The 106,713-nt window shown below is 60.2% G+C and carries 88 protein-coding genes (1 of these 88 running past the window's edge); 15 read left to right on the top strand and 73 right to left on the bottom strand.

Going from position 1 to position 106,713, the window contains the following annotated elements:
* Positions 1-319: 319 nt before the first annotated feature.
* From ACT6QH_RS09820 to ACT6QH_RS09780, 9 genes are all read right to left on the bottom strand, one after another.
* Positions 320-670, bottom strand: a complete 351-nt coding sequence (locus tag ACT6QH_RS09820) for a ribbon-helix-helix domain-containing protein (protein WP_444974634.1) — start codon at positions 668-670, stop codon at positions 320-322.
* Positions 663-1,322: an AAA family ATPase gene (locus ACT6QH_RS09815; RefSeq protein WP_444974649.1), complete on the bottom strand. Its 660-nt coding sequence runs from the start codon at positions 1,320-1,322 to the stop codon at positions 663-665. The genes ACT6QH_RS09820 and ACT6QH_RS09815 overlap by 8 nt, the downstream gene beginning before the upstream one ends.
* Positions 1,323-1,496: 174 nt before the next feature.
* Positions 1,497-2,420: a phytoene/squalene synthase family protein gene (locus ACT6QH_RS09810; RefSeq protein ID WP_444974633.1), complete on the bottom strand. Its 924-nt coding sequence runs from the start codon at positions 2,418-2,420 to the stop codon at positions 1,497-1,499.
* Between the two features lie 169 nt (positions 2,421-2,589).
* The gene (locus tag ACT6QH_RS09805) at positions 2,590-2,970 is read right to left on the bottom strand and encodes an Mth938-like domain-containing protein (protein WP_444974632.1); all 381 of its coding nucleotides are present in this window, start codon (positions 2,968-2,970) and stop codon (positions 2,590-2,592) included.
* 3 nt (positions 2,971-2,973) lie between these two features.
* Positions 2,974-4,074, bottom strand: coding sequence for a protein translocase subunit SecF (gene secF / locus ACT6QH_RS09800; protein WP_444974631.1), 1,101 nt, complete (start codon positions 4,072-4,074; stop codon positions 2,974-2,976).
* A 13-nt stretch (positions 4,075-4,087) separates the two neighbouring features.
* Positions 4,088-5,695: a protein translocase subunit SecD gene (secD, locus tag ACT6QH_RS09795; protein WP_444974630.1), complete on the bottom strand. Its 1,608-nt coding sequence runs from the start codon at positions 5,693-5,695 to the stop codon at positions 4,088-4,090.
* A 21-nt stretch (positions 5,696-5,716) separates the two neighbouring features.
* Positions 5,717-6,064, bottom strand: a complete 348-nt coding sequence (gene yajC / locus ACT6QH_RS09790) for a preprotein translocase subunit YajC (protein WP_444974629.1) — start codon at positions 6,062-6,064, stop codon at positions 5,717-5,719.
* 183 nt (positions 6,065-6,247) lie between these two features.
* Positions 6,248-7,510: an alpha/beta hydrolase gene (locus tag ACT6QH_RS09785; protein WP_444974628.1), complete on the bottom strand. Its 1,263-nt coding sequence runs from the start codon at positions 7,508-7,510 to the stop codon at positions 6,248-6,250.
* A gap of 118 nt (positions 7,511-7,628) precedes the next feature.
* Positions 7,629-8,288, bottom strand: coding sequence for a protein-L-isoaspartate(D-aspartate) O-methyltransferase (locus tag ACT6QH_RS09780; protein WP_444974627.1), 660 nt, complete (start codon positions 8,286-8,288; stop codon positions 7,629-7,631).
* A gap of 126 nt (positions 8,289-8,414) precedes the next feature.
* Here ACT6QH_RS09780 and recG point away from each other — a divergent pair, with 126 nt between their 5' ends.
* Positions 8,415-10,505, top strand: coding sequence for an ATP-dependent DNA helicase RecG (recG, locus tag ACT6QH_RS09775; RefSeq protein ID WP_444974626.1), 2,091 nt, complete (start codon positions 8,415-8,417; stop codon positions 10,503-10,505).
* Positions 10,506-10,593: 88 nt separating this feature from the next.
* Positions 10,594-11,085: a YbaN family protein gene (locus ACT6QH_RS09770; protein WP_444974625.1), complete on the top strand. Its 492-nt coding sequence runs from the start codon at positions 10,594-10,596 to the stop codon at positions 11,083-11,085.
* A 153-nt stretch (positions 11,086-11,238) separates the two neighbouring features.
* On the opposite strand, the gene glmS is transcribed toward ACT6QH_RS09770, so the two are convergent.
* Both glmS and glmU read right to left on the bottom strand, forming a co-directional pair.
* Positions 11,239-13,062 carry a glutamine--fructose-6-phosphate transaminase (isomerizing) gene (gene glmS, locus ACT6QH_RS09765; protein ID WP_444974648.1) on the bottom strand — a complete coding sequence of 608 codons (1,824 nt, stop codon included), beginning with the start codon at positions 13,060-13,062 and terminating at the stop codon, positions 11,239-11,241.
* 174 nt (positions 13,063-13,236) lie between these two features.
* Positions 13,237-14,598, bottom strand: coding sequence for a bifunctional UDP-N-acetylglucosamine diphosphorylase/glucosamine-1-phosphate N-acetyltransferase GlmU (gene glmU, locus ACT6QH_RS09760; protein WP_444974624.1), 1,362 nt, complete (start codon positions 14,596-14,598; stop codon positions 13,237-13,239).
* A gap of 234 nt (positions 14,599-14,832) precedes the next feature.
* On the opposite strand from glmU, the gene ACT6QH_RS09755 reads away from it, so the two are divergent.
* Complete coding sequence (locus ACT6QH_RS09755; RefSeq protein ID WP_444974623.1) at positions 14,833-15,240, top strand: hypothetical protein; 408 nt, start codon at positions 14,833-14,835, stop codon at positions 15,238-15,240.
* On the opposite strand, the gene ACT6QH_RS09750 is transcribed toward ACT6QH_RS09755, so the two are convergent.
* Positions 15,200-16,828, bottom strand: a complete 1,629-nt coding sequence (locus ACT6QH_RS09750; RefSeq protein ID WP_444974622.1) for a glycoside hydrolase family 17 protein — start codon at positions 16,826-16,828, stop codon at positions 15,200-15,202. The genes ACT6QH_RS09755 and ACT6QH_RS09750 overlap by 41 nt on opposite strands.
* Before the next feature lie 422 nt (positions 16,829-17,250).
* Here ACT6QH_RS09750 and ACT6QH_RS09745 point away from each other — a divergent pair, with 422 nt between their 5' ends.
* From ACT6QH_RS09745 to gltA, 4 genes are all read left to right on the top strand, one after another.
* A complete protein-coding gene (locus tag ACT6QH_RS09745) occupies positions 17,251-17,769 on the top strand; it encodes a hypothetical protein (protein WP_444974621.1) in 519 nt (172 codons plus the stop codon).
* A gap of 200 nt (positions 17,770-17,969) precedes the next feature.
* Positions 17,970-20,609: a glycosyltransferase gene (locus ACT6QH_RS09740; RefSeq protein WP_444974620.1), complete on the top strand. Its 2,640-nt coding sequence runs from the start codon at positions 17,970-17,972 to the stop codon at positions 20,607-20,609.
* Between the two features lie 82 nt (positions 20,610-20,691).
* On the top strand, positions 20,692-21,387 hold the full coding sequence (gene mobA, locus ACT6QH_RS09735; protein WP_444974619.1) for a molybdenum cofactor guanylyltransferase: 696 nt from the start codon (positions 20,692-20,694) through the stop codon (positions 21,385-21,387).
* Positions 21,388-21,494: 107 nt separating this feature from the next.
* Positions 21,495-22,805: a citrate synthase gene (gene gltA / locus ACT6QH_RS09730; RefSeq protein WP_444974618.1), complete on the top strand. Its 1,311-nt coding sequence runs from the start codon at positions 21,495-21,497 to the stop codon at positions 22,803-22,805.
* A 37-nt stretch (positions 22,806-22,842) separates the two neighbouring features.
* Here the strand turns inward: gltA and ACT6QH_RS09725 are convergent, their stop codons facing one another.
* On the bottom strand, positions 22,843-23,007 hold the full coding sequence (locus ACT6QH_RS09725) for a hypothetical protein (RefSeq protein WP_444974617.1): 165 nt from the start codon (positions 23,005-23,007) through the stop codon (positions 22,843-22,845).
* Positions 23,008-23,083: 76 nt separating this feature from the next.
* Between ACT6QH_RS09725 and ACT6QH_RS09720 the strand changes: the two genes are divergently transcribed.
* Positions 23,084-24,127: an enoyl-CoA hydratase/isomerase family protein gene (locus ACT6QH_RS09720; RefSeq protein WP_444974616.1), complete on the top strand. Its 1,044-nt coding sequence runs from the start codon at positions 23,084-23,086 to the stop codon at positions 24,125-24,127.
* Positions 24,128-24,181: 54 nt separating this feature from the next.
* On the opposite strand, the gene lpxB is transcribed toward ACT6QH_RS09720, so the two are convergent.
* From lpxB to dnaE, 15 genes are all read right to left on the bottom strand, one after another.
* Positions 24,182-25,399: a lipid-A-disaccharide synthase gene (gene lpxB / locus ACT6QH_RS09715; protein WP_444974615.1), complete on the bottom strand. Its 1,218-nt coding sequence runs from the start codon at positions 25,397-25,399 to the stop codon at positions 24,182-24,184.
* Positions 25,396-26,316, bottom strand: a complete 921-nt coding sequence (locus tag ACT6QH_RS09710) for an LpxI family protein (RefSeq protein ID WP_444974614.1) — start codon at positions 26,314-26,316, stop codon at positions 25,396-25,398. Before ACT6QH_RS09710 ends, lpxB begins: the two co-directional genes overlap by 4 nt.
* 2 nt (positions 26,317-26,318) lie before the next feature.
* Positions 26,319-27,125 carry an acyl-ACP--UDP-N-acetylglucosamine O-acyltransferase gene (lpxA, locus tag ACT6QH_RS09705; RefSeq protein WP_444974613.1) on the bottom strand — a complete coding sequence of 269 codons (807 nt, stop codon included), beginning with the start codon at positions 27,123-27,125 and terminating at the stop codon, positions 26,319-26,321.
* A gap of 4 nt (positions 27,126-27,129) precedes the next feature.
* The gene (fabZ, locus tag ACT6QH_RS09700; protein ID WP_444974612.1) at positions 27,130-27,642 is read right to left on the bottom strand and encodes a 3-hydroxyacyl-ACP dehydratase FabZ; all 513 of its coding nucleotides are present in this window, start codon (positions 27,640-27,642) and stop codon (positions 27,130-27,132) included.
* A complete protein-coding gene (lpxD, locus tag ACT6QH_RS09695; RefSeq protein WP_444974611.1) occupies positions 27,639-28,733 on the bottom strand; it encodes a UDP-3-O-(3-hydroxymyristoyl)glucosamine N-acyltransferase in 1,095 nt (364 codons plus the stop codon). The genes fabZ and lpxD overlap by 4 nt, the downstream gene beginning before the upstream one ends.
* Before the next feature lie 89 nt (positions 28,734-28,822).
* Entirely contained in the window at positions 28,823-31,345 is a 2,523-nt protein-coding gene (gene bamA, locus ACT6QH_RS09690) for an outer membrane protein assembly factor BamA (RefSeq protein ID WP_444974610.1), read from the bottom strand.
* 193 nt (positions 31,346-31,538) lie between these two features.
* Positions 31,539-32,702: an RIP metalloprotease RseP gene (rseP, locus tag ACT6QH_RS09685; protein ID WP_444974609.1), complete on the bottom strand. Its 1,164-nt coding sequence runs from the start codon at positions 32,700-32,702 to the stop codon at positions 31,539-31,541.
* 117 nt (positions 32,703-32,819) lie between these two features.
* Positions 32,820-33,977 (bottom strand): 1-deoxy-D-xylulose-5-phosphate reductoisomerase, encoded by a 1,158-nt coding sequence (gene dxr / locus ACT6QH_RS09680; RefSeq protein ID WP_444974608.1) that lies wholly within the window; start codon positions 33,975-33,977, stop codon positions 32,820-32,822.
* 10 nt (positions 33,978-33,987) lie between these two features.
* The gene (locus ACT6QH_RS09675; protein ID WP_444974607.1) at positions 33,988-34,821 is read right to left on the bottom strand and encodes a phosphatidate cytidylyltransferase; all 834 of its coding nucleotides are present in this window, start codon (positions 34,819-34,821) and stop codon (positions 33,988-33,990) included.
* Positions 34,806-35,558 carry an isoprenyl transferase gene (locus tag ACT6QH_RS09670; protein ID WP_444974647.1) on the bottom strand — a complete coding sequence of 251 codons (753 nt, stop codon included), beginning with the start codon at positions 35,556-35,558 and terminating at the stop codon, positions 34,806-34,808. Before ACT6QH_RS09670 ends, ACT6QH_RS09675 begins: the two co-directional genes overlap by 16 nt.
* A 62-nt stretch (positions 35,559-35,620) precedes the next feature.
* Positions 35,621-36,184 carry a ribosome recycling factor gene (gene frr / locus ACT6QH_RS09665; protein WP_444974606.1) on the bottom strand — a complete coding sequence of 188 codons (564 nt, stop codon included), beginning with the start codon at positions 36,182-36,184 and terminating at the stop codon, positions 35,621-35,623.
* A gap of 219 nt (positions 36,185-36,403) precedes the next feature.
* Positions 36,404-37,153 (bottom strand): UMP kinase, encoded by a 750-nt coding sequence (gene pyrH / locus ACT6QH_RS09660; RefSeq protein WP_444974646.1) that lies wholly within the window; start codon positions 37,151-37,153, stop codon positions 36,404-36,406.
* A gap of 26 nt (positions 37,154-37,179) precedes the next feature.
* Positions 37,180-38,103, bottom strand: coding sequence for a translation elongation factor Ts (gene tsf, locus ACT6QH_RS09655; protein ID WP_444974605.1), 924 nt, complete (start codon positions 38,101-38,103; stop codon positions 37,180-37,182).
* A gap of 108 nt (positions 38,104-38,211) precedes the next feature.
* Positions 38,212-39,219 (bottom strand): 30S ribosomal protein S2, encoded by a 1,008-nt coding sequence (locus tag ACT6QH_RS09650; protein WP_444974604.1) that lies wholly within the window; start codon positions 39,217-39,219, stop codon positions 38,212-38,214.
* 203 nt (positions 39,220-39,422) lie between these two features.
* The gene (gene dnaE, locus ACT6QH_RS09645; protein ID WP_444974603.1) at positions 39,423-42,872 is read right to left on the bottom strand and encodes a DNA polymerase III subunit alpha; all 3,450 of its coding nucleotides are present in this window, start codon (positions 42,870-42,872) and stop codon (positions 39,423-39,425) included.
* A 216-nt stretch (positions 42,873-43,088) separates the two neighbouring features.
* Here dnaE and ACT6QH_RS09640 point away from each other — a divergent pair, with 216 nt between their 5' ends.
* On the top strand, positions 43,089-43,940 hold the full coding sequence (locus ACT6QH_RS09640; protein ID WP_444974602.1) for a hypothetical protein: 852 nt from the start codon (positions 43,089-43,091) through the stop codon (positions 43,938-43,940).
* Positions 43,941-44,102: 162 nt separating this feature from the next.
* On the opposite strand, the gene thiL is transcribed toward ACT6QH_RS09640, so the two are convergent.
* From thiL to ACT6QH_RS09480, 32 genes are all read right to left on the bottom strand, one after another.
* On the bottom strand, positions 44,103-45,134 hold the full coding sequence (thiL, locus tag ACT6QH_RS09635) for a thiamine-phosphate kinase (protein ID WP_444974601.1): 1,032 nt from the start codon (positions 45,132-45,134) through the stop codon (positions 44,103-44,105).
* 1 nt (position 45,135) lies between these two features.
* Positions 45,136-45,666, bottom strand: coding sequence for a transcription antitermination factor NusB (nusB, locus tag ACT6QH_RS09630; RefSeq protein ID WP_444974600.1), 531 nt, complete (start codon positions 45,664-45,666; stop codon positions 45,136-45,138).
* Positions 45,663-46,154, bottom strand: coding sequence for a 6,7-dimethyl-8-ribityllumazine synthase (ribH, locus tag ACT6QH_RS09625; protein ID WP_444974599.1), 492 nt, complete (start codon positions 46,152-46,154; stop codon positions 45,663-45,665). The genes nusB and ribH overlap by 4 nt, the downstream gene beginning before the upstream one ends.
* 167 nt (positions 46,155-46,321) lie before the next feature.
* The gene (locus ACT6QH_RS09620; RefSeq protein WP_444974598.1) at positions 46,322-46,933 is read right to left on the bottom strand and encodes a riboflavin synthase; all 612 of its coding nucleotides are present in this window, start codon (positions 46,931-46,933) and stop codon (positions 46,322-46,324) included.
* 158 nt (positions 46,934-47,091) lie between these two features.
* Positions 47,092-47,907 (bottom strand): FkbM family methyltransferase, encoded by an 816-nt coding sequence (locus tag ACT6QH_RS09615; RefSeq protein ID WP_444974597.1) that lies wholly within the window; start codon positions 47,905-47,907, stop codon positions 47,092-47,094.
* 163 nt (positions 47,908-48,070) lie between these two features.
* Complete coding sequence (ribD, locus tag ACT6QH_RS09610; RefSeq protein WP_444974596.1) at positions 48,071-49,252, bottom strand: bifunctional diaminohydroxyphosphoribosylaminopyrimidine deaminase/5-amino-6-(5-phosphoribosylamino)uracil reductase RibD; 1,182 nt, start codon at positions 49,250-49,252, stop codon at positions 48,071-48,073.
* 2 nt (positions 49,253-49,254) lie between these two features.
* Entirely contained in the window at positions 49,255-49,818 is a 564-nt protein-coding gene (gene nrdR, locus ACT6QH_RS09605; RefSeq protein ID WP_444974595.1) for a transcriptional regulator NrdR, read from the bottom strand.
* Between the two features lie 53 nt (positions 49,819-49,871).
* Entirely contained in the window at positions 49,872-51,191 is a 1,320-nt protein-coding gene (glyA, locus tag ACT6QH_RS09600) for a serine hydroxymethyltransferase (RefSeq protein ID WP_444974594.1), read from the bottom strand.
* Positions 51,192-51,389: 198 nt separating this feature from the next.
* Entirely contained in the window at positions 51,390-52,238 is an 849-nt protein-coding gene (locus ACT6QH_RS09595) for a TonB family protein (protein WP_444974593.1), read from the bottom strand.
* A complete protein-coding gene (exbD, locus tag ACT6QH_RS09590; protein ID WP_444974592.1) occupies positions 52,235-52,744 on the bottom strand; it encodes a TonB system transport protein ExbD in 510 nt (169 codons plus the stop codon). Before exbD ends, ACT6QH_RS09595 begins: the two co-directional genes overlap by 4 nt.
* Positions 52,745-52,756: 12 nt before the next feature.
* Positions 52,757-53,905: a tonB-system energizer ExbB gene (exbB, locus tag ACT6QH_RS09585; protein WP_444974591.1), complete on the bottom strand. Its 1,149-nt coding sequence runs from the start codon at positions 53,903-53,905 to the stop codon at positions 52,757-52,759.
* 381 nt (positions 53,906-54,286) lie between these two features.
* Entirely contained in the window at positions 54,287-55,006 is a 720-nt protein-coding gene (locus ACT6QH_RS09580) for an ABC transporter ATP-binding protein (RefSeq protein ID WP_444974645.1), read from the bottom strand.
* A gap of 32 nt (positions 55,007-55,038) precedes the next feature.
* On the bottom strand, positions 55,039-56,337 hold the full coding sequence (locus ACT6QH_RS09575; RefSeq protein WP_444974590.1) for a lipoprotein-releasing ABC transporter permease subunit: 1,299 nt from the start codon (positions 56,335-56,337) through the stop codon (positions 55,039-55,041).
* Between the two features lie 24 nt (positions 56,338-56,361).
* On the bottom strand, positions 56,362-57,684 hold the full coding sequence (gene proS, locus ACT6QH_RS09570) for a proline--tRNA ligase (RefSeq protein ID WP_444974589.1): 1,323 nt from the start codon (positions 57,682-57,684) through the stop codon (positions 56,362-56,364).
* A gap of 1,066 nt (positions 57,685-58,750) precedes the next feature.
* Entirely contained in the window at positions 58,751-59,155 is a 405-nt protein-coding gene (mce, locus tag ACT6QH_RS09565; protein WP_444974588.1) for a methylmalonyl-CoA epimerase, read from the bottom strand.
* A 63-nt stretch (positions 59,156-59,218) separates the two neighbouring features.
* The gene (locus ACT6QH_RS09560) at positions 59,219-60,889 is read right to left on the bottom strand and encodes a ribonuclease J (RefSeq protein ID WP_444974587.1); all 1,671 of its coding nucleotides are present in this window, start codon (positions 60,887-60,889) and stop codon (positions 59,219-59,221) included.
* Positions 60,890-61,024: 135 nt separating this feature from the next.
* Complete coding sequence (locus ACT6QH_RS09555; RefSeq protein ID WP_444974586.1) at positions 61,025-61,792, bottom strand: biotin--[acetyl-CoA-carboxylase] ligase; 768 nt, start codon at positions 61,790-61,792, stop codon at positions 61,025-61,027.
* Positions 61,793-61,795: 3 nt separating this feature from the next.
* Complete coding sequence (nuoN, locus tag ACT6QH_RS09550) at positions 61,796-63,226, bottom strand: NADH-quinone oxidoreductase subunit NuoN (protein WP_444974585.1); 1,431 nt, start codon at positions 63,224-63,226, stop codon at positions 61,796-61,798.
* A 13-nt stretch (positions 63,227-63,239) separates the two neighbouring features.
* Positions 63,240-64,751 carry an NADH-quinone oxidoreductase subunit M gene (locus tag ACT6QH_RS09545; protein ID WP_444974584.1) on the bottom strand — a complete coding sequence of 504 codons (1,512 nt, stop codon included), beginning with the start codon at positions 64,749-64,751 and terminating at the stop codon, positions 63,240-63,242.
* Between the two features lie 4 nt (positions 64,752-64,755).
* A complete protein-coding gene (nuoL, locus tag ACT6QH_RS09540) occupies positions 64,756-66,681 on the bottom strand; it encodes an NADH-quinone oxidoreductase subunit L (RefSeq protein WP_444974583.1) in 1,926 nt (641 codons plus the stop codon).
* Positions 66,682-66,685: 4 nt separating this feature from the next.
* Positions 66,686-66,994 (bottom strand): NADH-quinone oxidoreductase subunit NuoK, encoded by a 309-nt coding sequence (gene nuoK / locus ACT6QH_RS09535; RefSeq protein WP_444974582.1) that lies wholly within the window; start codon positions 66,992-66,994, stop codon positions 66,686-66,688.
* Between the two features lie 10 nt (positions 66,995-67,004).
* Positions 67,005-67,619 carry an NADH-quinone oxidoreductase subunit J gene (locus tag ACT6QH_RS09530; protein ID WP_444974581.1) on the bottom strand — a complete coding sequence of 205 codons (615 nt, stop codon included), beginning with the start codon at positions 67,617-67,619 and terminating at the stop codon, positions 67,005-67,007.
* Positions 67,620-67,815: 196 nt separating this feature from the next.
* Positions 67,816-68,304 carry an NADH-quinone oxidoreductase subunit NuoI gene (nuoI, locus tag ACT6QH_RS09525; RefSeq protein WP_444974580.1) on the bottom strand — a complete coding sequence of 163 codons (489 nt, stop codon included), beginning with the start codon at positions 68,302-68,304 and terminating at the stop codon, positions 67,816-67,818.
* A gap of 52 nt (positions 68,305-68,356) precedes the next feature.
* Positions 68,357-69,376 carry an NADH-quinone oxidoreductase subunit NuoH gene (gene nuoH / locus ACT6QH_RS09520; RefSeq protein WP_444974579.1) on the bottom strand — a complete coding sequence of 340 codons (1,020 nt, stop codon included), beginning with the start codon at positions 69,374-69,376 and terminating at the stop codon, positions 68,357-68,359.
* A gap of 158 nt (positions 69,377-69,534) precedes the next feature.
* On the bottom strand, positions 69,535-71,613 hold the full coding sequence (gene nuoG, locus ACT6QH_RS09515; RefSeq protein ID WP_444974578.1) for an NADH-quinone oxidoreductase subunit NuoG: 2,079 nt from the start codon (positions 71,611-71,613) through the stop codon (positions 69,535-69,537).
* 181 nt (positions 71,614-71,794) lie between these two features.
* A complete protein-coding gene (nuoF, locus tag ACT6QH_RS09510) occupies positions 71,795-73,090 on the bottom strand; it encodes an NADH-quinone oxidoreductase subunit NuoF (RefSeq protein WP_444974577.1) in 1,296 nt (431 codons plus the stop codon).
* Between the two features lie 5 nt (positions 73,091-73,095).
* Positions 73,096-73,731, bottom strand: coding sequence for an NADH-quinone oxidoreductase subunit NuoE (gene nuoE / locus ACT6QH_RS09505; RefSeq protein ID WP_444974576.1), 636 nt, complete (start codon positions 73,729-73,731; stop codon positions 73,096-73,098).
* A gap of 83 nt (positions 73,732-73,814) precedes the next feature.
* On the bottom strand, positions 73,815-75,002 hold the full coding sequence (locus ACT6QH_RS09500; protein ID WP_444974644.1) for an NADH-quinone oxidoreductase subunit D: 1,188 nt from the start codon (positions 75,000-75,002) through the stop codon (positions 73,815-73,817).
* A gap of 44 nt (positions 75,003-75,046) precedes the next feature.
* Complete coding sequence (locus tag ACT6QH_RS09495; protein WP_444974575.1) at positions 75,047-75,673, bottom strand: NADH-quinone oxidoreductase subunit C; 627 nt, start codon at positions 75,671-75,673, stop codon at positions 75,047-75,049.
* Positions 75,674-75,704: 31 nt separating this feature from the next.
* Positions 75,705-76,289, bottom strand: coding sequence for a NuoB/complex I 20 kDa subunit family protein (locus ACT6QH_RS09490; protein ID WP_444974574.1), 585 nt, complete (start codon positions 76,287-76,289; stop codon positions 75,705-75,707).
* Positions 76,280-76,645: an NADH-quinone oxidoreductase subunit A gene (locus tag ACT6QH_RS09485; RefSeq protein ID WP_444974573.1), complete on the bottom strand. Its 366-nt coding sequence runs from the start codon at positions 76,643-76,645 to the stop codon at positions 76,280-76,282. The genes ACT6QH_RS09490 and ACT6QH_RS09485 overlap by 10 nt, the downstream gene beginning before the upstream one ends.
* 470 nt (positions 76,646-77,115) lie before the next feature.
* Positions 77,116-79,698 (bottom strand): ATP-binding protein, encoded by a 2,583-nt coding sequence (locus ACT6QH_RS09480; protein ID WP_444974572.1) that lies wholly within the window; start codon positions 79,696-79,698, stop codon positions 77,116-77,118.
* Positions 79,699-79,895: 197 nt separating this feature from the next.
* Between ACT6QH_RS09480 and ACT6QH_RS09475 the strand changes: the two genes are divergently transcribed.
* Entirely contained in the window at positions 79,896-82,079 is a 2,184-nt protein-coding gene (locus tag ACT6QH_RS09475) for a flagellar biosynthetic protein FliO (protein WP_444974571.1), read from the top strand.
* A gap of 136 nt (positions 82,080-82,215) precedes the next feature.
* On the opposite strand, the gene dksA is transcribed toward ACT6QH_RS09475, so the two are convergent.
* A complete protein-coding gene (gene dksA, locus ACT6QH_RS09470) occupies positions 82,216-82,632 on the bottom strand; it encodes an RNA polymerase-binding protein DksA (RefSeq protein ID WP_444974570.1) in 417 nt (138 codons plus the stop codon).
* Between the two features lie 420 nt (positions 82,633-83,052).
* On the opposite strand from dksA, the gene ACT6QH_RS09465 reads away from it, so the two are divergent.
* Entirely contained in the window at positions 83,053-83,898 is an 846-nt protein-coding gene (locus ACT6QH_RS09465) for an AAA family ATPase (protein ID WP_444974569.1), read from the top strand.
* A gap of 106 nt (positions 83,899-84,004) precedes the next feature.
* On the opposite strand, the gene ACT6QH_RS09460 is transcribed toward ACT6QH_RS09465, so the two are convergent.
* Complete coding sequence (locus ACT6QH_RS09460) at positions 84,005-84,790, bottom strand: MipA/OmpV family protein (RefSeq protein WP_444974568.1); 786 nt, start codon at positions 84,788-84,790, stop codon at positions 84,005-84,007.
* Between the two features lie 407 nt (positions 84,791-85,197).
* Here ACT6QH_RS09460 and ACT6QH_RS09455 point away from each other — a divergent pair, with 407 nt between their 5' ends.
* A complete protein-coding gene (locus tag ACT6QH_RS09455) occupies positions 85,198-85,695 on the top strand; it encodes a hypothetical protein (RefSeq protein ID WP_444974567.1) in 498 nt (165 codons plus the stop codon).
* A 90-nt stretch (positions 85,696-85,785) separates the two neighbouring features.
* Here ACT6QH_RS09455 and ACT6QH_RS09450 read toward each other — a convergent pair whose 3' ends face one another.
* The 7 genes from ACT6QH_RS09450 to ACT6QH_RS09420 all read right to left on the bottom strand — a co-directional run bounded on the left by ACT6QH_RS09450 (position 85,786) and on the right by ACT6QH_RS09420 (position 100,114).
* Entirely contained in the window at positions 85,786-88,920 is a 3,135-nt protein-coding gene (locus tag ACT6QH_RS09450; RefSeq protein WP_444974566.1) for an efflux RND transporter permease subunit, read from the bottom strand.
* Positions 88,921-88,923: 3 nt separating this feature from the next.
* Positions 88,924-90,105 (bottom strand): efflux RND transporter periplasmic adaptor subunit, encoded by a 1,182-nt coding sequence (locus tag ACT6QH_RS09445; protein ID WP_444974565.1) that lies wholly within the window; start codon positions 90,103-90,105, stop codon positions 88,924-88,926.
* Positions 90,106-90,369: 264 nt separating this feature from the next.
* Positions 90,370-91,539, bottom strand: coding sequence for an aminotransferase (locus tag ACT6QH_RS09440; RefSeq protein WP_444974564.1), 1,170 nt, complete (start codon positions 91,537-91,539; stop codon positions 90,370-90,372).
* A 115-nt stretch (positions 91,540-91,654) separates the two neighbouring features.
* Complete coding sequence (locus tag ACT6QH_RS09435; RefSeq protein WP_444974563.1) at positions 91,655-91,933, bottom strand: hypothetical protein; 279 nt, start codon at positions 91,931-91,933, stop codon at positions 91,655-91,657.
* A gap of 40 nt (positions 91,934-91,973) precedes the next feature.
* Positions 91,974-96,260 (bottom strand): translocation/assembly module TamB domain-containing protein, encoded by a 4,287-nt coding sequence (locus ACT6QH_RS09430; protein ID WP_444974562.1) that lies wholly within the window; start codon positions 96,258-96,260, stop codon positions 91,974-91,976.
* On the bottom strand, positions 96,260-98,233 hold the full coding sequence (locus ACT6QH_RS09425; protein ID WP_444974561.1) for an autotransporter assembly complex protein TamA: 1,974 nt from the start codon (positions 98,231-98,233) through the stop codon (positions 96,260-96,262). The genes ACT6QH_RS09430 and ACT6QH_RS09425 overlap by 1 nt, the downstream gene beginning before the upstream one ends.
* Before the next feature lie 354 nt (positions 98,234-98,587).
* Positions 98,588-100,114, bottom strand: coding sequence for an FAD-dependent oxidoreductase (locus tag ACT6QH_RS09420; RefSeq protein ID WP_444974560.1), 1,527 nt, complete (start codon positions 100,112-100,114; stop codon positions 98,588-98,590).
* A 261-nt stretch (positions 100,115-100,375) separates the two neighbouring features.
* On the opposite strand from ACT6QH_RS09420, the gene ACT6QH_RS09415 reads away from it, so the two are divergent.
* The 3 genes from ACT6QH_RS09415 to ACT6QH_RS09405 all read left to right on the top strand — a co-directional run bounded on the left by ACT6QH_RS09415 (position 100,376) and on the right by ACT6QH_RS09405 (position 103,512).
* A complete protein-coding gene (locus tag ACT6QH_RS09415; protein WP_444974559.1) occupies positions 100,376-100,897 on the top strand; it encodes a SixA phosphatase family protein in 522 nt (173 codons plus the stop codon).
* A 74-nt stretch (positions 100,898-100,971) separates the two neighbouring features.
* On the top strand, positions 100,972-102,432 hold the full coding sequence (locus ACT6QH_RS09410; RefSeq protein WP_444974558.1) for a YcjX family GTP-binding protein: 1,461 nt from the start codon (positions 100,972-100,974) through the stop codon (positions 102,430-102,432).
* 39 nt (positions 102,433-102,471) lie between these two features.
* Positions 102,472-103,512, top strand: coding sequence for a YcjF family protein (locus ACT6QH_RS09405; RefSeq protein ID WP_444974557.1), 1,041 nt, complete (start codon positions 102,472-102,474; stop codon positions 103,510-103,512).
* 74 nt (positions 103,513-103,586) lie between these two features.
* Here the strand turns inward: ACT6QH_RS09405 and ACT6QH_RS09400 are convergent, their stop codons facing one another.
* The 4 genes from ACT6QH_RS09400 to ACT6QH_RS09385 all read right to left on the bottom strand — a co-directional run.
* Positions 103,587-104,354, bottom strand: coding sequence for a GDSL-type esterase/lipase family protein (locus tag ACT6QH_RS09400; protein ID WP_444974556.1), 768 nt, complete (start codon positions 104,352-104,354; stop codon positions 103,587-103,589).
* A 153-nt stretch (positions 104,355-104,507) separates the two neighbouring features.
* Positions 104,508-105,110: a hypothetical protein gene (locus ACT6QH_RS09395; protein ID WP_444974555.1), complete on the bottom strand. Its 603-nt coding sequence runs from the start codon at positions 105,108-105,110 to the stop codon at positions 104,508-104,510.
* A 44-nt stretch (positions 105,111-105,154) separates the two neighbouring features.
* Positions 105,155-106,327 (bottom strand): vWA domain-containing protein, encoded by a 1,173-nt coding sequence (locus tag ACT6QH_RS09390; protein ID WP_444974554.1) that lies wholly within the window; start codon positions 106,325-106,327, stop codon positions 105,155-105,157.
* A gap of 75 nt (positions 106,328-106,402) precedes the next feature.
* Positions 106,403-106,713, bottom strand: partial view of a metallophosphoesterase family protein gene (locus tag ACT6QH_RS09385; protein ID WP_444974553.1) — the end only. Its footprint extends 433 nt past the window's final position; 311 of the gene's 744 nt are visible here — the last part of the coding sequence; its start codon lies beyond the right edge, outside the window; it ends in the stop codon at positions 106,403-106,405.

The following is a 106,713-nucleotide window of genomic DNA, read 5'->3' as shown; positions in this document are numbered from 1 at the left end:
TATGCGGCTATGCGGCTATGCGGCTATGCGGCTATGCGGCTATGCGGCTATGCGGCTATGCGGCTATGCGGCTATGCGGCTATGCGGCTATGCGGCTATGCGGCTATGCGGCTATGCGGCTATGCGGCTATGCGGCGCAATTACATAGACACCGCTGAACAGGTCAAGTGCATACACCCAAGATATAATACATGTATACACATATTTTATCATTAAAAACAATCACTTAAGCAATACAGGTGCATACGTTCATACATATATAGACTTTATAAGAAGCCGTTATATATGTATACACATATGCAAAATCATCCCTTTCAGATCAACTCTTCCTAGTCAGCAAAGCTGCACGGCCCTTCTTCACAAACAATAACCCAATAGCCTCCTCCAACAGCGCCTGAACTGTTGTATCTTCCTCAGCAGCCAACATCCTTAACTGCCTTGCGACTTCTGGGGGGAAATGCCCCCCGATCAAACGCGTGCCCGTACGACTGGTACGCTTAGGCTTTTCAACCTCCACACTTGCACTCACCTCAGGCGTCACTTCCGCAGGCGTCGAAGTACCTTCACCCCCTGCCCCCCCACGACGCGTTTGAGGTGCAGGCGTCTTTTCCACCTCCTGCGCCTTTTGCTGTGCCGCACGATCCAGAACAGCCTGCAATGCATTAGCCATTATCGGAGCCCCCATTCACATCATTGTACATATGTATACATATATATTTGTATAAATCAACCACTTCCTGCGCCGCTTTGCTGGAAGCATCCAACTCCTGAGCCGCCCGCCCCGTTTGCTGCGCCCTCGAATAGGCAATACGGTTCCCAATTCGCACTGGACACAAAGTGGCCTCCAGCGCCTCAATGGCCTGCACCGTATCTGCAACCTCCCGCCCTTGCGGCGGGCAAAATGTCAGCGCAATGGCATATGGGCGCTGATAATGCTTCACCAGATCCAGCGTCCGGGTCATCGCCATCACATCCAGAACCGCCGGGCGTGTTGGGATCAGAACAAAATCTGCGCGCTGAGCGGCCTCATAAGCAATATCCTTTGAGAAGGGTGGCGTATCAATCACAGCAAGATCACAACCCGCCCCCTCTGCCGCAGACAGAACATGAGGCAAACGTGATGATGGAACGGCCGTTATCGCGAGATCACCCTCCACGAGAGAAGCCTCACGCGTATCTTTCCAGAAACTGGCACTTGCCTGCGGATCCAGATCGACCATCACCGTACTCTTGCCCTGCCGCACAGCTTCAACGGCAAGCGCCGTCGCCAGGGTTGTTTTGCCAACACCCCCCTTCTGGGAAACGACAGCCAAAATCTTCATCGACACGCCCCACCTGCATATCTGTATACACAATCAACTGCATACCGATATAAGAAGGCGCAAATCGCACTTCGGCAACAAATTAAAATAGAGTTAACACTTATTTTTAGTGTATACAATTTATTTGTGTATACATGTATGTAAATCAAGCGGAGCGTTCCGCACTCAATCCGCCTACAGGCGCAATTTCATTGCACGCCCCGCTCCAAGCCGCTGCGCTGCGCGCCATAGATGAAACTGACGGATCACGGGCGACGCTCCAGCCAAATCCCGAAAAGGATTCCCGACGCGCGCAAGCGCTTTCAGATCTCCCGGCACGAGAGCAAGCGGCAGAACTGCAACGCCAATATGACGTCGCACATCAGGCGACGCCCCCTCCAGATCAGTCTGAGCAGCCAAGGCATGTTTCGCAGCTATTTCCCGCAATTCCGTCAGCGCCGCGAACAAACCATCGCACGACGATGCACCGCCAGTAACTTTATCCCGCGAAAGATCGTGACGCTGTAAAAGATCCAGCGGAAGATAGCACTGCCCGCGCGCGGCATGAATTGGGAAAGCCCGCATCAATCCCGTCAATGCAATGGCAACCCCCGTATGGCCGGACAACTCCGCCACACGATCCGCGCCGTCCGGCATCAAAATGAGCGAGGAAAGCTGCACCAAGGCGCTGGCCGTCTCCCCAGCATAGCCCTCCAGATCATCGAGGCTAGGCATGGGGTCATCATAGAGGTCGAAGATACGAGCATCGATGAGGTTCACCAACGCGGCCTTCGGCAAGGCAAAACGCTCAACCGTATCTAGAAGCGCAGCCGCAATGGGGTGCCCGTCCACTGCACCACGCCCTTGCCCTTCAATCACCTCCCGCCACCATGCCAGTCGAACCTCCCCCGGCAACGGATCTTTCACGACTTCCCGAACTCTGGCGACATCCAAGCTGAACGCATGAAGGGCGAAAAGATGCTGCCTCAAATGATGCGGCGCAAAAAGTATCGAGAGAAAATGATCCCGATCATATGCACGCACCAACTGCATGCAATGCGCATAAGCAGCCACCAGGGCCGGAGAACGAGCGGCCGGATCGGATGATGAAGAGATCATGGAGCACCGAAGCACGTCAGAAGGAAGAGTGAACTGAACAGACCCGGCACTCTACCTCAAGCAAAACTTGAGGCGCATTAAAAACCGCAAAACCCTAATGCGCGAAAACCTTAAAGCGAGCATTTAACATTAAGATCTTTAATTATCTATTTGATATAAATGGAATTTTTCAGATAGAAATTAGCGCAGCCCCAACAAGGCGCCCTTCATCAAGTAACACATTATATGTTGCCGCCGCAGCGTGAGTGGGCATCAACTCAAACCGCAACCCGCTTTGTCTAAGAATTTCCTTCAACTCTTCTGGCAAGTGCGCCGGCTCCCGCCCTGTCCCGATAAAGAGCAGCTCAAAGGCTCTGGCTTCATCCAGAATGGGAGCCAGAGCCTGAGCGTTCAAATCCGAAAAACGGCTCACCACCCAAGGGCGGATCCCAGAAGGAAGAGCAAGAATGGAGCCCGAATGCGACATTCCTGCGAAGTGAAAGAAGTTCGCACCATAGCCATCAATCGCCACCTGGCGTGGCAAAAAAGGGCCTTCCGAACGCTCCACCATGCCTCAGGCCCCACCAGAAGAAGGCTTGGGAGCCCCCTGTTGCGCCCCACCTTTTCCTCGCCCCTTCTGTCGGCCAGCATTATTCTGGGGCGCAGAAACAGGACGCGAAGCCCCCTCCTTACGCTCCTCCGCCTCGATAAAGCGCGCAGCCTCATCAACGCCCAGAATATCCTCCGGCCCCTCTTCAGGCTTTGCCTTGCCTGCCACAGTGGAGCGCCGCAAGCCCAGATGAATGAGAATGGGAGCTGCGACAAAGATACTGGAATAGGTGCCAATAATGACACCAATCATCATCGCCAGAGAGAAGCCGCGCAACACCTCGCCCCCGAACAGATAAAGCGCCAGGGTGGCGAAGAAGGTGGTGAGGGACACAATGATCGTGCGCGAGAAGGTGGCATTGACAGCCAGATCAAGCAGCTCGGGCATCGGCATTTTTTTATAGCGGCGCAGCATTTCCCGGATACGGTCATACACAACCACCGTATCATTCAGGGAATACCCCATGATGGTGAGCAGCGCCGCGATGGCCGTGAGATCAAAATCCAGACCGAGAATGGAATAGACCATAAGCGCGGCGAACACATCGTGCAGTGTGGTCACAATCGCGCCGACAGCAAACTGCCACTCAAAACGGAACCACAGATAGGCCAGAATGGCCACCGTGCCGAGAACCATAGCCAGAAGAGACTGGCGCACCAACTCTCCAGACACGCTGGGACCAACTGTCTCAACACGCCGGATAGAGTATTGGTCGCCCAGAACCTCACGGACAAGCTGAACAATAGCCTGCTGAGACTCCTCGCTCGCCCCCACCTGGCCGACGCGGATCAGCACATCACGCGGGGAACCAAACTCCTGAATCTGGACATCGCCAATATCCAGATCAGTCAGATGTTCACGCAGAGATGCAACATCAGCCACATCATGAGTGGACTGCGCCTCGATCATCGTTCCACCACGGAAATCGATACCGAGATTGAAGCCCACGGTCATGAACAGCACAACCGCAACCACCGACAGGATGGCCGACGCCGGGAAGCTGAAAAATCTCAGCTTCATGAAGCGGATATTGGTGTGCGCCGGAATGTAATCAATCAAAGGCATTTTCGGCACACCTTCAGATAGGCAGCTTGGACGGCCGCCGCCACTTCACCCACCACGCAACCAGGAGGCGGGTAAAGGTGTAGGCCGTGAAGACGGTGGTGATGAGACCCAGAATATAGGTGACAGCAAAGCCACGCACCGGGCCGGAACCACCCATGAGAAACAGGATCACCGCAGTCGCAAGCGAGGTGATATTGGCGTCCATCACCGTACCAAGGGCATTCGTGAAGCCCTTGTCGATGGCGGAAATGGCGGAGCGCCCCTCCCGCGCTTCATCCCTGATGCGCTCGAAGATCACCACATTGGAATCCACCGCCATACCGATGGTGAGCACCACGCCCGCGATACCGGGCAGGGTGAGCGTCGCGCCCAGCAACGATTGAAGCGCAAACATGAGGGTGATGTGAACGATAAGAGCGATGATGGCGATAAAACCAAACAGGCCATACACCGCAACCATGAACACAGCCACAAGCACGGCAGCCACATAGGCCGCGACCTTGCCCGCCTCAATGGAGTCAGCCCCAAGGCTTGGCCCCACTGTCCGCTCTTCCACCACCTTCAGAGGTGCCGGCAGGGCACCGGCGCGCAGCAGGATGGCGAGATCATTCGCTTCCTGCACGGTGAAATTGCCGGAAATCTGTCCAGAACCAGCCAGAATGGGCTCGCGGATCACTGGAGCCGAAATGACTTCATTATCCAGCACAATGGCGAACGGGCGCCCCACAGCCTCCTGCGTGGTGGTCGCAAAGCGACGCGCACCATTGGAGTTGAAGCGGAAGGTCACGAGAGGCTCGCTGGTGGTCGGATCAAAACCCGGCTGGGCATCCACGAGATCCTCACCGGAAACGCGCACCCGCTTCTCCACCAGATAGGGCTGGCCATCCTGCCCCATCAGCACCTCGGAATCCGCCGGCGGACGCCCCTGCAATGCCGTCTGCGGCGACATGGACTGATCCACCATGCGGAAAGAAAGCTTCGCCGTCTGACCCAGCAGATTCTTCAGACGCTGCGGGTCCTGCAACCCCGGCACCTGCACCAGAATGCGATTGTCACCCTGACGCTGGATATTCGGCTCCACCGTACCAAGCTGGTCAATACGGCGGCGAATGATCTCGATGGATTGCTGAACAGCAGAGCGCATGCGCGCATCAATACCAGCCTGAGTGAGCTGCACCGTGACCAGACCATCATTCCCGGAAGAGACAGTCAGATCCATCTCCCCGGTTGAAGTTCCCAGCACGGAATTGGTCACTGGTGCGGCCAGCTTGCGCAGTTCTGCAACAGCCTTGTCAGCCTCCTGCGGATCCCGCAAACGCAGCGTCACCGCAGCATTACGTACGGCGAGATTGCGATATCCGATCCGGCTTTCGCGCAGCACACGCCGCACATCATCCCGCACCTGCTCGGCGCGCTCTACACGCAGCGCCTCGCCATCCACTTCCAGCAGGATGTGCGAGCCACCCTGAAGATCGAGACCCAAGGTCACCCTATTATCGGCCAGCCAGGGCGGCAGCTTCTGCAACACACTGGAAGGAAGAATATTGGGCAGCGCCAGCAGGATACCCAGACCAACGACGACCAGAATCGCCGCAGTCTTCAGGCGGGAGAAATGCAGCATTGTCGCGCGCTATCTCTGCAATCAGGAAGCGGCCGGCTCATCCTTGGCCGGCTCACTCTTGGAACGAACGGTGACAATCTGCGCGCGCACCTGACGCACACGCACATTTTCAGCGACCTGCAACTCGATTTCGGTGTCGTCCACCACCTTGGTCACCTTGCCAACCAGGCCGCCGGCCGTCACCACAACATCCCCGCGACGCAGCGCATTCACCATTTCCTGATGCGCCTTCGCACGCTTCTGCTGCGGGCGCAGAATGAGGAAATACATGACCACGAAAATCAGCAGGAACGGGGCAAGCTGGATGAGCATATCGGCCCCGCCAGCGGCACCCTGAGCACCCTGGGCGAAAGCAGGCGTGATGAACATATGCACCCTCGTTCTCTATTGGGATATGGCAATAAAATTGAAACCTGACGCGTCATTCTCTGTCGACGCACAAGCTGCCGGACTATACCGGCAGGAACGACGAATGCAAACGCTGCCTCGCCGCCGCCCACATGACGCTGGGGAAATGCAACCCTCAGAAGGCCGCTCCCCCAGCAAACACAATCAGGGGTGAGCCGCCACCGGCAGCAGATCCTGCCCCGACTCGGCCGTCTCCGTAAGGGAATCGCCCAGCTTGCCCACATGCCGGGCATAATTCTCACGCGTATTGCCATCCACCACAGCCACCGGCGCAGCAATCACGAGGCCCGCAGCCGTCCCCACAGTGGAGGCGGCGTCAGTAGTAAGTTGCACGATATGCTCACCAAAGCCCACGCGAGAATCCGTCATGGTCTGCCCCTGCGCCAAACGCACGCCAATAGACTGAACAACCATGGGGCTGGCCGCGAACTTGCCGTGGTTCAGCGGATCACCTGTCTCCAGCTTGGTCAGATCAATGACCGTGATCTGGTTCTTTTCGAATTCGCTGCGATAGGGCTCCTGAGACGGGTCCACCTGCCCCACGCGCGGCACACCGCCCCACACGCGACGGGAAACCTGCAATGCCTTATCATCCTGCGAAACAAACAGGGTGAAGTTCGGACGCTCGTCGCCAATCTCACGGAAGAAGGTGCGGAACACGTCCACATCCACATCCGGCGCAGCGAGCATCACATTCTTGATCTTGGGCAGAATGCGACCATTGCGAATGGCCATTTGCCGCAAAGCCTCAAGCGTCACCACATTGCCCATGGAATGCGCGAGAATGGAAACCTCGCTCACATTCGGGTCCTTCGCCATGAAGGCCAGCAAACGCTCCAGAGCATCGCGCGAATAGGAGGTACTCTCCCGATCATAGCCATAGGCCAGCAGGCTGCCGCGCGAAGGCCATGTGAACAACACCGGGGCCACCTCCGCACCGGAATCATGCACGATCTGCGCGAAGCGGAACACCGCATCATCAAAGCGCTGATTATAGCCATGCACGAACACAAGAGCCTGGCGACCTCGTGTCTTTCGAATCTTCCTGTTGAACCACCCTTCAGCCTGCTTCTGAGTCAGGTCCTCCAGCCGAGTGGTCACAAAATCCGTCGCCGGGTTGCCCGGCACGGATTTGGGCCACTGCACCTCACCCTTCGCGCGGGCGCCGTCTGGCGGAATGGAGACATCCACTTCCAGGAAGCTCACCTTGTCGCCACGCTCGCCACTGAATACATCCGGCCCTTCCACGCGCTGGCGCACGGTCGCCGCCACCATATTGACGCGAGATGTACCCGGCACATCATCCGGCACGGGAATAAGCGCACCATCCGGCCGCCCCGCACAGGCCGTGAGCAGGCCAGCCACAGAGAGGCCGAGAAGCAGGGTGCGCGCGCGATTCAGGGCCATAAGCTGCAAAACGAGACTCCATGCGCATTAAGCCGGTTCCGGCCTGCCGTAAATCAAACACTCAGCCCCGGCGCAATCCGCAATATGTCTCTTCACGGGGTGAGGCGTTAATTTCTTCTTAAAGTGTTGCCGCCGCGCCCGCAATGAGGGGCACAAAACGCACGCGCGCAATCTCCGTACAAACATCCCCCGATTGCTGACGCACGAAACGCACCAGACTTTGCTCCTCATCCTGCAAGCCAAGGGGCATGACCAGAACACCGCCAAATCGAAGCTGCTCGATCAGCGGCGAGGGAATCTCCTCCGCAGAAGCCGTGACCATGATGCGATCAAAAGGCGCTCGCGCCGGCTGCCCCAGCAAGCCATCTCCCACATAGGCCACCAGATTGCGCAGCCCGAGAACATCGAACCGCGCCTGAGCCTGCGAGACGAGAGTTCGGTAACGATCCACCGTCACAACCCGCGACGCGAGCTGCGCCAGCACTGCCGCCTGATAGCCTGAGCCCGTTCCCACTTCCAGAACAGCATGTTCTGCCGTGACATTGAGAGCTTCCGTCATCTTTGCGACGAGGCTGGGCTGAGACATGCTTTGCCCACAGGAAATCGGCAAAGCCACGTCTTCATAAGCATGTTCGCGAAATTGTGGATCTACAAATAGAGGGCGCGGCACCACTTCCATGGCACGCAGCACAGCCACATCGCGAAGCCCACGCTGCCGCAACCCCAAGAGAAAGGCCATTCTCTCCGCGCGTGCGGAATCACCCTCATCCACACTCATAACAAACATCCGAATTAATCAATTAACCATTGAAAATATTGATATTTACACATACCTTCAAGCTTATTATAAACTTAAAGTTAAATCTAAGCATGAAGTTGCCCTCCCCGGCATTTGAGAGCCCGCATGCGCCCGGATACACTTCAGCCGCTATTCGCCCCACTCACCAGCTTGCCCGGCATCGGCCCCAAGCTGGAGCGCCCCTTTGCGCGCTTACTGGGGCGCGAAACGCCGCGCGTGCTGGACCTGCTCTTCCACATGCCTTCCGGCTTTGTGGATCGACGCACCCGCCCCACCATTGCCGAAGCCATGCCGGACACGGATGTGACGCTGGAAGTGCAGGTGCTGAGCCATAGCTCCCCACCTCCGGGAAGCCGCGCGCCTCATCGCACATATGTGGCAGATTCCAGCGGGGAACTTGTCGTCATTCATTTCCGCATGGATGACGCGCGCCTCAACCACATGCTGCCGATCGGTGAAACCCGTTGGCTTTGCGGGAAAATCTCCATCTATGACGGGATGCGGCAAATGACCCATCCCGATCGGATTCTGGATGCCAATGGCATTGCCCGCCTCCCCCCCGTGGAGCAGCTTTACCCCATGGTGGAAGGGCTGGCGCCCGGCCACTTGCGCCGCACCCTCTCTGCGGCACTGGAGCGCCTGCCTGACTTGCCGGAGTGGCTGCCAACCAGCCTCACCAGCGGTCTGCTACCTCCCTTCCGGGAAGCGCTGATACGCCTGCATCATCCACAGAATCCGGCAGACGCCATTGCTACAGGCGCACCGTGGCGACGGCTGGCGCTGGATGAACTGTTCGCTCACCAGTTTACACTCGCCTTCATGCGCGCACGGGAAGAACGATCCGGCGGCCGCACAAGCATTGGCAACGGGCGGATTTCTGAACGCATCCTCAAGGCATTACCCTTTAATCTTACCAATGCGCAGCAGCAGGCATTGCGTGACATTCGCCAAGATCTGGCTTCAGAAAATCGAATGCTACGCCTGCTTCAAGGCGATGTCGGCTCTGGCAAAACCGTGGTGGCGCTGCTGGCCGCCGCAACCGTCATGGAAGCCGGACGACAAGCCGCACTGATGGCGCCAACAGAAATTCTTGCCCGCCAGCACCTGGAAACCATTGCCCCACTGGCAGAAGCCGCAGGCATTGAGGTCGCTCTTTTGACAGGGCGGGAAAAAGGCAAGGCCAGAAAGACACTATTGGAAAAACTTGAAGCCGGAAAAATCCAGATTCTGCTCGGCACGCACGCCCTCATTCAGGATGACGTGATCTTTCAGGATCTGGCTCTGGCCATCATTGATGAACAGCACCGCTTCGGCGTTGAGCAGCGCCTGACTCTCGCCCGAAAGGGGCGCGCGGTTGATATGCTGGTGATGACCGCCACCCCCATCCCACGCACGCTTGTACTGACCTTGTTCGGGGATATGGATTCCTGCGAGCTGCGCGAGAAGCCTCCGGGCCGGCAGGATGTGGATACACGCGCCCTGCCTCTGGAGCGGCTGGATGAGGTTGTCGCCGCTATTCAGCGTGCCATTTCCGCAGGCGCACAAGCCTACTGGATTTGCCCGCTGGTGGAGGAAAGTGAAACCACTGACCTGACTTCAGCCACAGAGCGTTTCGAGAGTCTCCAGAAGATCTTCGGTGACAAAGTTGATGTGGTGCATGGACGCATGTCGGCCGCCGCCAAAGACACCGCCATGACCCGTTTCGCATCCGGCGATACGCGCCTGCTGATTGCGACCACAGTGGTGGAAGTGGGCGTGAATGTGCCAAATGCCACGCTCATGGTGATTGAACATGCCGAGCGCTTCGGGCTGGCCCAGCTGCATCAGTTGCGCGGGCGCGTGGGGCGAGGCGACAAGGCATCCACCTGCCTGCTGCTTTATCGCGGCCCGTTGAGCGAAACGGCCAAGGCTCGCCTTTCCATTCTGCGCGAAAGTCAGGATGGCTTCCGGCTGGCGGAAGAGGATCTGCGCCTGCGGGGCGAAGGCGACGTTCTGGGCACGCGACAAAGTGGCCTGCCCGGCTTTCGCGTGGCGCGCAGCGAGTTTCATGGCGCGGAGGTGGAAGAAGCCAGAAATGCAGCAGCTACCGCCATTCGCCGCGACCCGGAACTGATCGGGCCAGATGCGGAAGCCTTGCGCACCCTGCTTTATCTGCACGAACGTGATGGAGCTGTACGCTTGCTCTCGGCTGGGTAAATCGCCATTCTGACAGACAACTCACCCAACGGCATATCCGGTGCAGATCCGCACCCCCGCCATTGGGGCATATGCAGTCCGGAAGGTCATGTCTGCCAGGCACCCACCCTCCACACCGGCCCAACCGCCCCGCGCCACCCTTGCGCGTGATGGAGGCGCGAGCGCCCGTGATGAGGCCGCCAACTCACCGGAACTGAAAAACCGCCGCCGCTGGCATAGCGCGCTTTATCGGCAGGTACTGTTTGCTGCGGGAATCATATTCGTGATGATCGGCGCCATAGGCCTTGTGGTGCCGATGATGCCCGGCACCATCTTCCTCATTCTGGCCGCCTGGTGCTTCGCCCGTTCTTCGCCCCGCTTTGAAACCTGGCTGCTCACGCACCGTCATCTTGGCCCCAGCGTTGTGCGCTGGCGGGAAAGCGGCGCAATCCCTCCAATCGCCAAGATGTTCGCGATCGGGAGCTTCGTTGTGACTCTCGGCAGCTCATGGCTACTCGGCGCACCAAATATGGTGCTGGGCGGCCTCGCCCTGCTCTTCGCAGGACTGACCATTTACATCGGCTCCCGCCCGAACCTTTAATCCTAGAATTAACTTTAGAAATTAACCATAAATAATTGAATTATAACGATAAAATCAACACTCTTAAAGTTGGATCTGCCCCCCCCCAATCCAGCTCTGGCGCAACCGGGGTTCCCCAAGTCCGCGCCAGAGTCCATGACGCAAAAGCGCCCCTCACTCCACCGTGACGGATTTCGCCAGATTCCGCGGTTGATCCACATCCGTGCCCATAATCACAGCCGTATGATAGGCGATGAGCTGAGCCGGAATGGAATAGACCATCGGGCCGATCGTGGCCGGCATTTCCGGAAGGATCAGTTTTTGCACTGCATCCACGGGCGCAGCTTCCGCCCCCTTCGGGTCCGTCACCAGAATGATGCGCCCGCCCCGCGCGGCCACCTCCTCCATATTGGAGACGGTTTTCTCGAAAATGCGATCAAAAGGCGCAATCACCACCACTGGCATGGTTTCATCAATCAAGGCGATGGGGCCATGCTTCAACTCGCCGGCGGCATAGCCTTCAGCGTGAATGTAGGAGATTTCCTTGAGCTTCAGCGCGCCTTCCATCGCCAGCGGATAGGCCGTGCCGCGCCCCAGATAGAGCACATCACGCGCCTTGGCCAAAGTCCGGGCCAGAAGTTCGATTTCCGGCGCCAGCTTCAGCGCCTCGGTCATCAGGCGCGGCGTTTCCATCAGCGCGCGCACGAGCCGGCGTTCATCTTCGCGGGAGAGATGTTCGTTTGTTCGGCCAAGTGAAACCGCAAGGCAGGCCAATGTGGCCAGCTGGCAGGTGAAAGCCTTGGTGGAAGCCACGCCAATTTCCGGCCCAGCGAGGGTCATCAGCACTGCATCGGCCTCACGGGCAATGGTGGAGGTGGGCACATTCACCACCGCAACCACCTTCTGCCCGCACTCCTTGGCATAGCGCAGAGAGGCCAGCGTATCCGCCGTTTCGCCGGATTGAGAGATGACGATCGTCACCCCATCCGGGTCCAGCGGCGTTTCGCGATACCGGAATTCGGATGCGATATCGAGGCTCACCGGAATGCGGGCGAACCGCTCGAACCAATATTCCGCCACCGCTCCGGCATAAAAGGCCGTGCCACAGGCCGTGATGGAAATGCTCTTTACCGTGCGCGGGTCAAAGGGCAGATCCGGCAGCGCCATGGTCTCGTTTTCAAGGTCGATATAATGGCCGAAGGTGTGGCCGATCACCTCCGGTTGCTCATAAATTTCCTTGGCCATGAAATGGCGGTGATTGCCACGATCCACCAGAAGCGCACCGGCCGGCACGGTTTGGACCGGGCGCTGCACAATTGCGCCGTGCTCATCATGCATCACCACGCCTTCGCGGGTCAGCACGGCCCAGTCGCCCTCGTCCAGATAAGCGATGCGGTTGGTGAAGGCCCCCAGCGCAATGGCATCCGAGCCGAGGAACATCTCTCCATCGCCATAGCCAATGGCCAGGGGCGAGCCCCGGCGGGCCGCGATCAAAAGATCATCCTGCCCATCAAACAGAAAGGCCAGCGCAAACGCCCCACGCAGGCGCGGCAGAACAGAGGCCACTGCATCCACCGGGCTCTTGCCCTCCAGCAAGGCGCGATCAACAAGCTGGGCGACGACTTCCGTATCGGTCTCACTCTGGAAACTGACACCCAACGCCTCCAGTTCCAGCTTCAGCTCACGGAAATTCTCGATAATGCCATTATGCACCACGGCCACACGCCGCGTCGCGTGAGGGTGCGCATTGCGCTCGGTCGGTTTGCCATGGGTGGCCCAGCGTGTGTGGCCAATGGCAATGTCACCATGCAGGGGGTGGCGATCCAGCTTGGCTTCAAGGTGCCGCAGCTTGCCTTCGGCGCGGCACACTTCCAGACGGCCAGCCTCAAGAGAGGCGATACCGGAGGAATCATAGCCCCGGTACTCCAGGCGATGCAGAGCCTCGATCACCTTGTCTGCAACCGGCCCCTTGCCAAGAATACCGACAATTCCGCACATAAGCTGAAGCTCCACTTCCATATTGGCAGAATGGCAGGCCCGTTCCGGCAGAATCGGGCTCTGCGCCAGATGTTTCCAGCCTACCCCGTGATGTTCATGGGGCAGAATCACTTACCTTTTCAGTTTCTGTCGGAAACAGACCCGTGGCGGATGCTGCGGCGACTCCGGCACGTTTCAGTTTTTGCGGCTTTTTCCAGTGGCCGCAGCCCGGCGGGTGCGAAACTCCCTGGCCCAGCCTTCCTTGACGGTCTGCCGGCTGCGGGCCAGCGCCAGGGCATCATCCGGCACATTCTCCGTTACCACCGCGCCGGTGCCGATGAAGGCGCCATTGCCAATGGTGACAGGCGCCACCAGCGCACTGTTCACACCCACAAAGGCATCCGCCCCGATCTCGGTGCGATATTTGCCGAAGCCATCATAATTACAGGTGATCGTGCCGGCTCCCAGATTGGTGCGCGCCCCCACATGCGCATCGCCAATATAGGAAAGGTGGTTCACCTTGGCCCCGGTTTCGATATGGGCGGCCTTGGTTTCCACGAAATTGCCGATCCGCGCGCCATCATCCACCTGCGAACCGGGGCGTAGCCGCGCGAAGGGGCCAATGCTCACGCGGGCGGCCACCTTTGCGCCTTCCAGATGAGAAAAGGCGTGGATCACCGTCTCTTCTCCCACGCTCACGCCGGGGCCGAACACCACATTCGGTTCCACCACAACATCGCGCCCCAGTTTCGTATCTGCCGCGAGGAAAACAGTCTCCGGCGCCACGAGCGTGACACCTCCCGCCATGGCCGCCCGGCGCAGACGCTGTTGCAGAATAGCTTCAGCCTCAGCCAGTTGCAGGCGGCTGTTCACACCCGCCACCTCTTCTGTATCCGTCTCTGTGGCAATGACGGCATGGCCGTCGGCACGGGCGATCTCGACAGCGTCTGTCAGATAATATTCGCCCTTGGCATTGGCATTGCCGATCCGTTCCAGAAGGCTCAGAGCATGTGCGCCAGAAAGCGCCATGAGGCCGGCATTGCAGAAGCCGACGGTCTTTTCCTCAGCGCTTGCATCCTTCTCTTCACGAATGGCGAGAAGTGCATCCCCCTCTGTCAGCAGGCGGCCATATCCGGCGGGATCTGCGGGGCGGAAGCCCAGCACGGCAACGGCGGCCCCCTGCGCCAGCGGCGCGCGCAAGCGCGCCAGCGTTTCCGGGCGAATGAGCGGCGTATCGGCATAGAGGATCAGCACATCATCCACGCCATGCTCCAGCGCGGTGCGGGCGGCCAGAACGGCATGAGCCGTGCCCAGCCGGTCCTGTTGCACGAAAATCTGTGCATCCGGCACCAGCTTGCGTGCTTCTTCCGCAACATCCTCACGCCCCGGCCCCACCACAACGGCGGTGCGGGTCGCCCCGGCGGCCTGGGTGGTGGCCAGCACATGATGCAACATGCTCCAGCCTGCCACCTGATGCAGCACCTTTGGCATGCGCGAGGCCATGCGCGTGCCTTCACCAGCGGCCAGCACCACAACAAGCAGGCTGCGATCACTCATGAGATATCCTCCACCACGGCTGTGCCCGTTCCATATCGCGACTGGCGCGCCACCGGAAGCAGTCTTCAAGCCCTCTCATGCACCCATGGCGCACGCGCTCTGAAATTCACCCCGCCCCATGCGGCCACTGGACGCCATGCCCGCCACCACTTAAGCAGAATGGCTGACGGAAGGCATACGCAACATATCTTTCCAAATGCATATGCCCCGATATCGCTTTTCGAGATATTTCACATGAATTCCTCGCCTGAAAGCCATCAGGGCCCGCGCTCCCTTTTCCGCCCCGGCCCACATACTCTGAACTGGCTGATTCCCCTTGGCATGGGGGCTCTCGGCTGGGCGCTTTACATGCGCTATATGGTGGTGCAGCCGACCCTTGTGGCGCTGGCCTGCGAGGCTGGGCTGGAAAGTGCGAGCTGTTACGCCCGCTCCGCCATTCTCATCCTCACCCATCTTTATCTGTTTGGGGCCATTGCGCTGGCGGTTGCCGCGATACAGTTCATCGCGCCATCCCTCTCTGCTTTTGCCATGGGCATGGTGTTCGCCGGTTTCGCGCTGGTATTTCAAAATGAGATTGCCGGAGCGCTGGCCACCATGTTGCTCATTCTTTCCTTTGCACGGCCCGGACCCGCCACAGCGTGAAGGACAACACAAGGCACAGCGCGCCGAACCACAGTGCTTGCCAGTTCTCCAGCGTTTCATTCAGCGGAATATAAATACCGGCCACCAGAAAGCCCCAGCCAGCCACCAGCTCCGCCATGCCGCCGCCCTTGCGATCGGCCCGCTGCACCAGTAATGGGGCCAGCAAGGCCAGGACGACGCCAGTGAGCGCATAATTGGGGAAATCCTTGTAGCGAGGGTCGAACACCAGTTCGAGCGCCGCCACGCCCACAGCCCCGACCCCCAGGGCCAGCATCAGCCCGGATACAACAGCGGCCGGGCGCATCTCCCGGCGCAAGCCGGGCTCCAGAGCCACCGCCATGGGGGCCAGCCCCTGCCCGCGCCCGATCAGTGCCGGCATCGCCGCTATAGCCAGAACCGCCAGCACGACAAAAACGCCGTTGCGCAGCCAACCGACCCATCCAAGGCTCTCCAGCGGCAGCGCCGAAAGCGCGGCGCCCAGAGTTGCGCCCCCCGAAAGCGCAATAAAGGCGACAGCCAGCCATTCGCCCGCGCTCATCTGCTCCCGAGAGCGCCCGCGCCCGGACAAGGCCGCCACGCCAAAAGAAAGGACGACCACGGCCAGCCCCACCGCAATATGCATGCGCCAGCCGGGAAAATCCTCAACCGGTGCGCCCCATGCAAATTTCGGCTGGCGCGTATCAGCGTCGATAATGCCCCAATGCCCCCCAACCGTGCCTTCACTGACGCGCTTCCACGGCTGATCGAAAGCCTCGATGAGGTTCACGCGGTAGCCGCGCTTTTGCGCCAGCGCCAGCACATCCTGCACCACACGCGCCTGATTGGAGGGGGAAGGCAACGCCCCTTCGCGCATGCGCCCGGCAGAAGGCCAGCCGGTTTCGCCAATCAGAATATCCTTGCCCGGAAATGCCTCGGCCATATGCCGGCGAATCTCATCCACATGCGGGCCGGCCTCGGCGGCGGAAACAGGCAGATCCTCCCAATAGGGCAGAATATGGATAGTGATGAAATCCACATCATTGGCCAACGCCTGATTCCGCTCCCAGAACTCCCACACATCCGCATAGGTCACGGGAACAGCGCCCACCTTTTCCTTCACCCGCCGAAGGGTCTGCGCCAGACCTGCTGAGGTCATCTCGCCGCGTAGCAGCACTTCATTACCAACGATGACAGCCTTCACCACATCGGCATTCTCCCGCGCCAGCGCTGTAGCGGCCTCCACTTCATCAGCATTCCGGGCCGGGTCCGAACTGAGCCAGATGCCCAGCATCACATCCAACCCATGCTTGCGGGCCAGTTGCGGCACTTTGTCCAACCCCATCTCGATGGAATAGGTGCGCACGCAGGAGGTGATTTTCGCCAGCTGGGCGAAATCCTCGTCAATCTGCTGTTCGGAGATCACCAGTCCCTTCATGAAGGGAGACTGCCCCTTGCGAAAGGGCGCATAGGAAACACAAGGCAGCTTCTGCCCGGCCTCCAGCGGCGTGGATGGCATCTGCACCGGCTGGCCCAGCCATGTCCACAAGGTCGCGATCATAGCCGCAACGAGAATGGCGAGAAGAAGCGGCAGACGCACGGCAGACAGCATGAAAGCCCTTACTTTTGCCCATGGCAAAAGCCCTTGGTTCAGCACGCCCGGAAGATGGGCAAGGCCGCCTTCCGGCGTCCGGGCGATGATCTATGTATCAGCCTCTCCCACAGTCAAGAATGGACATTCACAATGCCGGCGCAAGGAAAGTGCGTCATCATGAAAAACGGCCGGTTTGAGAAACTCCTGATTAAAGCTCTTTGTGCAAAAGTTTCCCGGAAGGCAGGTTCGCGAACCCGGCCGGCATTTCCGCTATCATGCCTGCGCGCCCGGAAAACGGCACAATCCGGTGCGTATCCGGCAGGTTTCGGGGAACCGCGCCGTGCATGATATGCAACCGATGCCCCGATGCTGACAAAATCAGCATCTTCTCCTAACCTTCCCGCGGCTCGTTCCGCCTTGTTCCGAAGAATATGGACCTCATGCAACGCTTCCGAATTTCGCAACTGGCCCGCGCCGCTCTTCTGGCCTGCACGGCCTTCGGCTTCGGCTTCAGCGCATTTTCTTCGCCCGTGGCTGCGCAGGGCCAATCCAGCGCACCCCGCCCCCAGGCGCAGCAGCAGGAAGTTCAGAGCCCGGAACAACGGGCCCTTCAGGAACTGCAACGCCGTTCAATTGATGAATATAACGAAGCCGCCAAGCTGCCAGGCACGGCCGGCCTGCCGGAATGCGTGTGGAGCGGAAGGCGTATTACAGCCTTGCTGTGGCGCGATGATCTCGACACCGCCCGCCGCCATCTGGATCTGTATGAGCGCTTCGGCTGCCCCATTGAGCATCTCAAGGTCTCTTTCCGCTGCCTCGTCCGGCAGGGCAATATTGACGCCAAGGCACAGGAGCGCCTCGGCGGGCGCGTGCATCAGTGCTGGGTCAACCCGGATTATGTGCCAACCGCACAAACCGCCCCGGCAGAAGCCGTGCCCGAGCAGAAACCGGCGGAATGATGAAGCAGACAGGCGTCATCCGGCCCTTCTGCCGAACCCACGCCACACTCGCACCTTATGTGGCGCGGTGAACTGAAGGGCCGCCGCTGCGGCGGGGCCTGATATGCTGTGCCCGGAATCAATGTTCCGGGCTGAATTTCCGGCCCTGTCGCTCCATCTGCGTGCGGCACGGCTACATCCCTATGGCGGGTGGGCTTGTCATGCGTACCGGTCTTGCTGTTGCGGCAGCAGTCATCATTGTTGCAACCTCTCTCAGCGCCGCGCTCTGGTATCTGATGAGGCCGCAGGTTCATGCCCCGGATATTGCCGGGCAATTTGCCAGCCTCTCCTTCGCGCCCTATGGCCGCTATATGGACCCGGAGAAGGGCCAGCCCACCACTGAAGAGCAGATCCGCTCCGATGTGAAGGTGGTGGAGCCCTACACCCGCGCCATCCGCACCTATGCTTCCACCGGCGGCATTGAGAAAGTCGCGCCGATAGCAGCCGAAGAGGGGCTGAAGGTCACGGTTGGCGCGTGGATTGACAAGCGTGAGGAACGCAACGCCAAAGAGATGAAGAATGCGGTGGAGGTGGCCAATGCCAACCGCAACGTCATCGGTATCGTTGTCGGCAATGAAACCGTGCTGCGCGGGGAAAAATCCGGCAAGGAAATGGCGGAGCTGATCCGGCGGGTGAAGCGCCAGACCAATGTGCCCGTCACCACGGGTGAGATCTGGAACACCTGGCTGGAAGAACCCGAGCTGGCCTCCTCGGTGGATTATATCCTCGCCCATATCCTGCCCTACTGGGAGGGCGTGCCGGCCAATCAGGTGGTGGATTACACCATCAATGCCTATAACCGGCTGCGCGCCGCCTTCCCCGGCAAGCGTATTGTCATTGGCGAGTTCGGCTGGCCTTCCAGTGGGTTCAACCGCGATGCCTCCGTGCCCGGACAGGTGGAACAGGCCCGGATTATCCGCGAATTCGTCTCACGTGCGGATGCCCAGGGTATCGACTACAACATCATCGAAGCCTTTGATTCGCCTTGGAAAAATTTTGAGGGGTCCGTCGGCCAATATTGGGGCGTGTTCGATGCCGGGCGTTATCTGAAGTTTCCCCTCACCGGCCCCATTGTCGAGAAAACCTATACACAGACTGCCATTCTGGCGCTTGTTCTGGGCTTCATCTTTACCCTGCCCATGCTGTGGCTGAAGGGCGTCACCTTCATTCAGGGTCTGGCCATGGCCGGCGCAGCCAATGCAGTGGCCTCATGGCTGGCGCTGGTGGCCGATTACTGGCTCAGCCACTATGTTTCCGGCGGGGACTATGTGACCTTGGCCCTGTGCGTGCTCATGCTGGTGCCACTGGTCTTTGTCATTCTCTACCGGCTTGAGGAGCTGACCTCCCTGGCCTTTGGCCGCGGCCCCCAGCGCCTGCTGGACCAGCAGCCCCTGAAAGCTCCCACACGCTTCCCCAAGGTCTCCATTCATGTGCCCGCCTATCGCGAGCCGCCGGAGATGCTGAAGCAGACAATTGATGCGCTCAACCGGCTGGAATGGCCGAATCTGGAATGCATCATCATCATCAACAACACGCCTGATCCAGAGATGGTGAACCCTATCCGCGCGCATTGCGCCGAGCTGGGTGATCGTTTCAAGTTCATCAATGCCGAGAAGGTTTCAGGCTTCAAGGCCGGTGCCCTGCGTATCGCGCTGGAGCAGACAGCGGAGGATGCGGAAATCATCGGCATCATTGATGCCGACTATGTGGTGAGCCCGGACTGGCTGAAAAATCTGGTCCCCGTCTTTGAAGATCCCACCGTTGGCCTCGTGCAGGCCCCGCAGGATCATCGCGATGGCGACACCAGCCCTCTGCATCAGGCCATGAATGCCGAATATGCCGGCTTCTTCGATATCGGCATGGTCACGCGCAATGAGGATGATGCGGTGGTGGTGCACGGCACCATGTGCCTCATCCGCCGCCAGGCCATGATGGAAGCCGGCAACTGGTCTTCCGACACCATTTGCGAGGATACCGATCTCGGCCTCACCATCGCGGAGCATGGCTGGAAAACCCACTACACCGCCCATCGCTATGGCTGGGGCCTGCTGCCGGATACGTTCGAGGCATTCAAGAAACAGCGTCACCGCTGGGCCTATGGCGGCTTCCAGATCATCAAGAAACACTGGTCGCGCTTTCTGCCGGGCAAATCCAGCCTCACTCTGGCGCAGCGTCGGCACTTCGTGCTGGGCTGGATGTCCTGGCTGGGAGCGGAATCGGTGGGGGCAGCCGTGGCGCTGGCGTCTCTGGCCTTTGTGCCCTTCGTGCTGATCCTCGGCATTTCGGTGCCGGCCTATGTGTTGACACTGCCGATTCTGGCGACTTTTCTCATCTATGCGCTGCACTTCATCAGCCTCTACCGGCTGCGCGTGCACACTACGCCCGCACGCATGCTGGGGGCGGCCATTGTAGCCAGCGCGGTGCAATTCACGGTGGCCAAGGCGGTTCTGGATGGCTTCCGCTACAAGGATCTCGCCTTCGCCCGCACCGCCAAGGGCAATAACTGGCTGGCCGGCGCAGCCCGCAGTTTCCCAGCCCTGCCAGAGGCGATCATCGGCTCAGCCCTTCTACTTGCCGGTCTGGTGCTCATCAGCACCAACTGGCACGATACGCGGGAGATCAACCTCTACGCCATGGCCCTCATGGTGCAGAGCCTGCCCTATGTGGCGGCAGCGCTGATTGGCCTGTTCGAACCCTCCCGGCTGAATGATTATGCCTTCTGGCGGGCCGTACATGCGAAGATTGCCCCCTTCCTGCCGCGCTGGATGACGCGTGGTGCCCCCAAGGCGATGGTGGACTGAGCCACTCCGCAAACAACAAGACAGCAGGCGCTGATGACAGAAGCCTGCTGTCTGCACGGGCTTCATCCGCTAGCATGTCGGCATGTCGGACCTCGCCCTGCCCTTCGGATTGATTCTTGCCGGCGGCCTCGGTCGTCGCATGGCCGCCTCTCATATGCCCGCCCCTCATGGAGATGGTCTTGCTACGGCAGATGCCGTGGCAGATGCGCGCAGCCCCGCCACCCCGGTTCAAACACCCAAGCCCCTCCTCAGGGTGGGAGATTTGCCGCTGCTCGGCCATGTCATTGCCTGCATGGAGCCGCAAACAAGCGGGCTTCTCATCAGCGCCAATGCCGACTTTGATGCCTATGCGCGCTTCGGCCTGCCCCTTCTGGCAGATACCGTGCCCGGCCATCCCGGCCCGCTGGCCGGCGTGCTTTCCGGGCTGGAGTGGCTGTCGCGCGTGGCTCCCGGCGCACCCCTGTTGAGCGTGCCCGCCGATACGCCCTTTCTGCCACCCGATCTTGCCGCACGCCTGATTGCCCGACATGCGACCTGTGGACGGCCCGTCAGCGCTGAATCACTCGACCATACGCATCACACCGTCACCCTGTGGCCGGCCAGCGCTGCGGAACCCCTTCGCAACGCCCTGAAAACGGGACAGCTTAAAGTCGGGGCTATCCTTCGCGCGCTTGAGGTCGTATCGGAGAGATGGGAAGGGAGCAGCGGCGACCCCTTCTTTAATGTAAACTGCGCCGCAGACCTCGCCGTCGCCCGCGCGCGCATCACTGCCTTATAATGAGGCAGACTGCTGCTTGCGGCAACAATGGGGAGGGTTTAGGACTGCTGCCATAGTTCTTCGCAGTGCGAAGATGCTGCACAGTTCGCCCAAAGGATGAGGGATCCATGGACGCCACCAAAGAAACCGGTGCCAAAACGGCTAAACTTGGCTTGGGGGACGAAGGCTGGGATCTGCCAATCCGCGGAGGAACCATCGGACCTGACGTCATCGACATCTCGAAGCTTTACGGCCAGACCGGGATGTTCACCTATGACCCGGGTTTCACGTCGACTGCCTCCTGCGAAAGCAAGATCACCTACATTGATGGCGATGAGGGCGTTTTGCTCTATCGCGGCTACCCCATCGAGCAGCTCGCCGAAAATGGCGACTTTCTGGAGACCTGCTATCTCCTGCTCTACGGGGAACTTCCCACCGCTGCCCAGAAGGCGGAATTTGATCGCTCCGTGACCTATCACACCATGGTCCACGAGCAGATGAACCGCTTCTTCCACGGCTTCCGCCGTGATGCGCACCCCATGGCCATTCTGGTGGCTTCGGTTGGCGCGCTGTCTGCCTTCTATCACGACTCGACCGATATCTCCGATCCGCAGCAGCGGCTTATCGCGTCGATCCGCATGATTGCGAAGATCCCGACCCTGGCCGCCATGGCCTACAAATATTCGGTCGGCCAGCCCTTCGTGTATCCGCGCAACGATCTGGACTACACCTCCAACTTCCTCTCCATGTGCTTTGCTGTGCCGTGCGAGGAATTCAAGGTGAACCCGGTTCTCGCCCGCGCCATGGACCGGATCTTCATCCTCCATGCCGACCATGAGCAGAACGCCTCCACCTCCACGGTGCGTCTGGCCGGCTCTTCGGGTGCGAATCCCTTCGCCTGCATCGCAGCCGGCATCGCCTGCCTGTGGGGCCCTGCCCACGGTGGCGCAAATGAAGCCGCGCTCAACATGCTGTCCGAAATCGGTTCGGTGGATCGCATCCCCGAATTCGTCGCCCGCGCGAAGGACAAGAACGACCCCTTCCGCCTTATGGGCTTCGGCCACCGGGTCTACAAGAACTATGATCCGCGCGCGAAGATCATGCAGCAGACCTGCCATGAAGTGCTGAACGAGCTGGGCATCAAGGATGATCCGCTGCTCGACGTGGCGGTGGAGCTGGAGCGCATTGCGCTGCACGATGAATATTTCATCGAGAAGAAGCTCTATCCGAACATCGACTTCTATTCCGGTATCACCCTGAAGGCGATGGGCTTCCCCACCACCATGTTCACCGTGCTGTTCGCTCTGGCGCGCACCGTGGGCTGGATTGGCCAGTGGAAGGAAATGATCGAGGATCCGGGCCAGCGTATCGGCCGCCCGCGTCAGCTCTACACCGGCGCCCCCCGCCGCGATTATGTGGACATGGCCAAGCGCAGCTGAGCATTCAGATGAAACTGAAGGAAAATTTCCTTCAGCTTCAACGCTCGCCAGAAATAAAAAGGCGCGGATCGAAAGATCCGCGCCTTTTTCGTTCCGCTGCCAGGATATGCACATGGCAGCGCTTCAGCTTGTTTTGAGCTACAATCCACTCGATAGAGCAAAACGCTGGGCTTGAAGATTCGCGCTGATACAGCTTTTCCATTCTCCTGGCTCCAGCCTTGCCCGTAGCCCATTACAATCACGCCCGGCCCACCGGGCGGACAGGAGACACTCAGGCGATGACAGAGACCCAGCCCGTCCTTTCCGGAATCAACGCCACACGCCAGGGGCGCGCCGGCATCATTACGCTCGACAGGCCCGCAGCCCTGAATGCGCTTGATCTGCCCATGGTACAGGGCATGATGCATGTGCTCACACAATGGGCAGATGATCCGGGTGTCGATGTGGTGGTCGTGCGCTCCACCCACCCCAAGGCTTTTTGCGCCGGTGGAGATATTCGCGCCATCCGGGCTGCCAGCCTTGAGGGCCGCTTTCAGGATATTCACACCTTCTTCGCCTCGGAATATGAGCTGAATTGCCTGATTGGCGCCTATCCCAAGCCTTATGTCGCGCTGATTGATGGCTATTGCATGGGTGGCGGCATGGGCATTTCCATGCATGCACCGCATCGCGTTGTGGGAGAAGGCGTGGTGCTATCCATGCCTGAAACGCTGATCGGCTTTTTCCCGGATGTCGGCGCCACGCATTTCCTGCCGCGGCTGGCGGATGGAATCGGCCTTTATCTCGCCCTCACCGGCGCACATGTGAAGGCCGCAGATGCCATGGCTTCGGGAATCGCCACAGCTTTCGTGCCCCGCGCCCAGCATGAGGCACTTGTGGAGGCACTGGCGAAGGGTGAGCCCGTGGCCAATGCCATTGCCCACCATAGCGCACCAGCTCCCGCCCCTTCCGCTTTGGCCGAAGCCCGCCCGCTGATCGCAGAGCTTTTTGCCGATGCGCCCTCCGCGCTTTCAATCCTGCAAACTCTGGAGCGCACGCCAGGTGATTTTGCCGCGCAAACCCTGAAGACACTGCGCGGCCTCTCTCCCACCAGTCTGGCCATCACCTTCGAGAATATCCGCCGGGGCGCATCTCTCAGCCTGCCGGATGCAACGGCGCTGGAGCTGTTTCTCAGCGGTCCGGTCACCCGCTCTGCGGACTTTCTTGAAGGGGTGCGCGCCGCACTGGTGGACAAGGACCGTAGCCCGAAATGGCAGCCCGCGCGTCTGGAAGAGGTGGAGCCAGCCACAATTGCCGCCCTCTATGCGGGTGCACCTGTCTGATCCGCCTTTCAGGCACACACCTCAAGCCGGAGGCACGCCTCCGGCTTTTTCAATTCACAGCAAGTCTTCCGGTGCCGGCAAAGCCGCTGTGCGCCCGTTCCGAGCCAGACGCAACACCACCTCTGCCGCACGGGCACTGGGGCCTGGCCCATGGATGGCGAAAATCTCATCCATCCTGGCAAAAGCTTCCACTTGCCGTGCGCGCACAGGCGAATCCAGCACCACATCCCGCAGCGCCTGACACAGCACCGGGATGGTGCAATATTCCTGCAAATATTCCGGCACCACATTTTCCCCGGCGACGAGATTGGCCAGAATCACAGTGGTGCCCTTCAAGATCCTGCGGGCAATCTGTGCCTCCAACCACCCCACCTTGTATGCTGCCACATGGGGAATACCGGCCAGAGCCAACTCCAGCGTCACGGTTCCTGAAGCAGCGAGCGCTGCGCGGGCCTGCCGGAATGCGGCATATTTTTCAGCCTCATCCGTTACGATCCGCGGCTGGACAGGCCAATTAGCCGTTACACGCCGCACCAGACCTTCCAGACGGGGCAAGGTAGGCAGAACTAGTTCCATGGGCAGATCGCGCGAGACCAACCCCAATGTGGTGCCGAAATGAGCCCCGAGCCGCTCGATTTCCCGGCGACGGCTCCCCGGCAACACCAGCACCAGCGGGGGCTTGGAATCTCGCCGCACCTGCTCTTCAGGTGAGGGGCGCAAAATATCCAACCGCTCCAGCAGGGGGTGCCCCACATAGAAGGTCGGCGGCCCGCCAAGCCGACGATGCACATCCGGCTCGAAGGGCAGAAGAGCCAGTAGCGCATCCACATAAGGCCGCATAGCTGCGGCCCGTCCCTCGCGCCACACCCACACCGTGGGGGAGACATATTTCACAATAGGGATATTCGGATTACGCGCCCGCACCCGCGCCGCTACACGATGCGTAAAATCCGGTGCATCCACCAGCACCAGAACATCCGGCGGATCTGCCAGAATGGCCTCCACCGTCTGCTTCAGGCGACGCAAAATCACCGGCAGTTTGCCCAACACCGCCGTGACACCGATAGCCGTCAGATCTTCCATCGGAAACAGGCTATCGAGCCCTGCGGCCTCCATCCGCGCCCCGCCAACGCCACGGAAATGCACACCGGCTGGCGCTCGGCGTGAAATCTCCTCCATCAGCGCGCCAGAGAGCTGATCCCCGGATTCTTCACCAGCCACAATAAAAACGGAAAGTGGGTGCGCCTTTGCATCCTGCGGCAGCACATTCATGCCTCATCCTCGCAGGACGACACCCCCATAACGAAAAGGCCCGCTGCATCCGCAGCCTCAACCAGCCCGGCCACATCCGGCACCATGGCTCCGCCCGCTTCAAAAGCAATGCCCGCCAACCCGGCCTCTTTGGCTCTCTTGATGGAATCCGGCCCGAGGGAAGGCAAATCAATGCGCCGATCCTGCCCCTTCTTCGGCGCTTTCACCAGCACACCCTTGCCCGCTGCAAAGCGCAAACGTCCATTACGGCGCATTTCACCGTATCGCCGCAACATGCTGTCCGTGCCTTCAGCGGCCTCGACTGCGGCGACAAAATCATCCACGACGATCACGCCCTGCCCCACATCAAACGGGCTGAGCACCTGTAGCAAGATCAAAGCACGGGCAATATCCGCTCTGTCCTGCTCGCTTGGGGCATGGGCACCCAGAACACCGGCCGGCAGCAACAATTCAGGGGCCACCTCGTGCGCACCCAGCAGCCGGAACCCCTGCTCGGAAACCAGCCCAAGAACACCAGACAACAAATGATTATCCCCGCCCCGAAACAGGCGGGCGATGCGCGGCAACAGCCGCATCATTGTCCAGTCCAGCCCCAGATCGCGCACACGCGGGCGGGTGACAGTGCCCACCATCACCACATCACGGATGCCTCTGGCACGGGCCTTGGCCGATACCCCGCCCAAAGACCCCAAGCGGAACCAGTAATGCTCATAGCGTTCAAGAGCCGGATCAGCAAAACCACGAATGAGAAAAAGCACTACCTCGCGGCCCTGCGCTCTGGCGGCTTCGGCCACGGCGGCCGGAAAGCCCCCGCCCCCGGCCACAATACCCAGCGGAGCTCTGGATGCGGGTTCCGGCAGGATGCGGGAGGCCTGTTCCTGAGCCGTCCCCATCTCAGGAGCTGAGGACGGGTTCAAGCTCACCCCTCCCCAACCACACCCCGCGAGGGGTGACACAGGGAGCGCTTGCGATCCTCATCCACAAAGGCCACTACGGCGGCGGCAAAGGCCGAGTCTTCAACTTCGGCACGCACCTTCTCCAGCCGGCTGTCAAACGTGCCTTCACCAAAAAACAGCTCACGATAGACCGCACGCGCCGCATGAATCTGCGCACGGCTATAGCCGCGCCGCTTCATGCCAATAACATTAAGCCCCACAAGCTTGCCCGCCTGCCCCAGCACATTGCCGAAGGGGATAACATCCTCACGTACACCCGTAAGGCCGGAAATCATGCATTGCGGGCCAATCCGTGTGAACTGATGCACCGCGCACAGGCCGCCAAGGAAAGTATAATCCCCCACCACCACATGGCCAGCCAAGGTTGCATTGTTCGCGAACATCACCTGATCACCAACAATGCAATCGTGGCCCACATGGGCCCCCACCATCATCATCACACCATTGCCGATACGGGTCTCACCTCGCCCGTTGGCTGTGCCGATATTGGCGGTAACATGTTCGCGAATATGGCACTTTTCACCCACGATCAGCCGCGTGCGCTCACCCTTGTAGTGGATGGACTGCGGCGGCGTCCCCAGTGACGCGAAGGGGTAGATTTCCGTCCCGGCGCCAATGGTGGTGTCGCCCTGAATATTCACATGGGCATGCAACCGCACCCCCGCGCCGAGAACCACATGCGGCCCAAGAATGCAGTAAGGGCCAATTTCCACATCATCGGCAAGGCCCGCCATATTCTCGACGCGGGCCGTGGGGTCGATCTTTGCCACGATTTCAGCTCTCCATAATCATGGCGCCGACTTTCGCTTCGGCCACCAGTTCGCCCCGCACCCTTGCCTCACCGCGATACCACCACATATTGCGCCGCCTGTTCAGGCGCGTCATGTGGTATTCCAGCACGTCTCCCGGCACGACAGGACGGCGGAACTTGGCTTCGTCAATCGTCATGAAATAAACCAGTGAAGGCTTTTCCTGGCTCTTGCCCAGCACGCAGACCACACCAGCCGTCTGCGCCATACCTTCAATAATCAGCACGCCCGGCATCACCGGATTGCCAGGGAAATGCCCCTGGAAATGCGGCTCATTGGCTGTCACATTCTTGATGCCGACACAAGATTTGTCGCCATCAATCCGCTCCACCCGGTCCACCAGCAGGAAGGGGTAGCGATGCGGCAAACAAGAAAGCACGCGCTGAATATCGGCATAGCCCAGTTCCCGGACCTCGCCGGCATTATCCTTCCCGGAAGCGCTTTCAGCGGCGCTCTGCGGTGCCGTTGCATCGCTCATTTGCTTTGTCCTTCCCCTTCCCCATCAGCAGAGTGATGGTGCGGTTTCGCAGCCAGATTCTTCAGGGCTGTAATTTCGCGGAACCATTCCCGCACCGGCTTGGCCGGCGATCCACCCCAGCGCACAGCGGGCGGCACATCGCCCTTCACATTGCTGGATGCTGCAATCTGCGCCGCCGTACCAATGGTGCAATGGCCGACAACCCCCACCTGCCCGCCGAGCATCACGAAATCACCCAGCGTTGTGGAGCCGGAAATACCGGTTTGAGACACGATGATGCAGTGGCGGCCAATCACCACATTATGGGCGATCTGCACAAGATTATCGATCTTGGTACCCTCACCGATAACCGTATCCGCAAGCGCCCCACGATCCACCGTGCTGTTCGACCCGATCTCGACATGATCCTGAATCACGACACGCCCCAACTGAGGCACCTTGACATGACCCGCCGGGCTGGGTTGGTAACCAAAGCCATCAGCCCCGATACGCGCGCCCGCATGAATGATGACATCGTTTCCGATGAGCGCATGTACCACACTGGCGCCGGGCCCAACCACGCTATTGCGCCCAATACGCACTTCAGGACCAATGATAGCCCCCGCGCAGATCAGGGATCCTTCTCCGATTTCAGCTCCGGGACCAATCACCGCGCCGGGATCGACGGTTACACCCGGCTCCAGAGAAGCTTTGGGGTGCACCACAGCACCCGGAGCAATTCCATCCTGTCCAAAAATGGAGAGAGGACGCAAGGCAGACGGAAACAATTGCCGCGTGACAGCCAGAAACGCAGCAGCAGGCCGCGGGCTGACAAGCACTGCCACACCTGCGCGCACCTGCGCGACAAATCGCTCGGATGTGATGCAGGCTCCAGCCCGCGTTTCACCCAGCTTTTCGGCAAAACTTTTATTATCGCAGAAAATCAGATCCTCCGGCCCGGCAGCCTCCAGAGCGCCAACGCCTGAAATGATACGATTTTCCAACGCAGCCGGATCTTCCCCTTCAGGCGCTTGCAGTGTCGCGCCACTGAGTTTTGCAATCTCCCCAAGGGTCAGCGCCTTGGGCAATGGGAAAAAGACGGGCTGGTTCATGGCAAGATACCTGACCGAAACAGGGCGGGCGCCACCGAGCCTGGACCAAACCAGCCCAAGCCCTGCGGCGCCCGCATCACATAGAGAAATCAGAAGCGCGCACCACCCGAGAAGCGGAACTCCTGAACATCATCGTAGTTGGCCTTCGACAGCGCCCAAGCATAGTCAAAGCGCAGCGGACCAAAGGGCGACTGCCACAGCAAGCTGGCACCGATGGACGAGCGAACCACGTTCTCGTCAACTACACAGACATTACCCACGGAATTCTTCGTGTTGTAGCCCGTGCTCTTACAGTTCACGATATTCGGGTTTCCGTAGAAGTTATTACCATTCCAGCCTGCGACATCCGGGAAGATGGTCGAGCCATTATAGTCATATACCGAACCGGCATCGACGAAGACCGCGGCCTTCAAGCCCATATCCTTGGGCAGGAAGGAAAGCGGGAACTGCACCTCAGCCGAGACACCCCAGTACAAGGTACCACCCAGAGCGGTCGAGTTGTTTTCGATGCAGTTGAAATAGGCCGGAGTTCCCGCATTTGAGCTGGCGCAAGGCGCAACGTCACGCGGACCAATACCGGAAGGCGCAAAACCGCGCACCAGATTGGGCCCCATGAAGAAGTTATCCATGATCGCCAGACTGTCATCACCCCAAGAGGAGACATAACCAGCCTGCCCGCGCAGCATCAGCACCGCATCGCCAAAGTTCAGCGGCGTATAATGACGCACATCACCCGTCGTGCGCAGGAAGTTCACATCGCCGCCAACACCAGCAAGATCCTGCTTCAGCTCAGCATACAGACCCTTCGTCGGGTTCATCGAGCTATCAAGCCCGTTGAAGGAGAGCGTATAACCCACAGCAGAAGTCAGGGTCGCACCGTCGGCCTGCGCCTGACGCACCGCCCACGAGGCACTGGTCTCACACAGAGCCAGCTCATCCCACATCAGCGCGCCATAATCCGAATAATAGCTCGGGTCACAGACCGTGATTTCACGCTGATAGAGATTATATCGCAGAGCAAGCGTCAGCTCATCCGTGATGGGAAGACCGAGACGCAAACCGCCACCCACCATATCGGTGGAGTAGTTGGTGTAGCTGGTCGGGGTCGTCTCCTTCCAGTAGGCATCAACGCCCGCAGCAATACGGTAGCCGAGGAAGAAAGGCTCGGTGAAGGAGAATTCAGCACCCTTGCTGTTTTCACCCCAAGAACCGGACACCTTTACATACTGACCGCGCCCCAGGAAGTTCTTCTCACCCAAAGAAACTTCACCGATGAGGCCGTCAGACGTGGAGTACCCGCCCGAGACAGCGAATTCACCCGTCGGCTGATCCTCGACATCCACAACAAGGATGACGCGATCCGGCGCAGATCCCGGCTCATTCGTAACCCGCACAGTCTTGAAGTATCCGAGGTTACGCAAGCGACGCTCGGCGCGATTCACCAGCACACGGTTATAGGCATCGCCTTCGCCGAGATCGAATTCGCGACGGATCACCCAATCTCGCGTACGGGTATTACCGCGAATCTCAATACGCTCGACATAAACGCGCGGCCCTTCTTCCACCACGAAAAGCAGATTGATCTGCTTGGAGGCGAAATCCCGGTCACCACGAGGACGCACCTGCGCAAAGGCATAACCGCGCTTGGAGACCTCAACCGTCAGATTCTCGACAGACTTCTGAACATCATTGGCGTCATAGATCTGCCCCTCCTGCGCGCGCAGAACGGAGCGCAGGGAATCGGCGGGAACCTCCCGAATGGAGGAGATCACATCGACATCGCCGAACTTGTACTGGTCACCCTCATCCAGAACGAAGGTGATGACGTAACCATCCCCCGAAGGGTCCAGCTGGGCTGTCGCGGAAACCACGCGGAAATCAGCATAACCGTGCGTCAGATAGAAGCGACGCAGCAACTCCTGATCCGCATTCACACGATCCGCATCATAAACGTCGGTCGATTTCATGAAGGACAGCAGACCACTGGTCGTGGTCGTGATGATGTCCTTCAACTTCCAGTCCGAATAGGCCTTGTTGCCAACGAACTTGATGTCCTTGACACCAACCTTCTTGCCTTCTTCAACCTCGAACACCAGATCGACCCGACCATCGCCGCGATCAATGGTGACAGGGTTGACGCGGACATTATCGCGCCCGGCCCGACGATAAACTTCAACGATACGCTGCGTATCCGCCTGCACCGTCGCCTTGGAAAGCGCCCCGCGCGGCTTGGACTGCACCTCGCCGGCAAGAACCTCATCCTTGAGCTTCTTGTTACCCTCGAAGGCAACCTTGTTGATGACCTGATTTTCAGTCACCCGCACAACAATACGGCCACCCTGGCGGGAAACCTGCACATCAGAGAAGAGGCCGGTGCCGTAAAGCGCCTTCCACGCCTCATCAACCTTGGCGGCCGTATAGGGGCCGGAACCAAAATAAGAGCGGATCGTTTCCGCACTGACGCGCTGGTTACCCTGAACAACAATGCTATTGGCCTGAGCCACAGCAGGGCTCGCCACCAAGATGGCACCAGCCGCCGTCGACATCGCAGCAGTGGTCGCAATGCCGAGGGTGGCAGCCAGATTTCTCATCACCCGGAGCGAAGCAGTCATGTGGCGCACAACCTTAAGAAATTACTACAATCATAAATCTGCCACGACTGTGAAACGTCCGTGGCAGATTCTTGCCCTGTCGGGCTGCTTGTACAGGCTTTTGACGGAGGTGCAAACCGCACCCGGCCTCTGACCTGCGACTTTCCCACGGACCGTTGCCCTTCGGACACGACCCGTGGCCCCTCTAACCCCTTCACATTGTTGCAAGATGCAACACATCGTTCCAGGTAGCGAAGATCATCAGCATCAGCACCAGCGCAAGCCCGATGCGGAAGCCGATATCCTGAGCACGGGCACTGAGGGGGCGTCCGCGTACAGCTTCGCAAGCGTAAAACAAAAGGTGCCCGCCATCCAACATCGGGATGGGAAATAGGTTAAGCAGACCTATAGAAACCGACAGAACCGCCGCCAGTGAAAGCAAAGCGCCAAAGCCGAAGGTGGCCACCTGGCCCGAAACCTGGGCAATGCGGATAGGACCACCAAGCTGATCGGCCGATTCCCGGCCGGTTACGAGGCCGCCGATATAATCAAAGGTCCGCGTCACCACATACCAGGTTTCCTGCACCCCCATGCCCACGGCCTCGACCGGACCATAGTGCTGTACAGTGACATCCCCGGCAGACAGGGAACGGGAAATACCCAGAAGGCCCGTGCGTTGCACATTGCCGAAGGGGTCCTTCACTTCCTTGAGTTCCGGCGTGGCCTGCAAAGACACTTCCGCCCCGCCGCGCTCCACAATGAAGGTGAGCGCCGTGCCGGCATGCATCCCCACAATGCGCTGCATATCCGAGAAGCTGCTGATCTTCTGCCCGTCAATGGACAGCACCAGATCACCCGGCTCGAACCCGGCCTGGGCCGCAGCACTGCCCGCCCCCACCTGATCCACACGCGGAGCCGCCACTTGGCGCCCATACACCATGAAAACAATGGAAAAAATAACGATGGCCAGAATGAAATTGGCAACAGGCCCCGCAGCCACGATAGCCGCACGCCAGCCCAGAGGCTGATAAAAGAAGCTTTCCTTGCGCTCCTGCGGATTCATGCTTTCCAGCTTCTCGGCATCCGGCGCGGAAGCCGCATCCTCATCCCCATAGAAGCGGACATAGCCGCCAAGCGGAATCGCCGCGATCTTCCAGCGCGTGCCATGGCGATCATTGAAGCCGATCAGTTCCGGGCCAAAGCCGATGGAAAAGGCCAGCACCCGCACCCCGGCGCGACGCGCCACCCAGAAGTGGCCCAACTCATGAAAGAACACCACCAGCGTGAGCACGAACACGAAGGGAATGAGATAGCCCAGCAAGGAGCCGCCGGCTCCGAACAGGCTCCCCATGAAACTCACATCGGAAACCGCGTCCATTGTCTGCTTCCCTACCCTTCATCCAGCCATCATATCTGGCGCATGATTTTGCCCTGACATTTTGCCCATAGGATGGCCTTGCGCCAAAATCAGGCACAATGTGCCTCTCAGGGCCTGTCAGCTCAATGCCAGAGCGCATTCCGCCGCAACATGCCGCGCTTCCATATCCAGAGACAACGCCTCCTCCACGCTGGAGGGGGCAGGCCCGACCGCCATCTTCTCCAACGTGCGGGCGACCATGTCGCTGATACCGTAAAAGCCAATCCGACCTTCGAGAAAGGCCCCAACCGCCACTTCATTCGCGGCATTGAGAATGGTTGGCGCTCCACCACCCGTCGCCATGGCAGCACGCGCCAGCGCAAAGGCGGGGAAACGCCCTTCATCCACCGCCTCGAATGTCAGCTTCCCAAGCTGCACCAGGTTCATCCGCCGCGCCGGAAAGCTCAGCCTCTCGGGATAAGCCAGACAATGCGCAATCGGCACGCACATGTCCGGCAGAGCCATACCAGCAACAACCGAGCCATCAACGAAGGACACCAGCCCGTGTACGACAGATTCGGGATGCACCACGGCATCCAACTGCGCCGCCGGCACCGCGAACAGATGATGCGCCTCGATCAGCTCCAGCCCCTTATTCATCAAGGTGGCGGAATCAATGGTGATTTTTGCACCCATGGACCAGTTGGGATGTTTGAGCGCATCTGCACGGGTGACATGCTCCATCTCCGCCCGGCTGGTTTTGCGAAATGGCCCGCCAGAGGCTGTCAGAGTGATGCACTCCACCGCCCGCGCCGGCGCGGCTGAAAGCGCCTGAAAAATGGCGTTGTGCTCACTGTCCATGGGGAGAATTTCAGTCCCCACCTGGGCCGCTTCCGCCATGAAGAAGTCGCCGGCGGCCACAAGGCACTCTTTATTAGCCAGCGCCATGCGACGGCCCGCCCCCAGTGCAGCAACGGAAGGAGCCAGCCCCGCCACGCCCACAATAGCGCTCACCACCACATCCGTTTCGCGTCGGGCGGCGTCCAGAACAGCCTCAGGCCCTGCGCCACTGGCGATACCTGTACCTTCAAGAGCCTGCGCCAAAGCTGGTCCGCCAGCGGGATCAGCCAAAGCCGCGAAGCGCGCGCCAAGCTGACGAGCCATTCTCGCAAGAGCCTGCGCATTCCGGCCGCCCACAAGGGCTTCCACCTGATACATCTCAGGATGTTCGGCCAGTACTTTCGCGACGCTCTGGCCGATGGAGCCCGTGGCGCCCAGAACCGAGAGTCGTGTCATTGCCGCATCCTTACCACATCATCAAGCCGGCAGCCGGCTCCATCCCGCCCCGTAACAGGGCGACAACCAGCGCCAGCAGTGCCGCAACTATGAAACCATCAAGCCGGTCCAGAATGCCGCCATGGCCGGGAATAAGACAGCCCGCATCCTTCACGCCAAACAGGCGCTTGATAGAGGATTCGGCAAGATCGCCAGCCTGGCTTACGATTGAAAGCAATACCGCCAGCCCCACCAGAGCACCAACCCCCGGCAACCCTGCGCCCAGCGCCAGCACAGCCGCCGCCAAGGCACCTGCCAGCACGCCTCCCAGTGCGCCAGACCATGTTTTGTTTGGTGAAACACGCGGCCACAATTTGGGGCCGCCCAGTGTGCGCCCGGTGAAATAAGCGAAGCTATCTGTCGCCCAAACCACGGCATACAAATAGAAAATCGCCAACATGCCCAGCAAGCCGCTGCCACGCAAAGCCACGACCGGCACCAGCGTGGCCCCGGCAATCACAATGCCCCAGAACGCCCAGCCTCTCTGGCTCGGAGCCAGCAGGGAGGAAACAAGAGCCCCGGCCAGAATCACCAGAATGGAAAAGTGCAACTGCCCGAGCTGAAGCAGAATTGCCGCCGCCAGCAAACACACGACACCAACACCCAGCCAGACCGGCCGACGCTGAAGACAGGTGATACTGGCCCACTCGTAAAGCACAGCCACACTGGCCAGCAGCCACAGCGTCGTGAAAGCCCAGCCCCCCAGCCATGTCAGCGCCAGAACCACTGGCACCAGAACCGCGACGGATGCTGCACGATATTTGAGGTCGCCCCCCCTGCCCTTGTTCATTATGGAACCGGACAAGGTGTGACGCCTCCAAAACGACGCTCACGGCGGGCGAATTCTTCCAGTGCTCCACACAGGCTCGCCTTGTCAAAATCAGGCCAGTTCAGCGGCAGAAACACGAATTCGGCATAAGCGGATTGCCATAACAAAAAGTTGGAGAGACGCTGTTCCCCGGATGTGCGGATGATGAGGTCTGGATCAGGAATATCCGTGGTTTGGAGACGCGTGGAAATCGCATCCACGTCCACGTCTTCAGGCTTCATGCGACCGGCGGCGACATCCGCAGCGATCGCCGCAGCGGCGGCGGCGATCTCCTGACGCCCCCCATAATTGAAAGCCACCACAAGAGTCAGCCCGCTATTGGCGCGGGTCATCGCCTCGGCCTCATTCAGAAGGGAGACAATATCCGCGCTGAGATTGGCCCGCTCGCCAATAACCCGCACCCGCACATTACTGGCATGCAATTCAGCCAGATCATTGCGAATGAAGAAGCGCAGAAGCCCCATCAACTCCGCGATTTCTGCGGCGGGGCGGCTCCAGTTCTCGCTGGAAAAGCTGTAGACGGTGAGAAAGCGTATTCCCAGCTCACGCGCTGCGCGCACGCAACGGCGAAGCGCCTCCACCCCCCGACGATGCCCTTCAGCTCTCGGCAGATGGCGCGCCGTCGCCCAGCGCCCGTTCCCATCCATGATGATACCCACATGCACAGGCACACGGACAGATGCGTCCACACCCTCGGTGGGCGGCGCGTGCAGCGGCGTAGCGTGTTCAGGACTCACGGGCGGCTCCCCTCACCTGTCTTGTTGGCCACAGCGCCTCAGACCGAGAGGATTTCCTTTTCCTTCTGCGCAAGGTTCTGATCGATCTCGGAGATCGCGTCATCAGTAACCTTCTGCACGTCCTTGGAGAAACGCTCGATCTCATCCAGACCGGTTTCGCCATCCTTCTCCATCTTCTTGAGAAGATCCATGCCATCGCGGCGCACATGGCGCACGGCCACGCGGGCGGCCTCGGCATATTTATGCGCCACCTTCACCAGTTCCTGACGACGCTCCTGGTTCAGTTCAGGAATACGCAGGCGCAGAACCTGCCCCTCAGTGGCCGGGTTGAGACCCAGATTGCTGTCACGGATGGCTTTTTCCACGGCGGAGACCATACCCCGGTCCCACACCTGCACAGACAGCATACGCGCTTCCGGCACAGACACCGTTGCCACCTGGTTCAGCGGCATGCGCGCGCCATAGGCTTCCACCGTGATCGGGTCCAGCAGATTGATGGAGGCGCGTCCGGTGCGCAAACCCGATAGCTCATCTCCCAGAACAGAGATGGCGCCATTCATCCGGCGCTTGATATCGGACAGGTCGAAGGTCGCGGCGCTCATGACAATCCTCTTTCTTGCTTTCGCATCGGCCCGAAAGGCTCAGCTTTTATCCTCAAGCGGACGTTAAGGCGACGACAAAATGACGGAACCGGCACAATCAAGGTATCCATCACCGTGTAAAAAGCTGATTTATCCCCGGCTCCGTCTCTGCACCAGAACAGGGGTATGAGGCAAGAGGCTGCGATGAACCTCCTGCCCCGCTGGCCTTAAAGCAAGCCCTCAGGGCTCCACAATAGTGGCGCGCCCCTCGCCAATGGCCGCAGCAGTGATGGAGCTAGGCTCCTGAACAGCGAACACAATGATGGAAAGAGCCGCCTCACGTGCGAGCGCAAAGGCTGCGGCATCCATTACCTTCAGATCTTTCGCCAAGGCTTCATCATGTGTCAGACGGGCAAAGCGCACAGCGTTCGGATCCCGCTTGGGGTCGGCACTGTAGACACCATCAACATTGGTCGCCTTCAGCACGGCATCGCACTCCAGTTCAGCCGCACGCAGAACAGCGCCTGTATCCGTGGTGAAATAGGGGTTGCCCGTGCCCCCCGCCAGAACCACCACCCGGCCGCGGCGCAGATGACGCAACGCCTGCTGGCGTGCGTAGGGCTCACATACGGTCGGCATAGCGATGGCGGACATGCTGCGGGCCGGCACTCCGGCCTTTTCCACCGCCTGTTCCAGCGCCAGTGCATTCATTACTGTCGCCAGCATGCCCATATTGTCAGCCGTGGCACGGGCAAGATCCTCGCCCGCCACCCGCGCACCGCGCAGAATGTTGCCACCGCCCACAACAACAGCCACCTCACAGCCCCGCTCGCGCAGGGCTGCAAGATCTCGCGCAATGGCCGACACCGTCGGCGGATGAAGACCAAAGGCTTCCGGCCCCATCAGAGCCTCACCAGAAACCTTCACCAGCACACGCGGGTAAGGCAGCGTCTCTGCGCCAGCCGGACCCAGCCGATCAGAATCATCCATCACGCGGACTGACATGGAAGCCTCCGTCAGCCCTGGCCGGCCGCAGCAGCGACCTCGGCCGCGAAATCGGCCTCTTCCTTCTCAATGCCTTCGCCCAGTGCAAAGCGCACGAAGCCCGTCAGCTGCACCGGAGCGCCAACCTGAGCTTCAGCTTCCTTCAGCACCTGACCCACAGACTTGGAACCATCATGCACGAAAGGCTGCTCGATGAGGGTATTTTCCTTCATGAAGCTCTTGATGCCGCTTTCGGCGATCTTGTCCTGCACGTGAGCCGGCTTGCCCTGATGCTTCTCCAGCAGGATGGCCTTTTCACGGGCGACGGTCTCTTCCGGAATACCGCTCTCGTTCAGCGCCATCGGGTTGAGAGCCGCAACATGCATCGCGATCTGACGACCAAGCGTGGTGAGCTTTTCGACATCACCCTCGGAATCCAGAGCCACCAGCACGCCGATGCGGCCCTGACCCTCGACCACCTGGCCATGCACATAAGTAGCCACAACGCCGTGAGCGACGCTGAGCTTGGCGACACGACGCAGGGCCATGTTCTCACCAATGGTCGCCACCAGAGCGGAGACCTTCTCGGCAACAGTCACGTCCTCACCGGGGAACTTGGTGTTGGCCAGAGATTCCAGCGTACCCTCGCAGGTGAGAGCCACCTTGGCGGCTTCGCGCACGAAAGTCTGGAAATCGGGATTGCGGGCGACGAAGTCGGTCTCCGCATTGATTTCCACCATCGCAGCGTGAAGGCCAGCCGATTCCACAGCGACCAGACCCTCGGCCGCCACGCGGCCGGCCTTCTTGGCAGCCTTGGCAAGCCCCTTCTTGCGCAGCCAATCGATGGCGGCCTCAACGTCGCCATTGGTCTCGGTCAGCGCAGACTTGCAATCCATCATGCCCGCGCCAGTCTTTTCGCGCAGTTCCTTCACGAGCCCGGCAGTGATCGCAGCCATGTCCAATCCCTTCTTCTTACAACACGGCCGGCAAGGGTCCTCCCGAGCCGGCCGCTGAGGCGCCACGCGCCCCCTTTGCCTGTGATTCGTATCAACCGTACGACAGGATCACTCAGCTTCGGAGACCAGCTCCTTGGTCTGGGCGATCCAGGCTTCCACACGGCCCGGCAGACCCACTTCCTCGCCGATGCGCTGAGCGTCAACAGCATCCAGGCCGGAAACCTGCCAGAAGTGGAACACGCCAAGATCATTCAGCTTCTGCTCGATCTCGGGGCTCACACCAGCGAGCACCTTGAGATCATCAGCCACGCCACGCGGACCGGAGAGCGGCTCGAACGCCACCCACACGGACGTCTCGGCAGGCAGATCTTCCGCCAGTTCCAGCTCATCCTCGGCGCCCAGATCAATACCCAGATCCGCCTGGCTGCGGCCGATACCATCAATGGCGGCGCGCGCGATCAGATCGCAATAGAGCTGAATGGCACGGCCGGCATCGTCATTGCCCGGCACCGGGAAAGCAATGCCATCCGGATCGCAGTTGGAGTCAAGGATAGCCGCCACCGGAATGCCAAGGCGCTGGGCCTCCTTCACGGCGATGTCTTCCTTGTTGGTGTCGATCACGAACAGCAGGTCCGGCAGACCGCCCATATCGCGAATACCGCCGAGGGCCTTCTCCAGCTTCTCCAGCTCACGGGTGAGCGTCAGACGCTCTTTCTTGGTGTAGCCAGAGCTGGCCTCGGGAGCCGCAAGGGTCTCTTCCAGCTTCTTCAGGCGCGCGATGGAGTTGGAGATGGTCTTCCAGTTGGTGAGCATGCCGCCGAGCCAGCGGTGATTCACATAATACTGGGCAGAACGGCGAGCCGCATCGGCCACGGCATCCTGAGCCTGACGCTTGGTGCCAACGAACAGCACACGACCGCCCTGGGCCACGGTGTCGGACACCGCCTGAAGCGCGCGATGCAGCGACGGCACGGTCTGCGACAGGTCAAGAATGTGGATATTATTGCGGGTGCCGAAGATGTACGGTGCCATCTTCGGGTTCCAGCGATGCGCCTGGTGACCGAAATGCACGCCAGCTTCGAGGAGCTGACGCATGGAATAATCGGGGAGAGCCATTGTCTTCTATTCTCCGGTTGGACCTCCGCGGACGTACTCACGCTCCGCCATGGAGCAGAGCACCGGATGGCCCGAAGGCCGCTGAGTCCGCGTGTGGGATGGGCGCGCATATACGCGAAGGAACAGAATGTGGCAAGGCCCGCCCCCCGTTCTTGCGCACAAGAAGATGCGAGTTCATGCCAAAAAACGCCAAAAACCGCGTATCAGGCCGCCTCAACCGAGACCACGCCGGGAATGGCCTTCAGCGCACCGGCAATCTGCGGCGAGACGGGATAATGGCCACCCAGGCGAATTTCCACCTCCGCCTTGCCATCATCCATCAGCAGAACAAGGCTCACCTCGCCATCTCCCCGCGCGCTCTCCAGCCTTTTGGCGATACTCTCCAACGGCGCAGGTGAATTGAGGAAGATGCGCAAAGCCTTGTGATGACGAGCAGTCGCCTCATCCAGCTTCTCGCAGGTCTGGATGGTGAGGCGCACATCCTCGCCATTCAGCGCGGCACCCACCATCATCAGCAGCGGCGTGCCCGGCTCCAGCAGATCACGATAATGGGCCAGCCCCTCGGAGAAGATAACCGCCTCGAAATGGCCGGAAGGGTCCGACAGCCCCACAATACCCATGCGCGAGCCCGATTTGGTGCGTCGCTCCTGACGTGACACCACCGTTGCCGCCAGCCGGCCCGCTGCTGCGCCCGCCCGCACCGCACGCGAAAGATCGGCAAAGGTCTGCACCCGCATTTTTTTCAACGCATCCGCATAATCATCCAGCGGGTGGCCGGTGAGGAAGAAGCCGACAGCATCATATTCCTTCTTCAGCCGCTCGGCCGGCAGCCATGGCGAAACATCCGGCACATGGAGGCTGGCCGCAGCCGGGCCAGAGCCAAACATGTCATTCTGCCCCAGCGCCGCATCCGCTTCCATGCGATGCGCCTCGGCCATCACGCTTTCAATGGCGGCGAAGGCCCTTGCCCGGTTCTTCTCCAACACATCAAAACAGCCGGCAGCGGTGAGATTCTCCAGCACCCGCTTGTTCACCATCTTCACAGGCACGCGGGCGGCGAAATCGGACAGATCACGGAAGGGCATGCCATTGCGGGCTTCCACCAGCGCCTCGACGGCCGCGCCGCCCACGCCCTTGATGGCTGCCATGGCATAGATGATCTCGCCATTTTCCACCGCAAATTCACGGAAAGAGCGATTGATGTTTGGCGGCACCACCGTAATGCCCAGCCGCTGCGACTCCTGACGAAATTCGGCCAGCTTGTCAGTATTGCCCATATCCATGGTCATGGAAGCGGCAAGAAACTCGGTGGGGTAATTCGCCTTCAGCCATGCGGTCTGGTACGCCACCAGCGCATAGGCGGCGGCGTGGGATTTGTTGAAGCCATAATCGGCGAACTTGGCCAGAACATCGAAGATCTGGTCGGCCATGGCCTTTTCAATGCCGCCGGCCATCGCGCCATCCACGAAACGGACGCGCTGCTTGTCCATCTCGGCGCGGATCTTCTTACCCATGGCACGGCGCAGAAGATCTGCCTCACCCAGTGAATAGCCCGAAAGCGCCTGGGCAATCTGCATCACCTGTTCCTGATAGATGATGACGCCGAAGGTTTCCTTCAGATAGGGCTCAAGTTTGGGGTGGATATAATCCGGCTTGGCACGCCCGTGCTTACAATCGCAATAGACCGGAATATTGGCCATGGGGCCGGGTCGATACAGCGCAACCAGCGCCACGATATCCTCGATACGGTCAGCCTTCATGTCCACCAGTGCGCGGCGCATGCCCGCACTTTCAACCTGGAACACGCCCACCGTCTCGCCCTTGCCAAGCATGGCATAGGTCTTGGGGTCATCCAGCGGGATTTTGGAAATATCCAGATCAATGCCGCGCTGGCGGATGAGCTTCACGGCCTTATCAATGGTGGTGAGGGTTTTCAGGCCCAGAAAGTCGAACTTCACCAGCCCGGCCTGTTCCACCCACTTCATATTATACTGGGTCACAGGCATATCGGATTTGGGATCGCGATAAAGCGGCACCAGCTCGTGCAGCTTGCGATCCCCGATCACGATACCGGCCGCATGGGTAGAGGCGTGGCGGTTCAACCCCTCAAGACGCACCGCCACATCGAAGGCGCGCTTGACCACCTCCTCTTCTTCGGCGGCAGCCTGAAGACGCGGCTCATCCTTGATGGCATCCTTCAGCGAAACCGGACTGGCCGGGTTCTGCGGCACCAGCTTGCAGAGCTTGTCTACCTGCCCATAGGGCATTTCAAGCACGCGTCCCACATCGCGCAGCACGCCGCGGGCCTGAAGCGTACCGAAGGTGATGATCTGCGCCACCTGCGCACGGCCATAACGCTCCTGCACATAATGGATCACCTCGTCGCGGCGCTCCTGACAGAAATCCACGTCAAAGTCCGGCATGGAGACGCGATCCGGGTTCAGGAAGCGCTCGAACAGCAGATGGAAGCGCAACGGGTCCAGATCAGTGATTTGCAGGGAATAGGCCACAAGAGAGCCCGCGCCAGAACCACGCCCCGGCCCCACCGGAATGCCATGGGCTTTTGCCCATTTGATGAAGTCCGACACGATCAGGAAGTAGCCGGGAAACTTCATGCGGGTGATGATGGAGAGCTCATAGGCGAGCCTCTTCTCATAATCCTCCACCTCCAGCCCTTCAGCCGGGCCGTGCTTTTCCAGCCGGTGGGCCAACCCTTCTTTTGCCTGCCGCTCCAGCTCCGCCGCCTCGGCGACTTCCGCATCCTCGCCCGCCTCATTCTCCGCCGCTGTGGTGAAGCGCGGCAGAATGGGGCGCACCGTGCGCACCCGCCAGGAACAGCGCTGGGCAATTTCTACAGAATTGTCCGTGGCCTCCGGCAGATCGGCGAAAAGCTCCAACATTTCCGTACGGGTCTTGAAGCGATGTTCCGGAGTGAGGCGGCGACGGTCCTCATCGCCGACAATCTTGCTTTCGGCTATGCAGATCAGCGCATCATGGGCCTGATAATCATCTCCGCTGGCGAAGAAGGGCTCATTAGCCGCCACCAGCGGCAGACCCTTGTCATAGGCCAAATCCAGCAAAGCCGGCTCCACCAGCTTTTCTGTTTCAAGGCCATGGCGCTGCAATTCGATATAGAGCCGGTCATCGAAGATGGAGGCCAGCTTCTCCAGCCGGTCAGCTGCAAAATCGACATGCCCTCCGGCCAGCGCCATATCCAGCGGGCCAGCCGGCCCTCCAGTCAGCGCAATCAACCCCTGATGCGCTTCCGAAAGCCAGTCCAGCTGAATGCGCGGTTCATCATCGCTCTCCGTTTCCAGATAGGAGCGGGAAACGAGATACATCAGGTTGCGCCAGCCCTCCTCGCGCTGGGCCAACAGCACGATACGCGGCCGGCGCGCCCGCAGAACGCCACGCGGGCCAGGAGGCTCCGGCACATCCAGCGCCAGCGAAACACCCGCGATGGGCTGAATACCCGCACCAGACATTTTCTCAGAAAACTCAAGCGCACCGAAAAGGTTGCCCGTATCCGTCAGCGCCATGGCCGGCTGATTGTCTTCCGCCAGAAGCTTCTGCAACTTGCCCACAGGCAGCGCGCCTTCCAGCAGAGAATAAGCCGAATGCACATGGAGATGAACAAAACCGGGGCCGGACATCAACTCTCACCTTCTGGACTTTTGCCGGGGCGCGATTGGCGCAAACCACTTGCGGAATGCCTCATCCACGAGACGAGTCACCCGGCCCGGCACTCCCGCTTTTTATGTTGAGGGCATTCCCCTCCACAAGCCAGCATGGCACAAGCCAACTGACGTGTCCTTCGAGGTTAAACGGCCACTCCTCATTCTTGAAGGTCGGAAAAGGCGAAAGCAGGAATGACGGTGAAGCGGCAAATCTTCATCCATATCGGAACCCACAAAACAGGCACCACATCCATCCAGTCGCTGCTGTGCCAGCGGGCCTCGCGCCTGCAACAGCTTGGCATTTATGTGCCACAGGCTGGACGCGCCTTCCCCAACTTCGCCGGCCATCACAATATTGGATGGATGCTGCGGGGAGAAGAGCGGGCAGACCCAACCCTTGGAGGCCCTGAGGATCTGGCGACAGAACTTGCAGGAACAACCGCTCAAAAAGCCGTGATTTCTGCTGAGGGACTGCAATTTCTGGTGGAGAGACCGGAACTGATCGAGAAGCTGGAGCACACCTTGCAGCAGGTTGGCTGGCAGGCGCGCTATGTGGTTTTTCTGCGAGATCCGGCCAGCTACGCCATCTCTCTTTATAATGAGATGCTGAAACGGCAGCCGGGTTTACCACTGAAAGATTTCATCGCCCCCATTTTGCAGGATGGACGCTTCCTGCGTTTTGGCGATCACAGCTTCTATTTTGACTATGAGGCATTTCTGGCACGCTGGCGAACAGGCGGGCGTGGCAGGATTGATATTTATTCCTACAATACTGCCAGTGCCGGAGCCGGAGTGCCGGAAACATTTCTCACAGCCATTGGCGCACCGGCAGCTCTGTCCATCACACGGCAAGCGCGCACGCCACGGCAGATCTGGCGGGAGATATTGGCCCGGATGCGACAGAATTCTGCCAGCCCCATCGTTTCCGCAACCCGCCTGAACCAGAATACAAACCCTGTGCCGGAAGAGATGCGCCAGCAAGCCGCCAGGGTCGGCGCGGCCTTCCAGTCCGGCTTTGAGCGCCTGACCGCACACTGCGCCTGAGCAGCCAGACAACACCTATGCAATACAAGCCCTATAATTATAAATTGTATATATATTTATGTGTATACAATTTATGGCTATACACATAAACACGCCGCCCCATAGGTGCGCAGCATAAGCGCACCATACTTTTGCAGAGCCTATAGAGCTCAATCAGAAAAATCAGAAATGGCTGAAGCTGCCGCTGTCCAGCTCCATGGGCTGGCCATGCCTATCCTGAATATCCAGCCCCGCAGCGATGTGCGTCTCGCCCACCATGTATAGGCCTATACCTATATCGGCTGCATCAGAGATCAACTGAGGCAATTTATCATGGGAGACAGTGGCCAGGATTTCATAGTCGTCCCCGCCACCCAGCACCGTGCGCAACAGGTCGGGCTCCGCCTGCACTACCGCAGCTGCTGCACTGGAGAGCGGCACACGGCCAGCCTCCAGCCGCCCCCCGCAGCCAGAAGCTGAAAGCATCTTGGCAAGATCGCCCGCAAGGCCGTCGGAAACATCCATGGCTGCCACGGCATGCGCGCGCAGCGCAGGCGCAAGGGCCAGGCGAGGTTGAGGGTGCAAATAACGATCCAGAAGATGCCTGCGCTGCTCATCGCTCAAGCCTGCAAAAGCGGGGAGAGAGGGGTTCTGCCGCAGCAGCAGGCCCAATGCGGCATCCCCGATGGTACCGCTCACCACGATGGCCTGGCCGGCCTTCGCCCCGGTACGCGGCACAAACTGCCCTTTCGGAACAGACCCCAAGGCCGTAATGGATAGCGCGAGCGGCCCCGGCGTAGAGACAGTATCGCCCCCCAAAAGCGGGCAGCCATGCAACCTGCAATCGGCCCCCAGCGCTTCGGCAAAAGCAGCCACCCAGACTTCCGCCTTATTACCGGCAGAGCCTTCCACGGCTTGCCCCGCCCACTCCTTCGGCACAGCCACAGCCAGCAAGGCCCCCAGCGGCTCCGCCCCCTTGGCGGCGAGATCTGAAAGGTTCACCCGCAACGCCTTGCGGGCGATAGAAATGGGCGGATCATCCGGGAAGAAATGCACCCCGGCAATCAGGGCATCCTTGGTCAGCACCAGTTCCCGCCCCTCTGGCAAAGCCAGCAGGGCGGCATCATCCTGCAAACCGAGCGCCGCCGGCGCACCCGCCTGAGGACGGAAAAAACGGGCGATGAAGGAATCTTCTCCTGAACCACCGCCCTGCATCTCACACTGCTCCTGGTCCTGTCAGGCCCGTGGCGAACTCGTGGGCCCGCAGATCGTGCGCCAATTTATCCAGCACCGCATTCACCATGCCGGTTTCATCCCGATCCAGAAATGCGCCGGCCACATTCACATATTCGGCGATGACAACGCGCGCGGGCACATCATCCAGCATCAGCAGCTCGAAAGCCCCGGCGCGCAGAATGGCGCGCAACACAGCTTCAACACGGCTGAGCGGCCAGTTATCGGCCAGAACCTTGTTCACCAGCGGGTCAATACGGCGCTGATCTTCCAGCACGCCTTCCACCACGGTGCGAAACAGGCGCACATCCGCATCGGCGAGCTGCACCCCTTCCACTTCGCGCCCCAGCCAGAACGTCTGGAACTGGGCCAGAATATCATGCAGAGGGGTCTGGGCAAGGTCCATTTGGTAGAGCGCCTGCACCGCGCCAAGGCGGGCCGCGCTCTTCTTCATGGGCTTGCTGGCGCTTTTGTTGCCCCCGTTGCCGGTGCTATTGGCGGGTTCCGCGCTCATTGCTCCAGCCTCCGCTTCAGGCGCAACAGGGAGAGCGCTGCCTCAGCCGCGCCACCGCCCTTGTTGCCCTCACGCACCCGCGCGCGTTCCCAAGCCTGCGCCTCGGTTTCCACCGTGAGAATGCCATTGCCCACCGGCATGGCGTGGCCAATACCCACATCCATGATGCCACGCGCGGATTGTTCCGCCACGATTTCAAAATGGTAGGTCTCGCCACGAATGATGACGCCAAGACCGATCACCGCATCCACCATCTCGCCATTCATCTCGGCGGCCTCAATGGCGATTTCGGCGGCGACAGGCACTTCCAGCGCGCCGGGCACGGTAATCACCTCCACCTCGACGCCAGCGGCTTCCAGCACCGCACGCGCACCGGCCAGCAATTCGTCGGCCAGCGCCTCATAATAGCGCCCTTCAACAATGAGAACGCGCGCACCATCCAGCGGCTCATCCGCCGTTGCAGCACTTTCCCTGCGCGTGGTGACCATGAACTCTCTCCAGAATAATCAAGAGGCGCACCCGGCAGCGGGCCTCCCCTCGCAGATGCAGCCGGCACGCATTGCCGAAACATCACCTGCTGATGCTCTATTGCATTTTGCCCCGGCATTGAAACGCGAAAATGCACACCCGACCCGGATGCCCTGTTTTTTCGCCATCAACCCCGCGGAAACTCGGCCAGACGCGCAGCATAGCGCGCCATCACATCCGCCTCGAAATTCACTGCATCACCGGGGGCGATTGCCCCCCATGTGGTGACGCCCAGCGTATGCGGGATAAGCAGGCAGGAAAAGCGACAACCATCCACGCTGTTGACAGTGAGCGAGGCGCCATCCAGCGTGACAGACCCCTTCACAGCCACAAAACGCGCCAGCTCTGCGGGCACCTCAAAAACGAAACGGGTGGTTTCGCCCAGATCATCCCGCTCCACGACCATCGCTTTGCAGTCCACATGGCCACTCACCACATGGCCACCCAGCTCATCACCCATCTTCAGCGCGCGCTCCAGATTGATGCGACGGCCCGGCTGCCATTGCGCCACGGTGGTGATGGCGAGCGTCTCCGGGGCTGCATCAGCGGAGAAATGGGTTTTGCGCGCCTTGCCCGGCCCCACAGAAGTCACGGTCAGACACACACCAGCACACGCAATCGAGGCCCCAAGCGCGATGCCCGCCGCTTCGTAATCCGTGGCGATGGTCAGGGTTTTCACCTCGCCATGCGCATCAACGGACACCAAATCGCCCACATCGGTGATGATGCCGGTGAACATGCTTCTTCTCCCGAAAGATGTGCGTTTTCACGCGCCGAAGCCAGCACGAAACCGGCTGTGGCAGCCTGCGCCTGGGCGCGACTGGTTTGCGCCTTTCTAGCTCCGAAAGACGGCCCTGCCCACCCCTTCCCTTACGCCTTCCGGCGCAAGGTGCAGGCTCAGTTTTTGTTGAAGTCCGCTATCTTGCCAAGAACGGCCGGCCGCAGGGCGAAGATGAAATTGTTGTAGTAGATCATGCCCGGTCGGCGGCCTGTCCCCTCTTCGTTCAGGGCCGCAACATTCTGATGCTTGGCCTTGTCGAAGGTTTCGATGGGGTTCAGCCTGCGACCATCGAAAAAGAAGCCCTTATAGCCCAACGGCTCCAGCCGGGCACGCAGCATCTCGATAGAGCCATTTTTGTGCCGGTCCTCGGATTCGATCAGCAGGGTGGGATGCTCCCGGCCAATGGTTTCAAGGCCGCCATCCACGGCAGCGACCTCGTGCCCCTCCACATCAATCTTGATGAAATCGACCGGCCCGCTCACCGCATCATCCAGCCGACAGGTGGCGACGGTGAAGGTATCCATGCGGGCACCCGCCACCTTATCAAGCGCGCCATGCTCAATAGTGCCCAGCGCGGCGGCATTGGCCGGCACCTCAAGGGTCACGCTATCGGCATGGTCACTGGCGGCGCTGTCATGCACTTCAAGCTGGCCATTCTTCATCGCACTGGCAAAGCGCAGACGCATGATGCGGGTGAGGCGCGGATTGGGCTCAAACGCCTGAACCTGCGCCCCCAACTTCAGGAACCAGTAGGTGTAAAGGCCGCGATTGGCCCCCACATCGCACACCACATCGCCCTTGCTGACAAACAGCGGCAAAAGCTGGATCTCAGCTTCCCCATCCTTGATCGCCTTTTCATCCCGGATATCGGACATGATTCCAAAGAGCTTCGGAAAATGTGTCTCGATGAAAGGCTTAATGGATTTGAGCATGAGCCGCTCCGGTCACGATAGGGATGTAGCATGAGCCGCCATGCCACGACGAAATGTACAGAAAAACAAAGACTCGCAGCATTCTATAGAGCACAGAGCGCTTGCGGGAAATGTGCAACCACAAATATCCTGCCAACGAGCGAAAGCCGAACGAAAGCCGGGTTCAACGCCGCCACAATCTCACAAGCTGGTCTGCCCCCAGATCCGTGCGCTCCACTTCTGCAAAGCCCACCGGGCTCAACAGATGATGAGGAGGACGACCGGCAAAGGCGTCCACAGCATCTGCCCCCAGCACCACGGGGCTGGAGAACAGGGCCAGCTCATCCACCAGCCCATCCGCCAGAAAGGCGGAAGCCACAGCAGGCCCGCCTTCCACCATCAGGCGGGTAATGCCCAGCATACCCAGCAATTTCACCACAGCTGGCAGATAAAGTCGCCCGCCGCGCCCACGCGGCACCCGCAGCACCTCAATGCCCAGCTCCGCCAGGGCCGCTTCGCGCCCGGCATCGGCATCTTCAGCACCAATCACCCACACCGGCACATCACAGGCCGTGCGCACCAACGCCGAATCCAGCGGCAGTTCCAATGCGCTGTCCAGCACGAGACGCACCGGAGAACGCGCCTCACAGCCTTCCAGACGACAGGTCAGCATGGGATCATCGGCCTTCACAGTGCCAATACCCACCAGAATGGCATCCATATGAGCGCGCATCATGTGAGAGCGCACCCGCGCCTCCGCCCCGGTGATGACAGCCGGGCGAGGCCCCGCCAGACCGGCCTTGCCATCCGCCGACAATGCCAGTTTCAGCAGCACATGCGGGCGGCCTTCCGTAACACGGCGAATATGCCCGGCATGATCGGATAAGGCCGCTTCCGCGCCCACACCGGCCGAGACCCAAATACCCGCGGCCCGCAACCGCGCAATGCCACGGCCCTTCACGCGCTGATCGGGATCTTCCACGGCCACGACGACACGCCGCACGCCGGCAGCAATCACCGCATCGGCACAAGGCGGGGTGCGGCCATGGTGAGAACAAGGCTCCAGCGTAACGTAAAGCGTGGAACCGGCTGCGGCCTCCCCCGCCTGTGCGAGAGCCTGCGGCTCGGCATGAGGCCGGCCCGCCGGAGCTGTCGCCGCCGCGCCGATCACTTGCGGACCCTGCGCTCCATGCTGCACAACCACAGCCCCGACAGACGGATTGGGCCAGGTGCGGCCCAGCCCCGTACGGCCTACGGCCAGCGCCTCGGCCATGAAACGCTCATCTTCTTCCGGCGAGGTCACACCCGCAGCGGAAGCCGGCGGAGCGAAGGTGCCCTTGGCCGCAAAATCACGTGATGAAGACATGCTTATTGCAGCCCGCCCTGCGAAGAAGGCGCATCGGGTGCTGTCGTCTTTTCAGAAGAGTCTGCCTCATCGTGCGGCATGCCCATTCGCGCACCCGTGGAGCCCTCCTCTTCGACGATCTGCCCCAGTTCGGCCAGCGCATTTTCAAAATCCTTGGCCTCGCGAAAATCGCGATAGACCGAGGCGAAGCGCACATAGGCCACATCATCAATCTGCTTCAGCCCCTCCATCACCATCTCTCCGATGATGCCGGAGGAGACTTCCGGCTCGCCCAGACTTTCCAGCTGTCGCACAAGGCCGGAGAGCATCCGCTCCACCCTGTCATGATCGACAGGACGCTTGCGCAGCGCCACTTCAACCGACCGCGCCAGTTTGTCCCGGTCAAACGGAACACGCCGCCCGGATCGCTTCAGCACAGTCAACTCACGCAGTTGCACGCGCTCAAAGGTGGTGAAGCGCCCGCCGCAATCCGAACAAATGCGCCTGCGGCGGATGGCCGTGCTGTCATCGGTCGGCCGGCTATCCTTCACCTGGGTATCCAGGCTGCTGCAATAGGGGCACCGCATGACTAACCGCCTCCGCCACAGGTCATATCCCTGAGGAAATCAGAGCCCTGAAATCAGAGGCCCGGATAGATGGGGAACTTCTTCAGCAGCGCGGCGACCTTGCCCCGCACGGCTTCTTCCACCAGTGAATCCTCATCCGTCTTCTTCTGGGAGAGCACATTCAGCACCTCGGCGATGAAATCACCAATCTGCCGGAACTCTTCCTTGCCGAAACCGCGCGTGGTGCCGGCCGGTGTGCCAAGACGCACGCCGGAAGTGATGAAGGGCTTTTCCGGGTCAAACGGAATGCCATTCTTGTTGCAGGTGATGTGAGCCCGGCCCAGCGCGCTCTCCGAAACCTTGCCGGTGAGGCCCTTGGGGCGAAGATCCACCAGCATCAGATGGGTATCCGTGCCACCGGAGACGATATCGAAGCCATGGCCTTTCAGGGTCTCGGCCAAGACCTTCGCATTCTCCACCACATTGTTCGCATAGGTCTTGAATTCGGGGCGCAGCGCCTCACCGAAGGCCACGGCCTTGCCGGCGATGACATGCATGAGCGGCCCACCCTGAATGCCGGGGAAGATGGCGGAATTGATCTTCTTCGCCAGAGCCTCGTCATTGGTCAGAATCATGCCGCCGCGCGGGCCACGCAGGGTCTTGTGAGTCGTGGTGGTGACCACATGGGCATGGGGGAACGGGCTGGGATGCGCGCCGCCCGCCACCAGGCCAGCGAAATGCGCCATGTCCACCATCAGCAAAGCGCCGACACTATCCGCGATCTCACGCATCTTCGCGAAATCAATGATGCGCGGATAAGCAGAGCCACCGGCCACGATCAGCTTCGGCTTGTGCTGATCCGCGAGGCGGGCCACCTCGTCATAATCAATGCGGTGATCGTCCTGCTTCACCATATAAGGCACGGCATTGAACCACTTACCGGACATATTGACCGGCGCGCCGTGGGTCAGATGGCCACCTGCGGCAAGGTTCAGGCCCAGATAGGTATCGCCCGGCTGCAACACGGCGAAAAACACCCCTTGATTCGCCTGGCTGCCGGAATTGGGCTGCACATTGGCGAAGGCGCAGCCAAACAGCTTCTTGGCGCGCTCAATGGCGAGGTCTTCCACCACATCCACATACTGACAACCGCCATAATAGCGCTTGCCGGGATAACCTTCTGCATATTTGTTGGTGAGCACCGAGCCCTGTGCTTCCAGAACAGCGCGAGAAACGATGTTTTCCGAAGCAATGAGTTCGATCTCATCGCGCTGACGACCCAGTTCCGCCTTCACCGCGCCGATGATCTCGGGATCAATCTCGGCGAGAGAGGCGGTGAAAAAGCGGTTCAATTCCTCCGGGCTGGAGGCGGTCGTCGCGTCATGCGAAGCCATGGCGGGTCTCCGGTGATATCGGGCTCAGCGCTCCGCGGCCAGTATGGGGACCAGAGCCATGGCGTTTGGCCATGAAGCTCATATCCATGCAGGCTGGAGCGGTTTCAGCGCTTATCACAGCGTGCGCCTTAAGTCCAAACAAGCGGGGCTGCGACAAAAACATCGCTGCCCCGCTTTTGCCTCATGAACATTGCCGGCTCAGCGCCGGGTGAAGTTCACCGGCACACTGAAGGTCGCTCCCCTGCCATCCGGTGGCCGCGGGAAGGGATTGGCCCGGCGCACCGTGGCCACGGCTTCCCGATCGAGCACGGAAGAACCGGAGGAGCGCACCAGCGCTACAGATGTCAGGCGGCCGGAACCATTCAGCGAGAACCGCACCACGGGCCGGCCCGTCACTCTTTCCGCCCCCCGCGGATAACGCTTGTAGCGGTTGAGATGGGCGGAAACGCGAGAGGCCCAGGTGGCGCGTGCACGTGAGTTGCTGGCGCTGGCTCCCGCTGAAGGCGCAGCCGTATTGCGCGCCCGCGGTGCATCAGAACGGGGTGCGGCTGTGGTGGCCGGCGCAGGTTTGCTCCGCTTGGGGCGCGCCTTGGGTTTGGCCTTTTCCCTGGGCTTGGGCTCCGGCTTTTCAGCCTCCTGCGGCATATCCTTCGGCTTGGGTTGCGGCAGCACCACATCTGACAGCGCAGGCGTGGGTTCCAGCTCGGGAATATCCTCCTCCACCTGCTCCTGAACAGGCTCTGGCGGGGGCGTCTGCTCATCCGGCGTGTCTTCCGGCGGCTTGTCCTCCGGCACATCCGGTGCCTGCACAGCGGGGAGACCCGGCGCAACATCATCCTGCTGCTGTTCGGAGCTGACCGGCATGGGGGCCAGTTCCACCATCACGGCGGCGGGGGGCGGCTCCGCCGGCGCCTCCTGCTGCCAATACAGGGCGGCATAAACCGCCACAGAATGGGCCAGCAGAATGAACAGCCCGGCAACAACCCACACCACAATCAGCCGTGGCAGGTGCGCCTTGTCAAAATCGTGCCAACGCGCCCCTCTCACCGGGCTGCTCCGGCGGCGGCAGGCGTTGCAGAGGGTGCAGCAGGCGGCAATGCGCCTGCTGCGACAGGGGCAGCCCCCTCTTGCCCGGAGACCGTACCTTCGAGCCCGACAAGAGCCACCTTGAGATAGCCGGCCTCGCGCAGCAGATTCATCACGCCCATCACATCACCATAAGATACGGCCTTGTCAGCCCGCACGAAGACGCGCTGCTCGTGATCGGATTGGGTGATCCTGTTCAGCGCGGCCCCAAGCGCATCGCGCGGAATGGTCTCATCCCCCAGTGACAGGCTGAGATCCTTCTTCAGAGAGAGGAAGAGCGGCTTGTCCGGCCTGGCCTGCGGCCGAGCGTTGGAACTGGGCAAATCCACCGGAATATCCACGGTGGCGAGAGGAGCCGCCACCATGAAGATGATGAGAAGAACCAGCATCACGTCGATAAAGGGCGTGACATTGATCTCATGATTCTCGGCGAGTTCATCCCCGCCATGGTCTAGCTTGGCCACCATGAAACCCGCCTGTCACTCGGCCGCCGCGCGCAGAGCGGGCTTGCCTTCGTCACGCGCTTCCCGGTCCAGATCTCGGGAGAGATGGCGCAGCACTTCCGAAGAGGTATCCGCAAGACTGGCCCGATAGCCGGCAATCGCGCGGGCGAACACATTATAAATGACCACCGCCGGAATAGCGGCGACAAGACCAATCGCGGTCGCCAGAAGCGCCTCGGCGATACCCGGCGCAACAATGGCGAGATTGGTCGTCTGCGCTTTCGAAATGCCGATAAAGCTGTTCATGATGCCCCAGACAGTGCCGAACAGGCCCACAAATGGCGCAGTCGCGCCAATAGTGGCCAGAATGCCGGTGCCGGCCTGCATCCGGCGGCCCGCCGCCGCCTCTATGCGGTTCAGAACCACCACCACACGTTCCTTCACGCCATCCGCCGGCAAGCCTTCAGAAGCCTTCCACTCATCCAGCGCAGCCACCAGGGCCGCCTGCGCCGGGCCCTGACCATTCGGCATCAGGCGGGCGGCTTCTTCCAGCGTTGCAGAATTGCGCAACACTTTCAGCGTGCGGCGCACGGTGCGGCGGGCAATAGCCAGCTCAAGCGACTTCGCCACCCAGATTGTCCATGTCACCACGGAGGCGAAGGCGAGGCCTATCATCACCGCCTTCACCACCCAATCCGCTGCCATGAACATGCCCCAGGGGGACAAATCATGCGGCAGGGTGGATGCGGGCGCGTTGAGATTATCCATGAAAGAACCGGTGTCAGCCTCTTCAGCAGCTGGTTCATCGGCGATGGTTTCAGGCGCAGAAGCCTGATTGTCGCCCTGTCCCGCCCCCTGCCTTGCCCCCTGTCCTTGCGCACTCTCTTGTGCCGTTTCAGCGGTAGAAAGCGTCTGTCCGGCGTCTGCTGGAGCGGTCGTCTGTGCCGGAGCCTGCGCCGCAGAAGCCGCCGGCACAGGTGCGGATGAAGCCGGGGCAGCCCCACTTCCAGAGGGCACAGGGGGTGGCGCATCTTGTGTGGAAGACGTTTCAGCAACGGGCGCGGCAGATGAGGCCGGCGCGGGCTGGGCCGGCTCCGGGTTCGTCGCCTGTGGGGCGGAATCGTAGGCGCCGCCCTGAGCTGGTGCAGAATGATAAACCTGCGCCGAAGCAACAGGAGCGCTCAAAATGAAAGAAGCAAAAAGGGTCGCCCCAATCAGAAAACGACCAGATTTCCAACCCATCTCTGGGCGGTCATGAATGCGGAGGGGCATCACGCGTCACCGGAATACAAACCGAATTAAAGACCGCAGCCCAACACGACCGGAAACAACCCGGACGGTCACTGCTACCGCGGCGGCTCCATTCCAATTTATCGCAAATGCCGAACGCTCGCCATGCCTCGGCACGCACATGCCACATCCACCACGCACTTCCATAAGTACATGATATTACGAGAGATTTAAACCAAAAGCGAAGCTATTGCGCAGCGCTCGCAAACCTTGGAACCGCTCAAGAGTGCGATTCACTCCTAAAAGCAGAAGCAGGGACAGACTCAGCCTCACGCCTCAGGGCAGCTCTATGACCTTACCTTCACGCAACGTCACCCGGCGATCCATCCGGGCCGCCAGCTCCATATTATGGGTGGCGATGAGCGCCGCGACGCCCGTGGCCTGCACCAGTTCGGTCAGAGCATCAAAAACATGAGCAGATGTTTTGGGATCGAGATTCCCTGTCGGCTCATCAGCCAGAAGCAGACGAGGCGCATTGGCCAGCGCACGCGCAATGGCCACACGCTGCTGTTCCCCCCCGGACAGTTCCGCCGGGCGATGGGTGAGGCGTTCCCCAAGGCCAAGATAAGCGAGCAGTTCCTCTGCCCGCTGATTGGCCTCCTTGTGGGCAAGCCCGCGGATCATCTGCGGCATGGCCACATTTTCCAGCGCAGTGAATTCGCCCAGCAGGTGATGGAACTGATAGACGAAACCAATGCTCAACCGACGGATCCGCGTCCGTTCGGCATCGCTCAGTTGGGCGGTGGGCTGGCCATCAATGAAGACTTCACCCTCATCGGAATGTTCCAGCAGCCCGGCCACATGCAGCAGGGTGGATTTGCCGGTGCCGGAAGGCGCGACCAGAGCCACGGACTGCCCGTGCGCAATGGCCAGATCAGCCGCGCGCAGAATCTCCAGTTTGCGCCCCTCGCCTTCCCCATAGCTGCGCACAACTCCGGCCAGCGCAAGGGCAAGACGCGGTTTTGGAGGCGTGTGAAGGCACTGCTCCAGACCCATGGCGGTCTCCTCTGGCGTGGATGAACGGACCATCACTCGTATCTCAGCGCCTCAACCGGATCGAGCCGGGCGGCCCGCCAGGAAGGATAAAGGGTGGCCAGAAGAGACAACACCAGAGCCATCACCACAACAGTTGCGGTTTCACCCACATCCATCTCGGCCGGCAACCGGCTGAGATAATAAAGCTCTGGTGAAAACAGCTCCGTGGCCGTGATCCAGGAAATGAACTGGCGTATGGCCTCGATATTCCAGCACACCAGCACCCCCAGCACGAAGCCCACCAGCGTACCCACCACGCCAATGGAAGCCCCCGTAATGAGGAAGATGCGCATGATGGCCCCCTGTGTGGCCCCCATGGTGCGCAGAATGGCGATGTCGTGCCCCTTGTCTTTCACCAGCATGATGAGGCCGGAAATGATGTTCAGCGCCGCCACCAGCACAATCAGGGTGAGAATAAGGAACATGACGTTCCGCTCCACCTGCAAGGCGTTGAAGAACGTGGCGTTGCGCTGCCTCCAGTCCACCAGATAGACTGGCCGCTGCGCACCCGCCTCAATGGCCCCGCGCAATTCGCCCACATCATCGGGATTGTCGACATAAACCTCAATGGCGTTCACATCGCCATTATGGTTGAAATAGGCTTGCGCCTCATCCAGCGGCATGAAGACGAAGGCGCCATCATATTCAGACATGCCGACTTCAAAAATGGCGCCGACCTTGTAGACCTTGATGCGTGGAGACGTGCCCATGGGCGTAACCGCGCCGCGAGGCGAAACAATGGTGATATTATCGCCCGCGCGCAGCGAGAGCTGATCCGCAAGGCGCTTGCCGATGGCCAGCCCCTGCCCCTTGTCGAACCCCTCCAGTGTTCCGCTCTTGATATTACCGGCCACGGAAGGCAGTTCACGCAGGCTTTTTTCGGAGAGACCGCGCACCAGCACGCCAGAGGCCCCGAACTGGGATGACGCCAGCGCCTGCCCCTCCACAAGCGGCACGGCGAAGCGCACCCCATTGAGACCGGCGATGCGCTTGGCGACTTCATCATAATCGGTCAGCGGACTTTCCAGAGGCTGCACCAGCACATGGCCGTTCAACCCCAGAATCTTGCTGAGCAACTCCTGCCGAAAGCCGTTCATCACCGCCATGACGATGATGAGCGTGGCCACACCCAGCATGATTCCCAGAAAGGAGAAACCGGCGATGACCGAGATGAAACCTTCCTTGCGCCGGGCCCGCAGATAGCGCAGCGACAGCATCCACTCAAACGCCGCGAACGGGCGTGTGCCGGTGGGTTCCTCGTCCTTTGCCACAGCGGCCCCGTTCGCCGTCATCGCCTCTGCCTCATTTCTTCAGGCTCACGCCTTCAGCCGCTCCAGAATATCTCCGGGAGCAATCTGCTCGCGGCTGCCATCGACGCGGCGCTTCAGTTCCACCTTCCCCTCGGCAAGGCCACGCGGGCCCACGAGGATCTGCCACGGCAAGCCGATGAGATCCGCCGTCGCGAATTTTGCGCCCGGCCGCTCCTCGGTGTCGTCATAGAGCACATCATAACCGGCAGCCGTGAGCGAGGCGTAAAGCTGCTCACACGCCGCTTCCGTTTCGCTGTTGCCCGCCTTCAGATTGAGAATACCCACCTGGAAAGGCGCCACCGCATCCGGCCAGATGATTCCCGCCTCATCATGGGAGGCTTCGATCATGGCAGCCACGAGGCGGGAGGGGCCGATACCATAGGAACCCATCTGGATGGGATGCTGCTGGCCATCCGGCCCCAGCACCTGTGCGCCAAACGGGGCCGAGTATTTTGTGCCGAAATAGAAGATATGCCCCACCTCGATGCCACGTGCAGCAAGACGCTTGCCTTCGGGAATGGCATTGAAAGCAGCTTCGTCATGCTTTTCCGAAGTGGCGGCATAAAGCGAGGTCCACTTGTCGAAAATGCCCTGCAAGCCTTCGGCATCATCAAAATTCACATCGGCCGGCGGCGGCGCCATATCCAGGAAATCGCCATGGCAGAACACCTCGCTCTCGCCGGTGGAGGCCAGAATGATGAACTCATGCGAAAGGTTGCCGCCAATGGGGCCGGTGTCAGCCATCATGGGAATGGCCTTCAGCCCCATGCGCGAGAAGGTGCGCAGATAAGCCGCGAACATCTTGTTGTAGGAGTGGCGCGCACCCTCCGGCGTCAGATCGAAGGAATAGGCATCCTTCATGAGGAATTCGCGTGAGCGGTAGACACCAAAGCGCGGGCGCACCTCATCGCGGAACTTCCACTGGATATGGTAGAGGTTCAGCGGCAACGCCTTGTAAGACTTCACATAGGCGCGGACGATATCGGTGATCATTTCCTCATTGGTGGGGCCGAAGAGCATTTCACGCTCGTGCCGATCCCGAATGCGCAGCATCTCCTTGCCATAATCATCATAGCGCCCGCTCTCGCGCCACAAATCCGCAGACTGAATGGTAGGCATGAGCAGTTCATTGCCGCCAGCGCGATTCTGCTCTTCACGGATGATGTTGCAGATCTTGGTGAGCACACGGTGACCCAGCGGCAGCCAGGCATAAATGCCCGCAGCTTCCTGGCGGATCATGCCGGCACGCAGCATCAGCCGGTGGGAAACGATCTCCGCCTCCTTCGGCACTTCACGGAGAATCGGCAGGAAATAACGAGAGAGGCGCATCGACGTGCTCAAAGGCTGGGGTGAAAAAAGCTGAGTGTGACAGAAAGCTGATGACTGACCAAAACACAAGCCCACTGAAGGACGCCGAACATTCGTTACGCATATTGCGACGCACAATAACTCTTATTGCGGCGCATGAGTGACAAACGACAGTTTCTTGTTCTATTTTGAGCGCGCCAAAGAAAGGGGATCGTCACTCGCCTGGTGCGCCAGGCAGTGCATACGGTCTGGGTCTCGGGAGGATTCGAAAATAACGCCAGCCGTTGCCATCCATGGGATAGGCAACAGGATATGGCGATCACGGAAAGCCACCCTCGAAGCAAAGGCCGGCGAAGACTGGCAGCTCAGGAAGTGGCACCGTGAAATGAAAGAGGCGAGACCACCGGGTCTCGCCTTTTCTTTTGGAATCAAGCTCCTAGCGCGAATATCAGCCCGGCCGAAACTTGCATCCATACATTGATGCAAGTTCTTTTCGCAGCCCCCGACCTTCAGCCCACCTTTGTTGCCAACTATCTTTTGCAATGCCGCATACGTCAATTCATGGATACAAGAGGCGCATTTCCCCCTGCGCAGAGCGGCCATGTTTCCACCACTTGTGCTTCTGATCTCCTCACACACCCCCCGGTCACGACAGAATCGGCCCAAGAGATTCGCGCAGGGAATCAGCCTGCTCTTGCCTGATGATCTGAAATCTCTGGTTGCCCCGCACAAAAAAGGCCCCGGAAAATATCCGGGGCCTTTTAGGGTCGTTTGAAATTCACCCTGCTTCACTTGCAAAATCAGCCTGTCGAAACGCCCCGCATCTTCAGATAAGCGATAATCGCCGTCAAAAGTGCGGCCACGAAACTACTCGAAAGCAACAGGGCCAACAGAGGGATTCGAGCCGGCATCCGACTCCTTTCCTCACTGCGAGCCTTCGCAACCGAAACCTGACGCCTGTTCCACAGCAGCACGACAAGCATTGTGCCACACCATGTTGCGAGAAAGATCGCGACAACAGCTCCTAGGGACATTCTGCCTCGCGTAGTTCACTCGCAATGGGGCTCATCTTGGGTGGAAGGCGAGATCAGGCCTGCTCGAGTTCAACCAGCGTGCCGTTAAAATCCTTCGGATGCAGGAACAACACCGGCTTGCCATGCGCGCCGATCTTCGGCTCGCCATTGCCCAGAACGCGCGCACCATTGGCCTTCAGCTTGTCCCGCGCGGCAATGATGTCATCCACCTCGTAGCAGATGTGGTGAATGCCACCATCAGCATTACGCTCAAGGAACTTGGCAATGGGGGAGTTTTCACCCAGCGGCTCCAACAGCTCGATCTTGGTGTTGGGCAGCTCGATGAAAACAGTGGTCACACCGTGCTCTGGCTGGGGCACAGCCTCGGAAACGGTCGCCCCCATCGTATCGCGATACAGGGCTGTGGCGGCCGCAATATCCGGCACTGCAATGGCGACGTGGTTCAGCCGTCCGATCATGTATCCTCACCTTTCCCTGATGCGAGTGGGGGCACCAGCCCGCAATACGACAATATCTTTCTATTACACATCCAGTACATGGACGTGGCAAACCGGCTTTTTGCCCCAGACGGCATTCACCGATCCCCGCACGGCGCGTTCCAGCGATTCAGCCATCGCATCGGGATCACGCCGCCGAGCGCGCGGCATATTTTCCAGCGCATTCACGACCGTATCCAGAACATGATCCAGCATATCCACGCCGCCTTCGCCGCGCTCTGGAATACCGCTCAGTTCCACAGAGGGGTCGCTAACCAGCCCGCCCTTCTTATCGACAGCTACCGCAACTGAGATGGTGCCCACATAGCTGAGCTTGCGGCGCTCGCGCAGACTGCGTGTTTCTTCCGGCACCAGTAGGCGAGCATCCTTGTAAAGACGCCCAAATGGCACCTCCCCCACACGCTCGGCCGGGCCGGGAGCCAGACGAATGACCTGCCCATCATAGCAGTTCACCACTTCCGGCACACCAAGGGCACGCGCCAGTTGGGCATGCGCATGCAAATGCAATGCCTCTCCGTGAACAGGCACTGCCAGCGTCGGCTTCACCAGTCTGTACATCTCTTCCAGTTCGCCACGGCGCGGATGCCCGGAGACATGAACCAGCTCGTCACGATCCGTCATCACCTCCACGCCCCTCTTGACGAGCGCATTGATGATATCATTGACGAACTTCTCATTGCCCGGAATCGTCCGTGATGAGAAAACCACCAGATCTCCCGGTGCGAATGAAATTTCTGGGTGGTCATTATTGGCGATCCGCCGCAGAGCAGCGCGTGGCTCACCCTGACTGCCTGTCAGGATGGCGACAACCTTGCTGCGATCAAGATAGCTGTAAGATTCCGGAGTACGGAAGGGCGGCACACCATTCAACAGCCCCTGCTCACGCGCCACGGCGATGATCCGCTCCATCGCCCGGCCCACCACCACGACCTCACGGCCATTGGCATAAGCCGCCTCCGCAATGGAACGAATGCGAGCGACATTGGAGGAGAATGTCGTGAAGGCCACGCGGTGCTGAGCCTTGCCGATAATCTCTTTCAGCGAAGCCGCAACATCAGCTTCCGAAGGAGACTGACCATCACGCGTGGCGTTGGTGGAATCGCAAACCAGAGCCCGCACACCTTCAGCGCCAAGCTCAGCCAATCGTGCGGTATCCGTGCTGTGCCCCACACCCGGTGTCGGATCCAGCTTCCAATCGCCCGTATGCACGACAAGGCCTGCGGCCGTACGAACAGCAACGGCGTGGCTATCAGGAATGGAATGGGCAACCGGAACAAATTCCAGATCGAAGGGGCCCAGCTGAAAACGCTCGCCCCCCCGGACAACTGTAACCGGCAGATCTGAAGGCGCTCCGGGCTCCCCGGCCCGCTTGGCCTCCAACAGGCCGGCAGTAAATGCACTTGTGTAGATTGGACACCCGACGCGCGGCCATAAATCGAGAACCGCACCGATATGGTCTTCATGACCATGGGTGATAAGCAGTCCGACAATATTGTCTTTTTCGGCCTCAAGAAAGCGAATATCCGGCAGAACCAGATCCACCCCCGGCGCTTCATCACCTGCGAAGCTCATACCGAAATCAACAATCAGCCAGCGACGGGACTGACGCGGGCCAAAACCATAAAGAGCGAGGTTCATTCCGATCTCGCCCACCCCACCAAGGGGGACGAAGACCAGTTCATCACTGGCAGTCATGATCTCCGCTCACTTCCAAGAGAATGTGCCACCCCACAAAGATGTGGAGTGGCACTGTTTTCATCAATCGTTCGGCCCGTTTCCGCAGTTTGGGCAACGGGCATCAAAGAATGGGTAGCGGGGCCAGGCACCCGACTATTCCGGCAGGCGCAGAGAAACATCCCCAGCGGTGATAATTTCCGCGACCCCATCACGGCGACGCAACATCATAGCCCCACGGGCATCAATGTTTTCAAATCGGCCGATCACCTCTCGCTCACCGATACGCACGCTGACCTGATCTCCCATGCCCAGAGCATGTCGCATCCAGTCTGTGCGAATAGCGGCAAAGCCATTCCCTGCATTCCACTGATTGAGGCGGACAGCCATGGCAAGATCAAGTGCTTCCAGCAAACGATCCGGCGCCGTGGGAGCCCCTGCCTTTTCCAGGCATGTTGCCCGATATGGCAGATCATCCGGATGGTGCAGGCAATTTACGCCAAAACCGATCACAGCTGCGGGCCGACCATGCAGATCGGCCCCGCCTTCAACCAAAATGCCGGACAGCTTTCCGCCATCCAGCAACAGATCATTCGGCCATTTCAGCTTCAGAAGCTCGGGATTGAGCTGCGGTGCTGCGGAGAGAACCGCATCACGCACAGCAAGCCCGGCCACGAAGCAAAGCTGAGCCAGATTTGCCATAGGCGCCGGATTTGGCAGCACCAGAGAGGCAAACAGATTGCCCAGTTCCGATGTCCAGCTCCGGCCCCGCCGGCCCCGCCCTGCTGTTTGAACATCGCTCACCAGCCAGACGGGCATCGTCTCGCCACGAGCGAGACGCGCCAATCCTTCGGCATTGGTAGAGCCGATTTCAGTGAAGCGGATGATGGGAACCGTAGAACCCTGAAATTCGTATTTCGCCATAGCTCAAAATAGTGAACGGGCAGCAGCGCCCGCCGCCTCTATCAAAGGAGCGGGATAGACGAAATAGAAGATCGTGAAAAGCCCACTGACGCCAAGAACAGCCTTCAGCTCAGACGGCATGGGGTCAAACGCTTCTGCGGGCTCATCAAAATACATCACCTTGACAACACGCAGATAGTAGTAGGCACCCACGACAGAGGAGAGCACGCCAATCACCGCAAGCCCGTACAGGCCAGCTTCGATAGCCGCGATGAAGACATAGTATTTGGCGAGGAAGCCCGCCAGCGGAGGGATACCCGCCAGAGAGAACATCAGTGCGCCCAGCATCAGAGCCATGAGCGGATTGGTGCGCGACAGGCCAGCCAGATCGTCAATATTCTCCACAGCCTGCCCCTTGCGACGCATGGACAGAATGCAGGCGAAGCTTCCCAGCGTCATGACCACATAAATGGCCATATACACCAGCACGCCACGCACACCCTCAGACGTCGCAGCAGCAAGCCCCACAAGAGCGAAGCCCATATGACCAATAGAGGAATATGCCATCAGACGCTTGATGTTGCGCTGGCCAATCGCTGCGAAAGCGCCCAGCACCATGGAAGCAACCGACACAAAGGCGACGATCTGCTGCCAGTCATGCTGAATGTTCGGGAAAGCCTCCGTGACGATACGAATGAAGATCGCCATCCCCGCCACCTTGGGCGCGGAGGCGAAGAACACCGTCACCGGAGTGGGTGCGCCCTCATACACATCCGGCGTCCACATATGGAAAGGAACAGCCGAAATCTTGAAGCACAGGCCCGCCAAAACGAACACCAGACCAAAAACCAGCCCCAGGCTCGGCTCACGTGCGGCATCGGCAATAGCGTGGAAGTTCACCGAACCGGTGAAACCATAAACCAGAGATGCACCATAAAGCAGCATGCCGGAAGAAAGAGCACCCAGCACGAAATACTTCAGGCCCGCCTCTGTGGAGCGCACGGAATCCCGATTGATGGCTGCCACCACATAAAGTGAGAGGCTCATCAGTTCGAGGCCAAGATACAGCGCGATGAAATCACCCGCGGCCACCAGCATGCACATGCCCAGCACAGCCAGAAGGATGAGCACGGCATATTCAAACTTGGCCTGCTTTTCACGGTTCAGCCAATCCACCGCCATGATGAGCGAGACCGCTGCGCCGATAATGGCCAGCATCTGCATGAAACGGCTGAACGGCCCGATGACCAAGGAGCCATGGAAGGCCACTGTTTCACCACCGGGCCCAAGCACCACCAGAACGCCGGCAGCAACAAGCACGGCGATGGCGAGGCCAGTAACGAAATTGGCGGCCGCCTCTCCGCGGATCGCACCGATAAGGATCAGTACGATAGCGGAGATGGCAAGCACGAGTTCGGGCAGAACCGCGCCAATGGGAGGCAGGAGCTGCGACATAGCGACCTCGCGATCAGAAGGGCAGGATGAGCGCGGTCTTGACCGCACCCGTCACCACGTCTGTGCGCGCGAGAACCGCGTTCACCGCACCTGACGTCATGTTGAGGATAGGCATGGGCCACACACCGAACAGAATGGTGAGAACAACCAGCGGCACCATAATCACCACTTCGCGCGGCGACAGATCCAGAATGTGCTTCAGGTTCTCCTTTTCGAGCGGCCCGAAGATCACCCGCCAGTAGAGCCACAGCGCATAACCGGCCGAGAGGATGATGCCCGTGGCCGCAAAAAAGGCCACCCAGGTGTTCCGCTCGAAAACAGACAACATGGTGAGGAACTCACCCACAAAGCCCGATGTCCCCGGCAAACCGATATTGGCCATGGTGAAGATCATCATCACCGTTGCATAGAGCGGCATCCGCTTTGCAAGGCCGCCATAGGCCGCAATCTGACGCGTATGCATACGGTCATAGATCACACCCACGCACAGGAAGAGCGCACCGGATACGAAGCCGTGCGAGATCATGAGGAACATCGCCCCCTGAAGCCCGGCCTCATTCATGGCGAAGATCCCCATGGTGACGAAGCCCATATGCGCGACAGAGGAATAAGCCACCAGCTTCTTCATGTCATCCTGCACCAACGCCACAAGCGAGGTGTAGATGATGGCCACCACAGACAGCGTGTAGACCATCGGCGCGAAGAAAGCGCTCGCTTCCGGGAACATCGGCAGAGAGAAGCGCAGGAAGCCATAGCCACCCATCTTCAGCAGAACACCTGCAAGAATGACGGAGCCTGCCGTCGGCGCTTCCACATGGGTGTCGGGCAACCAGGTATGCACTGGCCACATCGGCATCTTCACTGCGAAAGAGGCGAAGAAGGCCAGCCAAAGCCAGATCTGCATGCCTGCCGGGAAACCGTAAGTCATCAGGGTCGGCACATCCGTGGTGCCGGCCTGCCAGTACATGGCCATGATGGCGAGCATCATCAGCACGGAACCGGTCAGCGTGTAGAGGAAGAACTTGAAAGCCGCATAAATACGGCGCGGTCCGCCCCACACACCAATGATGAGGAACATCGGGATCAGGCCGCCTTCAAAGAAGAAGTAGAAGAGGACAAGATCAAGCGCACAGAAGGTACCGATCATCATGGTCTCAAGAACCATGAAGGCGATCATATATTCCTTCACCCGCGTATGTACGCTCTGCCACGATGCAAGGATCGCGAAAGGCATCAAAAAGGTGGTGAGCAGAACGAAAGGCAGGGAAATACCATCGACGCCCATATGATAAGACGCGACATCACCCAGCCACGGGGTTTTCTCTACAAACTGGAAGCCGGAATCCGCATAATCGAAATTCGGCAACAGAATGAGAGACACCACGAAGGTGACAAGGGTGGTCCACAACGCCACCCAACGCGCGTTGCGCGCCGCCACCTCTTCATCACCCCGCACCAAAAAGATGAAGAGCGCGCCGACGAGCGGCAGGAAGGTGACGACGGAGAGGATAGGCCAGTTGATCATGGCATCACACTCCGACGAACATGAACCAGGTGAGCAGGGCCGCGACGCCGATCAGCATCACGAAGGCGTAATGATAGAGGTAGCCGGTCTGCAACCGCACGGCGCGGCCCGTAATATCCAGCACCCGGGCAGAGACACCATCCGGTCCGAAACCGTCAATGATGGTGCCATCGCCCCGCTTCCACAACAGCCGGCCAAGCCAGACTGCGGGACGCACGAAGATCACATTGTAGATCTCGTCGAAGTACCACTTGTTGAGCAACAGGCGGTAAAGGCCATTGTAATTCCGGGCCAGCGCCACCGGCACTTCCGGCGACAGCACGTAGAACCACAGGGCGACGACGAAACCGATCAGCATCAGGAATGTCGGAGCCAGAACCAGCAGCGCAGGCATATCGTGCATGGCGTGCAACACATGGTTCTCAGCACCCAGATAGATGGAATCCCGGAAGAAGGCTTCTACATCGTGACCCACGAAGACGGGGTACAGCAGATAACCCGCGACCATCGCCGCGACACTGAGGATCGCCAGAGGAATGGTCATGACCAGAGGAGATTCATGCGCATGATCGTATGCGTGCTGATCCCGCGGCTTCCCGTGGAAGGTCATGAACACCAGACGCCAAGAGTAGAAGGACGTCAGACCCGCCGCCGTGACCGTCATGATCCAGCCATAGAGCGAGAAATTACTCGCGCTCGAATAGGCAGCCTCAATGATGGCATCCTTGGAATAATACCCAGCGGTGAAAGGAAAGCCGGTAATGGCCAGCGTCCCAATCAACATGGTCAGATAGGTAAATGGCACCTTCTTCCAGAGGCCGCCCATCTTACGCATGTCCTGCTCATGGTGCATCGCAACGATGACGGAGCCGGCGCACAAGAACAGCAGTGCTTTGAAGCTGGCATGTGTAAGCAGATGGAACAGACCAACCGAATAGGCCCCCGCACCCATGGCGGCAAACATGTAGCCGAGCTGAGAGCAGGTTGAGTAGGCGATCACCTTCTTGATGTCCGGCTGCACAAGAGCAATCGTCGCAGCGAAGAAGCAGGTCGTCGCACCCACCACCATCACCACATCCAGTGCGACAGGCGAAAGCTCAAAGATGGGCGACATACGCGCCACCATGAACACACCTGCCGTCACCATCGTCGCCGCATGGATCAGGGCAGAAACCGGGGTCGGGCCCTCCATGGCGTCAGGCAGCCATGTATGCAGGAGAAGCTGAGCGGACTTGCCCATCGCCCCAACAAAAAGCAGCAACGCGATGACCGTTGGCGCATCCCACTCGCCCCAAAGGAAGGAAATGTTCTGGCCGACCAATGCCGGCGCTTCCGCGAACACCTGATCGAATGCCAGAGAGCCCGTCATGAAGAAAAGCGCGAACATGCCCAACATGAAGCCGAAGTCACCCACGCGGTTGACCACAAAGGCCTTCATGGCCGCAGCATTCGGAGCCGGCTTTTCGAACCAGAAGCCGATCAGCAGATAAGAGGCCAGACCCACGCCTTCCCAGCCGAAGAACATCTGCACCAGATTATCGGCCGTCACCAGCATCAGCATGGCGAAGGTGAAGAGCGAGAGATAGGCGAAAAAGCGCGGCCGGCAAGGATCTTCATGCATGTACCCCATCGAGTACAGATGCACGAGAGCCGAAACCGTGGTCACCACGATCAGCATCACAGCCGTGATGGAATCGATGCGCAGGGCCCATTCGACCTTGAGGTCCCCAACGGTGAACCAATCCATCAGGACAATACGAATGTCCTGACCTTCGAAACCGACCTGGAAGAATGTAATCCAGGCCAGCCCGCAGGCGATGAAAAGCAGAGCCGTCGTAACCACCTCACTGGCCCGCGCACCAATAGTGCGCCCAAACAGGCCAGCAATCAGAAAGCCGACAAGGGGGAGGAAGACAATTGCCTGATACATGACCTCAACCCTTCATGGCGTTGATGTCCTCGACGGCGATCGAACCGCGATTGCGGTAGAACACCACGAGAATGGCAAGACCGATGGCCGCCTCTGCCGCCGCAACGGTCAAAACCAGCAGGGCGAAAATCTGCCCCACCAGGTTGCCCTGGAACACGGAGAAAGCCACGAGGTTGATATTGACGGCGAGCAGGATCAGCTCGACCGACATCAGGATAACGATCACATTCTTCCGGTTGAGGAAGATGCCGAGCGTGCCCAGCGTGAACAGGATCGCCCCGACAGTGAGATAGTGGGAGAGACCGATCTCCATGGCTGCCCCCTTACAGGCCCTGACCCGGGCGCACCTTGACAACCTCGAGAGTTTCCTCGGGCTGGCGCGCCACCTGGGCCGTGATGTTCTGTCGCCGGACATTGGGCTTGTGGCGCAGGGTGAGAACAATCGCCCCGATCATGGCCACCAGCAGCACAAAGCCCGCCGCCTGGAAGAAATAGATATAGTCAGTGTAGAGCACGCGGCCGATAGCCTGCACATTGGTCAGGGCATCATCACCGGGTGTTGCCGTCGCCACCATCCCCGAGAGGCTCGGAGCCGTAACCCAAGCCCCAACGACCAGCACCAACTCCGCAAGGAAAATCACCCCGATCAGAACACCCAAAGGCATGTACTGAAGGAACCCCTGACGAAGCTCCACGAAGTCCACGTCAAGCATCATGACGACGAAAAGGAACAACACCGCCACGGCACCGACATAAACGACGACGAGGATCAGGCCGAGAAACTCAGCACCGATCAGAATGAAAAGGCCGGCCGCGTTCACAAAAGCCAGGATCAGGAACAGAACCGACTGCACCGGATTGCGGGAGGAGATCACCATGACGGCGGACGCCACCAACACGAACGCGAAGAGATAGAAAAACGCTGCCGCGACACTCATGCGGAGAGCCCTCCCCTGCGCGACTGCATCGCGCCGTTCATCTTCGCACCACCACGCGCAATCGCAGCGTGTACGGTGCATGGATAGAATTGACCCATCCCGAAACCCACTCTCTGGTCCGGCACGGAACCGAACCGCTTCAAGTTACATCCATCGCACAGGGCGATAGATGACATTGACCAAAAACACCGCCAGATCAGCGATACGGTGCATCCAGAGCAATCGACCGCGCGATTTCCCGCTCCCAGCGGTCACCATTCGCGAGCAGTCGCTCCTTGTTGTAGTAGAGCTCTTCACGGGTTTCCGTGGCGAACTCGAAATTCGGCCCCTCGACAATGGCGTCCACCGGGCATGCTTCCTGACAAAAGCCGCAATAGATGCACTTCACCATGTCGATGTCGTAGCGGGTGGTGCGCCGGGTGCCATCATTCCGACGCGGGCCGGCTTCGATGGTAATGGCCTGCGCAGGGCAGATGGCTTCGCACAGCTTGCATGCAATGCAACGCTCTTCCCCATTGGGGTAACGGCGCAAGGCATGTTCCCCACGGAAACGGGGCGACAAAGGCCCCTTCTCGAAGGGATAGTTCAGGGTCGGCTTGGGCTGGAAGAAATAGCGCATGCCGAGAAAGAAAGCGGAGATAAATTCCGTCAGGAAGAAGGCGCGTGCGGCCTGATCCAGCTTCATGAGCGCTCTCCCATAGCCTTGAGGCAATCCGACTGAAGGATCTGAATGGCAATCATTGCGGCGCCATCCCTGAGAAGTGCAGCACACTGGCCACAACAACCACAGCCACCAGAGAAATCGGGAGGAACACCTTCCAACCCAGACGCATCAGCTGGTCATAGCGGTAGCGCGGCACAATGGCCTTCGCCATGGCGAAGAGGAAGAACATGAAGCAGACCTTGAGGATGAACCAAACAAGGCCCGGCACCCAGGTGAAGGGCGCGAACGGCAGAGGAGACAGCCAACCACCAAGGAACAGGATCGTCGCCAGAGCGCACATGGTCAGAATGGCCACATACTCACCAAGCATGAACAGCAGGTAAGGCGTCGAGCCATATTCTGTCATGAAGCCTGCAACCAGCTCCGATTCTGCCTCGACCAGATCGAAGGGCGGACGGTTGGTTTCAGCTAGCGCCGACACGTAGAAGATGACGAACATCGGCAGCAATGGCAGGAAATACCAGTTCAGCAGCCCCCACTCACCATCCTGTGCAGCGACGATCTGTGACAGATTCATGGAGCCGGCGCACATCAGCACGGTGAGAATGACGAAGCCGATGGAGACTTCATAAGACACCATCTGCGCTGCAGAGCGCAGCGAGGCCAGGAAGGGGTACTTCGAGTTGGAAGCCCAGCCGCCCATGATGACGCCATAAACACCCAGCGATGAAATGGCAAAGATGTAGAGTACGCCGACATTCAGATCAGCGATCACCCAACCTTCCGTCAGAGGCACCACGGCCCAGGCCGCCAGCGCCAGCACACAAGTGACCAATGGCGCCAGAAGGAAAAGCACCTTGTTGGCGCCTGCCGGAATGGTCGGCTCCTTGAAGACGAACTTCAACAGATCCGCGAAGGACTGGAACAGGCCGAACGGGCCCACAACGTTGGGACCACGCCGAATCTGCACAGCCGCCCAGATCTTGCGATCCGCAAGAAGAATGTAAGCGATGAAGACCAGCAGGGCCACCAGCAGGGCGAGGCTCTGTGCCAGGATAATCACCACCTGGAGAAGGGTATCCTGCCAGCTCATGTCCTTGTTCCCACGATGCTTTTAAGGTGCCCATTCAACCGCCCGCAGGCGGCGACGACGAAGAAGGTGCAGGACAGGCGAGAACGCGCCTGACCTGTGCTGGCGAACGTCTCTCTTCCGGGGAAGAGCGCTCGCTTGGTGTCACATCCACCCATCGGCTACTCCGCAGCTTCAGCAGCTGCGGACGAGCGCAGCGAAGAGCATTCCGCCATCACAGCCGAAGCCCGCGCGATGGGATTAGTGAGGAAGAAATCCTCAATAGCCGGTGCAAAAGGAGCGCTGTCCGTCTTGCCGCCGACCTGTGCCAGAGCTTCAATAGCGGCAGCATCTGCGGGTTCGATCACGTCAATCCGAGCAAAGTGCGGATGAGCGGTCACGAGAGCAGCCCGCAATCCAGCCAGATTATCAAATGGCAAGGTCTGCCCAAGCACTTCCGAAAGCGCGCGCAGCACGGCCCAGTCCTCGCGAGCTTCACCAGGCGGGAAAGCTGCACGATTGGCGAACTGCACCCGGCCTTCCGTATTCACATACAGGCCGGACTTCTCTGTATAAGCCGCACCCGGCAGAATGACATCCGCACGATGTGCGCCGCGATCCCCATGAGTGCCGAGATAGACAACGAACGCACCTGGCGCAACGTCCACCTCATCTGCCCCCATCAGGAAGGCCACATCCAGCCCGTTCGGAGCTGTCATTGCTTTTACATTCAAGCCGTCCTTGCCAGGAACAGCACCCACATCCAGCGCACCCACACGGGCGGCCGCCGTGTGCAGAACAGCAAAGCCGTTCCAGTCTTCCTTGATGGCACCGGTTGCCACGGCAACCTGAGCCGCCAGAGAAAGCACTGCCTCACCATCCGCGCGTGTCAAGGCACCCTGCCCCACAATCACCATCGGACGCTCGGCCTGACGCAGCGCGTCAGCAAAGGAGCCCTGCCCCGTCAGTGCTGCAAGGCTTTCAGGCCCGGCACCGAGATAGTCATAGCTATAAGTCAGGTCCACCTGCGGACCAATCAGGCCCACGCGCAATTCGCCTGTCCGCCACCGCTTGCGAATGCGGGCATTAACTACAGAAGCCTCGTGACGCGGGTCTGCGCCAACAAGCAGAATGGCATCCGCCTCTTCAATACCGGAAATGGACGGATTGAAGATATAAGTCGCGCGCCCCAGAGCTGGGTCAAGCGCAGCGCTATCCTGCCGGCAATCAATGCTGGACGAACCCAGCTTGCCCAAAAGCGTCTTCATCGCGAAGACCTCTTCCGTGCTGGCCAGATCACCCACAATAGCCCCGACGCGCTTTGGATTAGCCGCCCTCACCTTCTCGGCAATGAGCGCGAAAGCCTCATTCCATGAAGCGGGAACAAATCGCCCATCCTTGCGCACATAAGGGCGATCAAGGCGCTGGGTCTTCAGACCATCCCAAACGTAACGGGATTTGTCGGAGATCCACTCTTCGTTCACAGCATCATTGATGCGCGGCAGAATGCGCATCACTTCCCGCCCACGCGTATCCACCCGGATATTGGAGCCGACAGCATCCATCACATCAATGGATTCTGTCTTGATAAGCTCCCAGGGGCGGGCATGGAAGGCATAAGGCTTGTGCGTCAGCGCACCCACGGGGCACAGATCCGCCACATTGCCCTGCATCTCAGAGGTCAGAGCCTTTTCGAGATAGGTGGTGATTTCAGAATCCTCACCACGCCCGATGGCCCCCATTTCAGCCACGCCGGCTACTTCAGTGGTGAAGCGCACACAGCGCGTGCAGTGAATACACCGCGTCATGGAAGTGCGGATGAGCGGGCCAATATATTTGTCTTCCACGGCGCGCTTGTTCTCGGCAAAGCGAGACGTATCCACGCCATAGGCCATGGCCTGATCCTGAAGGTCACACTCACCGCCCTGATCGCAGATCGGGCAGTCCAAAGGGTGATTGATGAGCAGGAACTCCATCACCCCTTCGCGCGCCTTTTTCACCATCGGGCTCTTGGTCAGCACGACAGGCGGCTCACCGTTCGGCCCCGGACGCAGATCTTTCACCGCCATGGCACAGGAAGCGGTCGGCTTGGGTGGCCCGCCCTTCACTTCCACAAGGCACATGCGGCAGTTTCCTGCGATGGACAGGCGCTCATGGAAGCAGAAGCGCGGAATCTCAACCCCGGCCGCCTCGCATGCCTGAAGCAGCGTATATTCGGCCGGGACGTCGATTTCAGTGCCGTCGACGACGATCTTCGCCATCACTCCCACCTCGTCTTAAGCCGCGCTGGGCGCGGGCTGAGGAACATCACAGCGCTGTATACGCGAGATGCTCCGCATCAAAATTCACGCAACATCCTGACCAAAGCCAACGATATGCGCCTCTTTATCTCGCTTTTCCGCCCCTGCGTATGACACAGCGCCGGAAAAGCCATTCAGCAGATCACTCCGCCGCCACCGGGTGCGGATGCGGATTAGCCGAATACTGGTCAATCCGCTCCTCGATCAGCGAGCGATAATGCCGGATAAGCCCCTGCACCGGCCAAGCCGCAGCATCGCCCAGCGCACAAATGGTGTGACCTTCAATCTGCTTGGTCACCTCGAAAAGCATGTCGATCTCGCTCTTATGAGCGCGACCTTCCGCCATACGGTTCAACACACGCCACATCCAGCCCGTGCCTTCCCGGCAAGGTGTGCACTGGCCACAGCTCTCATGCTTGAAGAAGTGCGAGATACGAGCAATAGCGCGGATAATGTCCGTAGACTTATCCATCACCAGGACCCCTGCCGTACCAAAGGAGGACTGAACGGCCCGCAGACCGTCAAAATCCATAATCAGGTCGCCGCACTGATCCGCCGGCACGACCGGACAGGATGCACCACCCGGAATGATGGCCAGTAAATTATCCCAGCCGCCACGAATGCCGCCGCCATGCTTCTCGACGAGCTCCTTGAAGGGAATGCTCATGCTTTCTTCGACAACGCAGGGCGTATTCACATGGCCAGCAAGACCATAAAGCTTGGTGCCGACATTATTTGGCCGCCCGAAAGAGGAAAACCAAGAGGCACCACGCCGCAGAATGGTCGGTGCAACCGCGATACTTTCCACATTGTTCACGGTGGTCGGACAACCATAAAGGCCCATATTGGCCGGGAATGGCGGCTTCAGCCGCGGCATACCCTTCTTGCCCTCAAGACTCTCCAGCAGCGCTGTTTCTTCGCCGCAGATATAAGCGCCAGCGCCATGATGGAGGTAGAGGTCAAACGGGTAATCGTGAACATTGTTCTTGCCGATCAGCCCAGCCGCATAGCATTCATCAACAGCCTGCTGAAGACGCTTGCGCTCATAAATATATTCGCCTCGCAGATAGATATAGGCTGCGTTGGCTCCCATCGCGAAAGAGGCGATCAAAGCCCCCTCAATCAGCGTGTGGGGATCATTGCGCATGATCTCCCGGTCCTTGCAGGTACCGGGTTCGGACTCATCCGCATTGATGACCAGATAATGCGGACGACCATCCGACTTTTTCGGCATGAAGGACCACTTCAGGCCGGTCGAGAATCCAGCACCACCACGGCCGCGCAAGCCAGAGGCTTTCATCTCCTCGATGATCCAGTCACGGCCCTTTTCCAGAATGGCCTTGGTGCCATCCCAGTGCCCGCGCGCCAGCGCGCCCTTAAGGCTGAATTCGTGCTGGCCATAGAGATTGGTAAAGATGCGATCCTTGTCGGCGAGCATGAGCGTCACTCCCCGGCGACCGGCTTGGTTTCGCCGGCATAGAGTTCGGGATCGATGAGCGAGGCCTGCCCAGAGATGGGTTCCGCGCCCTTGCGGCTGTTCTGCGGGCCAATCTTCACCGGCTTGCCGGTTGCCAGATTGTCCAGCAGTTCCTCGAAGTTCTCTGGAGTGAGATCTTCGTAATAATCATCGTTGATCTGCACCATGGGAGCATTGGTACAGGCGCCGAGGCACTCAACCTCAAGCCAGGAGAAGGCTCCGTCTTCCGTCACCTTCCGCTCGGCACCGATCTTGCGCTGACAGACTGCGCGAATATCGTCGGAACCCCGCACCATGCAAGGCGTGGTGCCGCAGACCTGCACGAAGAACTTCCCCACCGGCTCAAGATTGAACATAGTGTAGAAGGTCGCAACTTCCAGCACACGGATATGGGCCATACCGAGACGATCGGCCACAGCGCGCAGTGCGGGCTCGGAAAGCCAGCCACCAGCCACCTTTTGCGTCTCCCACAGCAGCGGAATGACCGCACTGGCCTGACGGCCTTCGGGATATTTCGCGATCAGCGCCTGAGCAATCTCCTCCAGCTCGGGCGTGAAGGTGAAGCTCTCAGGCTGCTCTTGAGCGAGACGACGAACGGACATGGCTCAGAACTCCTGGCTGACAGCATTGCGCATCGCCTCATGACGGGGCGCATGCGTCAGACAAATGGCAAGACGACGAGGCATCAGCGATCCACCTCACCGAACACGATGTCGATGGAACCCAGAATCGCCGAAACGTCAGCGAGCATGTGCCCCCGAGACATGAAATCCATGGCTTGCAGATGGGCGAAACCCGGCGCCCGGATCTTGCAGCGATAAGGCTTGTTGGTGCCGTTGGATACCAGATAGACGCCAAACTCACCCTTGGGCGCTTCCACCGCAGCGTAGACATCGCCTTCCGGCACATGGAAGCCTTCGGTGAAGAGCTTGAAGTGGTGGATCAGCGCCTCCATCGATCGCTTCATCTCACCCCGCTTGGGCGGTGCAATCTTGTGATCCGGCGCGTGGACGGGTCCAGACTCCTTGAGCAGGCGATCCACACACTGGAGCATGATCTTCACTGACTGGCGCATCTCCTCCATACGGACGAGATAACGATCATAGCAATCGCCATTCTTGCCAATCGGAATTTCAAACTCCAGCTCGGAATAGCATTCATAGGGCTGCGCGCGGCGCAGATCCCATGCCGCACCGGAACCGCGAATAACCGGACCGGAGAACCCCCAAGCCTGCGCGTCCTCCAGCGTCACAACGCCAATATCGACGGTGCGCTGCTTGAAAATGCGGTTTCCGGTCACGAGACGATCAAGATCATCCAGCGTTTTCAGCACCTGCGGGCAGAAGTCGCGAATATCCTCCAGCAACTTCACGGGCAGATCCTGATGAACACCGCCGGGACGGAAATAGGCCGCATGCATACGGCTGCCCGAAGCGCGCTCATAAAAGACCATGAGCTTTTCACGCTCTTCAAAGCCCCACAGCGGCGGCGTCAGGGCACCCACGTCCATGGCGAACGTGGTCACATTCAGCATGTGCGACAGAATACGACCGATTTCCGAATAGAGCACACGAATGAGCTGCGCCCGCATCGGCACTTCGACACCCAGAAGCCGCTCCACCGCCATGCAGTAGGCATGCTCCTGGTTCATCGGAGAGCAGTAATCCAGTCGGTCGAAATAAGGCACAGCCTGAACGAAGGTCTTCGCCTCGATCAGCTTCTCTGTGCCACGATGCAGCAGACCGATATGCGGATCGACCCGCTCCACCACCTCACCATTCAGCTCAAGCACCATCCGCAGCACGCCATGGGCGGCCGGATGCTGAGGGCCGAAATTGATCTGGAAGTTACGAACCTTGTCGGCCGGCTTCATATCTTCGCCAGCATGTCCCAGAGACTGTCCCATCTGACGCTCCCTCACCCGGCCTTCGGCGGCACGGGCTGGCCCGACGCCTTTTCATCACCCGGAAGGACGTAATCGACACCTTCCCACGGCGAGAGGAAATCGAAATTGCGAAATTCCTGCGTGAGACGCACGGGCTCGTAGATCACCCGCTTCAACTCCTCATCGTAGCGCACTTCGACGAAACCGGAGGTCGGGAAATCCTTGCGCAGCGGATGGCCGTCAAAACCATAATCCGTCAGCAGACGGCGCAGTTCCGGGTGTCCGGTGAACAGGATGCCATACAGATCGTATGCTTCCCGCTCGAACCAGTTCGCACCCGGATAAACAGAACAGATGGACGGCACGGGCACATCCTCATCCGTCTGCACCTTGAGGCGCACGCGCACATTATGCTTCAGGGACAGCAGGTGATAAACGACATCGAAGCGCTTGGCGCGCTGCGGATAATCCACCCCACACACATCAATGAAGCAACGGAAGAGGCAGGCCGGATCATCCCGCAGGAAAGTGGCGACCTTGACGATTTGAGACGACGCCACATTCAGCGTCAACTCACCATGCGCCACACTCCAGCCCGTTACTGCTCCGGAAAGTTCACCGGCAATATGGGCCGCCAGATCTTTCAGGGTCTCGTCCATTCCGACTCTCCCATCCCTCTCGCGTGGCGACTCAGCGCTCAATCGTGCCGGTACGGCGGATCTTCTTCTGAAGGAGAAGAACACCATACAGCAGCGCTTCTGCCGTGGGCGGGCAGCCCGGCACATAAATATCTACCGGCACAACCCGATCGCATCCACGCACGACCGCATAGGAATAATGATAGTAGCCACCACCATTGGCGCACGAGCCCATGGAGATCACATAACGCGGCTCCGGCATCTGGTCGTAGACCTTGCGCAGAGCGGGCGCCATCTTGTTGGTGAGCGTACCGGCGACAATCATCACATCCGACTGACGCGGCGAAGCGCGCGGCGCAAAGCCAAAGCGCTCGACATCATAGCGCGGCATGGAGACCTGCATCATCTCCACAGCACAGCAGGCCAGACCGAAGGTCATCCACATAAGGGAGCCGGTACGAGACCAGGTGATGAGATCATCAACCGAAGTCATCACGAAGCCCTTGTCGGAGAGCTGCGCGCTGACATCCTTGAAGAAGGGGTCATTCTCCCCGGCCGGACGACCCGTTGAGGGGTCAATAATGCCGGTGGGGGCCGGTGCGACGGCCGGCTTTGCCGCAGAAGGGGTCAATCCCATTCCAGAGCTCCCTTACGCCACTCATAGATGAAACCGACAGTCAGGATCCCGAGGAAAACCATCATGGACCAGAAGCCAAGATCGCCCAGGCCACCAAAGCTGATGGCCCACGGGAACAGGAAGGCGACTTCCAGATCGAAGATGATGAACAGGATCGAAACCAGATAGAACCGCACATCGAAGGTCATGCGGGCATCGTCGAATGCGTTGAAGCCGCATTCATAAGCTGAAAGCTTTTCCGGGTCCGGGTTGCTGTAGGCCACCAGGAACGGGGCCACAAGGAGAGCAAGGCCGATAACCAGAGAAACGCCGATGAAAATCACCACCGGCAGGTAATCCATGAGCAATGCGTTCATTTTGCCCGCCCATCGGAGCATCTGGAGGGTGAGTTCTTGATGAACACAGCCGGCTGGCCCCGGTTGGAGGAATTCGAAAAATGATTACGCAGCCTTAGCCCAGCACCTGAACAGAGGCAAGCCTTCGCTTCGCCCAACTTTCTGCCAGCCACCGGGAACAAGCGGCCTCGAACACCCCCCTGACGTACCGTTCACCACGGGTCTGAGCGCTTTGAGATACAGTTTCGCCCGTATATTGCGACAATTTCGACATATTTGTGCGCGCAACCAAAAGCCACTCTCCACAAACGGGCACAGTCCGGGCGAAGCTGTCCACATCACAACCGCCCTACGCAGCCTGCGGACCGAAACCGCATGAGACTCAAAGCCGGGTTCGCGACTCAGAGCCCCCTTCATGGAATCGCAAAAAAAGGGGCGCTCGAGCCCTTTCCGGCCTCGGCGCCCCTTCTGCTTATCCTGAACAGCCTTGCTTATTCCCCGCCACGCAAGGCCGCATTAACCGCCGCCACAAGCTGTTTGAGCGAGAAGGGCTTGGGCAGGAAGGAGAAGTGCTCTTCCGGCGGAAGGTTGCGGGAAAACGCCTCTTCCGCATAGCCGGAGATAAAGATGACTTTCAGTGCAGGGTCTTTCGCCCTCAGCTCCCGCAGAAGACTGGGGCCATCCATCTCCGGCATCACCACATCGGAAATCACCAGATTGACCGGCTGCTCCAGGCTCTGCATCACCTCCAGCGCTTCCACGCCACTGGCTGCCGTCACCACCTCATAGCCGCGCGCTGTAAGAGCCCGGCTGGCGAAGGCGCGCACGGCGTCTTCATCTTCCACCAGCAGAATGCGCCCCTGCCCGGTCGAATCGCCCACCTTCACATCCGGCTCGGCTGCGCGGGGGGCCTCTTCTTCTACGGTTGGCACATGGCGCGGCAGGAAAACACGGAAGGTCGTGCCCTGCCCCAGCTCACTCGCGGCCAGAATGGCACCGCCCGTTTGCTGCACAATGCCATAGACCGTGGAGAGCCCCAGCCCCGTACCCTTGCCCACATCCTTGGTGGAGAAGAAGGGCTCGAAGATTTTGTCGATCACATCCGGCGGAATGCCGGTTCCGGTATCTGCCACCTCCACAAGCACATAATCCCCGGCGGCCAGTTCCTGCCCATAGGTGGCACAGGCCGTGTCCGGCACATTGGATGTGCGCAGGGTCAGCGTGCCGCCATCAGGCATGGCATCGCGCGCATTCACCACCAGATTGACGATGACCTGCTCAAACTGGTTCACATCCACCTTAACCGGCCACAGATCCCGCGCATGATGAACCTCCAGCGTGATGCGCTCACCGATCAGCCGGCGCAGCAGTTCGGAGACATCGGAGATCACATCCGTCAACTCAATCACCTGCGGACGCAGAGTCTGCCGACGCGAGAAGGCCAGAAGCTGCCGCACCAGCGCCGCCGCCCGATTGGCATTCTGCCGGATCTGCATGATATCCGGGAAAGAAGGGTCGCTGGGGCGGTGCTTTGTCAGCAGCAGATCGCAATAGCCAAGAATGGCCGTGAGCACATTATTGAAATCATGCGCCACGCCACCAGCCAGATGGCCCACAGCCTGCAAGCGCTGGGATTGGGCAATCTGCGCTTCCCGCGCCTTCTGCTCCGAAGCCTCGATCGCACAAAGGGCGACCTCGCCCTCCCCTGTCAGCGGGGCTGCGTAAAGCCGAACGGAACGCCCGCCCATTGCCGTTGTGACATCACAAAAGTGCATGGCGACTTCATCATCGGCCTTGCGATTGCGCGCCTCCGCCAGAAGGCCCTCCACACTGGCAGCCTCCGCTTCGGAGACGGCTCGCGCCAGAAGCGCCGCTTCCTGTGTCGAGACCGGGCCAAACAGGCGTGTAAAGGCTGCATTGGCCGCACGCAGCGCCCCTTGTGCATCCACAATGGCCAGAGCCAGCGGCGCACGCATGAAGAAATGATCCTCACCCGGCACATCCGTCGCAACCAGAGCGCCCATAACCGAGGTGCCCGCATTCTGCGCCTGAGCAACGGGCTCAGGCTGCGGCGCAACCACTGCAACGGGGGCAGTTGCTGAATGGGCCTCACCAGCCGGCAAAACCGCACGAGGCAACACGACGCCTGTCGCCGCCCCCCCCTGATCCACCAGCCCAAGACGCATATAAACCGGCAGAAGGCTGCCATCCTTACGCATGAGCGCGAGCTGAAGATTGGCCGGCTTGTGACCCGGCGTAAGAGCTGCACGCAGGGCGTCCAGATCCTCCGATGCCACCACATCCCGGATGGGCAAGCCGGCGCTCCCCCATTCAGCCAGCCCATAACCCAGAAGACGGCACATACCCGTATTGGCCAGCAAGACCTGCTCGGCGGAGAAACGCGCCACGCCAACGGGCGCACGTTCCCACATATCCAGCAGGGGATTCGTCTCTTCAAGCGGAGCAACCGAAGCTGCTGACGCGACAACCGCCGCAGGAGAAGCAATAACCGGCGCATCCGCAGAAGCCGGCACGGCTGTCGCAACAGACTGGGCCGGGCCCTCACCACCTGTCAGGCGCAAGGCCCACAAGACACGACGTGGCGACCCCAGCGGCTGCACGGCAATCTGCATGCGCCGCCCTCCCACACCAGAATCGAACCGGATGGTGCGTGTGAGGGCCTGCCCCGCCGCAATAGAGGCCAGAAGCTCGCTCATCGCGCTTTGCGTGCCGGGCATCAGGGCCAGAAAGCGCTCCGGGCTGGGAGGCGCCGAGGCCTCGCTCCGCGACAATTCGCGGTAGGCCGCATTGGCTTCCACAGTTTTCTCGCCATCTTCCACAAGGGCCATGGCATCGCCACTCAGGGCAATGGCCGCCGGGCCCAGCACATCCGCACGCTGCGGCCCGCCTGTTTTACGCCCCCGCCACAGAGGCGAAACAAGCGCGTAAATGCCGAATAGCGCGAAACCGCCCACCAGACCGGGCAACAGCCAGAAATCTGTTTCCAAAAACAGCATGGCGGCGATAAAACCGCCTATCAGGGCGGGCACGAGAACCATAAGCTCACCCTTCATGCCCCCCGCTCCGCTTTCGGAGTGCGGCGCTGAAGCCTGTGAAGAAGATGGCCCGCGAGGGTCTCCGCTTGAGTTCGAGTTGGTCATCTCGCGCCCTTCTTGTTCACCATCTCTGCATTTCTTCCATTACGAGAGATTCGCACGGGACTGGATTCCTGCCATGTTTATCAACAAAACCTTAAGCGGTGACGTTTAAGATGATGACAACGGCCCTGCTGCTGACCGGGCCCTTGATGCTGAGTTTGGGTGACGGAGGCGTGATGTTACAGCAGTTGTTTGGAGCCGAGCTGGACTTCTGGGTCCGGCTTGCGATCTCCCTGATCGTCATTGCCGTCCTGCTCGGCATCACGGCCATCATCATGCGCCGCATGGGCCGTAAGAATACGCCTGTTGGCATGGTGCGCCAGCGTTCTGGCCGCTCCCGCATTGCGGTCGTGGATGCCGTGCCTGTGGATCAGAGCCGCCGGCTGGTGCTGGTGCGCCGGGATGACAAGGAGCACCTGCTTCTGACAGGCGGCGCCACCGATGTGGTGGTGGAACATAATATTCCCGTCCGTGCCGAATCTCCCACACCCCTGCGGGAAGCACCCTCTCAGAAGCTTCGCAACCGCAGGCCAGAGAATCAGCAGCCTCTGGAGGCTCCGCAGGTCGCTCCCGCACTGGGCAGCGCCCGGCCTTCCGAAACGCAGCAGCCGGCTCTTCCGGCCTCGCAGCCCGAATCTCCCTCTGAACACATCTCTTATGCTCCCCAGGAAGAGATGGCCCGGCAGATCCCTCAAGCGGATGAAACCCGCTTCCAGCCGCGCCGTCCCAAGGCTGTGGAAACCTCGGCATCAGAAAAGGCTTCCCCCGCCCAGATGAGTGGAGTGCAGGAAGCCAGCGCACTGCTGGCTGCGCGTGGCATTCGTCCGCGTATGCCTCTGCCCGTCGTTGAGCCCCAGCTGGATCTACCCCCGCAGGTTCCCGCGCCAGAAGCGCGGCACCCCGAGCCGGAGCAGATTGAAGACACCGCACAATCTTTGGCCTCCCAGCCTGAAAGCGCCGAACCTCGCCTGTTCGATCCTGCCGACCTGAATATGGAGGAGATCGTTCGCGAAGCTGCGGAACGCGAAGCAGCTGAACAGGCTGAACGTGAAGCCGCAGAACGCGAAGCAGCCGAACAGGCCGAGCGTGAAGCCGCAGAACGTGCCGCAGCCGAACAGGCCGAGCGTGAAGCCGCAGAACGCGCAGCAGCCGAACAGGCCGAGCGTGAAGCCGCAGAACGCGCAGCAGCTGAACAGGCCGAGCGTGAAGCCGCAGAACGCGCAGCAGCTGAACAGGCCGAGCGTGAAGCCGCAGAGCGCGAAGCAGCTGAACAGGCCGAGCGTGAAGCCGCAGAGCGCGAAGCAGCCGAACAGGCCGAGCGTGAAGCCGCAGAGCGCGAAGCAGCCGAACAGGCCGAACGTGAAGCCGCAGAACGTGCCGCAGCCGAACAGGCCGAGCGTGAAGCCGCAGAACGTGCCGCAGCCGAACAGGCCGAGCGTGAAGCCGCAGAACGTGCCGCAGCCGAACAGGCCGAGCGTGAAGCCGCAGAACGTGCCGCAGCTGAAATTGAAAGTGCTCTGGATAGTTCCGCACTTGAAGACGAGCTCGCGGCCGAAATGGCGGAGGTTTTACAGACCCTCGAACGCAACGCTGATTCCCCCTCCGCCCCCGTATCGGAAGAAGACAGCCGGGTGAAGGAAATGGCTGCACGCCTTGATGATGCGCTCAACAGCCCGCCTTCCAGGCCGCATCTTTCCCTCTCGGATCTGCTGGATGACCAGCAGCACGCCCTTCCACCCATGCCTGAGACGCCGGTTCCACAGCAAAAGGCCACCAAGCCTCAAGAGGACGCCCCTCAGGCAGACACACCCCACACGAATCCTGCACCGGCAGAGCCTGCCTCCATGCGGGATCTCGGCGTCAATCGCTTCGGCAATATCTTTGGCCGCATGAATAGCGGTTATGGTCGCCAGCGGATTGATGCCGCCCCCCGCACGCCCGCAGCGCCGGCCCGCCCGCAGATTCGCACAGAGCCGCTCGCGCGCCCGCGCCATGTTGCCGGTGGCATCCAGCGCAGTCTGGGTGAACATACAGCGCCCCTGCTTGGCCCTGCACAGCGTGAGCCCCGGCCCGCAGAGCCCAGCCATAGCTCCTCCGATGCCCCGCGCATTCGCCCGCCAGGCCCCATGACAGCACGCAGGCCCGAAGCCCTTGCCGCGCCCGAGCCCAAGCTTCATACGCCCAAAGCCGAGCAGACCAAGGCGCCGGAAGAAGATCTCAAGGGCGGCGATTTCCTTCAGGATTTTGAATCCGAAATCGCCAATCTTCTCGGCCGCACGCCGAATGACAGATCCTGAACACGCTGAGACAGGCCCCCTTTGAGGGGCCTGCAAGGACAGCCCAAAATGAAAAGGCCGGCATCTGATGTGCCGGCCTTTTCATTTTCAGCCACCCGCTCCATCTGCAACGAAATGCAGTTGCGGGAATAGGGATTCAGTCATCCCGATAAACGCGCTCACGCCGCTCATGGCGCTCCTGCGCCTCAATGGAGAGGGTCGCGATGGGGCGGGCCTCAAGGCGCTTCAGCGAGATAGGCTCACCCGTATCCTCGCAATAGCCATAGCTGCCATCCTCAATTCTCTCCAGGGCGGCATCAATCTTGGAGATCAGCTTGCGCTGACGATCCCGCGCACGCAGTTCAATGGAACGGTCCGTTTCCGAGGAAGCCCGATCCGCCAGATCTGGATGGTTCTGGTTTTCATCCTGAAGGTGCTGGAGGGTTTCGCGAGCCTCCTTCAGGATATCGTCCTTCCAGCGCAACAGCTTCTTGCGGAAATAATCCCGCTGCCTGTCGCTCATGAAGGGTTCGTCCTCGGTGGGCCGATAGTCCTCGTCGAGCTGGATCGACATCAGCCTTGTCCTTCACAATAAACGTCATGGATCCTGTTGGCACAAGCAATGCCTGTGCCACGGAAGCTGGAGCGGCCCCTGCCCGGAAGGTGGCAAGCGACCCCTTCCGTCCTGAGTGACGCTCCAAGGTCGCCGCGCTTATATCGGGCGATACGCTCAGGGACAAGCCGCATGGCCTGCCTCTTTCGCCTTGCCTCTTTCGCAATGCGTGATAGGGCTGGCAAAAGATGAGGCTTTGATGGAAAGGGCCATGGCAGACTTGACGCAGCACCAGCCTCTGCCAACCTGCATGCGCTGCACCATTGAGATGTCCACATATTGAGCAAAAAATGGGGAGCTTCAAAAAGCTGCCCGAACATCGGGCATGCTCAACCCCAGACACAGAGCCACCCCACCAGACAGGATTGAAGGAACCGCCGGATGCGCTTCGAAGGAACTGAAAGCTATGTGGCGACGGATGACCTGAAGGTTGCCGTCAACGCCGCCATCATTCTGGAGCGCCCGTTGCTGGTAAAGGGAGAGCCCGGAACCGGAAAAACCGTTCTGGCACAGGAAGTGGCCCGTGCCCTTGGCGCACCGCTGCTGGAGTGGAACGTCAAATCCACCACCAAGGCCCAGCAAGGGCTTTATGAATATGATGCGGTGGCGCGCCTGCGTGACAGCCAGCTGGGCGACCCCAAGGTGAATGACATCGCCAACTATATCCGTCGCGGCAAACTGTGGAGCGCCTTCGTCGCCGATCAGCGCCCCGTATTGCTGATCGATGAGGTGGACAAGGCCGATATCGAGTTCCCCAACGATCTGTTGCAGGAGCTCGACCGCATGGAATTCCATGTCTACGAAACCGGCGAGCAGGTGAAAGCGCATCAGCGCCCGGTGGTCATCATCACATCCAACAATGAGAAGGAACTCCCGGACGCCTTTTTGCGCCGCTGCTTCTTCCACTATATCCGCTTCCCGGATGCAGACACGATGCGTGATATTGTGGAAGTGCACTTCCCCGGCATCAAACAGCGTCTGGTCAGCGAGGCGCTGCGCATCTTCTATGAGCTGCGCGATGTGCCCGGCCTGAAGAAGAAGCCCTCCACCTCCGAGCTGATCGACTGGCTGAAGCTGCTGATGGCCGAAGATGTGGATGTGGAAACCCTGCGCCAGAAGGATGTGCGCAAGGCCATCCCCCCGCTGCATGGTGCCCTGCTGAAGAATGAGCAGGATGTGCACCTGTTTGAACGGCTGGCCTTCATGGCCCGTCGCGAACAGCGCTGAGCCCGGCCAGCCCCGAAACAGAAGGCCGCCCCACAGAGGAGCGGCCTTTTTCATACGCGGAAAACCTCAAGAAACGGCCTGTCTTGCAGCCAGATCCAGCCTCACCTCACCACAGGCCGGGGCCCATATTAAAGGTGTAGCTCAGCGTCACACCCGTGGTGAACTGGTTCCGATCCTCCACCAGCGGCGAATCGGCTGCATCGCCGATGAGATAGCCATAGGTGCCGTAGACGCCGGCCGTAATGCCATTCTCGAAATTGTAGCTGAGCTGCGCCGTAGCCCCCACCTTATCGAAGCCGCTGCCAGCCTGATATGCACTCATCGGGTTGAGCAGGAAGGTGGCCAGAGCCGCCTGCGTAGCTGTCACGCCATAATAGGTCTGCATATAGTCAGACCCGGCATAGGACAGACGCGGGCCAATAGCGAAATGCCACGGCCCCTGATTATAAATGAAATCGGCCCGCACATCGCCACGCACGCCCTCAAAGCCGCCCATGCCATAGAGCAGTTCGGCACGCAGGCGCAGCCATTCCACCGGGTACCACTCTGCAAAACCACCGGCCAGAACGGAATAACCAATAGTGCCAACGCCGCGCAGCCGGTCGCTATCGCTTTCATTGCGGCCCCAGTCGATCATTCCGGCCACACCAGCTCGAAAACCATGGCGGTTGAAAAGGGCGATGGAGGGCGTATCGTCCACGGAGTGGAAGACATTGCGCTCACTCGCACGGGCGATGGAGAAAATCAGGCTGGGGCGAAAGCTGTGCTGATCGGCGCCGGGATAGCTGGGGGCCGCAGTCGCGCGCCCGCCAATGGTCACGTACCAGTCTTCCTTCACCGCATTTTGCGCGCCAAAAACATCATCAGCCGCCTGCGCTGAGCCCGCTGCCAAGCATGCAGCGCCAAAGGCAAGAACCGGGACCAGACCACTGCGCAGCGAAGACATCTCATATCCCCAGAATGGAGCCGCCCCACAGAGCGCGCGGAGCCGATAAAACTGTATCGGCAAACAATTACTGTTCTCTTCCTGCTGCGTGGTGGCATTTATGCCACGCCCACTCTCCTTCTGCGAAACATGGTTCATTCAAGCCCCGCTCTCTTTTAGAAAGAGTCCAGACAAAGCGCCGACATGGATAAGGTGCCGCAGGCCGGCACCTTATCCATACCGCATTCACCTGCGTTATCAGGTGCGTGGCAATGGAGAAAGCAGAGGTCGGGCCTTCCGCTACGGGCTAGTTTCGCTTAGGCTCTTTCCGGCTTGATTTCGCCCTGAACCGCTTCTCTTAAGAGGACTTGAGCATGACCGGGAACCTGACCCAGGATCAAAACAAGGGCCAGCACCAGCTTGCAGACGAAACCTTCATCTCTGCTGATGAGCTGCGGGAATATATGCACCATCAGGAGGTGCTGAAGGCCAATAAGGCCATTGAAGCAATGGACCGGGCGGAAAAGGCGCGGGCCGACTTCATCAAGACCTTGTCCGAGCCTGTGGATCTGACGCCTGATCGCATCCATGAAATTTCGCAGAATATCACCATGAAAATGCGCCTTGCCGCCGAACGTGGTGAAAGCGAAATCATGGTGATGCGTTTTCCCAACGCGCTGTGCACGGATAAGGGCCGCGCCATCAATAATGGCGAATCCACCTGGCCGGAAACCCTGGTGGGCCGTCCCCGGCAGGCTTATGAATTGTGGCGGGACCATCTGCGCGATGCCAATTTCAAGCTCAAGGCCATGATTGTCGACTGGCCCAATGGCATGCCCGGCGATGTCGGCATGTTCGTCAGCTGGGCCTGAGCTGCGGCCCGGATCTGTTCTGAATTTCAAAGCCCGGAAGCTCTTTCTGCTTCCGGGCTTTTTCGTGTTCGCCCGCTCACCCCGGACATCTCAGGCTGGCGGCGGGGTAACGTCCATCCCTTCCACCCCTGTCCGCGCGCTCCCCTTTTCGCCCGCAAGCGCGCCACTCAGGGCCCTGTCAAAGCGGTCGAGATAGAGGTAGATCACCGGCGTGATGTAGAGGGTGAGCAGCTGCGAAACCATCAATCCTCCCACCACGGCCACACCCAGCGGCTGCCGCAGCTCCGAACCCGCCCCGGCTCCGATCGCAATCGGCAGTACACCGAAAATGGCCGCGAAGGTCGTCATCATGATAGGGCGAAAACGCATCAGCGCCGCAGTGCGAATGGCTGTTTGCGCATCTTCGCCATGGCGTCTGCGATCCAGCGCCACGTCAATCATCATGATGGCGTTCTTCTTCACAATCCCCACCAGCATGACAATGCCGATAATGGCGATCACCGTCAGTTCCATATCCATGGCCATCAAGGTCAGCAGGGCGCCAATACCCGCTGAAGGCAGGCCAGACAGAATGGTGATGGGGTGCACGAAGCTCTCATAGAGAATGCCCAGCACGATATAAATCACCACCACGGCCGCCAGGATCAGCAGCGGCTGGCTGGACAGCGATTGCTGGAACGCCTGCGCCGTACCCTGGAATGATGTGATGATGTTGGCCGGCAGGCTCGCCGCCTGTTCAACCTTCTGTATCTCCTGCACCGCCTGCCCCAGCGAGGTGCCGGGCGCCAGATTGAAGGAGATGGTGACCGCCGGTTGCTGCTGCTGGTGTGCCACCGTCAGCGGGCCCACCGTGGGGCGGATATTGGCCACGGTTTCCAGCGGCACCACCTTGCCGGAGGCCGTGCGCAGATAGACCCGACTAAGATCCGACATATCCTTCTGGAACTGCGATTTCGCCTCCAGAATGATGGCGTGCTGGTTGGTGGAGGTGAACAAAGTCGCCACCTGCCGCGTGCCGAACTGGCTGTAAAGTGCATCGCGCAGCATCTGTTCGGTAATGCCCAGCGCGGCAGCCTTGTCCTTGTCCAGATCAATCGTGAGCTGCGGGTTGGTGATCTCCATATCGGAGGTCACATCCCGCAAGCCCGGCAGCTTGGAGAGCCGCTCTTCCATCAGGGCGGCATAATCATACAGCGCAGCGGTATCCGTGCTCTGCATGGTGTACTGATACTGGCTTTTCGACGAAACGCCGCCCAGACGGATATTCTGCACCGGCTGAAAAAACACCCGCACGCCCGGCACCTGAGACACGCTCTTGCGCAGATCCTGCACAATATCATTGGCGGATTTGTTGCGCTGCGAGAAAGGCTTCAGCGCAATGAAAAGCCGGCCCGTATTATTGGTGCGCCCGGCATAGGAGCTGCCGGCAGTGGAGACGAAATAATCCACATCGGAATGTGCCCGCACCACATCGGCCACCAGCTTCTGACGCACGGCCAGCGCCTCGAAGGAGGTATCGGTGGCGTTCTGCACCGTGCCGGTAATGAAGCCGGTATCTTCCTGCGGAAAGAAGCCCTTGGGAATGATGATATAGAGCCACACCGAGAGCCCGATGGTGCACAGCGTCACCAACAGCATCAGCGGGCGATGGCGCAACACCACATCCAGACTGGCCCGATAGGCGCCCAACCATCCATCGAACATACGCTCGGTGATGCGCATGAAGGCGTTGGGCTTCTTCTCCGGCTGGCGCGGCTTCAGCACCCGCGCGCACAGCATGGGAGTGAGCGACAACGAGACGAAGCCGGACACCAGAATGGCAATGGAGATGGTGACAGCAAATTCGCGAAAGACCCGGCCCACAACCCCTTCCATGAACAGCACGGGGATGAACACGGCCACCAGCGAAAGCGTCATCGACACAATGGTGAAGCTGATCTCCCGCGCACCGATAATGGCGGCGCGAAAGGGCTTTTCCCCATTCTCAATGTGGCGATGAATGTTCTCCAGCACCACGATGGCATCATCCACCACAAAGCCCACACACAAGGTGAGCGCCAGAAGAGTCATGTTGTTGATGGAATAATCAAACAACCACATGGCCCCAAAGGTGGCGATGATAGACAGCGGCAGCGCCAGAGAGGGAATGACAGTGGCGCGCACATTCCGCAGAAACAGGAAAATAACGAGCACCACCAGCACAATGGCCTCGAACAGCGTCTTCTGCACATCCGCCACGGCCTCACGGATGGAGGTGGAGCGGTCATTCAGAACATCCACATCAACCGAGGCCGGAAGCTGCGCGCGGAAGGAAGGCAGGCGCGCACGCACCTCATCCACCACGGCCACCGTATTGGCCTCCGGCTGGCGGATGACAGCGACGATAACGGCCCGCTGGTCAACAAACCAACTGGCCACCCGCTCATTTTCCACCCCGTCCGTCACCTCGGCGATTTCATCCAGCCGAACCGGCGCACCATTGCGCCAGGCCACCACAATGCGGCGAAATTCATCCGCGCTGGCCTGTGTGGTGCCCATATCAATGGTGAAGGCCTGCTTGGGCCCGGAAAGAATACCTATGGGCGTGTTGGAGGCAGCCGCAGACACGGCCTTCTGAATATCCTCGGCCGAAATGGAGCGGGTGGCGGCCGCAGCCGGGTCCACACGAATGCGCACGGCATATTTCTGGCTGCCATAAATCTGCACCTGCGCCACGCCGGGCAATTGCGAAATCTGCTGGCCAATCACCGTATCGGCATATTCATTCACGGTGGAGAGAGGCAATGTGTCAGAAGACACCGCCAGAAACAGTACCGGCGCATCTGCCGGGTTCACCTTGCGGAAGCTAGGTGGTGTCGTCATCTCTTCCGGCAAACGACGCTGCGCCACCGAAAGGGCGGACTGCACATCCAGCGCGGCATCATCAATATCGCGATCAAGATCAAACTCCACCGTGATGGAAGTGCTGCCCTGCGAACTGGACGAGGTGAGCGAGGTGATGCCGGAAATGGTTGCCAGTTGCCGCTCGATGGGGGTCGCGACGGCGGTCGCCATGGTTTCCGGGCTTGCGCCGGGCAGGCTCGCCGTCACGGTGATTGTGGGCAAATCCACCCGCGGCATGGCCGCCACCGGCAGCTGACGATAGGCGAACAGCCCCATCACGATCAGCGCCAGCATGATGAGCGTGGTCATCACCGGGCGGCGAATGCACAGTTCCGCAAACATGCCTCAGCCCCCCAGCGCGGATTGGGCCGGCATGGGCACGGCCATGCCTTTCACATTCACCGCACTGCCATTGCGCAGGGCCAGCTGGCCATCCGTCACCACCGTTTCTCCGCCCTTCAGGCCGCTGGAGATCACGCTTTCACCATCTACCGTGCGGGCCACTTTCACCGGGCGCATCTGCGCCGCGCCATCTTCCACCACAAAGATGAAAGCGCCATCCTGCCCCACACGCACGGCCTCGCTGGGCACAGCCACGACATCCGGGTCAATCCTCAAGGTCAGCGTCACCGCGCCCAGCGTGCCCGGCCACAGGCGTTCATCGGCATTTTCGAAGATCGCGCGAACAGGCACGGTGCCGGTTTGCGTATCAACCATATTGTCAATCACCGCGACCCGCCCCCCCTCTATGCGCTCTCCGGTGCCTTGTAAGGTCATGGCCACGCTGGCGGTTTGACGATCAGCACGCAATTCGCCCAGATACCGCTCCGGCAGGCCGAAAGTGACATAGATGGGGCTTAACTGGCGCACCGTGGCCAAGGTTTCATCCACCCGGATGACAGCCCCCATGCGCACGCTGGAAACCCCCATGCGTCCGCTCACAGGGGCTGAAATATCATAATAGCTACGCTCCACCTTCAGAGCATCCAGCTTGGCCTCACCTTCCGCTACGACAGCCTTTTGCACATCCAGCGCGGTCTGCGAATCCTCAAGCTGCACCTGGGAGATGGCGTTGCGCGTCACAAGCCCGCTATAGCGGGCCACATCGCGCCGTGTCTTTTCAAGCTGCGCCCTGTCACGCGCCAGAGTGGCCTCGGCCTGACGGATCTGCGCATCAATCACGCGCGGATCGAGTGTGAAGAGCAAATCGCCGGCCTTCACCTGTGCGCCATCTTCAAACGCGACGCGCGCCACCGTGCCAGCCACGCGCGCACGGATGGGAACCGTAACCATGGGCTCCACCGTGCCCAGCGCTTCCACCCGCACCGGCATGCCTTTGCGCACCGCCGTGGTAGCCAGCACCGCCACGGTGCGCGGACTCTGCTGCCTACTTGCCGTAGCGGCAGGGTTGGCGGTGCCCGTCGGGTTCCATGGCTTGTGCTGCCACAACCAGCCTGCCCCACCCAGAATGGCAAGGCCAAGAACCACAATCGCAATACGGCCGGCTGGCGACGAGCGCTCTGGCATTACTCCCCCGGATCATTCGTTCCACCGGCTGGGCAGATGGCCCGCCGGAACATGCACATACGCTTTCCGAAAAGAGCAGGCGCACCCGCCTGCCATATTCGGAAAAACCCATTCAACGCAGAATGTCGCGACCGCACGACAAGGCGCGGCGATTTCACGAAGCATGATGCAACGCGAAAAAGCCGCTTCGGTCCAATTAATGTTTGGTCAGGTTCAGGGCTACGCCCACGAAACCTCATCGCCCGCCCGGCCCGTCACCTCCAGCTACGCACTTGCCACAGCGGCCATGCGTTGCAAGGCAAGGTCCAGCGTCGCATCGCGCTTGGCAAAGCACAGGCGCACCACATGGCGCACGGCATGTTGTGCATAAAAGGCAGAAACCGGAATGGCCGCCACACCATGCTGTTTCACCAGATGCTCACAAAAGGCCACATCATCCGGTTCCGCCATCAGCGACGAGATGTCGATATTGAGGAAATAGGTGCCGGCGGAGGGCAGCACATTGAAACCAAGAGCCGTGAGCCCACCGAAGAGCCTGTCCCGCGCGCGCTGATATTGCGCCCGCATATGGGTGAACCACGCATCCTCCTTGCCCAGCCCATAGGCCACGGCACTTTGCAGACAAGGCGGCGTGGTGAAGGTGAGGAACTGGTGCGCGCGGGAGAGCACCCGCATCAACGCCGGGGCGGCGCACATCATGCCCACCTTCCACCCTGTCATGCCGAAGATCTTGCCGGCGGAGCTGATTTTCACCGTACGCTCCCTCATGCCTTCCAGCCCCATCAGTGACTGGAAGCGCAAGCCATCGAACACGATATGCTCCCACACCTCATCGCACACGGCATAGGCGTTGAAGCGCAGGCAGAAATCAGCCACGCACTGCAACTCTTCCGGGCCATGCAACACGCCGGTGGGGTTTTGCGGATTGTTCAGAAGCACCAGCTTGGTGCGGGGTGAAAACACCTCGGCCAGCTTTTCGGGAGTAATGCGCCAGTGGGGCGGCTCCAGCCGCACAAAGCGCGGCACCCCACCCGCCCGGCGCACCAGCGGCAGATAAGCATCGTACAGAGGCTGGAAGAGAACCACCTCATCGCCCGGCTCAATCAGCGCCAGAAGCGCGACTGCCAATGCCTCCGTTGCGCCGGAGGTGACCATCACTTCCGTATCCGGGTTCAGCTCCAGCCCCTGCCAGTGCTGCATATGGGTGGCTGCGGCCTGCCTCAGTTCCGGCATGCCCAGCATGGAAGGGTACTGGTTCCACCCCTCCATCACCGCCTCAGCCGCCTTGCGGCGCACATCCTCCGGCCCCGGATCATCCGGGAAACCCTGCCCCAGATTCACCGCCTCATGGATGCGTGCCAATTGTGACATGCTCTCGAAAACAGTGGTGGGCAGCGCACTATAAACGCTGTTGAGCGGGCGAAGCGAAGACATGATGCACCACAGAAATGCCGGGCCAGGGCTGAAAAATGAAAGGCCCGCCGAAAACTTTCCGGCGGGAAACCCATGCAGAGGCTGCAACACGCAGCCTGAAAGCCGGGTGGACAGCTCAGGCGACGCCCTGTTCCGGCCCGGCCAGAGGCTTCAGCGCATCCAGAAGCGTCTCTTCCGTCACCTGCGCCATGGGCATCAGCACCTTGGCTGCCTCGGTACGGCGGCCGGGGCGCATCACCAGCACCACCGTTTCCGCTCCCCCACAGGCCGGATCACCGCAGGAAATTTCGGAGATGGAGACTGTAGCCTCCTCCTCCAGATCCAGCGCACGACGCACCATTTCGGCCAGCACGCGCGCGGCATCGCGATTGCCGCTTTCCCCACGCCGCGGCATGAACAGTCTCATGATGCGCCTTTCTGCCCTTCGGCCCGCGTCAGTAATCCCACTGCGCGCCGATGCCGACGGTTGTGTTTCCATCCGCCCCGGTTGCGCCCTGCAAGCGGATGTTGCGCGTCACGTCCACATCGACAGTCACCTTGCTGGAGGCCGGCGTGGTACCCTGGCGCACACCCATATAGACGCGGTCATTGATGCGCTTGCCAATGCCCACCTGGCCGCCCTTGCCGGTGGAATCCGTGCCCAGCTCCAGATTGTCCAGCCCCAGAGAACGGCGCATCTGATCCACCACGCCATTGCCGCCACTGGAGAACTGAGCCATGGCCTGCGCCAGTTGCAGGGCCTGTGTGGCGCTGAGCGAGCTGGCGGAACGGCCGAACAACAGGCGTGATACCACCTCATCCTGAGGCAGGGTCGGCGTGGAACCGAAGGTAATCTCCGGCTTGGAGGCCGGCCCATTCACCATGATGCGCGCGGTGATATCGTTGGCCGTGGTTTCAGCCACGAAATCCAGTTCAGGATCGGTCGAGCCCGTAAAGGTGATCTTGCCGCGGGTGAAGTTGAGACGCCGCCCGACAACATCAAACTGGCCGCGACGCATTTCAAAGCCGCCATCCGTCACCGGCGCACGGCTGGTGCCTGTCACCTTGATGCGGCCGCCCAGTTCCGCCTCCATGCCCATACCCCGCACGAAGATATTGTTGGGCGCATCCACGATCACATCCAGATCAATGCCCCTGGCTTCCCGCCCGCGATCATTGGAAGGGGCAGTAGGCGCAAGGCGGGCGGCATTCTTGCCGCGCCTGTCATGCACATCACGCACTTCCATGGCCTGCACACCACCGGGAATGCGCTCGGCGATGTTGACGTCCATATCCTTGATCTGGAGGCGACCAACCAAGCGGGGGCCGTTGGTGAACTGGCCTTCCACGGCAACCGTGCCCTGGGTGACGAGGCGGATCAGCTCGCTGTTGATGAGGCCGGCATTGTGCATGGCCACTTCCACACGACCGGGGAAATTGCCGGCCGGGTCCAGCGCCACATGGCCCTTGGCGGCAATGCTGCCGCCATTGGGGGTGCGGGCCGACAGCGAGGAGACCGTCACGGTGCGTTCAGTGCCGGTGATGACGCCTTCAATCTGGTTCAGCGTAATACCCATCTCGGATGACAGGAAACGCCCATTGCTGAGGCGGATGGTGCCACCTGCCCGCGGGGCTTGCGGCGTGCCACGGAAGGTCGCATCAATCCGCGCTGTACCGGAAAGCTGACTGCCAGTCGTGGCAAGCGACGGATTGGCGATGGCCAGATCCACCATGCCCTTGATCGCCAGATCCATCTCGCCCGCCCCCATCAGCACGGAGCCGGCGATAGTAAGATCCGACACGCGCCGACTGCTGATGACAGTGCGCGTATTCACCCGCCCTCTGCCCAGCGTGCCTTCACTGCGAATATTGAAGGGGCCAGCACCCGCACTGGCGATATCCGCCGTGCTCAACCCGTTCACCCGAATATTATAGGTGCCATCCGGCGTGGCGGCAGCGCCCTTCAGCACGGCGTCACCGCTTACGGTTCCGGCAAGGCCGAGGCCCGGCGCAGCCAGTTCTGCCACGGCCAAAGGCAGGTTGCGCACATCCACCTTCAGATCCAGCGCACTACCAGCTTTGCCGGAAACCGCCACGCTGCCGCCACCGCTGGCCAGAGCAAGACGATCAATCTGCACCTCGCCGCCATTGATGGTGATATTCGCCGGGGCAGAGGTGGAGATAGCCGTGCGCCCACGCGCCGCCCGCAACCGCTCCAGCCGCACCTGGGATGTGCTGCCGGAATGATTGAGCTGGGCCGCACCCGTTACATTCATACCATCCACCAGCGCATCAAGCTGAAGCGCCGTACCCCTGCCCTGCCCCCGCGCCACCAGCCTGGCGTGCGGAATGTTGACGCCGGCATTGATATTGGCGAGCTCCACATTGCCATTCAGCATGGGCTGGCCGGTCGGGTCTGTCACGGTAGCGTCAATGCGGGCAGAGCCGATGCTCTGGCCTGCGGCGCGCACACCATCAGCATTCGCCTTTACGGCCACGCTCTGCACGCCATTGACCGTGCCAAGGTTGATATCGGCATTCAGCCTGCCTGCCAGTTCCGTCAGCGCCAGAGCGGAAAGATCGGCCAGATTACCAGCCACGACCGCCAGCTTGCCGGCGAACAGGCCATCCTCCCCAAGGGCCACATTGCCTTTTGCGGAGACAGAGCCAATCGCCAGATCCAGCCCATCCAGCCGCGCCGCGCCATTCGCCCCCATCGCGAAAGCGCCACCGCCCTGCGCCGGATTGTTCGCGATGCGCCCATCCAGCTTGAAATCGCCCGAAGGCAGGCCGGTCAGATCACGCGCACCAAGATTCAGAGACAGACCTTCCACCTTCTGGCCCATGGCGGTGCCTTCCGGCACGCTCACGCGCGCGCTGACACCCAGATCATCCAACCCACCGGAGAAAATGGCCCCGGCATTGAGTTGACCGGACAGGCGCGGGTCCACCCGCTTGAGATCATCCAGAACCAGTTTCGTCTTCAGGTCGGCAACGGAAGTGGCCATGTTGCCATCCGCCGTCAGCTCCAGCCCCTCAGCCTCAAGCGCCAGTTTTTCAACCGCGAAATCTTCCGCGCCGGTGCGCTTGATGGCTCCGCCAAGGCGGCTTGTCTTGCCGAAGATATTATCCACGGCGGCAATGCCGGTCTTCACAGCATCCGTACTGCCATCCAGCTTGAGGGTGAGTTTTTCATAGGCGTCAGAGCCTTGCACCTGTGCCTTCAGCCGGGCCGTGCCGGAAAGCGGCTGGCCGACCAGCGGTGCAAAAGCAGCAAGATCCAGCCGCTCCAGATCCAGAACGCCATCGGCTTCCTCGGCACTGGCCGTGCCGGTGAAGCGGGCATCCAACGCCGCCAGGCGAGCTACAAACCCTGTCAGCGCAGCATCTCCCCCTTCCGGCACCACGGCCGTGAGGCTGAAGGTGGCGCTATCGCCCAGTGCGCTCCTGACATTGCGGTCCGCCGCCGTGAGGCCCTGCGCATTTCCATCCACCATCACCTGAAGCGCGGCATTTCCGGCATCCGGCGTGGTTTTGGCGTCCACTGTCAGCGTGCCCACGCCATAACCCATGCCGGAAAGGCTCTCGGCCTCAAGGCGCGAGGATGAGGAGGGCTGCGCCAGCTTGCCAGTCAGTGCGCCATCCAGCTTCACGCTTTTCCATGTCACACCCGGAGCCAGCCCCGCGAAACGCGCAGCATCACCCAGAACGGCGCTATAGGCGAGATCGGAGCCCGTGCCCTCAAGATCCACCATGCCCTTCGCCGCAGCCCCGAAACCGGCCGCACGCAGGGAGAAACTTTCCACATTCAGCAGGCCATTTTCCTGTGCCAGAACGGCGCCGGAAAGCTCGGTTCGTCCTTCAAGAAGGGGCGCAATATTAGGCGGCAGCAGCCGTGCCACATCCGCATCCAGCCCCAGATTGATGCGGTGGCCCTGCGCCACGGCACGCACGCCGGCAGCGCCACTCATCTGCGCCACATCACCGGCGGAAAGATTGAGATGGCCGTCCCACGCATCAATGGGACCATTACCGGTGATGCTGGCCTTCAACTCCGGCAGACCTTCCATGCCGGCCAAACGCGCCACAAGGCCACCGGGGGGCTCATTGGCCTGAATATTCACATCCAGAATACGGGTCTGCGGCACATAGGAGACCTTGCCGGCGATATCGCCCGGCGCATCCTTGCGCTGCAAATCAAAATTGGCGGCAAGCCCCGGCCCCGAGGCCATCAGGTCTGCCGAAGCATCCAGTGAGAGGCGCGCCGGCAGGCCGGCCACGGGCTCACCGATTTCAATATCGGCAATGGCCAGACGTCCCAGCCGCACCGGCAGCATGAAGTTGCCCCCACCGCTGCTTTCGGTCGTCTCTTCAGAAGGCGGCAGCTCCGGCAGGCGCTCCAGCGCCACGCGATCAGCCGTGATGGTCTCCACATTCAGCACACCACCCAGCAATGACAGCGGGCTCCAGGCCAGATGCAGATTATCCACCTGCGCCACAGGGCCTTTCGGATCATCCACCGCGATGCGGGCAATGGTCATGTTCCACGGCACACCGCCGCTGATCTCGGCAATCTCGATCCTGAGGCCGGAAACGGAGGCGAGCGACGACGCCACCCGCGCCAGCATGGATTTGCCCGGCCCGGTCTGCACCACCACAAGCAGCAGAACCACCAGCGCCACGAGGCCCGCGAGAGTGAAGCCCACCCATTTGAGAAGGCGAAGAAGAATGCGCGCCATCATCAGAAGGACTGCCCCAGGCTGACATAAAGACCATAGGTCCCGTCACCGGGACTCGGATTAAGCGGGAACGCCAGATCGAACCGCAGGGGGCCAATGGCCGTGTAATAACGCAGCCCCAGACCCGCCGAATATTTCAGGCCGTCAAAATCAGGAAATTCCGAAGAAAAGGCCGAACCCATATCAAAGAAGGGCACCACGCCGATCGTATCGGTAATCTTGATCCGCGCCTCGGCGGACGCCTCGAAATAGCTCAGGCCGCCGATAATTTCACCCCGTGCATTGCGCGGGCTGGCGGACTGATAATCATAGCCACGCAGCGAGCCGCCCCCACCCACATAGAAGCGCCGGTTGGCCGGCACATCGTTCAGGGAAGTCCCCATCATGGAGCCGGCAGAAACCCGCCCGGCCAGAATATATCGCTTGTCCCGATCCTGCGCGTAATAGGTCGAGAAGGTGCCCTTCGCCATGACAGGGCCAGCGCCACTGTCACCCAGATAGGCAAAGGGCTCCACTGTCGCATCCACGCGCATGCCGCGGGAAGGGTCCAGCGTATTGTCGGTATTGTCGAAATGGGCGTTCACCGGAATGCCGAGAATGAAATAGTCATTCTTGCCATTGGCGTCTTCAACCGAACTGTCCTCGAAATCCAGCCCCACCTGCATGGTGAACTGATCCGAGAAGCGGCGTCGCACATCCAGTGTAGCGGTGACACCCTCCTGCACATAGGCATTCGTTACTTCGCGCAACACGGCGGCTGCGGCGATCAGATCATCCCGCGAGGTGAAAATGCCCGGCTTGGTGAAGGTGGCCTTCACCTTGTAGCCGAACGGATCTGCATTCGGGACAGATTCAGGCTTCTGGCCAAACCAGGAGACGCCCGCATCCAGACGAAAAGTCTCCCCGCCCCCAAACAGGTTGCGATGGCCCCAGAAGGTATTGAGAGAAGAGCCGTCCGTATTGGAATATTCTGCGTTGAAGCCCACATAGCGTGGCTTGCGCGGGGTCACCTCAATGGTGATGGGCAGGCCGCCATTTGCATCCAGCCTGTCACCTTCAATGATCCGCACGCCGCCAATGGCTTCAATTTTGGTGAGCCTTGTGCGCAGGGATGTGAGCCGAGACGGCGAGAAAGGTTCTCCCGGCTGTATCTCGATCCTGTCCTCGATGAAACCGGGCGAAAGGAAATCTGCCCCCTTCACCGTAAAATGGCCAAAGGTGGCCCGAGGGCCCGTATCCACAAAGAAGGTGACATTCAGCCTTCGGGTGGCATGATCCGCGACGACATCCTTTTGCGCCACGCGGGCAAAGGGATAGCCCAGATTGCGCCAGTGACCAGCCAGCCGACCTTCTGCCGACACCACGGAACTGGCCAGCGCCGGCTCATCGGTTTCCAGGCGCAGCGTGTGTTGATCCGGCGCATCTGGCAACGGGCGGTTATTGGCCCCGCTCACGATGCGCACCGTGCCGAAGGTAAAGAGCGGGCCCGGATTGACGACAATCTTCACCGGCACCGGCCCGCGCGCCCGCGCAGCCTGCACAATATCAAAGATATTGGGTGAATCCGGCCTGTTGCCGGAAATGGTCATGTTGATGGTGCCGCCATAATACCCTTCCGAATAAAGGGCGGCGACAATTCTATCCCGGTCGGAAACGGCGCGGCGCACAAGGCCCGCAGCACCTGCCGGCGGGTTGGATTTGAGCTGCTTCAGGTTGGAAGCATCCTCAATGGCGCGCGTCAGGCTGCGGTCACCATCCACCACTTCAATCTCAACCGTATAGGGTACGGCATCCGGCGATTGGGTCGCCTTATCCGCCTCGGCATTGGGATTGAAGAAGTTGGTGATGGAATCAAAGAATCCCCCCTCCTCCGCCTGCACTGGAAGGGCCGGCAGGGTCGCAAAAGCAACAGTCGCGACTGCCGCCATAATGGGCTTCAGACAGGAATGTTGCAGGGATTTTGCAGCGTTCGCCATATCAACTCGGGTATCCGGAAAACATCAGACGGATGAAGAATCCGCGCGTCACATCGCACCCATGAGGCGTCGATGCTGGGGCTGACGCTATGTGACGTCCGTAAATTTCACCTTATGCCGTACCGCTATCCTCCTGATCTGCGAAACGCGCACTCACTATGGTTAACATAGTGGCATTGATTTGCGCCCTTGGCGAGATGAAGGGGGCAAGAAACGCAGCCTGAACAATGGCTTTCACCAAGCCTTCGTGCTTCAGGGCGCAGACCGCTTCCGAAGCGTGCATGGCAGCCTCACGACAAGCGAGAGAAAACACCATCGAAACACATTAGTTCATATATATCAATACATTAGACTTCAAGCCTGAGGCGTCCGGCCGGAGGCATCGGGCTCTTCTGCGGGCACCTCTCCGGCAGCGCCCGCAGGCGGCTGTTGCGGCTTTTCCGCCGGTGCAGCAAGCGCTGGGGGTGGCGCGGCTGCAACAGTTTTATCCCCGCCAGCAGGCAGGATTCTGGAAAGCCTTGCGTAACCATAAGATGCAACCCTCTCCAGCCAACCCACCGGGCGTTGAACTGAAGCCGCGACGCCAAAGCTCTGCAACAGACGGATTCGGTCGTCCCGGTTTGCAATCGCTCCGACAATCAGGTCGGCCGCCAGCACGCCATGGGCCGGCTCATCCTCGCTCTGCGTCGCGCAGTACCACACGCCCTTTTCGCCCTCATAAACCAGAGGCATCCGCTCACGCGGGCGGGCGCGTTTCAGGCTGCGCACAGCATCGGTGGGCAAACCGGAAATCCGGGGGGAAACCGCACGCGCATGGCGACGCAAAACCCGCGCCGCACGACTGGCGCTGAAAGCAGAAAAAGCCGTTTCAGTGGCCACATTCAACGTCTGGTCATCATGGTAGAAACGCAGGCCCGTAGAGCCGAACTCATCGACAAGGCCATGATATCCGCCCCCATCCTCCGACAAGCGGAACCGCCCGCACACCCAGGGCGTTACCACCAATCCGGGCACCAGAGCGGGCGCGACATCAAACAACTCCGCCCCACCGCTGAACACCACATAATAGGCGCGCACCCGTAGCGGGCCCACATTGATGTATTTGCGCACTCCATTGAGATCCGCGCTCAAGCCGGTAGAACCATCCACCAGCTTCACCTCGGATTGCAGCGCCGCTTCTTCCAGAATGGTGCGCAGCGCCGCCACATTCACCCGATAGGCATGTGCCACGCCTAAAGCTGCTGAAAAGGTTTGCGAACCCAGCAGCGCCTGTGTCTGGTCAACATCCAGCATCATGCCGGAATGCGGCAACAACGCCTCACGCTCTTCATGCTCTGCGGCAAGAGCGGCTGCGGCATGGGGCCGCGCCGCCAGCAAACGCCCCCGAGGCCCGCTGGGCAACCCGGATTCCGTGACATAACGCAGGCCCCGTTCCGCCGCTGTCAGCGAAAGAGCAAGCAACTCCTGTGCATCCTCGCGCCCCAGCCGGGCCACCAGATCCGCCGTTGGCAGGCTGAAACCGGGCGATAAGCTGGCCTCGAACCCCAGAACGCCAGACCGGACAGGTAGCTCGGCAGCCGGCTCTTCAGCGGTCCGCGACGCCGCACTCCGGCTCACCCTGTTGTCCGCATGGGGAGAAACCAGAGCCACATCATAACCATGGCTGGCCAGATCACAGGCGATCAGTAACCCCGACAGATCATCTCCCACCACGCAGATGTCGCAATCCAGCATACGCCCGACGGATGACGAGGAGGAATCATCCCGCGCATCCATCCCCTCGGAAGGCATCGACCCACCCGCCGGGGCCCGCCCCATTGCGTCATCCCGCCCGCCAGAAACAGCGCCCTCCCGGCCGGCACCATCGTGGCTGACGCTCATGGCATTCCGATTCAGGGAAGGGTAGGGAAATGAGAAACTGTTCATGTCAAAGCCTTGCCGAAGCCCAGCATTCCTGACCGGCAGCGGCCCGGTTAAGAGCACTGCCGCCTTCATGTATCTATGCCCCTTGTCGCCCATTTCTGTGGCAAGGGGCAAATCCGGCTCACAATCCACAGGCCCGTAGACGGAGAACAGGTTGCACTCGCCCATGGGCGTAGGCCATAAGAAGCGCACCTGAAACGCGTCAGGAAGAGCTCTCATATGCGTCGCCTTCTTCTGCTGCGTCATGCCAAGTCCGAATGGCCCAATGGCATTGCCGACCCGGAACGGCCCCTTGCTCCGCGCGGCCGCGCCGCCGCCCCGCGTATGGGTGTCTATCTGGCCCGCGAAAAGCTGTTGGCCGACAAGGTTCTCATCTCGCCTGCCCGTCGCACGCGTGAAACCTGGGATCTGGTCTCTCCCCTGCTGGACCCCGTCCCGCTCACAGCGTCCGAACCTCGCATCTATGAGGCGCCCGTCGCCCGTTTGCTCTCCGTGCTGCGTGAGCAGGCCAGCGATGTGCAGACCCTGATGCTGGTAGGGCACAATCCCGGCCTTGAAGAGCTGAGCCTTACCCTGTGCGCAACCGGAGCGGCTGATACGCTGGAGCGGCTGAGCACGAAATTTCCCACTGGCGCTCTTGCGGTTATCGACCTGCCGGTTGATGACTGGCAGTCTGTTGCGCCATCTATCGGCCGGCTGGACCGCTTCATCACCCCGCGCGAACTGCCCGAAACGCCCTGAGGCGCACGCGGCTGAAAGGGCGGGGCACAGGCACGGGATGGAACAGCCGGCAGAACGCTTTCCGGAGGCATCCCATGGCCGGCTTCGCCGACGCGCTGGATGATGCGCGCATTGCGCTGATGACATTGGCAGACCGGGCTACCGGCCTGACCAACCCGACCTTGCGGCTGGGGGTTACGGGCCTGTCCCGCGCGGGCAAAACCATTTTCACCACCGCGCTGGTTCATGCCCTCACGCAATCTTCCCGCCTGCCGGTGTTCGAGGCGGCTCAGGCAGGCCGCATCGCCCATGCCCGCCTGGAACCCCAGCCGGATGATGCTGTGCCGCGCTTTGCCTACGAAGCGCATATGGAGACGCTGGAGAAGGCGCGCGCCTGGCCCGAATCCACCACAAGGGTGAGCGAGCTGCGCATTGCCCTGCGCTATGCCACACCGCGTGGTGCACTGCGCAACCTTACGCTGGATCTGGTGGACTATCCCGGCGAATGGCTGCTGGATCTGCCCTTGCTCGATATGAGCTATGCCGAATTTTCGCGACAGAGCCTTGCTCTGGCTCGGGCTCCGGCGCGGGCGGCTGTCGCCGGCCCCTATCTGGCAGCGGTGGCTGCCAACAAGGCCGAAACCGTCGCGGATGAAGGCCGCGCACGGGAAGTCGCCAGCCAGTTTACAGCCTATCTCGCCGCCTGCCGCACCGAAACGCTGGCCATGAGCCTGCTGCCACCCGGCCGCTTTCTCATGCCCGGAGATCTGGAAGGCTCCCCCGCCCTCACCTTCGCCCCGCTGGACCTGCCCGCCGATGGCGCCACCCGCCCCGGTTCACTGGGCGCGATGATGGAGCGCCGGTTTGAGGCCTATAAAAGCGCGGTGGTGCGCCCCTTCTTCCGCAATCATTTCGCCCGGCTGGATCGTCAGATCGTGCTGGTGGACATTCTCTCGGCCCTGAATGCCGGCCCGGCGGCGCTGGCGGATCTGGAACGCGCGCTGGATGGTATTCTGGCCGCCTTCCGCACCGGGCAGAACACTCTTATCAGCACGCTGTTTCGTCCGCGGGTGGAAAAGGTGCTGTTTGCCGCCACCAAGGCTGACCATCTGCACCGCTCCAGCCATGATCGGCTGGAGGCCATTCTTGCGAAGCTGGTCGAGCGTGCCCGCCTGCGCGCGCGTGAAAGTGGGGCGGCGCTGGATGTGGTGGCTCTGGCCGCCATTCGCGCCACCCGCGAGGCCCGCGTACGACGCAACGGACATGATATGGACGCCATTGTCGGCACCCCGGAAAAAGGCCAGATGGCCGGCGGTCATGTATTTGATGGCGAAGAGGAAGTCGCAGTCTTTCCGGGTGATCTGCCACAGGACCCCGACAGCCTGTTCGATCCGGCAGGCACCGGCTTTCGCGGGCTGGCCTCGGATGACCCGGATGCAGCAGACTTCCGCTTCCTGCGCTTCCGCCCCCCGGCAGGCATTGGCGAAAGCCGGCCCATTCCCCATATCCGGCTGGACCGCACCTTGCAGTTTCTTATCGGCGACAGGCTGGTGTGACGCGACGCACATTCCGATGGCCCCTGGAGTAGCCCACCCATGACAGACGACCCCGCCAGCACGCACAACCCGCACGGCCGCGCCCCACGCCGCCCGCAGGTGTTCCGGCTGGATGAGGAGGACATCACCATGGCACCCCCGGAGCCGGAACCTGATTTTTCCGCACCGGACACCCCGCCCCTGACAGAAGCGAAGAAGGGGAGCATTCCTTGGGGAGCTATTTTCTGGTCCGCCCTCGGAGGCGTGGTCAGCCTCGCCTTTTATGTAGGGCTCAGCCGGCTTATCAGCGATCTGTTCGCACAGAATGAATGGCTGGGTTATGTTGGCGCCGCGATTTCCCTGGTGCTGGTTCTGGCCGCGCTGGGCGTTGTGGTGCGAGAGGTCACGGGCCTGTCCCGCCTCGCCCATCTCGATCATATCCGCGATATGGCCGCCGCAGCGCTGGCCGGAGATGACCGCCCAAAGGCCGAGAAAGTCACCCGCGACATGCTCCGCCTCACAGCAGAGCGGCCCAATCTGGCCCGTGCAAGGGTGGATCTGGAAGCTCATCTCGGCAGCATCATTGATGGGGCGGATCTGGTTCGGCTGACAGAACGCAGCCTGCTGCCAAATCTGGATTCACAAGCCCGGCAGATGGTTTCTGACGCAGCCAAGAATGTGTCTGTCGTCACGGCCATTTCACCGCGTGCACTGCTGGATCTGGCCTTCGTGCTTTACACCGCAGTCAGCCTCATGCGGCGGCTGGCCCAGCTCTATGGTGGCCGGCCCGGCGCGCTCGGCATGTTGCGGCTGTTCCGCCATGTGCTGGGGCATCTGGCCATTACCGGCGGTATGGCGGCGGGAGATACGCTGGTTCAACAGCTTGTGGGGCAAGGGCTCGCCGCACGCCTTTCCGCCAAGCTGGGCGAAGGCGTGGTGAATGGCATGCTCACCGCCCGGCTGGGGCTGGCCGCGATTGCGGTGACACGCCCCCTGCCCTTCGAGGCCCTGCCGGCTCCACGCCTCGCCGATGTTGCCAGCGGCCTTCTGCGCAAGGCCGAAGAAGAAGAGCGAGAAAAGAAACAAACGAACGAAAAATGATGAACCGCATGCAAAATGCGGACAGGCCGGGCCACGGCCCAGCCTGTCATCATTTTCCCGACTGAAACGCGCTCTTATCCATTGACGGGCGGCAGGCCACCAGCTGGCTTTTGCTCCCCGGCCCCTTCCTGCACCTTGTTCTGGCAGGACAATTCCTCAATCTGCGCGCACAGAATATCCGCCAGTTCCCGATACCCCTCTGCATTCAGATGCAAACCATCATGAGAGAAGCGGGCGGAAAGCCCGTTCGGGTCGGCAAGACGGGAATTCAGCTCGACAAACTGCGCCCCGTGCTTTTTGGCCAATGCGCGCATCTGCACATTCAGCGCGGCCACTTCACGCCGGTCGCAGATTTCCACCGCGCAATCAATCACCTCCAGAACCACAAGCCGTCCGGCTTCCTCAGAGAGACGGGCAATAGCCTGATTGGCCATGCGCACAGTCTTCTCCAGAGGGTGCTTGAGCAAAATATCGTTCGCGCCCATTTCAAGGATGACCAGCTCAGGATTACGAATACCCAATGTATCCACCCGCTCCATCAACCCTTCCAGCGTATCGCTTCCAATACCCCGGTTGGCGACAGAAGCATTGGGGAAAATATCCTGCCATTGTGCCAGCTGAACGCGACTATCTCCCACAAAAACAATATCCGCCTGTGTTGGAAATGCGCGATGAAGATCCGCCATACTGTCAATATACGTGTTCACATATTTCGGCTCTTTAATCTCTTCGTCTTTGTGAGCAAACAGGGAATGCGGCCAGATGCCAGTGGTGCACACCACAACAGCAACAAGGAAGACCACGATCGCCACCACAACAGCGGCGATGGAAAATGAGCGCATGTGAAATATCCTGATACCAAGAATTCCGCTCACCCCACCATAAGGCCAGATAGCGCCGGCCTATCGCAAAGCAAGAACAAAAGAGGCGCGGTGAACAGGCCGAACGCTCACCCCGCCTCACATCGGAAAAACAATAGAAACACTAGCCTGCATCTATGCCGGTAACAGGTAAGGTGGCAGATTTTGTGGCACATATTGCGCAGGCTGATTGCGCCATAGCGCCTCAGCCATCGGCCAGGCCAGAACCAGCCCGAACAACGCCACAAGCCCGCTGAACAGCCATGCGCCATCCTGCGCTTCCATGGCCACCACCGCCAGCAAGGCGAGGCAGGTTACACCCCCCAGAAACGCCATGATATTCCAGCGCCAGCGACCATAACCGCCAATATAGGCCACCTGCCGTGCAGCGCTTCCCGCCATCGCCTCATGAAAGGCCCGCACAAAGGCGGCATAATCGGCGGACTGGTTCTCCACCCGTGAAAGCGACACGCGCGATGCCGATGAAAGCGTGAGCCGGGTGCCGTCGCGCCCCTCTATCTGCATGTCGTAGCTGGAGGCCGCAAATTTGGCATGTTGAAAAAACAGGCGCACCCGCTGTACATCCGCAAGCGCCAGCACGCCCGTGCGCGGCCCCACGCTCCAGTGCAACGCCTGCCCATGCAGTTCCAGTTGCACGCCACCACCCCCCAGCCGCGGCAGATAGGCATAGCGCGCAACAGGTGGCACAACAGGGGTGCTGGAAGACGGATCACCCATGAAGATACTCTACCTTGCTGAATATATGGAGCGGACGGTCCGGTTCAGAGCAGTTCCCGCATGGCCGCGTCTATCCCCTCAAGGGTCAGTGAAAACATGCGCTCTTCCATGATGTGGGACATCAGCTGGATGGATTGCGTATAGCGCCACTGGTTCTGCGGCACAGGGTTGAGCCATACGGCATGGGGATAGGTGGAGAGCAACCGCTCCATCCACACCTTGCCCGGCTCCTCGTTATAATGCTCCACCGAGCCATACTGAGAAACGATCTCATAAGGCCCCATGGAAGCATCGCCCACGAAGATCAGCTTGTAGTCGCTGCCATAGGTGTGCAGCACATCCTGCAACGCAATCCGCTCACTGCTGCGCCGGGCGTTGGAGCGCCACACGCTTTCATACACGCAGTTGTGGAAGTAGAAATGCTCCAGATACTTGAATTCCGCCCGCGCGGCGGAGAACAGCTCCTCGCACTGGGCGATATGCCAGTCCATGGAGCCGCCGACATCGAGAAACAGCAGCACCTTCACGGCATTGCGACGCTCCGGGCGCATCTTTACATCTATGAAACCGGACCGTGCGCTTTCACGAATGGTGTTTTCAAGATCCAGCTCATCGGCCGCCCCCACACGGGCGAATTTGCGCAGGCGGCGCAGCGCCACCTTGATGTTGCGGGTGCCCAGCTCAAGCTGATCGTCCAGATCGCGGAATTCGCGCTTGTCCCACACCTTCACGGCGCGGAAATTACGGTTGCCATCCTGCCCGATACGGATGCCCTCGGGGTTGTAGCCATAGGCCCCGAAGGGTGAGGTGCCGCCGGTGCCGATCCACTTGTTGCCGCCCTGATGACGCCCCTTCTGCTCCTTCAGCCTCTCGGCGATGGTCTCCAGCAGCTTGTCGAGGCCACCCAGAGCCTGGATCTCCCGCTTTTCCTCCTCGGTGAGGAATTTCTCGGCCAGCTTGCGCAGCCATTCTTCAGGAATGGACGGCGTGCCTTCTTCCACAACGCTTTCCAGCCCCTTGAAGCAAGTGCCAAACACGCGGTCGAACTTGTCGAGATGGCGCTCGTCCTTCACCAGCGTGGCACGGGAGAGATAGTAGAAGGTTTCCACCTGCCGGTTGGCGAGATCACGATCCATCGCCTCCATGAGGGTGAGATATTCGCGCACGGAAACCGGAATACCCGCCGCCTTCAACGCCTCAAAGAACCCGATGAACATGCACCCGCTCCGCTATCACTCCGGGCGAATGAAGCATGAATGCGCCAACGCGCCAAGCATTGCCCTCAACGCCCCTCAAGTCGAGAGCATAAAGCGCTCCGCCCCTTCCAGCACAACGCAGCTCAACCGGCCGCTGTCATAGGCGCGGGTATCGATATCCATACGGTTGGGCCGCACCTCCACCTCCGGCACCGGCTGGTGGCCATGCACCACAAAATGCCCGTGCGGCAGGGGGCTATCCAGAAACAGGCGGCGAATCCACAGCATGTCTTCCCGCTTCTGCTGCGCCAGCGGCACGCCGGGGCGCAGGCCCGCATGGACGAAGAGATAATCTCCCCGCACGTCATAAAGGCCCAGATTGCGCAGAAAGGTGAGATGAGTGGCCG

It is taken from the genome of Haloleucobacter albus, assembly GCF_052492075.1.
This window is presented reverse-complemented; position numbering and strand designations above follow the sequence as displayed.

Excerpts from the sequence above, each read along its gene's own strand:
- glyA (WP_444974594.1), bottom strand. The coding sequence starts at position 51,191 with ATGGCTTCGCATGACGCGACGACCGCCTCCAGCCCGGAGGAATTGAAC.
- glmS (WP_444974648.1), bottom strand. The coding sequence starts at position 13,062 with ATGTGCGGAATTGTCGGTATTCTTGGCAAGGGGCCGGTTGCAGACAAG.
- ACT6QH_RS09445 (WP_444974565.1), bottom strand. The coding sequence starts at position 90,105 with ATGCCAGAGCGCTCGTCGCCAGCCGGCCGTATTGCGATTGTGGTTCTT.
- ACT6QH_RS09475 (WP_444974571.1), top strand. The coding sequence starts at position 79,896 with ATGATGACAACGGCCCTGCTGCTGACCGGGCCCTTGATGCTGAGTTTG.
- mobA (WP_444974619.1), top strand. The coding sequence starts at position 20,692 with ATGTCGGACCTCGCCCTGCCCTTCGGATTGATTCTTGCCGGCGGCCTC.
- ACT6QH_RS09750 (WP_444974622.1), bottom strand. The coding sequence starts at position 16,828 with ATGCTGTCTGCCGTGCGTCTGCCGCTTCTTCTCGCCATTCTCGTTGCG.
- ACT6QH_RS09530 (WP_444974581.1), bottom strand. The coding sequence starts at position 67,619 with ATGAGTGTCGCGGCAGCGTTTTTCTATCTCTTCGCGTTCGTGTTGGTG.
- ACT6QH_RS09640 (WP_444974602.1), top strand. The coding sequence starts at position 43,089 with ATGACGGTGAAGCGGCAAATCTTCATCCATATCGGAACCCACAAAACA.
- thiL (WP_444974601.1), bottom strand. The coding sequence starts at position 45,134 with ATGCAGGGCGGTGGTTCAGGAGAAGATTCCTTCATCGCCCGTTTTTTC.
- proS (WP_444974589.1), bottom strand. The coding sequence starts at position 57,684 with ATGCGCCTCTCTCGTTATTTCCTGCCGATTCTCCGTGAAGTGCCGAAG.
- nuoF (WP_444974577.1), bottom strand. The coding sequence starts at position 73,090 with ATGCTCGCCGACAAGGATCGCATCTTTACCAATCTCTATGGCCAGCAC.
- ACT6QH_RS09450 (WP_444974566.1), bottom strand. The coding sequence starts at position 88,920 with ATGTTTGCGGAACTGTGCATTCGCCGCCCGGTGATGACCACGCTCATC.
- ACT6QH_RS09780 (WP_444974627.1), bottom strand. The coding sequence starts at position 8,288 with ATGAGTGTGGATGAGGGTGATTCCGCACGCGCGGAGAGAATGGCCTTT.
- ACT6QH_RS09415 (WP_444974559.1), top strand. The coding sequence starts at position 100,376 with ATGCGTCGCCTTCTTCTGCTGCGTCATGCCAAGTCCGAATGGCCCAAT.
- nuoL (WP_444974583.1), bottom strand. The coding sequence starts at position 66,681 with ATGTATCAGGCAATTGTCTTCCTCCCCCTTGTCGGCTTTCTGATTGCT.
- ACT6QH_RS09420 (WP_444974560.1), bottom strand. The coding sequence starts at position 100,114 with ATGAGCGTCAGCCACGATGGTGCCGGCCGGGAGGGCGCTGTTTCTGGC.
- ACT6QH_RS09390 (WP_444974554.1), bottom strand. The coding sequence starts at position 106,327 with ATGTTCATCGGGTTCTTTGAGGCGTTGAAGGCGGCGGGTATTCCGGTT.
- ACT6QH_RS09500 (WP_444974644.1), bottom strand. The coding sequence starts at position 75,002 with ATGAAGCCGGCCGACAAGGTTCGTAACTTCCAGATCAATTTCGGCCCT.
- ACT6QH_RS09745 (WP_444974621.1), top strand. The coding sequence starts at position 17,251 with ATGCAACGCTTCCGAATTTCGCAACTGGCCCGCGCCGCTCTTCTGGCC.
- ACT6QH_RS09805 (WP_444974632.1), bottom strand. The coding sequence starts at position 2,970 with ATGGTGGAGCGTTCGGAAGGCCCTTTTTTGCCACGCCAGGTGGCGATT.
- nuoG (WP_444974578.1), bottom strand. The coding sequence starts at position 71,613 with ATGGCGAAGATCGTCGTCGACGGCACTGAAATCGACGTCCCGGCCGAA.
- ACT6QH_RS09400 (WP_444974556.1), bottom strand. The coding sequence starts at position 104,354 with ATGCGCTCATTTTCCATCGCCGCTGTTGTGGTGGCGATCGTGGTCTTC.
- nuoK (WP_444974582.1), bottom strand. The coding sequence starts at position 66,994 with ATGGAGATCGGTCTCTCCCACTATCTCACTGTCGGGGCGATCCTGTTC.
- ACT6QH_RS09770 (WP_444974625.1), top strand. The coding sequence starts at position 10,594 with ATGTCTGCCAGGCACCCACCCTCCACACCGGCCCAACCGCCCCGCGCC.
- ACT6QH_RS09720 (WP_444974616.1), top strand. The coding sequence starts at position 23,084 with ATGACAGAGACCCAGCCCGTCCTTTCCGGAATCAACGCCACACGCCAG.
- ribD (WP_444974596.1), bottom strand. The coding sequence starts at position 49,252 with ATGTCTTCATCACGTGATTTTGCGGCCAAGGGCACCTTCGCTCCGCCG.
- secD (WP_444974630.1), bottom strand. The coding sequence starts at position 5,695 with ATGCTGCATTTCTCCCGCCTGAAGACTGCGGCGATTCTGGTCGTCGTT.
- ACT6QH_RS09580 (WP_444974645.1), bottom strand. The coding sequence starts at position 55,006 with ATGGGTCTGGAGCAGTGCCTTCACACGCCTCCAAAACCGCGTCTTGCC.
- ACT6QH_RS09480 (WP_444974572.1), bottom strand. The coding sequence starts at position 79,698 with ATGAAGGGTGAGCTTATGGTTCTCGTGCCCGCCCTGATAGGCGGTTTT.
- ACT6QH_RS09435 (WP_444974563.1), bottom strand. The coding sequence starts at position 91,933 with ATGCCGCGGCGTGGGGAAAGCGGCAATCGCGATGCCGCGCGCGTGCTG.
- ACT6QH_RS09440 (WP_444974564.1), bottom strand. The coding sequence starts at position 91,539 with ATGTCTTCGCTTCGCCCGCTCAACAGCGTTTATAGTGCGCTGCCCACC.
- secF (WP_444974631.1), bottom strand. The coding sequence starts at position 4,074 with ATGCCTTTGATTGATTACATTCCGGCGCACACCAATATCCGCTTCATG.
- nuoE (WP_444974576.1), bottom strand. The coding sequence starts at position 73,731 with ATGTCCGTTCGTCGTCTCGCTCAAGAGCAGCCTGAGAGCTTCACCTTC.
- frr (WP_444974606.1), bottom strand. The coding sequence starts at position 36,184 with ATGAGCGCCGCGACCTTCGACCTGTCCGATATCAAGCGCCGGATGAAT.
- lpxD (WP_444974611.1), bottom strand. The coding sequence starts at position 28,733 with ATGAACCAGCCCGTCTTTTTCCCATTGCCCAAGGCGCTGACCCTTGGG.
- ACT6QH_RS09455 (WP_444974567.1), top strand. The coding sequence starts at position 85,198 with ATGACCGGGAACCTGACCCAGGATCAAAACAAGGGCCAGCACCAGCTT.
- nusB (WP_444974600.1), bottom strand. The coding sequence starts at position 45,666 with ATGAGCGCGGAACCCGCCAATAGCACCGGCAACGGGGGCAACAAAAGC.
- ACT6QH_RS09545 (WP_444974584.1), bottom strand. The coding sequence starts at position 64,751 with ATGATCAACTGGCCTATCCTCTCCGTCGTCACCTTCCTGCCGCTCGTC.
- bamA (WP_444974610.1), bottom strand. The coding sequence starts at position 31,345 with ATGACTGCTTCGCTCCGGGTGATGAGAAATCTGGCTGCCACCCTCGGC.
- dnaE (WP_444974603.1), bottom strand. The coding sequence starts at position 42,872 with ATGTCCGGCCCCGGTTTTGTTCATCTCCATGTGCATTCGGCTTATTCT.
- gltA (WP_444974618.1), top strand. The coding sequence starts at position 21,495 with ATGGACGCCACCAAAGAAACCGGTGCCAAAACGGCTAAACTTGGCTTG.
- pyrH (WP_444974646.1), bottom strand. The coding sequence starts at position 37,153 with ATGGATGATTCTGATCGGCTGGGTCCGGCTGGCGCAGAGACGCTGCCT.
- ACT6QH_RS09425 (WP_444974561.1), bottom strand. The coding sequence starts at position 98,233 with ATGGCGAACGCTGCAAAATCCCTGCAACATTCCTGTCTGAAGCCCATT.
- ACT6QH_RS09485 (WP_444974573.1), bottom strand. The coding sequence starts at position 76,645 with ATGAACGCATTGCTCATGGATTACCTGCCGGTGGTGATTTTCATCGGC.
- ACT6QH_RS09725 (WP_444974617.1), bottom strand. The coding sequence starts at position 23,007 with ATGGAAAAGCTGTATCAGCGCGAATCTTCAAGCCCAGCGTTTTGCTCT.
- ACT6QH_RS09620 (WP_444974598.1), bottom strand. The coding sequence starts at position 46,933 with ATGTTCACCGGCATCATCACCGATGTGGGCGATTTGGTGTCCGTTGAT.
- nuoN (WP_444974585.1), bottom strand. The coding sequence starts at position 63,226 with ATGTCGCAGCTCCTGCCTCCCATTGGCGCGGTTCTGCCCGAACTCGTG.
- rseP (WP_444974609.1), bottom strand. The coding sequence starts at position 32,702 with ATGGACGCGGTTTCCGATGTGAGTTTCATGGGGAGCCTGTTCGGAGCC.
- ACT6QH_RS09430 (WP_444974562.1), bottom strand. The coding sequence starts at position 96,260 with ATGATGGCGCGCATTCTTCTTCGCCTTCTCAAATGGGTGGGCTTCACT.
- ACT6QH_RS09395 (WP_444974555.1), bottom strand. The coding sequence starts at position 105,110 with ATGGGTGATCCGTCTTCCAGCACCCCTGTTGTGCCACCTGTTGCGCGC.
- dksA (WP_444974570.1), bottom strand. The coding sequence starts at position 82,632 with ATGTCGATCCAGCTCGACGAGGACTATCGGCCCACCGAGGACGAACCC.
- glmU (WP_444974624.1), bottom strand. The coding sequence starts at position 14,598 with ATGAGTGATCGCAGCCTGCTTGTTGTGGTGCTGGCCGCTGGTGAAGGC.
- mce (WP_444974588.1), bottom strand. The coding sequence starts at position 59,155 with ATGATCGGACGGCTGAACCACGTCGCCATTGCAGTGCCGGATATTGCG.
- ACT6QH_RS09815 (WP_444974649.1), bottom strand. The coding sequence starts at position 1,322 with ATGAAGATTTTGGCTGTCGTTTCCCAGAAGGGGGGTGTTGGCAAAACA.
- ACT6QH_RS09740 (WP_444974620.1), top strand. The coding sequence starts at position 17,970 with ATGCGTACCGGTCTTGCTGTTGCGGCAGCAGTCATCATTGTTGCAACC.
- ACT6QH_RS09785 (WP_444974628.1), bottom strand. The coding sequence starts at position 7,510 with ATGGCCCTGAATCGCGCGCGCACCCTGCTTCTCGGCCTCTCTGTGGCT.
- ribH (WP_444974599.1), bottom strand. The coding sequence starts at position 46,154 with ATGGTCACCACGCGCAGGGAAAGTGCTGCAACGGCGGATGAGCCGCTG.
- ACT6QH_RS09820 (WP_444974634.1), bottom strand. The coding sequence starts at position 670 with ATGGCTAATGCATTGCAGGCTGTTCTGGATCGTGCGGCACAGCAAAAG.
- nuoH (WP_444974579.1), bottom strand. The coding sequence starts at position 69,376 with ATGAGCTGGCAGGATACCCTTCTCCAGGTGGTGATTATCCTGGCACAG.
- exbD (WP_444974592.1), bottom strand. The coding sequence starts at position 52,744 with ATGGTGGCCAAGCTAGACCATGGCGGGGATGAACTCGCCGAGAATCAT.
- ACT6QH_RS09650 (WP_444974604.1), bottom strand. The coding sequence starts at position 39,219 with ATGGCTCTCCCCGATTATTCCATGCGTCAGCTCCTCGAAGCTGGCGTG.
- tsf (WP_444974605.1), bottom strand. The coding sequence starts at position 38,103 with ATGGCTGCGATCACTGCCGGGCTCGTGAAGGAACTGCGCGAAAAGACT.
- fabZ (WP_444974612.1), bottom strand. The coding sequence starts at position 27,642 with ATGAGCGATGCAACGGCACCGCAGAGCGCCGCTGAAAGCGCTTCCGGG.
- ACT6QH_RS09810 (WP_444974633.1), bottom strand. The coding sequence starts at position 2,420 with ATGATCTCTTCATCATCCGATCCGGCCGCTCGTTCTCCGGCCCTGGTG.
- nrdR (WP_444974595.1), bottom strand. The coding sequence starts at position 49,818 with ATGCGGTGCCCCTATTGCAGCAGCCTGGATACCCAGGTGAAGGATAGC.
- yajC (WP_444974629.1), bottom strand. The coding sequence starts at position 6,064 with ATGTTCATCACGCCTGCTTTCGCCCAGGGTGCTCAGGGTGCCGCTGGC.
- ACT6QH_RS09755 (WP_444974623.1), top strand. The coding sequence starts at position 14,833 with ATGAATTCCTCGCCTGAAAGCCATCAGGGCCCGCGCTCCCTTTTCCGC.
- ACT6QH_RS09575 (WP_444974590.1), bottom strand. The coding sequence starts at position 56,337 with ATGACGGCGAACGGGGCCGCTGTGGCAAAGGACGAGGAACCCACCGGC.
- ACT6QH_RS09615 (WP_444974597.1), bottom strand. The coding sequence starts at position 47,907 with ATGCTCAAATCCATTAAGCCTTTCATCGAGACACATTTTCCGAAGCTC.
- ACT6QH_RS09555 (WP_444974586.1), bottom strand. The coding sequence starts at position 61,792 with ATGGCGAAATACGAATTTCAGGGTTCTACGGTTCCCATCATCCGCTTC.
- ACT6QH_RS09405 (WP_444974557.1), top strand. The coding sequence starts at position 102,472 with ATGACAGACGACCCCGCCAGCACGCACAACCCGCACGGCCGCGCCCCA.
- dxr (WP_444974608.1), bottom strand. The coding sequence starts at position 33,977 with ATGACACGACTCTCGGTTCTGGGCGCCACGGGCTCCATCGGCCAGAGC.
- ACT6QH_RS09490 (WP_444974574.1), bottom strand. The coding sequence starts at position 76,289 with ATGGGATTGACCCCTTCTGCGGCAAAGCCGGCCGTCGCACCGGCCCCC.
- lpxB (WP_444974615.1), bottom strand. The coding sequence starts at position 25,399 with ATGAATGTGCTGCCGCAGGATGCAAAGGCGCACCCACTTTCCGTTTTT.
- ACT6QH_RS09495 (WP_444974575.1), bottom strand. The coding sequence starts at position 75,673 with ATGGACGAGACCCTGAAAGATCTGGCGGCCCATATTGCCGGTGAACTT.
- ACT6QH_RS09465 (WP_444974569.1), top strand. The coding sequence starts at position 83,053 with ATGCGCTTCGAAGGAACTGAAAGCTATGTGGCGACGGATGACCTGAAG.
- nuoI (WP_444974580.1), bottom strand. The coding sequence starts at position 68,304 with ATGAAGCTGGATCAGGCCGCACGCGCCTTCTTCCTGACGGAATTTATC.
- recG (WP_444974626.1), top strand. The coding sequence starts at position 8,415 with ATGCGCCCGGATACACTTCAGCCGCTATTCGCCCCACTCACCAGCTTG.
- ACT6QH_RS09410 (WP_444974558.1), top strand. The coding sequence starts at position 100,972 with ATGGCCGGCTTCGCCGACGCGCTGGATGATGCGCGCATTGCGCTGATG.
- ACT6QH_RS09560 (WP_444974587.1), bottom strand. The coding sequence starts at position 60,889 with ATGACTGCCAGTGATGAACTGGTCTTCGTCCCCCTTGGTGGGGTGGGC.